This window comes from Rufibacter psychrotolerans (assembly GCF_016924645.1).
GTDB lineage: Bacteria > Bacteroidota > Bacteroidia > Cytophagales > Hymenobacteraceae > Nibribacter > Nibribacter psychrotolerans.
The window spans coordinates 57,672-173,014 of the sequence record NZ_JAFFJV010000014.1; the positions used below are offsets into that span (position 1 = coordinate 57,672).

Genomic DNA, 115,343 nt, shown 5'->3' on the forward strand with positions numbered 1-115,343 from the left:
GAGTCTACCATTGGTTTCTTCCAGATTGGCGGCGGTATTGCCGGTGACTTCCCCATCTGCGTGGTGCCTATGCTGCACCAGGACCTGCAGCGTACCGGAGTTCCGTTGTGGGGCTACTTCGCGCAGATCTCTGACTCTACCACCAGCTACGGTTCTTACTCTGGCGCGGTGCCTAATGAGAAAATCACCTGGGGCAAACTGGGCATCGACACGCCTAAGTTCGTGATCGAGTCAGACGCTACCATTGTGGCACCACTTATCTTCGCCATTGTCTTAGACAAATAAGCGGATCTTACCTTATCATACAGTAGAAAGCGGGATGTACCATCCCGCTTTTTTTATGCCCTTTCGGCCGTACTTTCCTCCCTCAAAAGGTACTAACCACTTCCCTTTCCCCCTCGCCGCTCGGCCGTTGGCCGCATAAACCTATCTGACATCCAGGGCAGGCAGAATATTATGTAAATAATTTGGTGTTTTCTTATACAATAGCTATATTGATATTCTAATAAGGGTATTTCAATTTTCTTATAATTTTTTCCAACCACTTCGCCTCCAAGTCTCGTAAGTAGCGGAACACCAGTTCATTAAATTAGAGAGATTGAGCCATGAAAAACAACTACCTCTTTTCCAAGTTTGTTATTTTGATGTTGGCGGTGGCATTAAGCGGCTGCCTGGGGTTTGGGCACCGAAAGTTTGGATCTGACTATAGTTATTCGGGGGCTTTCCACAAGTACAAAACCTTTAATTTCATTACCCACGCCTCTGAGGAAGATAGCCTCACCCTGCGCAACTACGAGGTGCTCAAGAAGTACATCAAAGAACGGCTGGAGATACAGGGATACCAGTTCAGCGACAAGAAGCCCGATCTGCTGGTCAGCTACTACCTCTACTACAATGACCTGAACATGAAGGGCTATGAGCAGGAAGAGTTTGATATCTGGTTGGTCAACAATGAGGAGCCCAACCCAGAGCACGAGGCCTACAAGCCCATTAAGATGTACATGAGCCAGGGCACCCTGCTGGTCACCCTGCTGGACCACAAAAAGCAGAACGCAGTATGGCAAGGCTACACGTCTGGGGTGCTCTCAGACCCCAACACTGAAAACACCGCGTACCTCAACCGGGCCGTAAGGACCATCTTTGACCAGTACCGGGTATTCCGGAAAGGCTACCTGCGCGAGAACGCCTCGGCCAACTAACCTTTCCCACTTCCTTTTTACCAAGCCTTGGCCCGATTCAGGGGTGTTTCCCGCAAAACACCCCCGAATCGGGCCAAGGCTTTTCACTTGCTGGCTGTTTCTTTTGTACCTTGGGAGCCTTATTTCGGGCAGGCACCCCTTGCCCGGCAAACTCTACCCTCAGCCAGATGAAGCAACCTTCTTATCCTTTGGAGCCCACCCAACAAGCGCGTGCGGCGGTACAGCAGGCCATTGACACCTATATACAGACGTTTCTCACCCAACTCCCTTCCCTGCCTGCCTTTGTGGACTCGCCCGCCAAAGGGGCCGGCCTGCTGGAAAGCCCCATCGCGGAGCACCCCATGGCGGTAGATGAGGCTTTGGCCCTGCTCAAACAGGAAGTGGACACCCCAGGTATCAACTCTGCGTCGGGCGGGCACTTGGGCTATATTCCGGGCGGCGGGCTCTACTACTCCGCCCTGGGCGATTACCTGGCGGCGGTGACCAACAAGTACGCGGGCATCTTCTTCTCGGCCCCGGGCGCGGTACGCATGGAGAACCAACTGCTGCGCTGGATGGCTGGTTTAATCGGTTTTCCGGAAAATGCGGCCGGAAACCTGACCTCGGGCGGCAGCATTGCCAGCCTTATTGCCCTGGCCACCGCCCGTGATGCCCAGAAGATTACTTCCCGCCAGATTCCGGATGCCGTGGTCTATACCACCGCCCACGCGCACCACTGCCTGGACAAAGCCCTGCGCATAGCCGGCCTGGGCGAATGCCCGGTGCGCCACATCGCCATGGATGCCCAGTACCGCATGCAACCCGAGGCCTTGGACCAGGCCATTCTCCAGGACCAAGCCGCCGGACTGAAGCCCTGGCTGGTCATCGCCTCGGCCGGCACCACCGATGTAGGCGCCGTGGACCCGCTGACCGCCATTGGCCGCGTAGCCCAAACGCACGGGCTGTGGTACCACGTAGACGCAGCCTACGGCGGCTTCTTCGCGCTGGCCCCCTCGGGCAAACCCAAACTACAAGGCATTGAACTCGCCGACTCGGTGGTGATGGACCCGCACAAGGGGCTGTTCATTCCGTATGGCTCCGGGGCGGTGCTGATCAAGGACCGGCAGCAGACCGCTGAGACCCACCACTATCTGGCCAATTACATGCAGGATGCCCTGTCGGCTATTGAGGAGGCCTCGCCCGCGGACCTTTCGCCCGAGCTGAGCAAGCACTTCAGGGGCCTGCGGCTATGGCTGCCGTTGAAACTGCACGGCGTGGCCGCTTTTAGGGAGGCGCTGGAAGAGAAGCTGGAATTGGCGCAGTACGCCTACGGACAGTTGCAGCAGATGCCCGGCTTTGAGGTACCGGTAGCGCCGGCCTTGTCGGTGGTCATCTTCCGCTACGCGCCGGCCTCGGGTGAGATTGACGCGAATGCCTTTAACCAAAGGCTGATCAAGGAGGTGCAGGCCGATGGCCGGGTTTTCCTGTCCTCTACCCTGCTGGACGGGGCGTTCATGCTCCGCATGGCCATCCTGTCGTTCAGGACCCACCGGCCCACCATTGACCTGGCGCTCACCATCCTGCGGCAGAAAGTCACGGAACTGGAAAAGAGCTGGGAAGCCTAGAGCCTGCCTCGGTTAGGAGACCTTCAGGAATTTAGGAGAGTTTGATGGTGCCTTTCCTGGCAACTTCCACCAGCTTGAAGACACCGTCTTTCAGGAATAGGTCTCCGTGCCGGGTCAAGAGCGTGATGTTGTCCAGCTCAATCTGCCAGGAATAGGATTCGCGGTTCAGGTACAGGATGGCCTGTGAGACCAGTTCGGGCGTGGTGTCGCCCAGGGCCAGCGAAAGGTGGGGCACCCAGGTATTGGGGTGGTAGTAGGTCCCAATCTCCTGGCAGATGAGGCTTACCGCCTTGTAGAGCTGGTGGTGGAAGTGGTTCACGGCGGGAGTGCGCAGCACCGGGATGTAGAGCACCGGCTTCTCCCCAGGGAAAATGCCCAGGCCCGTGGTAAAGATCCTGAACCGGCAGCAGATACCCGCCGCGTGGCCCAGCGTTTCCTGCAGGTGCTGCAAACTTCCGTCGTTCACGGTTAGCCAGGTAATGTGCGGGAAGGGGGTCATCTGCACGCCCTTTATCCCAAACTCCTGTTCCAGGCTGTAGATTAGCCCGTTCAATTTGTCAGAATGCTCTGCATCCAGTAGAGAAACTATTGCCACCATAGCGGGTAAGTTGACGCTTTTTGGCCTGTTTTCCAAAATTGGGCCAAAAACGGCACGGCCCCGTTAAAAACGAAGATGTGGTTGGGTGACACGGCCGAGGCCGGGGGCAACCATAGGTGCCCTTTGTCTGATTAGGCGCTAAGTTGCTTTTGGCCTCTTTCGCCGGAACCCTGGCAAAAACGCTGCCTCTCAGGTTTCTTTAGAATTGCGTACCTTTGCGGTTTGAGAAGAAGCAACCATGATCTCCATAAATAACCTCAACTTCCACTTCGGGAGCCGCACCCTGTACGAAGACGCCAACCTGCACATCAAGCCCAAGGACAAGATTGGGTTGGTGGGGCTCAACGGCACGGGCAAATCTACCCTGCTGCGCCTGCTGGTGGGCGAGTACAAGCCAGACGCGGGCAGCATCCAGATGAGCCGCGAAACCACGCTGGGCTTCCTCAACCAGGACTTGCTGTCATACGACACCCACGAGAGCATCCTGAAAGTGGCCATGCAGGCGTTTGAAGAGGCCATTCAGCTGCAGCACAAGATTGACCAGGTGCTGCACCAAATGGAAACCGATTACCAGGACGAGCACATTGACCAGCTGGCCCGGCTGCAGGAGCAGTTTGAGGCCCTGGACGGGTATAACATCCAGGTGAAGGCCGAGGAAATCCTGGAGGGGCTTGGTTTTACCACCGAGGAGTTGCAGCAGCCCCTGCGCACCTTCTCGGGGGGCTGGCGCATGCGCGTGATGCTGGCCAAGATCCTGTTGCAGAAGCCTTCGCTCCTGCTCCTGGATGAGCCTACCAACCACCTGGACTTACCTTCCATTAAATGGCTGGAGCAGTACCTGAGTGCCTATGAAGGGGCCATCGTGATTGTCTCCCACGACCGCGAGTTCCTGGACAAAACCACCAACACCACCGTGGAAGTATCGGGCGCTAAGCTGAACGTGTACGCCGGCAACTACAGCTTCTACCTGGAGGAAAAAGAACTGCGCAACGAGATTCAGAAAGGGGCCTACGAGAACCAGCAGCAGCAGATCAAGCAGGCCGAGCAGTTTATTGCCCGTTTCAAGGCCAAGGCCACCAAAGCCAAGCAGGCCCAGAGCCGCATGAAAATGCTGGAGAAAATGGACCGCATTGAAGACGTGGCCGCCGATGCGCCCGTGGTCAACTTCAAGTTCCAGTTCACGGTGCAGCCGGGCCGCCATATCCTGCGCCTGGAGAACATGAGCAAAAGCTACGGCGAGAAACTCATCTTCAGAAACACCCACGTGAACATTGAGCGCGGCGACAAGATCGCCCTCATTGGGGCCAACGGCAAGGGTAAATCTACGCTCATGCGCATCATCGCCGGGGATGAGTCCATCCAGGGCAACCGCCAGTTGGGCCACAACGTGATCATGGCCTTCTACGCGCAGCACCAGTTGGAGAGCCTCAACGTAGAGAACGAGATCCTGCAGGAGATGGTGCAGGCGGGCAGCAAGCGCACCGAGATGGAGTTGCGCGGCGTGCTGGGCTCGTTCCTGTTCACCGGCGACACGGTGTTCAAGAAAATCAAAGTGCTCTCCGGGGGCGAGAAAAGCCGCGTGGCCCTGGCCAAGACCCTGATCTCAGAGGCCAACTTCCTGCTGCTGGATGAGCCCACCAACCACCTGGACATGCAATCTGTGAACATCCTCATCCAGGCCCTGCAGCAGTTTGAGGGAACCTTCGTGGTCATCTCCCACGACCGCTACTTTGTGGAGAGCGTGGCCAACAAGATCTGGTACATTGAAAACCACGAGCTCAAGGAATACCCCGGCACCTACCACGAGTACGAGTACTGGATGGAACAGCGCGAAAAAGACGCCAAGCGGAACCCCGTGGCGGCGGTTACCCCGGCCAAGGCGCAGCCCAAACCCAAGCCTACCGCCAACCAGCAGCAGGAACTGGAGCAGGAACTGAAACGCGCCAACCAGAAACTGAAGCAGGTAGAAGGCCTGGTAAACGAGCTGGAAAGCAAGCTGAAGAGCTGCGAGAACAAACTGGCCCTGCCCGCTACCTACGCCGACCCCGGCGCCCTGGAAGAGGCTACCCAGCAGTTCAACAAGATCAAAGCCCAGCTGGACAAAGAGCAAGCCGCCTGGGAACAGCTCATGGAACAGGTAGACGAACTGGAAAACCAGTTGAAATAGCGTACCCAGAAACCTCACAGGTCTTAAAGGCTTGTGAGGTTTTGCGTTTGGGGGCTGTTTTTCGTAAATGGAGCCCTAAACGCAAAAATCAGGCGCAAGCATCGGCTTGTTACCTCGCCCACCGGTCTTTCCAACTGCGGGCCGGTACAAGCAGCAACTTGCCTCACTTACAAGAGAACCTACACCTTATTTGACCTACATGACACAAAAGATAAACTGGAGAAAAGCCCTGCTGGGCGTGGCCCTGGCCGCTGCCACCCTTACCGGCTGCGTTCCCGTGGAGGGTACCGGCGCTGGCGCGGGGGCAACGGGTTCGGGCGTTTCCTTGCGGTACGAAGACGCGGTGTACACCGCAGACGTGCGCTCGGTGCAGCTCTACACCCGCAACTTAAACGTGGCCGATGTCTTGGCGCCGCCCCTGGTGTCCATTGACCAGTCCAGCCCACTCCTCCTGGAGTTCGACCGTATGTCGGCTCCCCGGGCCCGTGCGGTGGTCAAGCTCCACCATTGTGACGTGAACTGGCAGCCCTCGCAGCTGCAGGCCATGCAGTTTGTGCAGGACTACAACGAGTTCTTCATCATGGAAGTGGAGCCCTCGGCGGGGACCAAGGTTCCCTACTGGCACTACCGTTTCCAGCTACCGCGCGTGAAACTCAGCGGAAATTACTTACTGGAAGTGGCCGAGGAAGGCGGTAACCTGTTGCTGAGCCGCCGTTTTGTGGTGTTTGAGGAGCGCGTATCGGTGGGGCTCAGGCCGGTGGCCACCCCCGGCGCCGGCGACCGCTACGTGCGGCAGCAGATAGACTTTAACATCTTCTACCCGCAGTACCCGCTGGTGAACCCGGCCCAGGAGATTAAGGTAGTCATGCGCCAGAACCACCGCTGGGACAACGCCAAGCTGTTTACCCGCCCTACCTTTGTGCAGGAGGCCCAGCGCCGCCTGGAGTACCAACTGTTTGACGTGGAGCAGTCGTTCCTGGGGCTGAATGAGTTCCGGGCCCTGGACACCCGCAGCGAGCGGTTCAGCGGCATTGGCGTGGAGCGCCGCGATGTCACCACCAGCCCTGACCGGGTGTACGCCCTCCCCGGCCGGAGCCGCGCGCAGCAGGCCTACAGCACCCAGCCCGATGCCAACGGAAAGTTCCTCTTCGGGAGCCGCGAGTACGGCAACGCCCCCCTCAACGCCGACTACCAGCAGGTTTTCTTCCAATTGCAGGCTCCGGAGCCGGCGCCTGGCCCGGTCTACGTCTTCGGGGGCTTGTCTGACTGGCAGCTGCAGGAGCCGTTAAAGCTCACCTATGACGCCGACCAGCAACGGTACACCGGCTCGGCCCTGCTCAAGCAAGGCTACTACAATTACTATTTCGCGGTGAAAGGCGCCAACGGCCAAGCCGACGCCCGCTACTTTGAAGGCAGCCACTTCGCCACCGAGAACGTGTACGACGTGCTGGTGTACTACCGCCCCCCCGGCACCCGCGCCGACCTGGTCATCGGGTACTCCACCCTTCAGTTCAATCCGCAGAAATAGAACAGAAAGGCCTCCCTTGCCGCAAGGGAGGCCTTTCTGTTCTAAGGCAATTTTGAGGAAAACAGCCGGAAAATGATTCCACCCCGTAGCGGCGTTACCCTGTAACGCCGTGGTGCTATGGAACAAGACCGCCCCAAGCCCCGCAGACCTTCATAAACCGAGAACCCTCTCTTAAAACAGACTGGTTGTAGACCCGGACATGGGTATCGGCGGAGGACCACGGCGTTACAGGGTAACGCCGCTACGATTTGGGGCCATTCTCAGGAAAACGGGGCCAAAACGTGGTTTACTTCTGGCTTTCAAAATACGCTTTCAGTTTCTCCACCAGCACCTGGTTGATGCGCACGTAAGACTCCTGCGTCCAGCCGGCGATGTGAGGGGTCAGAATCACCCGGGGGTGCTCTTTCAGGTAGGTGAGCCTAGCTTGCTGCTCAGGGGAAAGGGTTTGCAGCTTCTCGTTCTCCAGCACGTCCAGGGCCGCGCCTTTTACCTTACCGGCTTGCATGGCCTCTACCAGGGCGGCATGTTCCAGCACTTCGCCGCGGGCGGTGTTGAGGAGCCAGAGGGGCTGCTGGAAACCCGAGAGCACCTGCCCGTTGATGAAATGGTGGTTCTCTTTGGTGTAGGGAAAATGCAGGCTCAGCACCTGGGCCCGCTCCTGAATCTCGGCCAAAGAGGTCAGGCGCACGTGCGCGTAGGGGTTCTCCACGCTCTTTATATCATAGGCTAGCACCTCACAGTCAAAACCCTGCAGGCGTTTCGCGAAGGCCTTGCCCATGTGCCCGTAGCCAATAAGCCCGATGGTCTTGCCTCCTATTTCCTCGCCCCGGTTTGCCTCGCGCAGCCACTGCCCTTCCCTGATCTGGCGGTCGCCTTGGGTGATTTTGCGGAAAAGGGTTAGCAGCAAGCCCAGGGTATGGTCACCCACGGCATCGCGGTTTCCTTCGGGGGCGTTGAGCAGGGTAATATGGCGGGCTTCCAGTACGCCGTCGTCAATGTTGTCTACGCCGGCACCGGCGCGGGCCACTACTTTCAGGTTGGGGGCGTGTTCCAGCAGTTCGTCGGTAATCCGCATTTTGCTGCGCACCACCAGCATGTGGTAGTCTGGCAGCAAGGCTGGCACTTCTTCTTTCTTAACGTCGGGTACGTAGGTTACCTCCACGCCCAGGGCTTGGAGCCAGGGCAGCAGGCTTTCGTGCATCAGGTCAATGACCAGGCACCGGAAGGGAGAGTCGGGTAAAGGCATATCAGAGTTGTAGTAACAGGTGCGCCACCAGGAAATACACGGCCAGGCCCAGCAGGTCATTGGCGGTGGTGATGAACGGCCCGGCGGCCACGGCGGGGTTTACGCCGTATTTATCTAAAATCATGGGGGTAACGGTGCCCATGAACGAGGCCAGCAGCACCACGCTGAACAGGGCCACCGCCACCACCAGGGAAAGCGTCACTTCCACCCCGAACAGCACATTGAACCCCATCACCAACCCAGACATCACCAGGCCATTGATCACCGCCACCAGCAGCACCTTTACAATGCGGGAAGTGAAATTATCAAACAGCACGGTTTTGTTGGCCAGGGTCTGGATGATGATGGACGAGGATTGGATGCCCACGTTTCCGCCGGTGGCGGTAATGAGCGGGGTGAACATGGCCAGGGCCGGAATCACGGAAATATCGCCCTCAAACAGGCCAATGAAGCGGGCACCCAGCAGACCGCCCACCATGCCCACCATGAGCCAGGGCAGCCGCGCGCGCGAAAGCCTGATCACGCTGTCGTCTTCCTCAATGCTCTCGGTGATACCGGTCATCAGCTGGCGGCTCAACTCGGCCTGCTCCTGAATCACGTCCAGCACGTCGTCAATGGTGATGCGGCCCAGCAAACGGCCCTGAATGTTGACCACCGGAATGGCCTCCAGGTCATATTTCTGCATGACCGCGGCCACTTCTTTATCTTCTTTGAACGACTCAATGGAAATCACGTCGGGGTCGTATACCTTAGAGATGGGCGTGTCGTCACCGCACAGGATGAGCGTTTTCATGCTCAGGCGGCCTACCAGTTTGTCGCGGTCATCTACCACGTAAATGGCGTAGACTTTCTCCACGGCCTCGGCCTGCCGCCTGATCTCGTCAATGCACTGCCCCACCCGCCAGTTGATGTTTACCTTGATGAGCTCCTTGGCCATGAGCCCGCCGGCGCAGTCCTCGTCATAGTGCAAGAGGTCGGTGATGTAGGCCACGTGCTCGCGGTCCTCCAGCTGGGCAATGATCTCCTCCTTGCGCTGCACCGTCTGTTCATTGAGCACGTCCACGGCGTCATCAGAGTCCATCTCGGCAATGTAGCGGGCAATCTCCTCCACGGTGAAGTTCTTGAGGAAATTGGTGCGCACATCGGTGTCCAGGTCGCTCAGGATCTCGGCGCCCACGGTGGTGGGCAAGATGTCCATCACGTACTTGCTCTGCTCGGTGTTGAGCTCGTAGAGCACCGTGGTGATGTCCACGGCGTACATTTCCTCCATGTTGGAGAGAATGAACGCCGCGTCGCGCCGCTCTATGGCGTCTTCTATCTGGTCAATGAACTCACGGGTGATCTCAGATTGCATGCTGCTGAATCAGAAGGGTCAGGTTGATAAAATCTTCTACGGAGAGCTGCTCGGCCCGTTTGTCAAAAACCGGCTGCTGCGTAACCTCGGGCGGAAGGTTGAACGGCTTGAGGCAGTTACGCAGGGTTTTGCGGCGGGTGCCGAAACTGGTTTTCACTACGCGGAAAAACAGCTTCTCATCGCAGGGTAGCTGGGCCACCTCGTTGCGGGTTAACCGTACTACCGCGCTCTTCACCTTGGGCGGCGGATTAAACACATGCTCATGCACGGTGAACAGGTATTCAATAGTATAAAAGGCCTGTAGCAGCACGCTCATGATGCCGTAGGTCTTGGACCCGTGCGGCGCGGCAATGCGCTCGGCCACTTCCTTCTGGATCATGCCCACGCTTTCGGGCACCTGGTCGCGGTGCTCCAGGATCTTGAAGAAGATCTGGCTGGAGATGTTGTAAGGGAAATTGCCAATGATGGAGAACGGCCCTTTGAACAGCGTTTTCAGGTCGGTTTTCAGGAAATCGGCGAAAAGCACGCGGCCCTCCAGCTGCGGGAAATGCTCGTTGAGCCAGGCAATGGACTCCCGGTCAATGTCCACAATGGTGGTCCTGTATTCGGGGTGATTTACCAGAAACTGCGTTAAAACGCCCATGCCGGGGCCCACTTCCAGCACCTCCTGCACGCCGTTGGGCAGGCGCAGGGCCTCTACAATCTTCTGGGCGATGTTGAGGTCGGTGAGGAAGTGCTGACCTAGGTGTTTCTTGGGCTGGACGGGCTTCACTGGTTTTCGGTTTCCGTTTGTTAAGGCTATATTGCAGCTCAAAGATACACATCTTATGCGCACAGAACTGACCTACGCCGCAACATTACCGGCAAATACCAGCACCGCCGTGCTGGTGCCGGGCCGCGACCAACTTCCCGTGGAGCTTTTCTCCCAAGATGAACTAGACTACATCAACCGCCAGCTGGAGCTGAAAAGTAACCTGGTGGCCCTCAATAAACTCACCCACCAGCTGTACCTGGTACTTACCGAGCCTAAGAAAACCCAGACGCAAACCCACGAGGCCCTGCGCAAGGCCGGCCACACCCTGCACCATCGCCTGCTCGCCGACAAGGTAGAGCACGTGGTGCTGCTAGACGGCGCCGACAGCGAAGCCGCCCTGTACGTGGCAGAGGGACTGGTGCTCAGTAACTACTCGTTCCAGCGGTACAAAACCGAGAAAGCCACACCGCCCTGCCTGCAGACCGTGACCATCACGGGCGTGGGCGTGTCCCAGACCCAGGTGCTGGAACTCTCTCACCTGCTGGACGCTGTGTACCAGACCCGTGACCTGATCAACACGCCGCCCAACATGCAGACGGCCACCCTCCTAAGTGAGCAGATCCGCCAGATGGTGGAAGCGGCCGGGGTGCAGGTAGAGGTGCTGGACCAGGTGCAGATCCAAAGCCTGAAAATGGGCGGTCTGCTCAGCGTGAACCAGGCGTCTGATGAGTCGGCTACCTTTAGCATATTGGAGTGGAAGCCCGCCAACGCGGCCAACACCCAACCGGTGGTGCTGGTAGGCAAGGGCGTGGTGTATGACACCGGCGGCCTGAGCCTGAAGCCTACCCCCAACTCCATGGACTACATGAAGTCAGACATGTCTGGGGCCGCAGCCGTGGCCGGCACCCTGTACGCCCTGGCCAAAAACAACGCCCCGCTGCACGTCATCGGCCTGATTCCGGCCACCGATAACCTGATCAGCGGCAAGGGCTTTGCCCCCGGCGACGTGATCACCATGCACAGCGGCCACACCGTGGAAGTCTTGAACACCGATGCCGAAGGCCGCCTCATCCTGGCCGATGCCCTGCACTTTGCCAAACGCTACAACCCCGCCCTGGTGATTGACATTGCCACCCTTACCGGGGCCGCCGCCAGGGCCATTGGCCGCGAAGGCATTGTGATGATGGGCACCGCTGATGACCTGGTGAAAACCGACCTGAAACTGGCCGGCGAAGTGGCGCACGAGCGTTTGGTGGAGTTCCCGCTCTGGGAAGAGTACCAGGAGCACCTGAAATCAGACATCGCGGACCTGAAGAACATTGGCGGGGCCGAGGCCGGCGCCATCTCGGCGGGCAAGTTCCTGGAGTTCTTCACCAACTACCCCTGGATTCACCTGGACATCGCCGGCACGGCCTACCTCCTGAGCCCAGACTCGTACCGCGGCAAGCACGCCACCGGCAGCAGCGTACGCCTGCTGTACCATTTCCTTTCGTCACTAGCCACCGCCTAACCAATAAATGGAGCAAAGAACCAAGCCCCGCATCGGGATTACCATAGGAGACATCAGCGGCATTGGGCCCGAGGTAATCTTAAAAACCTTCCTGGATAACCGCGTGCTGCACTACTGTACCCCGGTGGTGTACGGCTCAGCCGCGGCAATCAACAAATACCGTAAGCTGCTGAACCTGGAAGGGTTCAACTTCCACAGCATCACCGCCTTTGACCAGCTGCACCCCAAAAAGGTGAACGTGCTCACCTGCGTGCCCGAAGACGTGGAGTTTACCCCGGGTGTTCCTACCCCGGCTACCGGGGCCCTGGCCCGGGCGGCCTTGCTGCAGGCGGCGCAGGACCTGAAGGACGGCCACATCCAGGCGGTGGTCACCGCTCCCATTGACAAAGACAACACCCAGGGCGAGGGCTTCCAGTTTCCGGGCCATACCGAGTTTTTCACCACGCATTTCAACGCCCCGGAAAGCCTCATGTTCCTGGTGTCGGAGGGTCTGCGGGTAGCCACCGTCACCGGGCACCTGCCCCTGAAAGAGGTGGCCGGCACGCTGACTCCGGAACTGCTCATCCGGAAACTTACCATCCTGGACAGTTCCCTGCGCCGGGACTTCGGCATCCAGAAACCCAAGATTGCGGTACTGGGCCTGAACCCGCACGCCGGCGAGAACGGCCTCTTGGGCACTGAGGAAACCGAGATGGTGGTGCCCGTGATTGAACAGCTCCGGAACAAGGGCAACCTGGTGTTTGGCCCCTTCCCCGCCGATGGCTTTTTTGGCACCCGCAGCTATAAGAAGTTTGACGCCACCCTGGCCCTGTACCATGACCAGGGCCTGATCCCGTTTAAAACGCTCGCGTTTGAGACCGGCGTCAACTTTACGGCGGGCCTGCCCGTTGTGCGCACCTCCCCCGACCACGGCACCGCCTATGACATTGCCGGCCAGAACAAAGCCGATGAGACCTCGTTCAGGGAAGCCCTGTTCACGGCCATTGACATTCTGCGGGCCCGGGCCGGAGCGTGATGCCGGTCCCTAGCCTTGGAGCCGTTTTGGGGCTGTTTCAGCAAAAGAAAGCCCAAAACGGCTCTTTTTTGTGCCATGGAGCCACTTCTCAGGCGTTGAAAAACTAACTAAAGGCCTAAAGGTTGCGGGTAACGGGTAGCCGTGAAAAGTTTGTCCAGTTTCAGCCGTCCCGCCGCTGCCAACGTATCTCCTTGGTAATGAACTAGTCCTGCCAGGCGGCTGTTTCCCCCAAGGAAAGTTTATCACCCTTATTGTTTAACCCCAGCAAAAAAGGCAATTGTATTTTATTATTAAGATATTCTTGCTAATTTTGCGACTTGCAAAAAAAGAGGCAAAGTGAAGGAGATTAAAAAATACGATATCAACCTCGTGAAGCTTGGCAACAAACGCCATGACTACGAGTTTGAATTGGACGACCGCTTCTTTGAGTTGTTCAGCCAGCAGTTGATTCATGGCGGCCATCTCAAGGCAGAGGTGGTGCTGCACAAATCGGAGCTTCTTTTGCAGTTTGACTTCCACATCAGCGGTACCGTTCGCCTGACCTGCGACCGTAGCCTGGAGGAATTTGAGTATCCGCTGGAAGTTGACCAAACGCTGCACGTGCGCTTCGGCCCGGAAGACCTGGAGCTGGATGAGAACGTGCTGCAGATTGTACCAGAGACGCAGTATATCAACATTGCACAGCACCTGTATGACTACATTGGGCTGGCGGTGCCCATGAAGAAGCTGCACCCCCGGTTTGTAGCGGAAGACCAGGAACGGGAAGATGATCCGGAGGCCGAAGGCCTGCTGATCTACTCCACCGGCCCTGCCGAAAATGATGAGGACGACGATAGCGACGATGACAACGACAACCCGGTTGACCCGCGTTTCGCCGCCCTTAAAAAGTTAAAATAAGTTTCTAAACCAATTTTGTAATAATTACCCGAGATGGCACATCCAAAGCGAAAAATCTCCAAAACCAGAAGAGATAAGAGAAGAACGCACGACAAATTGACGCCCAAAGCGATTTCAATCTGCCCTAACACCGGTGAAGTACACCAGTACCACAGAAGCTACGTGGTAGACGGTGACCTGTACTACAAAGGCAAAGTGGCCATCAAAAATTATACCTCTGTTGCGTAATAAAGCTTGCCTTGTCAGGCTTTATTTTAGTTACTTGTAGGATAATTTACGAAATACGCTTTACATGAAAATAGCTCTGGATGCAATGGGTGGCGACTTCGCCCCCGACGCAGTTGTAGAAGGCGCACTTTTGGCGGCTGAGAAGATGACGGATGAAGTAGAGATTTTCCTGATCGGAGATGAAGACACCATCCATTCCCTCCTGCAAAAGCACGGCTACACCGGTTCCAGAGTAAAGGTTGTTCACGCATCCCAGGTGATTGGGATGGGTGAACACCCTACCAAAGCCCTCACCCAGAAACCTGACTCCAGCATTGCCGTGGGCTACGGCATGCTTGCCTCCAAAAAGGTAGACGCCTTCTGCAGCGCCGGCAACACCGGGGCCATGCTGGTGGGCGCGGTGTTCAGCGTGAAACAGGTAGAGGGCATTCTGCGTCCGGCCCTGGCCAGCTTTATTCCTAAGCTTTCTGGGGGGCACGGCGTTCTTCTGGACGTGGGCGCCATTGCCGACTGCAAGCCAGAAATCCTGGAGCAGTTTGGCGAGATTGGCTCTATCTGCGCCGAGAACATCCTGGACATCAAGAAACCCCGGGTAGGCCTTATGAACCTGGGCGAAGAGGAAGGCAAAGGCACCATGGTGACCCAGCCGGCCCACAAGCTGCTCAAAGAGAACAAATCCATCCACTTTATCGGGAACATTGAAGGGCGCGACTTGTTCAACGACAAGGCCGATGTCATTGTGTGTGACGGGTTCACCGGTAACGTCATCCTAAAGCTGGCGGAGTCTATCTATGACATCCTCCGGGAGAAAAACATCACCGACCCATTCTTTGACCGCTTCAACTATGAGGCGGTAGGCGGAAGCCCCGTACTGGGGGTAAATGGGAATGCGGTCATCGGTCACGGGGTCTCCAACCCCACCGCTATCTGCAATATGTTGCACCTGGCCCACAAAATGGCAGAAACGCACATTGCCGACAAACTCAAAAAATACTTCAGCGCCTGATAGCGCGCGCCTTCACCAGACAACCCTTCAGACAATATGAGTAAAATTACCGCCGCGATCACCGGTGTGAGCGGATATGCCCCAGAGTATGTGTTGACCAACCAAGAGTTGGAGACCATGGTAGAAACCAACGACGAGTGGATTGTTAGCCGCACGGGCATCAAAGAAAGACGCATCCTGAAGGGCGAAGACCAGGGCACCTCCGCCATCGCCATCCCCGCGGTGCTGGACCTGCTCCAAAAAACCAACACCCAACCAGAGGAAGTTGACCTGCTCATCTGCGCCACCACTACCCCAGACATGGTGTTCCCGGCCACGGCCAACATCATCTGCGCCGAGGTAGGCGCCGTGAACGCGTTTGGCTATGACCTGCAGGCGGCCTGCTCCGGTTTCCTGTTTGCGCTGGCTACCGGAGCCCAGTTCATTGAAACCGGCAAATACAAAAAAGTAATTGTGGTAGGCGCCGACAAGATGTCGGCCATTGTAGACTACACAGACCGCGCCACCTGCATTATCTTCGGAGACGGCGGCGGCGCCGTGATGCTGGAACCGAACACCGAAGGCCTTGGCATCCAGGACAGCATCCTGAAGTCTGACGGTTCCGGGGTGCAGTTCCTGCACATGAAAGCCGGCGGTAGCCGTAGACCGGCCACTGCTGAGACTGTGGCCCGCCGAGAGCACTACGCCTTCCAGGAAGGGCAGCAGGTCTTTAAATTCGCGGTGAAAGGCATGGCCGATGTGTCTGCCGAGGTAATGGAGAAAAACAACCTCACCGCCGATGACATTGCCTGGCTGGTTCCGCACCAAGCCAACAAGCGCATCATTGACGCCACGGCCAACCGCATGGGCGTGGGCCCCGAGAAGGTGATGCTCAACATCCAGAAATACGGCAACACCACCAGCGGCACCATTCCGCTGTGCCTGTGGGAGTACGAGCCTCAACTCAAAAAAGGCGATAACCTCATTCTGGCCGCGTTTGGCGGTGGTTTTACCTGGGGCGCCATCTACCTGAAGTGGGCGTATGACCCCAAATAACCGGGCTCGTTTTTAAGGTACTTTTCTAAAATAGATCAAAAAATTCGGCTATCTTTGGCCGAATTTTTTTATTTCCGAACGGGTGTAATCCCGTTCGTGAGCACTAAACGAACCACCTATTATTCAACATACCTATGGCAACCACCGCTGATTTCCGCAACGGGCTTTGCATTGAATTTAACGGCGACTTATGGATCATCACTGAGTTTCAGCACGTGAAACCAGGCAAAGGTCCAGCCTTCGTACGCACCAAACTGAAAAACATCAAGACTGGTAAAGTGGTAGACAACACCTTCACCGCCGGCGTGAAAGTGACCACTGCCCGCGTGGAGCAGCGCCCGCATCAGTTTATCTACAAAGATGATTACGGCTACAACTTCATGGACCTGAGCACGTTTGAGCAGGTGACCCTGGAGGAGAAGATGGTGCCCTTCGCTGACCTCATGAAAGAAGGCCAGGAAGTAACCATCTTGTTCCACGCCGAGACTGAAACGCCGCTTACCGCCGAGCTTCCTACGTATGTAGAGCTCACCGTTACGTATACAGAGCCAGGCATTAAGGGAGACACCGCCACCAACGCCTCTAAACCCGCCATTGTAGAAACCGGCGCCACCATCTCGGTGCCCCTTTTCATTGGCCAGGACGAAAAAATTAAGGTAGACACGCGTACCTATACCTACGCCGAACGAGTAAAATAGAACTATGAAAGCAAAGGAAATCCAAGAACTGATTGATTTCATCGCGAAATCAGGCCTGAATAAAGTTGACATTGAGACCGAGGAGTTCAAGATCTCAGTGGAGCGCGAGGCAAGCCAGAAAGTGAAGTTTGTGTCAGGCGCTGCCCCAGCGGCCGCCCCTGCCCCAGCTCCGCAAGCGGCTGCTCCGGCCCCGCTGCCAGCCGCCCCGGCTACCCCGGCCACTCCTGCTCAACCAGCCGCCGAGGACACCAGCCGTTACGTAACCATCAAGGCCCCCATGATCGGGACGCTGTACCGCTCGGCCAACCCAGAGTCGCCGGCGTTTGTGAACGTAGGTGACGAGGTAAAAAAAGGCCAGGTGATCTGCATCATTGAGGCCATGAAACTCTTCAATGAGATTGAGTCTGAGGTATCGGGCCGCATTGTGAAGGTATTGGTAGAAAATGCCTCCCCGGTGGAGTATGACCAACCCCTGTTCTTGGTAGATCCTAGTTAATGTGCTAATTCTTTAATGTGCTGATGTGCTAATTCTTGGTTTGGCGGGGAACTTAAGTAAGTAACTTCTACTTCCCTCCTGCCATTGATTGGTTCATCAGCACATTATTTTTGTGAATCATTAGCACATCAGCACATTTACACATTAGCACATTAACCAATGTTCAAAAAAATACTAATTGCCAACCGTGGCGAGATTGCGCTAAGGATAATCCGGACGTGTAAGGAAATGGGCATTAAGACGGTAGCAGTGTATTCTACCGCCGACAAGGAAAGTCTGCACGTGCGCTTCGCAGATGAGGCGGTGTGTATTGGTCCCGCTCCAAGCGCCCAGTCTTACCTGAACATCCCTAACCTGATTGCCGCCGCGGAAATAACCAACGCCGATGCCATTCACCCGGGCTACGGCTTCCTTTCTGAAAATGCCGAATTTTCCAGAATCTGTGCCGAAAACGGTATCAAGTTCATTGGGGCTACCCCAGAGATGATCAACTCCATGGGCGATAAGTCGTCGGCCAAGGATACCATGAAAAAAGCGGGCGTGCCAACTATTCCTGGTTCTGACGGTCTGTTGACTTCTGCCGAGCAAGGCAAGAAACTGGCGGCTAAGATCAAATATCCGGTAATCATCAAAGCCACGGCCGGTGGTGGTGGACGCGGGATGCGGATCATCAAATCTGCCGAGGAGTTTGACAAAGCCTGGAACGATGCCCGCCAGGAAGCCAAAGCCGCTTTCGGGAACGACGGCATGTACCTGGAGAAGTTCGTGGAAGAGCCTCGCCACATTGAGATTCAGATTGTGGGCGACCAGTACGGAAAAGTATGTCACCTTTCTGAGCGCGACTGCTCTATCCAGCGCCGTCACCAGAAACTGATTGAGGAAACGCCGTCGCCGTTCATTGACCAAGACCTGCGCGAGCGCATGGGCCAGGCAGCTATTGCCGGTGCCGCCGCTATCAATTACGAGGGCGTGGGGACCATTGAGTTCCTGGTAGACAAGCACAAAGAGTTCTACTTCATGGAGATGAACACCCGTATTCAGGTGGAGCACCCCATCACCGAGGAAGTAGTGAACTATGACCTGATCAAAGAGCAGATCAAAGTAGCGGCTGGCGTTCCAATTTCCGGTAAAAACTACTACCCGCAGATGCACGCCATTGAGTGCCGTATCAACGCGGAGGATCCTAAGGCCGGTTTCCGTCCGAGCCCAGGCAAAATCAACGTGCTTCACATCCCGGGCGGCCACGGAGTACGGGTAGACACGCACGTGTATGCGGGTTACACCATCCCGGCCAACTATGACTCCATGATCGCGAAGCTGATTGTGAGCGCCCAAACCCGCGAGGAAGCCATCGTGAAAATGAAACGTGCTTTGAGCGAGTTCGTGATTGAAGGCGTGAAAACCACCATTCCGTTCCACCTGGCCATGATGGACGATGAAGGTTTCAAATCAGGAAACTTCACCACCAGCTACCTGGACAGCTACGACTTCACGCAAGTTTAAACTTGCACCAAATACTACAGAAAAAGCAGCCTTAAAGGCTGCTTTTTTCATTTTACTGATAGGGGTAAAACCCGCTTCCGCTGTTTACATGATACCCTACATGAATTAACTGTTTACATGAAAACCTTTTGCTTCTGGCTTTCTCTTGCCTTTGTAGTTCTTGCTGCTCCTGGTTGCACCTCCATTCTGTATTTAGACCGGGAACAGCCCGCTGTAGTACAACTGCCGGATTCAACACTATCCCTGCTGCTGGTGCAGCGCTACGATGCTTCTTTGCTTCCTTACAAAAAAGACCGCAAAATTGAGGTGTACCGAGATGGGGCAAGACAAGCCCTGGACGCAGTTCAGCATGAACTTTCACTAGACTCGGGTTTCCAGGTGGTGTTAGCCGATAGCAGCCTTTTCCTAAAGAAATCAACCGAGGAGCGTTTGCTCAATCAACAGAAAGTTCAGCAACTCTGCCGTGAATACAACACCTCCCTCCTGCTGGTGCTGGATACCCTGGATGCCTATATGGAGCAGACTACGGTCACGCGGGATAAAGATGAAAAAGGGAATGTCTCTAAAACTGCCGAGTATTCTTTGGTAGTAACTGCTAAATGGAAATTGTTCAATCAGGAAGGAAAGTTACTGGATGAAGCATTTCTGACCCAGAGTGAACCTTATAGCAGCCGGGCAGTGATCAGCGGACTTTTTGCTTTAGGTCCGGCCATGGCCAACGCCGGGGAAGCGGTTAACCGGAATGCCGCGAGCTTGGGAAGGCAATATGCCCAACGGTTCTACCCTACCAAACTCACCATCGCTAAGGAATATTACCACCAGAAAGAACTGGCGCAGGCCGCCGAAATGATCAGGCTGTCTGAGTGGGAAAAGGCCTCGGAACTGCTGGTGCCCCTTGCTTCAGGAAAGGCATCGGCTGTTACAGGTAAAGCCGCTTATAATCTGGCCGTCATCAATGAAATCCAGGGCAACCTGCCGGAAGCCAAACGGTGGGCAGACGTTGCCCGGAAAGCGGGGTTGAAAAGAGCCCGTTACCTCTTATCTGATCTCAATATGCAGCGATAAAACAAAACTCCAGTTTTAAGCCTGATTCAGAGAAAACAGGCTTAAAACGGGAGTTAAAATTTCAAAGCAACCAATCTTACTTAGCCACCGCTTCTTTGGCCACTAGTTCATCCAGTTCATTGAACCATTCCTCGCCGTATTTTCGGATTAAAGGCTCCCGCAGGAACTTGTACACCGGCACACCCAACTCTTGCCCGAAGGAACAGGCTGGGTTACAGATTTCCCAACGGTCGTAGTTCAGGGCTTCAAATCCATCGTACTTGGTGATCCGGATGGGGTACAGATGACAGGAAATGGGTTTTTTCCAAGAGATCTTTCCGTCCAGGTACGCTTGTTCAATGGCGCACTTGAGCGCGAGGTTGTCGTCATAGATGGCGTAGGCGCACTCGCGGTTCCCGATGGTGGGGGTACTGTAGTCGCCTTCAAAGTCTTCCACAAACAGCCCCTGCTCGGCCACGGCTTTGATGCCTTCCTGTGACATATAGGGTTTTACGTGTTCGTAGGCCTCGGCTAAGACAGGCAGTTCGTCTTTCTCCAAAGGAGCACCCAAGTCACCCTCTACGCAGCAGGCGCCTTTGCACTTCTCCAGGTTACAGACAAAGAACTTGTCCTTGAGATCGTCAGACAGAACGGTATTTTGTAATACAATCATGAGCTATTTCTTACAGCAGAAAGACAAAAGTACCGCTATTTAAGTTCGGCCGCAAAGGGTTGGCACTGGCCGCTAAAAAACAAAAGCAGCCGTTTTGGGGCTGCTTTCTCCAAACAAGGTTGAAAACGGTTAGTCTTCCATGACCCAGGCGAGGGCATCTGCTTCGTTATCAAAGAAGTGGGTGTCAAACTTGATCAGGCCGCTGCCTTTGAGGAACATGTTTTCCACGGCCATTTTGTTGAAGATATCGGTGGCTACCAGTACGGCCATCTTCTTGAGGTCGCTTTCCTGGGAAAACCGGGGAGCCCACTCTTTGGCGGTCCATTCCTGATCAGCGGGCCGAATGGCGCGGGCATTGGTGTTATCGCCAATCCAGCGGGTGACGGTACGCTCTTTGGCTAGCTGCAGGTAAAGCCCCAGAATCTCGCGGTACTCCTGCGTGCCCGCAAAGCCCAGCCACTTGGTTCTTACCAGTTGCAGGTCTTCTTCATAGGAGATGGTAATAATGTCGCTTTTATAATAAATCATTGCTGTTGCTGTCTGGACTGTATTTCTGCGCCTGGGCTCCGGTTTTTTTGGCGGTAAGTTTTGTCTGGCTTACGCCCCTGGAGTTAGAGTGTGTCTGGCACTCCCCACCAGGCAATTGTTCACTTTGAGCGCTTGGGCAAGGTATGTTTTACCAATATCGGGCCAAATTGTTTAAAAATAGGCTAATTTCAAAGCAGAACGGTTCTGGCCCCTGCCATTGGGGCTCTTTTCTGGGTTGTCCTGGCCTTGTCTTAGGATAATTTCAAGCATGCGGCGGCCCCTCTCTGCCGCCCAACCGGCGAAAGGCTGGGCAATGGCAGGTACGGGCCGGTTTTGCTGGAACTGCAGAAAATAAAAACATATAAATAATTAAATTATAATAAATTGGAGAGTTTTTAAAACTTTCCTGCTTAAGCCCGTACTTCAATGCTTCAGAAACCGGACGTCAAACTCCTCCTGCTGACTGCCACCCTCGTCCTGACGGGGAGCAAAACGTTCTCCCAAGCCATCGCCCCCCAGAACGCCCCCCATCAACAGCCCTCCACCCCTTACCCCGTTAGCCTGTACCAGCAGGCTACCCAACCGGAAGCCCACCTGTTCAATGGCCCCGAGTACGTTGATTACCGGAGGCTCTACCGCGAGGGGCACCAGTTTTTCCTCCAGGACCAGAAGGCCACCGGGGCCGTGCACTATGACGGCGACTGGTACCAGGAAGTACCGCTGCTGTATGACGTGGTCACCGATGAGGTGGTGCTGGTGAAGAACGGGGTTCTGCTGCAGAAACTGGTGAGCGAGAAACTGACCGCCTTTCTGCTGCAGGGGCACCACTTTGTGCGCCATGTGGCCCCGGACACTGCGGCGGCGGCCACGCTGCCCACCGGCTTCTATGACCTGCTGCACGACGGGCCCACCCAACTGCTGGTAAAGCGCAAAAAACTGAAGGAACACGTGGTGGAAGACAACCGCGAAGTGGAAAAGTATAAACCCGACGATAAGTTCTACATCCAGAAAGACAACCGTTACCACCAGGTGAAAACCGGCAAATCGGTGTACCGGGTGTTCCAGGACAAGAAGAAAGAACTCAAAAAGCACGCGCGCTCCCAGAAATTGAAGTTCAGGAGACAGCGTGAGCAAGCCATTCTGGCCCTGGTGATCCACTACAACTCCCTGAACCCGTAACCTGCCCTCTCTTTTGCCCTTTCCCAATTTTCTGTCACGTTCATGATGCCCCAACTTTACCGTATTACTATCTTATTTGCCTTCTTGCTGCTGGCCGGCCTTGCCCCGGCCCGGGCCCAGACGGCAGAGGCGCCGCCGCTCTCGCTCACCCTGCAGAACGCTTCATTCCAGGAGTTTGTGCGGCAGGTGGAAGCCAACTCCCGGTACCGCTTTTACTATGACCCGGCCTGGGTAGACAGCCTGCAGGTAACCCTGCAGGTGGCGCAACAGCCCCTGGCCCCCATTCTGGAGCAGGTTTTTGCCGGAACCACCCTTAAGTTCGCCATCACGCCGCAGGGCTTTGTGCTCATCACGCAAGGCAAGGATTTTATGGCCCACCTGCCCGCCGGTTTCCTCCGCCGCGAGGCGCCGGCCGCTCAGCCCAGTACGCCCGCTGGCCGGAGCGCAGCCTCCCAGCCTTACCTGGCCGGCGACCAGGACCGAAAGAAAAACACCTCTGAGGCCAAGTTGTACGTTATTGGGGTAAAACGCGAAAATGCCACCGGAAACGCGAACCTGGCCGGCCACCTGCGCGATGCCAAGTCCGGGGAGCCTATCATCGGGGCCTCGGTGTACATCCAGTCGCCGTTGGTGGCCACCACCTCAGACCAGTACGGCTACTTTTCCCTCACCCTGCCCGTGGGCCAGCACGAACTCCTGATCAGGGGTATTGGCATCAAGAACTCTAAGCGCCGCATTGCCCTGTACTCAGACGGAAAGCTGGACATTGAGATTGAGGAAGATGTACGGTCGCTGAAGGAAGTTTTGGTGGAGGCCGAGAAAGACCGCAACGTGGCCGGCATGCAGATGGGCATGGAGCGCCTGGACATCAGGGCCATTAAACAGGTGCCCACCGCCTTTGGTGAAACCGACATTCTGCGGGTGGTGCTCACCCTGCCGGGGGTAAAGTCGGTGGGCGAAGGCAGCACCGGCATGAACGTGCGCGGCGGCTCCACCGACCAGAACCTGATCCTCTTCAACGATGCCACCGTGTACAACCCTTCGCACCTGTTCGGCTTTTTCTCGGCGTTTAACCCAGACATCGTGAAAACCGTGGAGCTGCACAAGAGCAACATCCCGGCCCGGTACGGCGGACGCCTTTCCTCGGTGCTGGAGGTGGTTACCCGCGACGGCAACAAGAAAAAGTTTTCCGGCTCGGGCGGTCTTGGGCTCCTCACCAGCCGCCTAACCCTGGAAGGCCCCATCACCAAGGACAAGACCTCGTTCCTGGTGGCCGGCCGCAGCACCTATTCTGACTGGCTCCTGAAAAAACTGCCCCAGGAGAGCTTCAGCAAGAGCTCGGCGTCTTTCTATGACGTGAACGCCCAGATCAACCACGAGTTTGACGACAAGAACACGCTGTACGTGTCGGGGTACCTGAGCAAAGACAAATTCAGGCTGGCCAGCGATACCCTCTATAACTTCACCAACCAGAACGCCAGCGTGAAGTGGAAGCACATCTTCCACAACAAACTCTACAGCGTGCTTACGGGTGCCTACAGCCACTACAGTTACGGCGTAAATTCTGAAAACAACCCCGTAAACGCCTCTAACCTTACCTTTGGCATTAACCAGGCCAACCTGCAGGCAGACTTCAACTACTTCCTCAATCCCAAGCACACCCTGGACTTCGGGGCCAGTTCTATCCTGTACAACGTGAAGCCGGGGAGCCTGAAGCCGGTCGGGTCTGAGTCGCTCATCATGCCAGACGTGCTGCAGCGCGAACGGGCGCTGGAAAGCGCCCTGTACGTCTCTGACCAGATTGACCTCTCACCCCGGTTCTCGGTGTACCTGGGCCTCAGGTATTCCATGTTCAACGCCCTTGGGCCAAGGAACGTGTTTGCCTACGCACCGGGCGTACCCAAGACCGAGGGCACCATGCTGGACACGCTGTCGTACGGCTCGGGCAAAGCCTTTGCCACCTACCACGGGCCCGAGTACCGGGTGTCTGCCCGCTTCGGCCTCACCGACAACTCCTCGGTGAAGATGAGCTTCAACCGCATGCGCCAGTATATTCATATGCTCTCCAACACGGCCACCATGTCGCCCACCGACACCTGGAAGCTGAGCGACGCCAACGTACGCCCACAGGTGGGCGACCAGATTGCCCTGGGCTATTACCGCAACTTCAGGTCTAACACCATTGAGCTGTCGGTGGAGGGCTATTACAAGAAGATGAAGGATTTCCTGGATTACCGCAACGGGGCCACCCTCCTGCTCAACCACCACATTGAGACCGATGTGGCCAACGCCGAGGGCAAGGCCTACGGCGTGGAGGTGATGCTGAAGAAACTCACCGGCAAGCTCAACGGCTGGGTGAGCTACACCTACTCCCGTACGCTGGTGCGCCTCAACAACCCGCAGGTGTCTGAGGTGATCAACCAGGGCAAGTGGTACCCCAGCAATTTTGACAAGCCGCATGATGTGACCCTCATCAGCAACTACCGGTTCAGCCAACGGTTCAGCACGTCGCTGAACTTCACGTACAGCACCGGCCGGCCCATTACCCTGCCCATTGCCAAATACCAGGACGGCAACGCCCAGCGCATCTTCTACTCAGACCGCAACCAGCACCGCGTGCCCGACTATTACCGCGTGGACTTCGCCATGAACATTGAGGGCAACCACAAGATCAAGAAGCTGGCCCACAGTTCCTGGACCCTGGCCGTGTACAACCTCACCGGCCGCAAGAACCCTTACTCGGTGTACTTCCGGTCAGACAACGGCAAAATCAAGGGCTACCAGCTTTCTATCTTCGGGCGGCCTATTCCTACCATCACCTATAATTTCAGATTTTAATGCGTTTTTTAAAAAACAGCCTCAAAACCCTCTTTTACGTTCTGGCGCTAGGCCTGCTTGGCGCCTGTGAGGAACCCTATACCCCCGAGGTGCTGGACCAGGAAAACAGCTTTCTGGTGGTAAGCGGCTACATCAATTCCAACGGCCCCACCACCATTACCCTGTCGCGCACCCAAAGCCTGTCAGAAGAGGGCGGCCCCGTCTACGAGGGAAACGCCACCGTGACGGTGGAGGAAGAAAACGGCCCCAGTTTCTCTCTGCGGGAAACCAGCCTGGGCCGGTACACCATTGCTTCCTTGCCCATCAACCCGGCCAAACGGTACCGGCTCAGCATCCGCACCGCGGGCAAAAACTACCTATCTGAGTACGTGGAGGTAAAACAGACCCCGGCCATTGACCAGGTAGGCTGGGACGTGAAGAACGATGGCATACAGATCACCGTCTCCAGCCATGACGCCCAGAACGACACCCGCTACTACCGCTGGGAGTACGACGAGACCTGGGAGTACAACTCTTTCTATTACTCTGAGTTTGAGTGGATCAACAACCGGGTTATTCCCCGGCCGCAGGAACGGAACATCTTCTTCTGCTGGCGCACGGTTGTCTCGGCCAACATTAACCTGGCCAACACCGTGCGGTTGAGCCAGGACGTGGTGAGCAAGCATCCCCTGCTCAACATTCCGGCCTCATCGGTGAAGCTCCAGCGGAGGTACAGCATCCTGGTGCGGCAGTACGCGCAAACCCGCGAGTCTTACCAATACTGGGAAGCCCTCAGGAAGAACACCGAGAACATTGGTACCCTGTTTGATCCGCTGCCAACCCAGCTTACGGGCAACATCCGCTGCCTCACCGCTCCGCAGGAGCCGGTCATCGGGTTTGTTTCGGTTACCTCTGTGGAGCAGAAGCGGCTGTTTGTAGACCGCACCGAGCTGCCCAAGGACTGGCAACCTTACCGCCTGCAGGGCTGCGAGCTGGACTCCTTGCTGCTGCGCGATGAGCGCGGCATTAACCAGGTGGAACAGGGCTTTTCCTCGGGCCTGATTCCGGTGACCACCCTGGATGAGAACGGCTCAGTCATTGGGTATTTGGGAACCTCTCCCGCCTGCGGCGATTGCCGCACGCAGGGCGGCACCACCACCAAGCCTGATTTTTGGCAATAATTCCGGAAACAGCATGAAAACAGACAGAGAAATGGGCAGCACCTCCGGGAAGCGCCCGGAAGATCATACCTCACCATTCCACTTGAAAAACCGCATTAGGGGCGTAAGGTCCGTATTTGGCTTGCTGCTCCTGGGCTTGTCCTTCGGCAGCGCCTCGGGGCAAATCCGGTCCTTGAACAACCTGCAAGCAGCCCTGCAGGCCCACCAGGAAAAAAACGTGCAGGAAAAGCTCTTCCTGCACCTGGACCGGCCCGCCTACGCCTGCGGCGAAACCATGTGGTTCAAGGTCTACAACGTAGACGGCACGCGGCACCAGCCCCTGCGCATGAGCAAGGTGGCGTACGTAGAGGTGCTGGACGCCGCCAACAAATCCGTGCTGCAAGGCAAGATTGCCCTCCAAGAAGGCAGCGGCAACGGCTCCTTTGTTCTGCCGGCCACGCTCCCCTCGGGCAATTACCGGGTAAGGGCGTACACCAACTGGATGAAGAACTTCGGGCCAGAGTTTTACTTTGGGCAACCTGTGACCATTATCAATACCTTCCAGCCGCTGACCCTCAAGGCCCAGAAGGACACTGCGGCCTACGCCATCCGTTTTTTTCCTGAGGGTGGCCAATTGGTAAACGGCCTGCCTGCCAAGGTGGCGTTCAAGGCCACGAACAGCTTCACGGGAAAAGGGGCTTTCTGCCAGGGGCAGGTACTGGACCAGGCCGGTAACGTGGTGGCTAGTTTTGAACCCGCTACCCTAGGCATGGGCCACTTCCGGTTCACCCCTACCAGCGCGGGCGCCTACACCGCTGTGGTGCAGTTTGCCGGCGGCCAGGAGGTACGACAGAAGTTACCCGCTGTGCAGGAGCAAGGCTACACCTTGGGGCTGGAGGAAAACAGCGCCCAGCAGGTACTCTTCACGGCGGCGGCTAGCTACCAGCAGGCAGAGCCGCTGTACTTGCTGGGCCATACGCGCCAGCAGGTAGTGGTGGCGGCAACCGCCACCCTGGTCAACGGCAAGGCGCAGTTCCTGGTGGCCAAAGACTCTCTGCCGGCGGGCATCACGCACTTTACCCTGTTCAACAGCCAGCAGCAACCGGTGGCCGAGCGCCTGTTCTTCACCCGCCCTACCCAGCTGCTGCAGATAGAGGCCACGCTGGGGCAGACCCAGATAGGCCCCCGGGAGAAAGTTACCCTTGACCTGCTCACCAGCCTGCTGCCCGGCCAGCCGTCCGCGGCCAACCTGTCGGTAGCTGTTTTCCGGCAAGACAGCCTGCAGGCGGCAGCCCCCGCAGACATTACGGCATACCTGTACCTCACCTCAGACCTGAAAGGAACGGTGGAAGCCCCGGCCTCTTACTTCAAGGAGACTTCCCCGCAGGCCAATGAGGCCCTGGACCACCTCATGCTCACGCACGGCTGGAGCCGCTTCACCTGGGACCAGGTGCTCCGGCCCCAGCCAGCATCCCCCCGGTTCCTGCCGGAGGTGCAAGGCCACCTGATCCGGGGAAAGGTTACGCACCTGGCCACCGGCGCGCCCGCCAAGGGCATCCGGACGTATCTGGCGGCGCCGGGCAAAAACGTGCGGTTTTACACCAGCACCAGCTCAGACAGCGGCACCGTTCTGTTTGACGCCAAGGATTTCTTCGGCCCCAAAGAAGTGGTGGTTCAGTCCAATTTCCTGCAAGACAGCACCTACCATTTCCAGTTAGACGATCCTTTCTCGGAGCGGCACACCTCTGCCCGTCTGCCCCTGTTTACGTTGAGCGAGCAACAGGAAGGTGCCCTCTACTGGCGGCACCTGGATGCCCAGGCCCAGAACATCTACTTTGAGAAGCACCTGAACCGGTTCAGGGCCCCGGGGCATGACAGCCTGCCCTTCTACGGCAAACCCAACCAGCGCTACTTCCTGGACCAATACACGCGCTTTAAGGTCATGGAAGAGGTGCTGCGGGAGTACGTGCCGGGCGTGATCGTACGCAAGCGCCGCGGGAATTTCCACTTCATGGTTCCGGACGAACAGCGCCGGCAGATTTTTGGGACCGACCCGCTGGTGTTGCTGGACGGCGTACCGGTGTTTGACCTGAACAAGATCATGGCCTTTGACCCCTTAAAAATTCAGCGGTTAGATGTACTGACCAGCCGCTATTACAACGGGTCGCTGGTGTCTGACGGGGTGGTGAGCTACACCACCTACAAAGGCGACCTGGCCGGTTTTCCGCTGGACGCCCGCGCCCTGCTGCAGGAGTACGAAGGCCTGCAGCAGCAACGCGAGTTTTATGCCCCCACCTATAACACCCAGGAGCAGAAACTGAGCCGCCTGCCCGACTGGCGGAACCTGCTTTACTGGTCGCCTGACCTGAAAACCGGGGCGCAGGGCAAAGCGCAAACCCACTTCTACACCTCTGACCAGCCCGGCACCTACGTAGTGGTGGTGCAGGGGCTCACCTCCGGAGGCCTGCCGGGCAGCAAGGTTATCTCGTTTACCGTGAAGAACCCGCTGTAGCCGCGTTAGTCCCGCCCCGGCGGGCAAATTGTTGAAATCCCCTGCTCAGGAAGCAATTTTCTGGGCAGGGGATTTTTTCAGCTCTTACTTTCCCAGGCTCGCCTTTCTCAAGGCAGCCAGTCGCTGCCCTGTTCCCGCCTGATCGGCAGGAAGGCTAACAACAGGGCAAAGCGCTCCTATGCAGAGGGAGGGCAAATCTGCTACGGGAAATGCGACATTATTCCGTAATTTTGTGTTCTTCCTCTAGAAAGAATATTTGTGAGCATGGATTACCTGAAACTCCTGAATGAGTCACAGCGAGCCGCTGTTTTAAATACCGAAGGACCTTGTATGATCATCGCCGGGGCGGGCTCCGGCAAAACCCGGGTGCTTACCTACCGCATCGCGCATTTGCTGGAGAAAGGCGTGGACCCGTTCAACATCCTGGCGCTTACCTTTACCAACAAGGCCGCCAAGGAGATGCGCGCCCGTATTGAGAAAGTGGTGGGCCCCGAGGCCAAGAACCTCTGGATGGGCACCTTCCACTCTATCTTTTCCCGTATTCTGCGCGCCGAGGCCCAGAAGATTGGGTACCCCAGCCACTTCACCATCTACGACTCCGATGACTCCAAGACCCTGATCCGGAACATCGTGAAGGAGATGAACCTGGACGACAAGCTCTACAAACCCAACATGGTGCTGGGCCGGATCTCGGCGGCCAAAAACAAACTGATCTCGGTAGCCCAATACCTCCGCGACCCTGCCATCCAGGCCGATGACGAGGCGGCCCTGCGCCCGAAAATAGGCCAGATTTACAAAACCTACGCTGAACGGTGCTTCCGGGCCGGAGCCATGGACTTTGACGACCTGTTGTTCAACACCAACGTGCTCTTCCGCGACCACGTGGATGTGCTGAACAAATACCAGAACATCTTCAAGTACTCCATGGTAGACGAGTACCAAGATACCAACTACTCCCAGTACCTCATTACCCGCAAGCTGTCGGCCAAAGACCGCAACATCTGCGTGGTGGGCGATGATGCCCAGAGTATCTACGCCTTCCGGGGGGCTGATATCAGCAACATCCTCAATTTTGAGAAAGATTACCCTGAGTTGGAGGTTTTCAAGCTGGAGCAAAACTACCGCTCTACCCAGCACATTGTAAAGGCGGCCAACTCGGTGATCAAGAACAACAAGGCGCAGCTGCGCAAGAGCGTGTTTTCTGAGAACGAGGAAGGTCAGCTCATTGACGTGATCAAAGCCAGCTCAGACAACGAGGAAGGAAAATTGGTGGCGCACGCCATTTTTGAGGAGAAGATGAACCAGCACCTCTCCTACGAGGACTTCGCCATTCTGTATAGAACCAACGCCCAGTCTAGGGCCATGGAAGAGGCCCTGCGCAAAATGAACATCAAGTACCGCATTGTAGGCGGTCTGTCGTTCTATCAAAGAAAAGAAATCAAAGACTTGATCTCCTACCTGCGTCTGGCCATCAACCATAATGATGAGCAGGCCCTGCGCCGGGTGATCAACTACCCTAAGCGCGGCATTGGCGATACCACCGTGGAGAAACTTATTGTGACCGCCAACGAGACCAACCACAGCATCTGGGAAGTAGTGAGCCACGCCAACCAGCTGGTGGGTGGCCGAGCCGGCGTGGCCATCCAGGATTTCGCGACCAAGATCAAGAGTTTTGCTATCATGGCCGAGCAGAAAGACGCCTTTGACGCCGCCACCTACATTGCCAAACACTCTGGTCTGGTAGATGATCTGTACGCCGATAAATCGGTGGAAGGCTTGGCCCGCTACGAGAACATCCAGGAATTGCTGAACGCCATTAAGGAGTTTGTGGACGATCCTGAGCGCGAAGACAAATCCCTGGCGAACTTCCTGCAGGACATTGCCCTGCTCACCGATGCCGACACCAAGAAAGAAGACGAAGGCGAGTACGTGACCATGATGACCATCCACTCAGCCAAAGGTCTGGAGTTCCGCAACGTGTTCATCGTGGGTATGGAAGAGAACCTGTTCCCGAGCCAGATGATGCTGCAAAGCCGGGCCGATCTGGAAGAGGAGCGCCGTTTGTTCTACGTGGCCATCACCCGCGCCGAGAAGAAATTGACCCTCTCCTACGCTACCAGCCGTTACCAGTGGGGGAACCTGCGGGCCGCCGAGAAAAGCCGGTTCATTGACGAGATTGACCCAGCGTTCCTCAACTTCAAGTTTGGCGAGGAGCGCGGTCCGTTTGAGAAAGTGCTGCAACGGAAAACCCCGGCGGCGCAGTTGATTACTCCCGCCAAAAAACCAGTTGCCGCCGCAGCCTACACCCCACCCGCTGACTTCACCCCCAGCGATACCTCTAACCTGCAGGCCGGTATGCGCGTAGAGCACCCTAAATTCGGGTTCGGGACCGTTACTAAGATGGATACCCAAGGAAACTCCACCAAAGCCATCATTGAGTTTGAAAGCGTGGGTGAGAAAACCCTGCTCCTGAGTTTCGCCAAGCTGCGCATACATGCGTAAAGCGTAGCACGTAGCAGGTATCACGTAGCAAGACCTCTTTTAGTAGACATAGCCACGCAAGATCCTTTTCCCTTTTAGGCCTGATTTTCTAAAAATAGGCCTAAAAGGGAGGTTCTTTTATCGTGATACTTGGTACTAGATACGTGATACGAACAAAAAATTCCTAATTTTGACCTTGCAACATACCCTATCACATGGTAGCCAGTTCCACTTTTAAACAAGAGCTTTTGCTGCGGGAGTACGGCCGCAATGTCCAGAACATTGTTCAGTACATCCTGACGGTGGAAGACCGAGCCAAACGTACCCAACTGGCTCAACTGCTCGTGAACCTGATGGGTCGTCTGAACCCCAACGTGAAAGACATCCAGGATGCCCAACAAACCCTTTGGAATCACCTGTACGTGATGTCTGACGGACAACTGGACGTGGATGCGCCGTTTGCGCTCAGCGCCATGGAATATCTCAATGATAAACCGCAGCGGGTAGACTATCCTACGCAGAACCCTAAATACAAGCATTACGGCACCAACCTGGAGCGCCTCATTGACAAAGCCAAGCAGGTCACAGATCCGCAGGAGCGCGAGGCCGCCATCATTTCCATCGGGAAACTGATGAAGGTGTTGTACCGCACCTATAACAAAGACAGCGTGTCTGACGAGGTGATCCTGGAGAACCTGCGCGAACTGTCTCGCGGTGAGTTGGACCTGAACCCTGCCCTGCTGGAAAAAGGCAATCTGTTTGAAAGCAATGTCAAGGCGCCGCAAGGCCCGGGTAACAACTTCCAGAACAACAACCAGAAGTACAAAAACAACCAGAACAAGAATCAGAACCAGAACCGAGGTAAGAATAAATAAGAACGCATGGCTTCTTTTGAAGTAATAGGCGGCCGGCCTTTACACGGCGAGATTATCCCGCAAGGGGCTAAAAATGAGGCACTGCAGATCCTTTGCGCCGTACTCATGACCGCTGAGCCGGTTGTCATCTCCAATATTCCCAATATCAGAGATGTAAACAAGTTGATTGAATTGCTGCGCGATATGGGTGTGCAGGTGGAGCAAACCGCTCCTGACACCTACGTGTTCAAAGCCGAGGACATCAACCTGGATTACCTGACTACTCCAAAATTCATTGAGCAGGCCCGCGCCATCAGAGGTTCTGTGATGATTCTGGGCCCAATGCTGGCCCGTTTTGGCGTGGCCAAACTGCCGAAACCCGGAGGAGACAAAATCGGCCGTCGTCGCCTGGATACGCACTTCGTGGGCTTTGAGAAGCTGGGCGCCAAGTTCACCTATGACTCCAACGACAGCTTCTACCACCTGGAAGGCAAAAACCTGAAAGGCACGTACATGCTGCTGGATGAGGCTTCCGTGACCGGAACCGCCAACATTGTGATGGCTGCCGTACTGGCCGAGGGAATCACCACCATCTACAACGCCGCCTGTGAGCCGTACCTGCAGCAGCTTTGCAAGATGCTGAACCGCATGGGCGCCAAGATCAGCGGCATCGGGTCTAACCTGCTCATTATTGAGGGGGTGGAGAAACTGGGTGGCACGGAGCACCGCATGTTGCCAGACATGATTGAGATTGGCTCTTTCATTGGTTTGGCGGGCATGACCGGCTCTGAGATCACCATCAAAGACGCGCAGATCCGGGAGTTGGGCTTGATCCCAGACACGTTCCGCCGTTTGGGTATCCAGATGGAGTTCCGCGGCGATGATATTTTCATCCCGGCGCAGGACCACTACGAGATTGACACCTACATTGACGGTAGCATCCTGACCGTGTCTGACCATACCTGGCCGGGCTTCACTCCAGATTTGCTGAGCATTGCGCTGGTAGTAGCCACGCAGGCCAAAGGAACCGTGCTCATTCACCAGAAGATGTTTGAGAGCCGCCTGTTTTTCGTGGACAAACTGATTGACATGGGCGCGCAGATCATCCTCTGCGATCCGCACCGTGCCACCGTGATCGGGCAGAACAAGCAGGTGCCGTTGCGTGGTATCTCCATGACCTCGCCGGATATCAGAGCGGGTGTGGCTTTACTCATTGCCGCCCTTTCCGCCGAAGGACGCAGTGTCATCCACAACATTGAGCAGATCGACCGTGGGTACCAGAACATTGATGGCCGTCTGAACGCCTTGGGCGCGCAGATCACCCGTCTGTAAGGACCCGACTTTCATACCTAAAAAACAGAAAGGGAGCCAATATCTGGTTCCCTTTCTGTTTTTTAGGTGCTATTTGTCGCATTTCTTTCGGTGCTCTGATTTTAGCCTATTTTCCAGAGAAATGCCTAAAAATGAAAAGTTTACGGCGCTTGTGATTCTACCTGAAGTAGTCCAACAAACGGGCCTGAAACGGCTTTCCAGCAACTTTTATTGTGCTCCGTTTTTGGGTTACCTTTTTGATGGTGAGCGGATTAAGAAGAAAAATCCAGCCTATGAAAACCATCTTCCGGCACTCCTTTCCCCTGCTGTTCGGGGCCTCTCTCCTGTTCTTTTCCGGCTGCCAAGGCCAGCAGGAAATGTCAGTCAATGAAGCAGCCGCTTCTGTAGATTCTGCTGAGACCAACGTTGCCAAAGAGCAAAAAGCAGAGGGCAAACCCACCCACGTCATCCGGCAGGCGGAGGTCAAATTTAAGGTTGAAAACCTGACAGCCAGCACCCAACGGGTAGAAACGCTGGTGGAACACTCGGGAGCCACTTTGGCCAATTCAAACCAGCACCAGACCGACGATACCAGAACCGCTGATTTCGTGATCAGGGTACAGCCTGAGAAATTCCTGCCTTTGCTGCAGCAAATCCAGAAAGAAAGTATGCAGCTTGACGTGCGCACCATCACCACCGATGATGTGTCTATGGAATTCGTGGACCTGGAGGCCCGCAAGAAAGCCAAACTGGCGGTGGAGCAACGGTTTATGGGTTTGCTGAAGGAGGCCAAAACCATCCAGCAAATTCTGGAGGTGGAAAACCAACTAAGAACCATCAGGGAGGAAATTGAAAGCGCGGAGGCGCGGCTTACCTACCTGCAGAACCAAACTGCCCTCAGCACCATCCGGTTGTCTATGTACCAGGTGGTACCGGTCACTGTACCAGAAGAGCCAGGTTTCTTTACCAGAGTCCTGGAGGCGGTAAGTACCGGCTGGGAGTTGTTGCTTTCGCTCCTGATCGGGTGTTTTTACTTGTGGCCGCTGTGGCTGGTGGGTGCCGGTATTTTAATTTATCTGCGCAAACGGAGCCTGGCTTAACCTTTCGGGGCAAATTTTCAGAAAAGGGCACCAACACATACGGTTTTGGTGCCCTTGCTTTTTCCGGTAATTAAACTCAGAGATCATGCAACCAACGCGGCCTCAAAGGGGTCATAAACCTATACACCCAATAGTTTTATCACCTCAAATTTCGCCACCCCGCCATGAAAATAGCATTTCTGAAATCGACGTTTCTGAGCATTGCCGGTTCCCTGCTGGTACTCACGGCTGCCTGTCAGCAGGATGATCCGGCCCCCGAAGCCAACCTGCCCAACCTCAGGCCCCTGACACCGCAGGAAGTAAAAACCGTGTCGGGCACAAACGAGTTTGCATTCCGGTCTTTTGCTCAGATCAGCAACCTGGAGGGAAACAAGAACGTGTTCATCTCGCCGCTGAGCTTGAGCATGGCCCTTACCATGACCTACAACGGAGCAGCCAACGGCACCAAAGACGCTATGAAACAAACGCTGGGCTTTGGTGATGCGTCTGACGAAGAGATAAATCAATCATTCAAAAGCCTGGCTGAATTGCTGGTGGGCATTGACAAAACCGTGCAGTTTACCTCGGCTAATTCACTGTGGCTGAACAAAGACTTTCAAGTACTGGCCCCATTTGTGAGTACCAACCAGAACTACTTTCAGGCCACCGTGAAGGAGCTGGATTTTTCGTCTTCCGGGGCCAAGGAGGAAATTAACAATTGGGTGAATGAGAAAACCAAGGGCAAGATCAAAACCATTGTGGACCAGGTGCGGCCCGACCATCTGATGTTCCTGATCAACGCCATCTACTTCAAAGGCACCTGGACCTACCAATTTGATAAGAACCTGACCCAGCCCCGGCCCTTTAGGTTAGAAGACGGCAGCACGGTATCGCACCCCTTTATGAACCTGAAGAAAGGCCGTTACCTCACCTACCGTGATGCCACCAAACAGGTCATTGACCTGCCTTACGGCAACAAGCAGTACAGCATGACGCTGGTTGTGCCGGGCCAGAACCGCACCGTGCAGAATATTTTGCCGGAATTGTCGGTGAACAACCTGAACAAGTGGCTGTCTGAAGCCGATTCATCGACGCTGGAACTGTACATGCCCAAATTCAAGCTGGAGTTGAAGTACTCTGAGAACCTGAAAACCGCCCTGAAAAACCTGGGCATGGGCGTGGCCTTCACTGACCAGGCCGATTTCAGCCGTATGATTCCTGGCGGTGGATTGAGTATTTCAGAGGTAAACCATAAAACCTTTGTAGAGGTGAACGAAGAAGGCACCGAAGCCGCCGCGGCTACCTCGGTGGGCATTGTGGTCACGTCTCTTCCGCCCTCTATAACCGTGGATAAACCCTTTGTTTTCCTGATCAGGGAGAAATCAACCAACGCCATCCTGTTCATCGGCAAACTGATGCGGCCGGAGTAACTCAAACCAACCTTCAACCAACCGGAAACAGAAAACCCGTTTTAGGGCCATTTACTCAAAATTGGCTCTAAAACGGGTATATTTTTTGGAACACCTATCAGGAAATCCGGCACTCACTCACTCACTCACTCACTCACTCACTCACTTTTCGGCTGCCCCGATACAGTTCGTATTTGAACAGGCGGCACTCAATTGGGCCGTTGTAGAGCGGGATACGGCGCGAAGGTTTCAGGCCGATGTGCTTGGCGGCTTCCAGGTTGCCGGTAAAGATGCAGGCATCCCAGTCCTGGAAATTGGCTTTGAGCGTATCTCCGATGGTTTTGTAGAGGCCGTTGATCTCGCGCTCATCCCCGATACGCTCTCCGTAGGGAGGGTTCATGATCAGCAAACCTTTGTCGGTGGGTTTCACGGCGTCTTTGAAATCAAGTTCTTTCACGCGCACAAACTCATCCAGCTCGGCGTACTCCAGGTTCTGGAAGGTGGCTTCCACAAAGTCGGGGTCAATGTCTGAGCCGAAGATCTCCACTTCGTTATCCAGGTCTTCTTTGGCCACGGTATCCTGATACACGCGCCGGTACAGGGCGGCATCATAGTCGGGCCAGCGCATGAAACCGTAATCTTTGCGGTACACGCCCGGGGCTATGTTGTGGGCCAGCATGGCGGCCTCGGTGAGGAACGTGCCGGAGCCGCACATGGGGTCATACAGCGGGGTTTTCTTGTCCCAACCGCTCAGGAGCAGAATGCCGGCGGCCAAAACCTCGTTCAGCGGGGCCACGTTGGTCTGCTGCCGGTAGCCACGCCGGTGCAGCGAATCGCCGGAGGAGTCCAGGGCCAGGGTCACGATGTTCTCGTGCATGTGCAGGTTCAGACGGACATCGGGCGTGGTCACGTCAATATTGGGACGCCGGCCGGTCTTCTCCCGGAACTGGTCCACAATGGCGTCTTTGGTCAACTGCGACACGTACAGGGAGTGCTCAAACGTGGACCGGGACACGACCGCGTTGATGGCGAAAGTATCGTTCAGGCTCATGTACAGGTCCCAGTCAATCTCGCGCACTTTCAGATACAGCTCTTTTTCATCGCGGGCTTTGAACTGAGCAAACGGCTTTAGGATACGGATAGCGGTGCGGCAGCAGATGTTGGCCTGGTACAGCAGGTACTGGTTTCCGCTGAAAGTCACGGCCCGCACACCAGGTTTCACGTAAAGCGCCCCTAATTCCCGAAGCTCTTGGGCCAGCACTTCTTCCAACCCCGCCAGGGTGGTTGCAGTCATATTGAAATTGCCGGTTGCTTTGGTTTTGGCCATAGAGGTGGAGCGTTAAATGGGGAGATTCTGTATGGGGCGCAATTTCGCAAAAATGTACCTATAACGGCAGAAATCATTGCCTTGGTTTGCGGTTTTTGTTGTCGGTGGCGGGGCGGCGGGGCCAGAATGCCCCCAACAGGAGCAAAAAGCAGAAATCTTTGGCCCTAATGGTTTGCGGAAAAAAGATATTTCCTAATATTGGTATTCTAGCAAAACCCTACCTTAACAAAAATGTCTAAAGTAATGTCTTCTACCCCCTCCAGTCAGGCCACGCAAGCACCGCCTACCAATTACGCGAAGTCCATGGCCATTATTGGGGCCCTGTTCTTTGTGTTCGGGTTTGTGACCTGGCTCAACTCGGTCCTCATCCCCTACCTGAAAATCGCCTGTGAGCTCAACAACTTTGAGTCTTACCTGGTGGCCTTCGCGTTCTACATCGCCTACCTGGTCATGGGCATGCCCGCCGGCTGGCTCCTGAAGAAAACGGGGTACAAGAAAGGCATGTCGGCGGGCTTGTTGATCATCGCCGTGGGCGCCCTGCTGTTTATCCCGGCGGCCATGTCGCGTACGTACGCGCTGTTTCTGCTGGGCTTGTTTGTGCAGGGAACCGGCTTAACGGTGCTGCAGGCCGCGGTGAACCCGTACGTGTCCATCATTGGGCCGGCCGAGAGTGCCGCCAAGCGCATCAGCATCATGGGAATCTGCAACAAGATCGCCGGTTCGGCGGCTCCTTTTATTCTGGGGAGCATCCTGTTGGCCGGGGCCGATGACCTGGTGACCAGCCTGGAAACCATGGATGCCGCCCAGAAAGCCCAGGGCCTGGATGCCCTTGCCGCCCGCGTGATCACACCTTACCTGATCATCATGGGAGCGCTCATTCTGCTGGCCATCTTTACCTATTTCTCGGGCCTGCCCGAAGTGGACACCGACCAGGAAGACGAAACCGTGGCGGCCGCCAACACCGGCAAAACCAGCGTGTTCCAGTTTCCGCACCTGGTCATTGGCGTGATTAGCTTGTTCCTGTACGTGGGCGTGGAAGTGATGGCCGGCGATACGGTAATCAGCTATGCTTCCAGCCAGGGCATTCCGCTGGATGAGGCCACGCGCTTCACCACCTTCACCCTGTGGGCCATGATTGCCGGTTACGTGATCGGGATCATTGCCATTCCCAAGTATCTGAGCCAGCAGAAAGCCCTGCAGATCTGCGCCGTTTTAGGGGTGATTTTCACCTTATCGGCCATTTTCACCGATGGCTACGTGTCGGTGCTGAGCATCTCTTTGCTGGGTCTGGCCAACTCGCTTATGTGGCCCGCCATTTTCCCGCTGGCCATCGCGGATCTGGGTCGGTTCACCAAAATGGGTTCCTCGCTGCTCATCATGGGCATTGCCGGCGGGGCCCTGCTGCCGCTCCTCTACGGTTACCTGGCCGACGTGATGAACCCGCAGCAAGCCTACTGGATGATGGTGCCTTGCTACCTGTTCATCCTGTATTTCGCGGCGGTGGGCTATAGAATCAGAACCAGATAGTTTACCCCTTTCAGAGCTGTTTTCCTGAAAACGGCCCCTAAACAGAAAAGCCACCCCATAACGGGTGGCTTTTTCTATTGCTTACTATTTCAAAAACAATCTACGACAGAATGAAATAAACTTTTCGATACTTACTATTAAGTATTGAAAAGTTTATTTCAGAAAATTAAATTTATTCAACCACTCTTCTAATTCAGAACTTAAATATCTTTTTTATTATAAACTAAATAATTAAATAAAAACATGGAAACTAAAAACCAACCCCAAAGCTCTATTAAAAAGAAATGGCATCAAAGTTTATGGATAAAAATAACAACATTCACAGGAGGAGTGATTCTAATTGCTCAACTTACAGACGGCTTAATAATTATAAAAGGGGTTTTGCCAGACTTCAAAAAAGAAATAGAAATCGTAGACCCCCATATAACTTATTTATCTAAAATTATTGATTCAGATAGAACAAAAGTAATAGAAGCTGACGAAAATATTATTTTTGATAAGAGTAATGAATCCTTTTTACATCCAAATCTTGTTGATTATTACATAGATTTAAACAAAGAAATTTTTAATTTCATATACACAAATACACAAAGAAACAAGAGTAGCATAACTTATTTGATAGCACCAGCCGGCTCAGGTAAAAGCTTCCTCATGAATCGTTTTGATGCTAATCATTATAAAGTTACAATGCTTGATTTAGCAAGAATAGTAGATAGAAGTAACTTAAATCCAATATTTTTCACTTTGGAACCAGATTTAACTACTTCAAACAGTGACAACAAATATACTTTCAACGAAATGCCTAACCTTAAACCTGAAGTTGCACATGATTTTGATTTTAGTAAGCTTTTAAGTTTTGCTAATTACAACATTAACAACACCGATAGCAGACCACAACTAATACTGATTGATGGTTTAGATGAGGTACATCCTAATCTTTCCAAAAGGGTTCTTGAAATAACTCACACTTACATAAACAATAGTTCTTTACCTCTACAGGCTATAATTGCAGGAAGACCTGAAGGTTTTAGACCTTTTTTGACCAGCCGATTTAGAAGTACAACACCAAAATATATAACACGCACCCACATTTTACAAACACCTATTTTAAAAACTAAAGGAGACTTAAGAATAGCTATAAAAAATTACAACGACTATACAGAGGGAGAGAAAATTGATGAATTATCAACCTTAGAAAACATAATTAACACATTAGAAGATGATCCTTTATTTCCTTATTACAGTGGAAATCTAAGTATTCTTACATTCATCATCCAAGAATGCTCTAAGAATAAGTATTCAATTAATGATTTACACAAAAGAATACTTTCTAACATTCTTGCAAGAAATAACAAGAAAATGGGTAGACCAAACTATGATGATGAAATCTACTATAACCTAATAAAAGCTTCCATAATAAAATACAAGAACAAGGTTGATTCAATAGGATATTTTGAAGTAAGCCCCAACGATGAAGTAACTGTAGTTCAAAATTTAACCTCTGGACCTAGAAGATTTACAGTAAAAGTCACTTCATTATTAAATAGAAGCGGAATAATTTTTTTAAATCCAATTAGTTTAGAATCTACTAAATATAAATTTGAGCCATATTGGATTATAAATCAATTTGATTAATTTCGTTTTATATAATAGTAATTTCCTACTCATTAAATTTAAGATAAAAATAGAATTTATTACAATATTATTCAGTTTTCTTATTTTTGCCCTAAATCCACATATTGTTCATGAGAATTATAAGAGGCGCCTCGCTGCAGCCTTACAATACCTTCGGCATTGACGCGAAAGCCACCCTGCTGGCCGAGTTCACCTCGGTGGAAGAGCTGCGCGCGTTGCTCCAGAACCCCGAGGTGCAAGCCTTGCCTTTGCTGATTCTGGGAGGTGGTAGCAACGTTTTGCTCACGCAGGATGTACAGGCCGCCGTGCTCTTGAACCGCATCAAAGGCATCACCCAGACGGAAGATGCCGATGGGAAACATGTTCTGGTGACTTCGGGCAGTGGTGAGACGTGGCATGAATTAGTGTTGTACACCCTGGAGCATGATCTGGGCGGCATTGAAAACCTTTCCCTTATTCCGGGCACGGTGGGTGCGGCTCCTTTGCAGAACATTGGGGCGTACGGCGTGGAGTTGAAAGACACGTTCCACTCCCTGGAAGCGCTGGAGATTGCCACTGGCGAGCTGGTCAACTTCAACCGGGAACAGTGCGGCTTTGGTTACCGCGAGAGCATTTTCAAACGCGAAGCCAAAGGCAAATACATTGTGACCTCCGTGACGTTGCGGCTCACCAAAGAACACACGTTCAACACTTCCTACGGCGCCATCCAGGACACCCTGGCCCAGCAGCAGGTAAAGGAATTGAGCCTGAAGGCCATCAGCGAGGCGGTGTGCCACATCCGGAGAAGCAAACTCCCCGATCCGGCCAAGATTGGCAACGCCGGTTCCTTTTTCAAGAACCCTGAGATTCCACTGGCCCTGTTTGAGATTTTGAAAGCACAGTATCCCGGCATTCCTGGTTATCCGGTGAGCCCCGAAACCGTCAAGGTTCCGGCGGGTTGGCTCATTGAGCAGTGCGGCTGGAAAGGAAAGGTGCTGGGCAAACACGGTGTGCACAAAGACCAGGCGCTGGTGCTGGTGAACTACGGCGGTGCCACCGGAAACGAGGTGAAGGCACTGGCCTACGAGATCATCCAATCGGTGGAAGAGAAATTTGGGATTAGGCTCACGCCCGAGGTAAACATCATCTAAGCCTCCCGCGCCATGACTTCTGCTGAGTCTGTCTCTCTGCTCTCTGAGGGCAACCCTAGAGGCAAAGGCCACACACCAAATAGAGGAATTGGTGCACCAGCACATGGCCAAAGGCGGCAAAGCCATCAACGCCCGCGGCAGGATGTTACTCAAGCAGCTCAGGAAATAAAGAAGGCTGGCGTAAATGCCAGCCTCTTTCGTTTTTGGTCCGTTTTCTGGAAAAAAGGCCAAAAGCCACTTCTCCTATCCTGCCGCTACTGCTTTACGAAATTCTTGGTAAGGTGCAAGCTTTCGTTCTGCAGCACCAGGGTGTAATTTCCGGCTGGGAGTTGGGGTAAATCCACCACCTGCTTTCCCGAGGCCGCGAACTCCACTTGTCGCTCATGCACCGTCACGCCCAAGCTGTTCACCAGTTTCAGCACATAGTTTCTTCCCTTCATTTCAGGGGAAACTTCCAGGGTGAGCGACTCTGAAGCAGGATTTGGATAAGCCCGTACCTTCAGATGCATGTCCAGCTCTTCAGCAGAGGCAGAAAGGGTGTTCTCGTATTTTACCAGGAACGCATCGGTGTTCTGGCCCTGGGCAGCTCTGGTTACGGGCATCATGCCAGCCGAATTGAAGTTCAGCGTTCCCCCGAAGGCACCCGCCAGGTAAACCTTTTGACCAATATCGGTCAGGAGGGCCATCCCTACCTGATCCTGCGCGTTCCCGATAGATCTGGCCCAGGTAAAACCACCGTACCCTAACCCGTACTTGAGCAGCAACAGGTCTCTTTGCCCGGCATTGTCTTTGATCACCGGGTAGGGTGTATGCGCAGGCTGGCCATTGTGAGAGGCGTACAGGTTGACATCGGTTTGGGCATCAAAATAGCCGGTGGCATACAGCCCTGAATAGTCCACCGCCAGATCGGTCAGGTAGTCTTTCCCGGCCCCGCCTACGCCATGCAGCCAACTTGTTTTGCCGGTGTTATAGTCAAACTTAGCCATAAACGCATCATTTTCGCCTTTGCAGCCCAGTTCCCAAATCCCGTTCTGGGTGGACGGGAATTGAATACCGAACTCCGAGGCAGTACTGGTAGAAAACCAGCCTGCCATGTAAATGCCGGTGTTGTCCAGGGCCAGGGCGTTCACCCAGGAAAAGGAGAAAGTACCCCGGGTTTGCTCCAGCCAGTCCAGTTCGCCGGTCCCCGGATGGTAGCGCGCCCAAAAGATGTTTCGGCTGCCGCCCTGGCTGGAAATCACCTCGGGTTTGGTGCCGTTCAGGTTAAAATCCGCTTCTCCGGAGAAAACCCCACCCACAAATAACCCCTCGTCATTAGCGGCAATGGCACTGATGGCCTCGCCGTTCACCCCTCCTACCCCGCGCCACCAGGCGGTGGAACCGTCCTGCCCGTTCAGCTTCATCAGGAAGCCATCAGAGCTGCCTGTACTGCTTTTGATCAACGCCGTGCCGCCGTGGTTAAAGTCCAGTTCGCCCAGGAAAGCGCCGGATACAAACAGCTCCCCGTGCGACGTAGCCAACCTTACATGGTACACCCCATTACTGGCCAGGTCTCCCAAAATTGGTTTTGCCCATTGCAGATCGGCGGTTTCTAACGCGTACTTCGCAACAAACCCATTGGGAGAGTAGCCTGTCTGTCCGTTCACATCAGGCCCGATCAAGACCGCCGGGGTACCACCCGGATTGAAGTTCAGCTCTCCGCGGAACAAACCGGAAACATAGATGGCCGTGGCATCCACTACCAGGTCCAGGTCTTCTGCCAGACCCGTTCCGGTAATGGTCTTTACCCATTCCAGGCTCCCGTTAGAAGTGTACTTGGCGATAAAGGCACTCTGGGCACCGGTGCTTTGGAGGGTGGTGGTTCCCAGCTGCGCGCTCCCCTGGAAAGTACCCGCCATGTACACGTTCCCATCAGGATCTTTGGCCAGTGCCGAAGCGGCGCTGTGGAGAGGAGTAGCGTTGGAAGCTCCGTTCACTGTTTGCATCCAGAGCACATGCGCGGAGACCTGCGAGAAAGCCTCCTGGGGCAGCAGGTAAAACAAGCAGATCAGGAACAGAGCGTAAACAGGTGTCTTCATACGATAGAATCTTTGATTTAAGTTAGTCTATAAATTCAAAGATTCCTATATAAGCAAAAAGGTTGCATGTCAATGACATACAACCTTTCAGGTAGAGGCATTTTATATATCTGAAGCCTTGCCATTTCGCGGTTTTCGCCGTTGTTGGTGTTATCACCAACAACTTCTTATCAGCCCAGTTTAAGGGAAATTCTTAGAATTGAGCCTGGAAAGGATTGTTGGTGACAACACCAACAATGGCACAAAAGGCATACAACCTTTCAGGAAGAGGTATTTTCTTTATTTGAGGTTACTTCAGCACTCGCCGTTGTTGGTGTTATCACCAACAACTTCTAATCATCTCAGTTTAAGGGGAATTTTGAGAAATGAGCCTGGAAAGGATTGTTGGTGATAACACCAACAATGGCACAGAACGCTAACAACGGCACAGATGGCATAGATTGCTAGGATTATGCCCATTTCATGGCTACATCTGAAAACCAGAAAGGGAGCCCAGCTTGTGCTGACTCCCTTTCTGGTTCTTATCATTTCAGGCCTATTATCTTGAAAAGTGGCCCAAAACGTACTTTATTTCAGTACAATGATGGTTACGCCATCGCCGCCTCGCTCTACGTGTTCATCGCTCACGCTGGCTACTTCGCGCAAGGTACGCACGTAGTCCCGGATGATCTGCTTCAGGATACCATTCCCGCGACCGTGGATGATTTTCACCTCCGGAATGCCTAGCATGATGGCATCGTCCATGAAGTTCATCACGGTGGTGAGCGCTTCTTCGGCGTACTTCCCGCGCACGTCCAGGGTGTGCTGGAAGTCGGCCATGCGTTGGGTCACGTCCAAGCCTCTGGAAGGAGCCGTGGCAGTAGCCAGTTCTTTCTCCTTCTTGGCTTTCTCGCGCACCACGTTGGGGTCAGGGCGTTCCAGTTTCTCCAGCTTCACAATGGTCTTCAAGCCCCCGAAACTCACCTCCGCGGTTTTGCCTTTGATGGCCAGCAGTTCACCCACTGAGTCTTGCCCGATCAAAGCCACGCGCTCACCCGGTTGCAAAGGTCCGGTTGGTACCGAGCCGTTGCGGCGCACCACTGGTTTTGGTTCCGGTGTGATTTTCTCCTTGAAGGCATCCAGCTGCTGCCGGGCCGCTTTGGTTTGTTCCTTTTCGGCCTGGCTGCGTCTGATCTGCTCAATGGTTTGCTCAATCTGTTGGTTCGCGTCTTTCAGGAGCAACTTGGCCTGACCTTTGGCCGTCCGGATGATATCCTGCTTGGTTTCCTCCAGATGGTCTTTCAGGGCCGTATACTCTTCCACCGCTTTCTGCAGTTTGCGCTCATGCTTGGCCACTGCCGCATTCTTCTTCTCGAAATCGGTTTTCTCCTGCTCCAGTTGCTCCAGCAGCTTGTCGTAACGGATCTTCTCCTTCCCTACCAGCGTACCGGCCTTCTCAATGATATTCTTCGGCAACCCGATTTTACGGGCGATCTCTAGCGCGAAGGAAGAACCCGGCTTACCAATCTCCAACTGATACAGCGGCTGCAACTCAGCGGGGTTGTAGCGCATGGCACCGTTCACAATGCCTGGCGTACGCTCCGCGAAGTTCTTCAGGTTGGTGTAGTGGGTGGTGATCACCCCAAACACCTTCTGCTGGTGCAGTTGGCTCAACACAGATTCAGCGATGGCTCCGCCCAGCACCGGCTCGGTACCGGTACCAAACTCGTCAATGAGCACCAGCGACTTCTTATCCGCGAACAGCACAAACTGCTTCATGTTCTGCAGGTGGGAGCTGTAGGTACTCAGGTCGTTCTCAATGGACTGCTCATCGCCCATGTCCAGGAAAATATCCCCGAACAAACCAGCCTCAGAACCTTCGTCCACGGGAATCAAAAGACCGCACTGCAGCATGTACTGCAACAGACCCGCCGTTTTCATGGCCACGGATTTACCCCCGGCGTTCGGTCCCGAGATCAACAGAATGCGTTGCTCCTGGTCCAGATCCAGCGAAAGCGGAACGGCTTTTTTGCCCTGTGCCTGCAACGTCAGGTGCAGGATGGGGTGACGGGCGTTCTTCCACTTCATGACCGGACGCTTGTGCAGTTCCGGCATAATCGCGCCAATCTTGTTCGCCACCACGGCTTTGGCCCGGATGAAGTCCAGCAAAGACAGGAACTGGTACGCTTTGCGCAAGGCCGGTAAATGGTGCCGCACCTGGTTCGTAACCGCTGTCAACAAGCGGATGAGTTCGCGGTGATAGGCGTTCTCCAGGTCTTTGATGTCGTTGTTCAGCTCAAAGACGTTTTCCGGCTCCAAGTACACGGTTTGCCCCGTGGCCGATTCGTCATGGATCAGACCTTTGATGCGGCGCTTGTACTCGGCAATCACCGGAATCACCAGACGTCCGCCCCGGATGGTAGGCTCGGCATCAGACGGCGTCCAGCCTTCATTTTTAGCGTGGCGCATGATGCTGCTGATCTGCTTCCGAAGCTGGGTTTGCTGCCCAATCAGGTCACGCTTGATGCGCTGCAGCTCTGGCGAGGCATCGTCTTTCACGTTGCCGCTGTCGTCCACCAGTTTCTCCAGGGCAGTCACCAGTTGGCGGTCCACGGTTACATCCTGGGTCAGGGCTTTCAGGGCCAGGTATTGGTCCTCATCGGCCTCCACAAAGAAGCCTAGCGCCTGCCGTATAGCCCGTAAGGACATTTTTATCTCGTACACGCCCCGCACCTCCAGGAAGGCACCTTCCAGAGCGGCGCGGTTCAGGTGCTCGGTTACGTCAAAGTAGTACTGCGATGGGAAGTCTTCGCCGGCGCGCAGGATGTTGGCAAACTCATGCGTTTGCTGCAACAGCCGCTGCACCAGGTCAAAGCGGTCCAGGAACGACACGCGCTCCACGAACTTCCGCCCCAGGGGACTTAAACAGGCTTCGGCCAGCATTTCTCTGATCTGGCTGAACCCGATTTTCTGCTCAAAATTTGATGGGTATATCAAGTCTTTGTTTTTTCTAGTTTTATTTTCTGTTTCTACCCCGATTCTGCAAAAGTAGCTTAAATACGGGATTGGTCAGGATTATAGAACATCACGTAGCGAATCTATGTTCCTTTTGTATTCAAGATTTATCTTAGGTGCCAGTAGTTAACATACTATTCAAGATATAGACCTAAAGACTTTACTGATGTTCCGTAGTTATAGGGCTTGTTGGTGAGAACACCAACAAGGGCGAGAAGGGCGAGAAGGACGAGAGGAATATTCAAGTTTTAGCATCTGGCTCTTTGATGCAATTGGTTTGTTTTTGAGAACTCCAATGAGGCCGAAAAGTGTAAGACATTCTACTAGTTAGATTCTTGGCATCGCAAAGTCTACAGGGATTGTTGGTGAAAACACCTTCCTCTACTCTGTCATCCTGAAAGGATCTTGTGAGCGAACGGTAGTAGCGTTTCTCTTGTGCTTTTCTAGTTCGCCCACAAGATCTTTCCAAGATGACAAAAGGGAGGTAAAGATGATAAGGAGGTAAAGACAATAATTAGATGAGTAGAAGCCCTAGCTGATTATGGCCAGTGTTTATATTAGTTTATAAGTTCAAACCAACTTCACTCAGAACTTCTCCTCTATACCTAACCCGAACAGCGCATAGTCATACTTCACCGGATCTGCCGGATCAAACTGCTTCAGGTTCTGGGTCAGTTCTTCGGCCATGGCCCAATCTGACTGCGCTCGTTCAATGAGGCCTAGTTTGCGGGCCACCCGTTGCACGTGCACATCACAGGGGCAAACCAAATCGGCGGGTGACATGCGGTTCCAGATCCCGAAATCTACGCCCTGCTCGTCTTTCCTCACCATCCAGCGCAGATACATGTTGATCCGTTTACAGGCCGATTTTTTGGCCGGCGTGGAAATGTGCTTGCGGGTGCGGTGCGGGGCCTCCGGTAAGGAAAAGACTAGGTTATAGAAAAAGGACAGCCGTGACTTCTGCTCTGATAAAGGAGCGGCCGGGTAGCCCAGAAATGCTTCTTCCAGGCTCTGGTGCTGCTCGTAGAACCACCTGAAGAAATGCACCAGATAAAGCAGATCAGTATCATTGAAGGTGCGGTGCTTGAACCCGAGAAGCTGTTTCAGGTCCCCGTCCTGGTGCTGGGTAATGAACTGGAACGGGGCATTGTCCATGCGCTGCATCAGCTCCTTACACTTGTTGATGATGGTTTTGCGTTGGCCCCAGGCTAGAATAGCCGCAAAGAACCCCGAGAGCTCAATGTCCTGTTTCAGCTGGAACAGGTGCGGAATGGATACCGGATCATGCGGGATAAAGTCTGGCGTGTTGTAGCGGCGGTAGCGGTCTTCCAGCAGAGCTTCCAGTTGGGCGGTGGTGTAGGACATCAGTTCAAGTTGGAATAAGGAAACGTGAAGTAGGTATTAGGAAAAAGCTATCAAGGTTAAATCCGCTCTTCCCTGGCATAGGTAGTCTTAAGCTATACGGTACCTCGGCTCTGTTTTCGGGCTACTTACGGGAAAAACGCAAAGAAACGAAAGGAGGCAAAAAACGGCACCAGGCTGGTTTCCGTTTTTTGCCTCCTTTCGGGAAAATAGCTTGAAAACGCTTAAGGCATGTACGACACTTCTACCCTAAACCGCTTGTCCACGGCGCCAATCTGCTGGCAGGCTTTCTTGGAGAGTTTTACCACCAGTTTGTCGTTGTCGCCGGTGGAGGGCAGTTTACCGATCACGCGCACGTACACGGTCTGGTCGTTCATGGGGTTTTTCACGGCCATGATGGTGCCCACCGGGGCGGTCTTATGCAAGGCCAGGAATTTATTGGCATCGGTGCGGGTGTCAATCTGCTCGGCCATGCCGCTCTCGTTCACCCTTGACACGTACTCGGTGGTTTTAGAGGAAGTTTTCTCATCGTCGGCATCTCCCTTGGCAGCGGCCGGTGAGGTGGTTTTGGCGGTAGAAGCAGCCGGTGTTGCTGGGGTGGCGGGCTGCTTGGGGGCAGTAACCACATCGTCCGACTCGGGCACGTACACCTTGGCGTCAGCGGTGGCCTGCGAAGGCGTGGCCCCTACTCCCACAATGAGGTTCTGGCCCACCACCACTTTAGAGGCGGTAAGTTTGTTCCACTTCATGAGGTCGTCTACCGTTACGCCGTGCTGGTTGGCAATGGCGAACAAGGTCTGGCGGGGTTGCACCTTATGGATTTTGTTGCCTTTGGCGTCTACCACGTAGGTGCGGTTGGCCGCCGGGCTGGTGGTAGCCCCGGCTGGTTCAGTGGGCGTGGCTTTGGTCGCGGCGGAGTTGCTGGCTTCGGCTTTGAGGGGAATCAGCACGGTCTGCCCCACAATCAGGGACTTGTCAACGCCTTTATTGGCCTCCACAATCTTGGCTACGGCTACCCCGTACTTGCGGGACAGGGCATAAAGGGTTTCGCCGGGGGTTACTTTGTGGGTAATGTAGGTTCTTCCGTTCTGGACTTTCACGCCGGTGGAATCACGGGCAAACAAGGTTTCGGCCGAGGCGGCCCCGTACGATACCAGGAGGCAACCCAGAACAAATGCAAACTTCTTAAACATGGACTCTACTTCGTTTTTCTAATACACTAACAGGGACAACTTCCCACGCCGGAACAATGCACGCTTTCTCGGAAAAGAGAAAATTGGTGATCCTTTCCGGAGGGCTACCCTGGAGCACCAGCCGGGCCTTAGAGGGCAAAAACGGCTTCTCTAGGGGCTGGTGAGGGTGTAAGTTACCAAAAAAATCATAAACCAACGTTGTTTCCCCTTAAAGGGTTACACATTAGCGGTATGGCGCCGGCCCCAGAAAAATCTTTCTGCCGGGTAGCACGCCTGTACCCCACCTGCAACAGAACGCTTCGGGGAGGGCTTTTCTTTTACCCTTGCCGGCTGAATTTCCCGCCTGCTCGTGCCGGTGCGCTGGTCCTGCCTTGGTACTTAGTGAAACAGGTAGACCACTTTGTAGTCCTCGTTCAGCTTGAGGGCTGCCTCAAACTTATTGCCGGTCTTGGGTGAGGTAAAGCCTTTGATCTTGCCGGTCTTGCCTTTGAGCACCAGCGCCTTGATGTGGCTCTCCGACAGGGTTTTGCCGTGCAGTTCAAACGGCACCATAAACTGGCAGCCTTCCCGGAAGCGGCTGCAGCCGTAGGCGGTCTTGCCTTTCAGCATCTGGCCCTGGCTGCACTTGGGGCAGATCATGACCACGGGTTTCTGTTCCTTGGCCTCGGCTCTTTCCAGCTGCAGTTCATGGGTGGGCGTCAAGGCAAAACTGGCATCAAACTTCTCGCCGGAGCCTTCCTCCACAAAGCCTTTCACCACGGCGCTTTTCCCTTTCTTCAGCAGGGTCTGCACGTGCTTTTCTGTGAGCGGTTTGCCATGGAACGTCATAGGCAGCCGGAACTGGCACCCTTCCCTGAAACGGGCGCACCCGTAGGCCGAGCTTCCTTTCAGGATGTGCCCGGTGCCGCAGGCGGGGCAGGCGCCCAATCCAGCTGCTGGAGCAGAGGCGTTTTTGGGCTCTTTTTTGGCTTTCTCCCCTTTTTTGGCGGGCTCTTTCTCTTTGGCGGGCGCAGTGGCGGCTTCGGTAGGCTGCAGGGTAACCATGTTCGTGTCCTGCTTCACCTCCTGCACCATTTCCCACACCAAACCCTTGAGCTCCTGCAGGAAATTTTCGGCCTCAAATTCGCCGCCCTCAATCTGCCTGAGTTTCTTCTCCCACTGCCCCGTCATCTCCGCCGATTTGAGCGTGGGGTTTCTGATGACCTGAATCAGATCGATGCCCGTTTGGGTGGGCAGGATTTTCTTTTTCTCCTTCCGGATGTAGTTGCGCTTGAACAAGGTCTCAATGATGGCCGCCCGGGTAGAAGGCCTTCCGATGCCGTTTTCCTTCAGCGCCTCTTTCAGTTCCTCGTCCTCCACCTGTTTTCCGGCCGTTTCCATGGAACGGAGCAACGTGGCCTCGGTAAAGTCCTTGGGCGGACTGGTGGATTTGCGTTCCAGCAGCGGCTCATGCGGGCCGCGCTCGCCGGCGGCAAAGTGCGGCAACACCGCTAAATCCTCTTCCTTCTCCTCGCCTTCGGCGGAGGGTTTGGCAGCGGGCTTGGGCGTGTTCTGAGGTTCCTCGGGGCCGTAGACCACGCGCCAACCGGGCTCCAGAATCTGCTTGCCTCTGGCCCGGAACGCGTGCTGCGCCGCCTCGCCGTTCACCACCGTGTTGCTCACAATACAGTCTGGGTAAAACGCGGCAATGAAGCGCTTGGCCACCAGGTCAAACACCTTGGCCTCGGTGCCGTACAGTCCGCGGGCATCAGCCCCGGTGGGGATGATGGCGTGGTGATCGGTGACTTTGTTGTTGTTGAAGACCTTGGCTGATTTCCTGATCTTCTTGCCCAACAGCTCCTGCGTGAGGTGCTGGTAATCGTGCAGACCGCCCAGGATGCCGGGGATCTTGGGATAGATATCATCGGGCAAGAAGGTGGTGTCTACGCGCGGGTAGCTGACCACCTTTTTCTCATAGAGGCTCTGCACCGTTTTCAGGGTCTCATCGGCGGACATCCCAAATTTGTTGTTGCACTCCACCTGCAGCGAGGTGAGGTCAAACAGGCGCGGGGCGCTCTCGGTGCCGCGCTTGGTTTCCACGTCCTTGATCTCGAACTCGGCGGGTTTGATCTGCTCCAGAATGGCCAGGGCTTTGGCCTCGTCTTTGAACCGGCCCGAGGTGCTGCTGAATGTCACCTCGCGGTACACGGTTTTCAGCTCCCAGAACGGCTCGGGCTTGAAGTTCTGGATCTCCAGGTGACGGTGCACAATCATGGCCAGGGTGGGCGTCTGCACGCGACCCAAGGAAAGCAGTTGCCGCCCTTGCGCGTATTTCAACGTAAACAGACGCGTGGCATTGATGCCCAGGAGCCAGTCACCAATGGCGCGACTCTTGCCGGCTTGGTACAGCTGGTCAAACTCTTTGCCGTCGCGCAGTTGCGCAAAACCCTGCCGGATGGCTTCCTCGGTAAGAGAAGAAATCCAGAGGCGTTTGAACGGTTTGCGGTATTTGGCCTGGTGCAGGACCCAGCGTTGAATCACCTCTCCCTCCTGCCCGGCATCGCCGCAGTTGATCACTTCCTCGGCAGATTCCAGCAGCTTTTGAATGACTTTGAACTGCTGCTCTACCCCTTTGTTGCTGATGAGCTTGATGTCGAAACGGTCCGGCACCAGGGGCAGATCGGGCAGGTACCAGCGCTTCCAGTGGGGGTTGTAATCGTCTGGCTCGCAGAGCTGGCAGAAGTGCCCGAAGGTCCAGGTGACCTGGTAGCCGTTGCCTTCAAAGTAGCCGTCGCGCTTGGTTTTGGCACCAATCACGTGGGCAATCTCACGGGCTACACTGGGTTTTTCGGCGATGCAGAGTTTCAAGGCAGTATTGGGGAAAACAGGTCTAAAACGGACCCCAAAGGTACGCAAAATCCGGCTTTTTAGCTAGCAGAGAGCCATTTACCGCATATATCACTTTTTAGATATTACGCCATTTTCGCAATGGTTAATCGATTTCGCTTATCAATTACGAATCAACTGATTAGCCTCACTGATGGTCTTCGCAAGGCCATCGGCTTTGTACTGATTTATGGATTTTATACTTAACAAAGCCCCAACCGCCTCGTATAAAATAATCCGGTGCCACGGGTGGCATTGGGTAATCCATCATTCACCTTTAACATAAACTAACTATGAAAAATCGTGAGCATACAGGGTACGATGCCTTTAACACGTACCGTTCAGGAAACGAAAACACCAATCGTAGTGAATGGGGCAGCATGGGCAATCGGACCACCGGGTATGGCAATAAGGACTACAAATCTTTTGGCGGAAGTCATAACGCTGGCAACACCGGCGACCGCGGCGAGAGCAATTTCAGTAGCCGCGGATCTGTGTTCAGCGGCAACAACGATGACCGCTCTGAAAGCCACTACAGCAGCCAGGGTTCTAACTACGGCGGCAACCAATACCGTTCTGGAAACCAAAGCGGCTACCAGGACCAAAACCGCAGCAACCAAGGCGGCCAGTACGGCAATTCCAGCGGCTGGAGCGGACACTCCATGCAGGGCAACTCCATGCAGAGCGGCTCCATGCAAAACCGGGGCGGTTCTGGCCAGGGCATGAGCGGTGGCTCTAACTATGGTTCTTCCAGAGGCAGTGGCTCTTCCATGAGCGGCGGCTCCTCAATGGGCGGGTCTAACTACGGTTCGTCCAATTACGGACAAAGCGGCTCCTCCATGGGCGGCTCCCGCCACGACAGCATGAACCAGGGCGGCTATGGCTCCTATGGCTCCGGCAGCAGCAACCGCGGCGGCTCTTCTATGGGCGGGTCTAACTATGGCTCCTCTAACTTCGGCCAAAGCGGCTCTTCCAATACCGGTGGCGGCTCTTCGCATGACATTGGCACCTACGGCGGCGCTCGTTCAGGCTACGCCGGGTCTTCTTCCGGCCACATGTCGGGCGGTGCCATGGACCGGGGCAATGCCTACAGCAACTACGGCGGCTCTAACGACTACCGGGGCCACAACTCGGGCTACGGCTCTGGCTCCAGTTCAGACTACGGGAGCTCCCGCGGCGGCCAGTCTTCCGGATCAAGCAACTACGGCGGGTCTTATGGCCATAGCGGGTCTTCGTATGGGAACAATTCAGAGTCTTCTTACGGGCAGTCTTCCAGAGGCGGTTCTGGATACGGCATGAGCGGCAGCTCCGGCATGGGCGGAGGCTATGGCATGAGCGGTAGCTCCGGTATGGGAAGTGGCTATGGCATGAGCGGTAGTTCAGGCATGGGCTCTGGCTCCAGTGACCACAACCGGAACTCTGGCGGCAACACCAACATGTACGGCACCAATAACCAGAGCGGCAACCGCAGCGGCAACAGCAGCTGGATGAACGACGATGATAACGACCACGCCCGCTACAGCCACGGCAATGCCATGGAAAACCGGTATTCAGATGATTACAACCACCCAAGAAATGACAATTGGGGCAGTAATAACTACGATGAAGACCGGTACCGCAGAAACCGTAGCAACGACAATGACGACGACAACCGCGACGGCGAAGGCTTCTTTGAAAGAATAGGCCACGGCATCAGGGACGCCTGGAACAGCATAGCCGGCGATGATGACAACGACTATGACAACAGAAGCCGCAGAAACTCTTCTGCCGGCGGCCCTCCATACAACTACGGGTCAGGCTCTAACAATGCCGGCTGGTAGTTTGCCTTAAGCCAGATGGCTAAAAACAGAAAGCCCCACCTTGCGGTGGGGCTTTCTGCATTAACAACTAAACCATTTACTCTAATCTAATGAACTAAAACTAAGGGACTGCTTATTGCATGCCGTAAATATGCTCAAAGCGCTTGAGCATGTGCTCTTTCACGTTGAGGTTGTGCAGGATGCCTTCCCGGATGTCATATACCAGGCCGTGCAGCTGCGGTGGATCTTCGTCCTTCAGGGCGTTCTGGATGATGGAGGTCTTAGAAAGGTTGATCACTTGCTCAATCACGTTCAGCTCCACCAGCCTGCGGAAGCGCTGCTCCTCATCTGTGATAAAGTTGAACTCATTCTCGTGCAGCCTGATCACGTCTTTGATGTTGGTGAGCCAGTTGTCAATGAGGCCAAACTGCTTGTCGCTCATGGCGGCGGCAACCCCGCCGCAGCCATAGTGGCCCACAACCATGATGTGTTTCACCTTCAGCACTTCCACGGCGTACTGCAGCACAGAAAGCAGGTTCATGTCTGTGTGCACTACCATGTTGGCGATGTTGCGGTGCACAAACATCTCGCCCGGGGCGGTCCCGGAAATCTGGCTGGCTGGCACGCGGCTGTCTGAGCAGCCTATGAACAGGTATTTAGGAGTCTGGCCTTTGGCAGAGCGCTCAAAGAATTCTGGGTCATCTTCGCGCTTCTTCTCTACCCACTCAAGGTTTCCTTTAAAAATGCGCTCCATGTCTGGGTGCATTGGCGTTCTATTTATTGCTTCCATAGTTCTTATATAAAAATTAATGTGCGTCAATAGTGGCAACGGTTGGGATATCTTTCAGGGTTAGCCGGATATCTTTCTCATGGGCCACGGTCCTGAAATTCTGGATGGCCTCCAGCACGTCATAGTCAATGTAGGTAGACTGGGAGCCATCAATGATTACTTCGCTGCGCTCCGGCAGGTGCTCCAGGGTAAGGGCCACGCTGGCTTTGTTCAGGAAAGAAACGTTCTCGCTCAGCTTGATGTGGATCTTCTCCTGCCCTTCATGGTTCTCGCGGCGGAAAAAGTACGGCGACTTGTAGTTGGCTTTAAGAATGTAGAAGACGCCTACCACCAGACCAATGGAGATACCTTTCAGCAGGTCGGTGAACAAGATGGCCAGAATGGTGATGATGAACGGCAGGAACTGGTCCAGGCCCAATTTCCACTGCGTTTTGTACAGGGCCGGTTTGGTCAATTTGAAACCAACCACCAGGAGTACCGCCGCCAGGGCTGCCAACGGAACCAGGCGCAGCGCATCGGTCAGGAACAGGATACTCATCAGGAGGAAGATACCGTGGAAGAAGCTGGACATCTTAGACTGTGCCCCCGCGTTCAGGTTGGCAGAGCTTCTCACAATTACCGCCGTGATAGGAATACCGCCAATCAGACCACTCACCATGTTACCCACGCCCTGGGCCTTCAGTTCACGGTTGTTGGGGGTACGGCGCTTGTGCGGGTCCAGCTTGTCAATGGCTTCCACGCTCAGCAAGCTTTCAAGGCTGGCTACAATGGCCAGGGTTGCGCCCACCACGTACACCTGCGGGTTGGTAAAGGCGCTCCAGTCTGGGAAGCGCAGCTCGCTCAGCAAAGAGGCGGCCCCAGAGATATCAGGTAATTGCACCAGGTGCGTATCGGCAATGGCAAGGGCTGGGAAAGAGTTTTGGAACAGGAGGTTCAGGCCAATGGACACCAGCACGGCAATAAGGGCGCCCGGCACCAGCTTGAAGAACGAAATTCGCTGCAAAAAAGGACGGTCCCACAGCACCAGAATGGCCAGGGAAACCAGACCCACAATAAGGGACCCTACCTGCAGGCGGTTGCTGATGGCGTACCCAATCTCAGAGAAGGTATTGCGGCCATCTGGCTGCCAGAAGTTCAGGTCGCCCAGGAAGTCCTCGTCGGCGCCCAAAAAGTGCGGAATCTGCTTTAAAATAAGGATAAGCCCGATGGCGGCCAGCATGCCCTTGATCACCGAGGAAGGGAAATACAACCCAATAATCCCGGCTTTCAGGTATCCCAGCACAACCTGTAAAACCCCGCAGAGCACCACCGCCAGAAGGAAGACTTCATAGCTGCCCAGGGTCTGGATGCCGTTGATCACAATCACGGTCAAACCCGCGGCCGGACCACTCACGCTCAGGTGCGAGCCACTTAGCCACGACACCACCAACCCCCCCGTTACCCCGGCAATAAGCCCGGCAAACAGGGGTGCCCCAGAGGCCAGCGAAATGCCAAGGCACAAAGGCAGGGCCACCAAAAACACGACCAAGCCCGATGACAAATCTTTGCCAACAGAGTCAAACAATCCTCTTTCTTTCATACCGTACAATCTTTTGCGCTACATTGCCAAACTGGCAACATTTCTTATGCTTTTTGATTTTTCTTCTGCAAAACTCAGAAAAGGGTATTAAGATTGAATTAAAACCAAATTAAAATTTGATTAAAATAAACGTTACTCCTTTAAGCCTTTACAGGTATTATAAAGCCAACGGGGCAATAGAAAGAGGAGAAAAAGCGGCAAAAAACCCGTTTCAGCGCTGTTTTCTTAAAAACAGCGCTGAAACGGGTAAACATTAAAGTAGGCTAAGTGACGGCTTAATTTTAAATACGGATGACCCCATACAGCTTGGGCAGGGTGATGGACACCTCGGTGCCCTCGTTCAGCTGAGAGCGCACCGCAATGGTGCCCCGGTGCAGCTGAATGATTTTCTCGGCGAGCGGCAACCCAATGCCGTGGCCCGAGATTTCCCGCACATTCTCGGCCCGGAAGAACGGCACGAAGACCTTGCGCACGTCCTCGGGGGCCATGCCAATGCCGCGGTCCTGTATCCGCAGCACCAGCGTGCGGGCCTGCACCTCAATGGACACCGTGATGATTACCTCGCCCCGGGAGAACTTGGCGGCGTTTTCCAGCACGTTCACGGTGGCAATGAGCAGCAGCGCCTCGTTGCCCCTGATCATGAGTTCATTGTCGTCCTCGGGCAGGTTCACAAAGTCCACTTCCACCTTCATGTGCGGCTGGCGCTTGCGGCCCTCGGCGCAGGCTTGCCAGACCAACTCATCCACGCGCAGATCGGTCATGGGAATCTTGGAGGAGTCGGTGCTGGCCTGTACCATCTGCAACAGGCCGTTGGAGAGCTGCGCCAGCAGTTGGGCATCTTCCAGAATGGATTGCAGCACGCGTTCATACTCCTCGGGCTGGCGCCGGTTCATCAGGGCTACCTGCAGCTCGCCAATCATGGCCGTAAGGGGGGTGCGCAGCTCGTGCGAGGCACTGGACACAAACGTTTTCTGTGACTCAAAGGCGGTCTCCAGCCGGTCCAGCAGGTTGTTGAAAGTCTGGGCCAGGTGGGCCACTTCGTCTTCGCCATCGGCTTGGGAGAGGCGCTGCCGCAGGTCTGAGGCGTTGATGGTTTCCACCTCAGACACCACCTTGAGGAAAGGCTTGAGGGCCGCCCGGGAGAAGGCCATGCCCGCAATGATCACCGTGAGCAGCGAGATCACAAAGCCCGTGATCAGGAGCGTGCGCAGGTGCTGTAGTTTGTTGAGGTTGTAGAGGTCAATGGATGAGGCCAGCACAAAGTAGACCTTGTTGGTGTGCCAGTACCGGATGCCGACTAATTGGCGGTCGCCCTGCTCCAGGCGCACCTCGCCGTCCTGCTTCAGCTTTTCCAAAAGCCTGGGGGGCACCACCAGTTGGTCGGCCCCGTCGGTGAAAAGCAGCCGGTGGTTTTCGTCATAGACCTTCACCACCTCGCGGGGCAGCATCTGGAAGTAAAGGCGCTGGTCAAGGGCGTGCTGCTGCTGGCTCACGGTATCGGCGTCCAGCACGTAGTGCGCCGTGGCGAAGGCCCGGTTGAGGATGCGGCCGTAGAAATCGTTCTTGCGGTACAGCGAGCTGAAGTAGTAGACCGAGATGGAGAAGAAAAGCAGGATGCCCGTGAAGATGCCGGCAAACTGCAGCGTGAGTCTGGTCTTGATTTTCATTTTTCCTCCATTTCCTTGAGTACATAGCCCATGCCTACCAGGGTATGGATCAATTTGGGGGAGAAGTCTTTGTCTATCTTTTTGCGCAGGAAGTTGATGTACACGTCTATCACGTTGCTGCCGGTGTCAAAGGAAGTCTCCCAGACCTGCTCAATAATGTCTACCCTGGAGACCACCCGCTCTTTGTTGCGCAGCAGGTACTGCAGCAGGGCAAACTCACGGGCCGTGAGGGAAATGGGCACGCCCTTGCGGTGCACGGTCTTTTTCTGCACGTCCAGCTCCAGGTCGGCAATCTTGAGGACCTCGGTGCCCACGCTTTCCTGCGACCGCCGCGTGAGGGCCCTGATGCGGGCCAGCAGCTCCTGAAACTCAAACGGCTTGACCAGGTAATCATCGGCCCCGGAGTCCAGGCCCAGGATCTTGTCATCGGTGCTGCCCAGGGCGGTGAGCATGAGGATGGGAACGGTCACGCTCTGCTGCCGGATGAGCTTGCAGACCTCCACTCCGTTCATGCGCGGCAGAATCACATCCAAGATCACCAGGTCATACTCGTTCTCCATGGCCAGCTTGGCGCCGTAAAAGCCGTCGTACGCCTGCTCCACCTCATACATCTGCTCCTCCAGGCCTTTCTTGATGAAAGCGCTCACTTTGGGTTCGTCTTCAATGAGGAGAATCTTCATGGTTCAAAGGTACAGGTTGGCAAGGCACAAACATAGGGAGTTTTTGCCCTCAATGGTGAAGGCTTCCGCGAAACTTCCCCAGCAAGGTCCCTTGTAAAGGGGTCCCCCCTCCTAGCAGCAGTTTCCGGCCCCTTTTCAGAAAAGTAGCCCCTAAACGCTAAGCGCCAGTTTTTCCTTCAGCCATGGGGTTGGGTTGGCGCTTACGTGAGGCTTTCCAGATAAAGCCATCCAGCAGGTAGTGCGTGATCTGCGGCAGCGCCAGCAAAGGCACCAGCACCGCAAGCACCACCCCGTCTTCCACCTGCGGCAGCACCTGGAAAGTAGAAAACACCTCCGGGTGCTCCCGCCACACCAGCGCATCCCAGAGCCCTTCCTCCAGGTAGGCCAGCACCACCACCAAGCCAATAAAGAAGCCTCCGCCCACCAGGCCCACGGTAAGCCGCTCCCGCCAGGTCCGCCGCACCGGCTGCACTAATCGGTTTTGGGGCCGTTTTCTGGAAATCCAGACCAAAGCCAGGTACGGGATGCCGTGGGAGACCACGTTGAACGTGGTAAAGATAAGATCGCCGTTGTAGTGCACTATGCCAATGTACCAGGCCAGAAAGGTACCGGTCATGACCAGAAAGCGGGGCAGGTTCACCCGCCGGTGCCGCCAGAATACCCACGCCTCCTTGCCCAGGTACACCAGGAACAAGGCAACATTCAGATAGGCCACCCAGGGCGCCGCCGCCGGAAAGGAGAGCCGGAGAAAGTCATCGGCTATAAACCAGTTGAAGTGGCGGCCGCCCTCCAAGTGCCAGTACAGCAGGGGCAAAAGCGTGGCGGCGTAAACGCAGAGGGTATCAAACCGGTGCTCGGCTCTGAGCCGGGGCTCTTTACGGGAGTACAGGCGCATAAACCCGTACTGCTGGCGCACAAAGTGGTACACCGCCAGGTAGGCCAGCACGCGCCAAAACACCCCCTCGCCCAGGGAGTACAGCAGCATGCCGCCCGCCCAGGCCCCCAGGGGCACCCACAGCAGGAGCCGCCTCCGGGTCAGGCGCGTTTCTTCCTCCAGATACGTCCTAAAAAGCGTGCTGTACACATGACCCACGTCTATGAGGAGCACCAGCAAGACCCACGCGGGCACCGGAAGGCTCTTCACGTGCTGCTGAAAGAACCCGGGGAACAGCACAATGGCCAGCAGGCAGAGAAACGGCGGCGACAGGATAAAGGCCCCATCTACCCAGGCTGAGTGCAGCCACGGCTGTTTTGGTCTCTCCATGGCTATACGGGTAAGAGTTGTTGCGCCGCCTTGATGCCCTGGTAAAAGGCTTCCTCAAAGATGGAGATGCCGCTCAGGTCTGAGTGGGCAAACACAATCTTCCCGTCCAGCGGCGCAGCGGCTTTTTGCCGCTCCTGGCCCCAGATAAAGCCCGGCGTGGGCCTGATCATGCCGTGCCCCCACACCCACAGGTCGGCCTGCTCCACTTCCCTGCGAATGCCCGGATGGGCTTTCTCCAGTTCCTGCAGCACTAGTTCGGTCCATTCTTCCCGCTTTCGGGTGAAAACGGCTTGCCGGGCTGCCGGCGTGGTATCTGGCAAAGGATAGTAGAACGTGATGACCTGCTTCTCTGGGAAGGCCTGCACGCTTTGCTGCTGGGCGTACACGTAGCCCAGGGAACGGCTGCCGTAAATGACGTTGTCCCAGCTCAGGGGCGTTCCTTTTCCGTTGGGTACTTTCTTGAGGGTAAGATTGGCCACCAGCCAGGGCGCGTACGAAAACCCCTGGGCAGCGGGTTTTGGGGCCGTTTTACTGATTTTGGCCACTAACCGCTCCCGCACGAACTGCGGGGTGGCCAGTATGCATTTGTTGGCCACCAGCCGGGTGGCTTGGTTAGTAGCCAGGTTCAGGTAATCAATCAGTACCTTGCCTTCTTTCAGCTCCAGGTTGTACACCAAGGCACCGGTCCTGATCTCTGCGCCCGTTTGCTCCCGCAGCCGTTCGGCCAGCCAGTGGTTGCCCTGGGGCCAGGTAAGCACGCGGTGCGGGTCTGAGTTGGCCGCCTGGGCTTTGCGGCCGGCAAAGTAATGGATACCGGCCCAGGCCGAGGTCTGCTCCAGCGTAGCCCCGAAATCATCCAGGCAGCAATACTCCACGTACCAGCGCAGGTACTCAGAAGTAAGGTTCTGTTGGTGCAGCCACTCCTGCATGGTGAGGGTATCCAGTTGCCGGAACTGTGCATCAGCAGAGGAGCTGTCCAGCGGAATGTCAAAGGCAAACCGGCCGTCTGCCCCTTTGGCCTGTTTCATTTCTTCCATGAGGGCCAGGAAGCGGTCTATCTGTTCCAGATCAGGTTGGGGCACGCTCCAGTGGGGTACCAGGCCCTCCTGCCAGTAGCCGTTGATGAAAAGCCGGTCCTCGGGGTCAAAGCAGAGGTGGTATTCGTTGTAGAGGGGCAGCCCGGCCGCATCATACCCGGTGATCACCCGGGCTTCCTCCAGAAACTGCAGCAGCTCCCGGTTGGCCAGGTTGGGCAACGGCAGGTAATGCGCCCCCCAGGGGTACGCCGACACCGCATTCTGCCCCGACTGGCTGTTGCCGCCGGTCTGGTCTTCCAGCTCCAGCAGGCACACCCGCGCCCTGGAATGTTTGCTCAGCCAACGCGCCGCCGACAACCCCGACACACCCCCGCCAATCACCGCCACGTCTATCTCTTCCGTTTGGGTGGGCACCACCGTAAGGCCGGTTCTGAGCAAGTGCCCCGCCTTGAACGAAGGCCCCAGCAAGCTGCCGGGAATGGGCTGGTTGGTTGCTGGGGTGCAGCTCACCAGGTAGCCGCCGCCGCCCAGCGCCAGGCCGCCCAGGGCCACCGCGCTTTGTTTCAAAAACCTTCTTCTCTCCTCCTGCTGGGCCATCTAGTTCAGGTACTTGGCCCATTCGTCTTCAAAGTATCTGACCAGGGCCTGGTTGTTCAATTTGTTGATCTCTGTTTCGCGGGCGGGCATGTCTTTGGGGAAGGTGCGCATCTGCTCAAACGTGGCCCCGTCCAGAAACCGGAGCTGGGCCATGAACTGCCCGTTCACCTGCAGTTCCTTCTGCGGCGAGGCCAGCACAAACCCCCAATCGCCGAAGGAGGGCACGTGGGCGTGGTACGGCATGGTCACAAACCCGCAGCTGGTGAGCGTGTTCACCACGCACCAATAGGAATTGGGCGCCACAAACGGCGAGGTAGCCTGAATCACCGCCGCCCCGCCCGGCGCGATGGCCTGGTGCAGTACTTTATAGAAGGTATTGGAATACAGCTTGCCGATGGCGTAGTTGGCCGGGTCCGGGAAATCAATCACCACAAAGTCAAACTGCTCCCGGTTGTTCTTGAGCCATTGGAACGCATCGGTGTTGATAATCTGCACCTTCGCGGACTCCAAGGCCCGTTGGTTCAGGTCAAGCAGGACTTCATGGCTCTTGAAAAGCTCGGTCACGGCCTGGTCCAGGTCTACCAGCACCACTTTTTCCACCGAGGGGTAGCGCAGCACCTCGCGCACCGCCAATCCATCGCCGCCGCCCAAAACGAGCACCTTTTTAGGGTTTGGCACCGAATTCAGGCCGGGATGCACCAGGGCCTCATGGTAACGGTATTCGTCGGCGCTGGAGAACTGCAGGTTGCCGTTCAGGAAAAGGCGGAACTCGCGGTCGTTTTTGGTGAGCACAATCTTCTGGTAAGGCGACTGTACTGAGTAGATGATCTTGTCTGCATAGGAAAGGCTCTCGGTGAACGCCAGGATACGGTCGCTCAGCACAAACCCGGTCACCAGCGCGCCAATGGCCACCACGCAGGCCGTGCGCAGGAAGAACATCCACCGCACCTCTTTGCTGAAATAGAAGCACAGCCACAGGGCCACGCCCGCGTTCAGCAAGCCGAAGAAGTAAGACGTGCGCAGGAGCCCCAGGTGGGGCACCAGCAAGAGCGGGAAAATCACCGAGGCCAGCAGCGCCCCAATGTAGTCAAAAGTAAAGATCTTGGAGACCAGCTCCTTGAACTCAAACCGGTCTTCCAGGATGCGCATGATCAAGGGAATCTCCAGCCCCACCAAGGTTCCGGTGAGGGACACCAGCAGGTACAGCACGATCTGGAAAGAGGCCACCCGGTCAAACAGCAGAAACAACAGGGTGGAACTGAAGCCGCCCACCAGCGCCACCAGCACCTCTATCTGGATGAACCAGCCAATGAGGTTACGGTTGAAGAACCGCGACAGGTAGCTCCCAATGCCCATGGAAAAAAGGTACACCCCAATAATGGTGGAAAACTGGGTCACGGAATCACCCAGGAGATAACTGGCCAGCGTACCCGCCACCAACTCATACACCAATCCGCAGGTTGCCACCACAAACACTGAGAACAGCAGCAACGCCTGTACGCTTATACGCATGAAAAACCTCTTTTACCCGTGTACAGACGCCCCAATGATGATGGCGATGGCAATGATGAATGCGGCAAAGATGACGGCCAAGGCCATGTTCTGCTTCTCCAGGATCTCTTTCCAGAGGTTTTCAGGCGTGATCTTCTCCAGCAGCCAGAACGTGAAGAACAGGATGGCAATGCCAATGAACGAGTACAACAAAGAGGCCGTGACCAATTTGTAATTGATGAGTGATTCCATGGTTCTTATTTGTGGTAAAAGGTGTGTCTTCTGTAGCCGCCGGAGGATCTGCTGCCCCCGTTTTCTGTTTCTTCCTTGTCATCGCCCAGGAAACGGGTGCCGGTAAGCCCGGCGTAGGTAAAATACCCCAGCACCAGCACCAGGTAGCCCACGAAGAAATGCTTGATGTATTTGCTCATGTGCGTGTGTTATTGAGTGTAAGGGGAGTAATCGCTGTTCATCCAGCGGTCCTTTTCAAAGGAGTAATGCCGGATGCCCTGCACCACAGGCACTGCCGCAATGAGCAGCAGGGCGATCCAGAAGTTAGACCAGATGGCAACGTCCTGCACCAGTTTAAGGTGGAAAGACTCGGGCAGGCTGGTGCCCAGGGCCAGGACCTCGCGGGAAGGCTGCAGGTACACCCGGTACGTTCCGGACGGAATGGAGGAAAGAATCTGGTCAGTGTCGGTGCTGCCCTCTTTCCAGTGCTCCCCGCCTTCGTAGCCGTGGTAGTACTCCACGCCCAGCTCCACAAAGTACTCGCGGCCGGTGTTTACGTTCAGGAGCGAAAGACCGGTAGCAAACCAGGTATTGGTCACCGGTGCCCTGAGGTACACCTGCACGTTGGAGGAGCCCAAGGCCGAACCTATCTCTACGGTAGGTCCGGGCACGGGCAACAGAGTGCCTTTGCCCCCATCCTCCGTCACGGTAAAGGTTTGGTCCATCAGCACCTTCCCTTGCTGAAAGCTCACCAGCAGCACCTGAATCAGGAGCAGCAGGGCGGCCGCCCCGCCAGCCATCTTGGAAACGAAGGAAAGCGAAAAGTTCTGGGAGAACGGCTCCACGGCCCCTACGTCTATTTTGTAGGGCATTGGGGCGGCAATGGAAAACGTCTCCTGCACCATTTCGGGCTCTATGTGCTCGCCCAGCAGCCAGGTTTGCTCTACTTTGTTCACGCTCAGGGTGAGCATGTAAGGAGGCGCCACATACTCCAAGTACTCACTGTTATCCTCCGTGATCTCCCAGAAGAACTCGCCCTGGGCATACAGCACCTGCGAGCGGTACTTGTTGTACAGCTTGTATTCTGAGCCGCGGTAATACAGTGAGGAAGTGGTACGCTTGGCCCCGTTGGAGATATCACTGATGAACTGGAAGAACGTCCAGTGCCCGTCGTATTCAGACAGGAACGCATACCCGTGCACCGGGTTGAACAGCACGTACTCCCGCCACCGGTACTTTAAACTTTGCTCTTTGTGGACCAGAAACCCCACTACTTTGTACAAGATACCTTTGATCCGGCCCTCGGTCCCGATAGGAATCAGAGGTTCCTGCTTCTCCTTGTCCACCGCCCTGATCTGCACCAATCCCCTTTCCTGCACCTCTGAGAGCCGCGAGCAAACACCGCAGACCACGGTTCTGGCCTGGGCATAGGTATACAGCTGAAGGGGTTTCCTGCAGTTGGGGCACAGCACTTCCAGCGGCAGCGCAGGCAGCTTGCCTTTCTCTTTCACATCAAAGCCATTCATGGTGCACGCGGGTATTTTGAAGTGTCAGGTCCTGTAATGCCACGTACTGGCCCAGGTAGGTATGGGGCGTTCCGCTGCCGGAGGTATGCAGGAGGCCCATTTGGCCATTGGTGCTGAATAACTCAATAGCTGTAAAGTTTTTCTCCAGCAGGCCTTGCTCCGGCACCTCTCCTTCCCAGTAAATTACGTTCACTTTATCAATGACTTCTATCTCAAGCGATATTTTAGAAATGCTGAGGGTCTCCCCTGCCGCACGACCGGTAAGCGGCATCAGACTTGTGTAGGTGGCCTCCTGAAACAGGCTGTAATTACCGGCCCAGTCGCCCAGCCAGCCGGTTTTGCCGCTTTTGTATAAGATGAACCAGTGGTTGCGGTAGCCTTCGGTGAAGAAGTACTGGATGCGTCCAATCACCTCAAAGGCTTGGTTTGAATAGGTACCCGTTGTTCCAACCTGTAAAATGGTTAGCTCCTCTCTCACCGGTTCCGCTTTCTGGATTTGCGCCCCTTCCACGCTTATTCTCCGGGCAATGGAAAGACAGGTGGGGCACACCTGCGCCAGGGTGCTATCAGTTTTGAAGACCAAAGGGGCACTACAGGAAGGGCAAGGAAACGGGGTGCCCACGGGTATCATCATACACTGGAAGAATCAGGAGCAATCGTAGTTGCGCTCTGGTCTGTTTTGGGGTTATTTCCCTAAAAATAAGATTAAAATACCAAAATCCGAAAGCGGAGGCGTTCACTCCCAATCCCCCTTAGGAACAGCAGGCTACTCTTTCTTTCCCCATTTCGCCGGCAGCAGTTGCGGCACCCAACGGTAAGTTTCTGTAAATAAGTCAATTTAACTTCAAGGATGCACCTAACGTGTAGCCAGTTTCTCTTCCGGAAAATGGTAACCTACCATCCAAAAAATTAACTGGTGAGAAACGCCTCACCTACTTCCTTCAGGAGTTCTGCTAAACAAAAAAGCCGCTGATTCGGGGCCGTTTTCACCAAAACAGCCCCGAATCAGCGGCTCTTAATCCACGCGGTACGTGCTACAGCTCCGGCACGGCGCCGGCCAGTTCGGCCTGCCGGTAGTTATGGGCGCTGCGCTGGCCCAAGAAGTAGATCAGGATGCCCAGCACGGTGCAGGAGGTCATCACGCCCACCATGGGCAGGGCGGTGCCGTTGTGCAGCAGGCTCACCGCGCCGGAGACTACCGCCCCGATGCCCATCCGGAAGCTCCCGCCTAAGGCGGCGGCACTGCCCGCCAGCTTGGAGAACGGACCCAGCGAGAGCGCCGAGGCATTAGGCGCCGTGAGGCCCTGGCCCAGCAGGAACAGGAACAGGACCACAATCAGGCCCATCTTGCCGTACCAGCCGGCGTACACTCCCACCACCATCAGGGCTCCCACCAGGGTTTGGTACACCAGGCCCATCTTAATAATTTGCTCGCTTCTGAGTTTGCGCAGCAGCAGGTGGTTGAACTGCGGCGAGCCGATCATGGCCACCGACAGGGCCGCGAAGATCCAGCCGTACTCCTGCTCGCTCACTTTGTAAATGTTCATGAACACATCCGGGGAGCCCGAAATGTACCCGAACGGGGCCGCCGAGGCGATGCCGCCCACCAGCGTGTACACCAGGAACTGCGGATTGCGCAGCACCGCGCCAAAGTTGCCCAACACGGCCTTGGGCCGCAGCGACATGGTAGGGTCAGCCTGTTTTCCCTCGGGCAGGGCGAAGAAAATGCCCACCAGAATCAGGAAGGTGATGGCCGCCAGCACCAGGAACACCGCGTGCCAGCCAAAGGCCGCCGTCACGTAGCCGCCCACGGTGGGGGCAATCATGGGCGACACGGCAATGACCAGAATCAGCCAGGAGAACACCTTGGCCGTTTCTGAGGTGGGAAACAAGTCACGCACCAGGGCCTGCCCCGCCACCATGCCCGCGCAGCCGCCAATGGCCTGCAGAAAGCGCATGGCAATGAGGGTGTCGGCGGAGTTGGCAAAGGCGCAGCCAATAGAGGCGGCAATGTACACGCCCAGCCCGGCGTAGAGTGGGTACTTGCGCCCGAAGCGGTCCAGGAGCGGGCCGTACAGCAACTGCCCCGCCGAGATCCCGATCAGGTAAGCCGTGAGCGAGAGCTGCACCTGGGAGATGGTGGTGCCCAGGTCCTGGGCAATGGCCGGGAACCCCGGCAAATACATGTCTATGGAAAATGGGCTGATGGTGGAGAGGGAGCCCAAGATCAGGATAATGATGAAATATTGTTTACGCGTCATGTTAAATAGAAAAGAGGGCAAAGGTACGGCTCTCTTGGGCAAACGCATGAAAAAATTGCCTTTCGGCCGGTCGCCTCCATGAAACCAGCTCTTTCTTACGGACCCAACCCACACATGATCAGGTGTTTTTGGCCCGATTTCCGGAAATCTGCCCCTAAACGGGAAACCTCTCCCTGGTCACCCGCAAAACCAGCCTGCTGGTCTCGGCAAAGCCGATGGCCGGTAGCCCCACTTTTCAGCCGCGTACTTCGGGAACCGCCTTCTCCTCCCACAAAAAAAAGCCGGCCCCAACCTTTGCTTAGGTTGGGGCCGGCTTTCTGCCGTGTAACTTAGCGGTAGGGCTATCTGCCGTCCTGGTACATGAGGTGGTAGTACTCATCGGCCATGCGCTCAGACCCGAAGTACGCCACCACTTCCCGCATGCTCTGCTTCATGATGCTCACCCACTTCTTGCGGTCCAGGTAATAAGCCGGGATAATCTCGCTCTCCAGCAGGTGCATCATGTTGTTGTAGTCAATCTGGTCCTGCTCAAAGTCGGGGAGCGAGGTGTCCACAATGGGCAGCAGGAAGCTGTTTTCGCCGTGTTTCCCGAACTCGGGCAGCCAACCGTCCTGCACCGAGAAGTTGATGGCCCCGTTCATGGCGGCGGTCATGCCGCTGGTGCCCGATGCCTCGCGGGGGCGGCGGGGCGTGTTGAGCCAGACATCGGCCCCCTGCTTCAGCTTGGCGGAAAGGTCCAGCTCGTAGCCGGTGAGCACCGCCACGTTCTTCTTCTGGTGCGACACTTCAATGAGCTTGTTAAACGTGTTAATGGCCCCAAAGTCAAACGGATAGGGCTTGCCGGCCCAGATCACCTGCACGGGCTGCCCCTCCTGGTTGATCAGCTCAAAGAAGCGGTGCAGGTCAAACAACAGCAGGTCGGGGCGCTTGTAGGCCGCAAACCGGCGGGCCCAGACAATGGTGAGCACCTCGGGGCTGAACAGCTTGCCCGTCTGGTCGGCCACAATATCAAACAGCGGCTTTTTCATCTCGGCCTTGAGGCGCACCAGCTGCTCGTCGTCGTTGTGGTCCAGGGCTTGCCGTAGGGCGGTGTTCTGCCAGTACGTAATGTTCTGGGCATTGGTGATGGACCTGATCTCGCAGACGCCCTCATTGCCGTACCACATCTCGCGCGATACCTCGCCGTGCAGCTTTGAAACGCCGTTGGCAATTTTGGAGAGCCGAAGCGCCACCAGGGTGTAGTTGAGCGAAGGCCCGTACGTGCCCGAGATATGCCGCGCCTCGTCTACGGACAAAGCCCCGAAGAACGACATCTTGGCCAGCAGTTCCACGTCATGCTCCTCGTTGCCGGCTTTCTCGGGGGTGTGGGTGGTAAACACCATGCGCTTCTTTACCTCGTGCACGTCGCGGTACTTGTCAAAGAGGTGAAACACCAGCGGCAGGGCGTGGGCCTCGTTCATGTGGTAAATGGCCGAACCGCCCAGGGTCTCCACCACCTTGGCCCCGCCAATGCCCAGCACAATGCTCTGCGCAATGCGGGTGGGCAGCTCGGGGTCATACAGGCGGTGCGTGATGGTGCGGCTGAGGTAATCGTTCTCGGGGATGTCGGTGGTGAGGAAGTACATGGGCACCGTGCCGAAGGTCTCTGCCGGCAGCACCAGCGCCTTTACCCACACCGGATTGTTGTGGATGTTCACCTGCACCATAATGCCGGTGTCTTCCAGAAAGGTGTAGTACTTTTTCTGGAACTGCGCCTCCATGAATTGGTCGGCCTGCCGCACCTGGTCGTAATAGCCGTACCGCCACAGAATGCCTATGCCCACCATGTTCTGCCGCAGTTCATAGGCGCTGCGCATGTGCGACCCGGCCAAGAAGCCCAACCCGCCGGAATAAATCTTCAGGGCCTGGTGAATGCCAAACTCCATGCTGAAGTAAGCTACCCGCTCACTGTATTTCTCATTAATGGCATACGGATGATACCATTTGCTGTAGTTCCCCATAAAATCTTGAAGCTGCCTAATTAAAACTAAACCTGTTTTGCCGACTTAAACAAGCGCGCACCTGGGCAAACCACCGGCAAACCCATGGGCACGCAATGCAAAGCGTATTAATACTAGTGATAAAATTCATCCCAAACAAGTACAATACTGCTTTTACTTTGTAATTAAACAAGCTTAAGCTTAATTCTTTGCTGCTAAGATTAGATTATTCTGGGAGGCCTGGTCCCTTTCTGAGAAATGTGAAAGAAGAATTAAAGCTGTTGATTTAAAGCGTGTAGGCACGCTGAGGGGGAGTATTCTATTGGACACGCCAAGGTGAAACTCGCTCCAATTCCGCACCAGATTTTCAGTTCTGACTCCAGCCAGAACTCAGGTAAAGGAACTGCCAGAGACAAAATGGTACACGCCCTATACGCTTAGCAGAACAGATCCTCCCCCTGGAGGGGAAATTAAGAGAGGTGTTCATCCAGGGGAGCAAGCGTGGCTGGGCTTTGCAATGAAGACTGGTAAGCTGTTGTGCATGAAAAGCATGATCAGCGGTGCGTGGACTGGCAGGTGTAAACACCCCTCTGCGCTCCCCTCAAGGGGAGAGTCTCTGCTATGGGAACCTCCTATTAAAGGATTACGCCATTCAGGATTTGCCCCCACTAACTGTTTGGCCCCGGCAAGTGGTAGAATGCAAAATGCCAACGGGTTGTTTCGGGGCAGATTTCCTAGAATCTGCCCCGAAACAACCCGTTGGGTAAGTCCTAAAAGGACTTACCGGATGCTTCTTTCCATAGCATCAGTGTTACTCCAGGATGGGCTGTTCCGGTAAGGTCAGGCCTAGCGGCCGAAATCGTCCTGCACGCGCACAATGTCTTCTTCGTTGGAGGGATTGGCGGCATCGGTATGCTGCCAGATCTCGGCAAGTACGCCCCACTCCTGCAGGCCTACCAGGCGGTGCCGCTCCGACTGCTTTAACGTAATGAGGGCACCGGGCTCCAGTTGCTGGAGTTCGCCTTCCTCATCGGTGCCACTGGTCACTACGCCCACCTTTCCTTTCACCACTTTCCAGATTTCGGCGCGGCGGTGGTGGTACTGCCAGGAAAGCCTTTTCTCAGGGGCCACTACCAGTATTTTGGGGCTAAGTTTCCCCGAGATCCGCAGGTCATCTACTGAGATGCCGTCAAAATACGTATCGGCGAACTGCTGGGCCTGGGCCTCGTCTATCACAAAGAAACCACCCCAGGGACGGGTCTGGTCCTGGCTGGCGATGGTAAACCCTCTGGCCGTGAGTTCCTGCTCTATTTCCTGAAAAAGCGCTTGTTTCTGACTGTCTGTTGACATAGTAGTTCCGTTGGGGTATTGATTCGGGGCCCTAAGTTAGGGGAGTCTGGCAAATTACCTACATCCGCCGCTTTTCGCCGGCCAAAGGGAGTGCTGGTCAAAGGAGCAATTTTCTTCTAATTTTCCAATTACCCGTCTCTTGCCCAAACGTTGAAATGATAGAGTTTACACACCGCCAATTGCAGGATGCAGTACAAGCGCGCGGGGCTAACCATCCGCTAACTCTTTAGGGCAAAATAATACCTATCCTATCCTAAAAACAGGCGCCTACCCCCACTGATTCCCCTTTATCAACTGAGTTCCTCTTTCCACCGCTCAGTGCCACCCTGCAGGTTTAAAGGATAAAACAACCCGGCATTTTCCTATGCGGCCCAGAGATTGCGTACAGAGTTCAATCATGTTGTTTGAATAATGAAACTCACCGCAAGTCAGGATAAATTATATTTGCATTGTTAAAAACAGCAAACAGAAACCATACGCTTATGGCAAACTATTACACGGCAGAATCAGGGGCGGGCGCTACGTTGGAAGGCACAACCCTGAAAACCAAAATAACGGTGCTGCTTCAATCTGAGGCCTATGAACGGGGAGAAGCAATCGCCGAGGTTCTTAAAACCTCAAAGGCGTACAAGGAGCGCTTGGTTACGCAGCTGGGCCAGGATGAGAAAGCGGACTGCAAGTGCCTGCTCTGGAACCTGGACAACCTCATCCATGAGGCTACCAACATGCTGCAGAACCCCACCAATGATCTGTTTCTTTACCTGAAAGCATTTCACGGGTTCAAATCCTATGTGGCGAGCGCCTGCCCTGCTTTCTTTAACCTCCTGGATGGTTAAACAGGGCAAGTGCCTCCTCACCCTTTTACCTCTTCTTTTTTGGCGGATTTTTTCTAAAACAGGCCCAAAACCGCCATTCCCCTACTTACCGGGCCAGTACTATCTGACTACCAGGACTTAGCCTTCCCGCTCCTTCTCTCCCTGTTCTACCCCAACCACAAACGGTTCTTAAACAATAGGCTGTTGACCAATGGTATTTCCTTGAAGATCAACGAAGAACACCTACAAAATAGGACCAATTTTTTTTTAAATTTAACATAATTAATATTATATTAGATTTACCAAGGCACCATTAACCGCTGTGAGCAAATGGCAAAGAGGCTACTACCCGTACTGTGTCTTCTGTTTGCCCTCTCACACGCGAACGGGCAGGACACCATTACCCGTACCGACGGGACCACGCTCAAAGCCACCGTGGTGGAGGTCACGCCCGCGTTTATCAAGTTCCGCCTATTCCAGCAACTGGACACCCTGCTGTACCAGATCAGCACCCTGGATGTGCAAACGCTGGTGCTGGCAGACGGCACCACCAGGAGTTTCGCAGCGGCGCCGGCCAGCAAGGAGGCCCCCGCCAAGTCGCAGCAGCAGGCGGCGTTCAACTATGAGACGCAGTACGGCCGGCACCTCTTTTGGGTGAGCCCCCTTGACCTGGTGTACTCCAACCTCACCATTGCGTACGAATACATCCTGGCCAAGGGGAAAATGGGCCTTAAAATTCCGTTCAACTTCAGCGTTACGCCCCCTTCGCGGGTTCAGAGCCTGGACAGCTTTCGGGAGAACAACCGCTATGGGCTGGGGCTGGAGCTGAACTACTACCCGCACGGACAGGGCCGGTACCGGTTCTTTATGGGTCCGGCCCTGCAGTACAGGGTCTTTCGCAGCTATTACTATGAATTTCCGGGGGGCACCTATGAGCAAAAGGCCGCAGATGCCACCATGCTCCTGGTGGCCGCCAAAATTGGTTTGTACTATCAGCCCACCCGGCGCCAGCTGGTGGCGGCAGATGCCGGCGTTGGCTACCGCTACTTCAGGTTGCCGGAGCAGATGCAACGCAACGGCTTTGAGATTTCCAACCGGGTTTACCTTCCCTTGAACCTTCACGTGGGATTCCGTTTTTAGCTCCTTTTGCCATGAACAGCGCAAAAACACCTTACATCAATGCCTTTCTTCCTGGGTTTCGGCGGGGTCCGGTGCAAGTCATTTTGGCCTGGCTGCTGCTGCTTTCCTTTGGCATGGGGGCGGTAGGCTGCAAGTACTACCGGCTAAGGGAAGACAAAACCCCCGATGCCCAGAAGGTGGCCGGCCTGCCTAACTACAAGCGCTTTATCCTGCACCAGGGGACCAGCCAGTGGGAGCTTGTCCAGGTGGCTGTGAAGGACGAGGCGGTAATAGGCAAGTTGCAACCCCTGCCCACCACGCTCCTCCCCTACGTGGAAGACCACCCGGGCGTCTCCAAGCGGTACCGGGAAGCCGAAAAGGGAACGGCCCTGCACGTGGTGCACCTGTACGTGTATGAATTTGCCCGGGGAGAAAACGACCAGGTCACTATTCCCATGTCTGCCATCAAGCGCATGGACATCGCCGATAAGGACACCGGCGCCACCATCGCCTCGCACGTTCTGGTGGGGATTGCCGCCGCAGCCGCCACCATGGCCCTCACTGCCGTGATTGTGGCCCTCCTGAAGTCTTCCTGCCCCTTTATCTACCTCCAGGACGGGGAGCAGTACCGGTTTGTGGGCGAGGCCTACGGAGGGGCCATCTTTTCTCCCCTGGAGCGCGATGACTTTATGCCCCTGCCGCAGGTACTTGCCCCCCAGTGCCAGGTGCACCTGAAGATCACGAACGAACTAAAGGAACGGCAGTTCACCAACCTGGCGCAGCTGGAGGTGGTGGACCACCCGCCCCACGTACGGGTCCTGCTGGACCAAACCGGCCAGCCGCACTCGCTGGAGAATCCCCAAGCGCCCCTAACCGCCCTAGCCCACCAGGGACAGGACCTTACCCCCGTGCTGGCCGCCAGAGACAGTGCCGTCTGGTCGTTCAACCAGCCGGACAATACCCTGAACTACCTGCAGCTTGGCTTCAAGAAACCCCAAGACGCCCAGTGGGGTAAACTGGTGCTCCACGTGCAGAACACCCTGTGGCTGGACTACCTGTACGGCGAGTTTACCCGGCAATTTGGGGGCCTTTACAACAGCTGGGCCCAAAAACAGAAAGACGAGCCCGCCGCAAAGCTGCTCCAGTGGCAACGGGAACAAGGCATTCCGCTGCTAGTGGAGGTACAGACCCCGGCTGGGTGGCAGGTGGTGGAGCGCATTCCGCCAGTGGGCCCTCTGGCCAGCCGTGATCTGGTTATCCCTATCCCTCTGGCCCACCACCAGGAAGACACCGTGCAGGTGCGCCTGTCCTGCGGGTTTATGTTCTGGGAGATAGACCAGGCGGGCATGGATTTCAGCCCCAACCTGCCCCTGCGGGTCAAAAAAGCCCCCTTAACCAGCGCCTATGCCGCCAACGGGCAGCAGGTAAAGCAGCTGCTGACCGCTTCTGATGCCCAATACCTGCAGCAGGCCAACGTGGGAAACGCCGTGGAGCTCACGTTTGCGGTACCCCGGCAAAAAGCCGGGCAGCGGCAGGCATGGTTCCTGCACACCCGCGGGTACTATGAGCACATCAGGGCGTATGAGGGCATCCCCAACCTGATATCCCTGCGCGAGTTCGCCAAGCCGGGCCGCTTTATGCAGTTCTCCCGCGAACGCTACTTGCAGCTCATGAAAGATAATAACCTCACCCACCTGGTACACGCCCATGCCCCCACTCGCTAAAGAAAGCACCAAAGTGTTGCCCGTTCAGGAGTCGTTCCACCCCACGCGGGAGCAGGTCGTTGTTCCCACTTCGGGTGCCGAGGCCCGACCCGTAACCCTGAACCGGTGGCAGAGTTTCTGGGCCATGCGCCGGATCAGGTTCAGTTTGTTCGTTCTTTTGCTGAAACAGGTCAAAAACCCCTTCAAGACTATCTGGGCCCTCCGGCAGCTCATCAAGACCAGACGGAAGTACCTGGGCGATGCGCCGTTCAGGAAAGTGGCCCAGGTAGACGGTCGCTATTACTATGAGTACAACACTCCCGGCTGGCCCTCGCAGGCCTTCAACCAGTACCACCTCTCTGAGCTGAACCGCCTGATTCCGTTCCAGGACAAGCCGTTCTACTTCAAAAACGTGGTGGTAGCCATTACCAAAAAGTGCGCCCTGCGGTGCGAGCATTGCTTTGAGTGGGAGGCGATCAACGGGGCCGAAAAGCTCACGGAAAAGGACCTGGTGCAGTTGGTACGGCAGTTCCAGGAATTGGGGGTGGGCCAGCTCCAGTTCTCGGGCGGGGAGCCCATGCTCCGGGTTCCGGCCCTGCAAACCATCCTGGCGTCTGCCCTTCCCGGCACCGATTTCTGGGTTATTACTTCGGGACACCTGTTTACACTGGAGAAGGCGCTTGCCTTAAAACAGGCCGGACTTACTGGGGTGACCATCAGCCTGGACCATATAATTCCGGAGCGGCACAACCAGTTCAGGGGATTCGGGCAGGCTTACCAGTGGGTGGAAGAAGCGGCCCTGAACGCCCGGCAGGCCAGGTTGGTGGTGGCCCTCTCGTTATGCGCCACCAAAGCATTTGTGACGCGGGAAAATCTGATGCACTACGCCCGGCTGGCCAAACGCCTGGGCGCTGCCTTTATCCAGGTGCTGGAGCCTAAGAAGGTGGGGCGGTACGCGGGAGAACAGGTGGGGCTCCCCGTGGCCCAGCAACAGCTGCTGGAGGAGTTCTACACCAACCTGAATTACCGGGCGGCTTACCAGGATTTGCCCATGGTGGTGTACTATGACCTGCAGCGGCGGCGGGCAGGATGCGCCGCCTCGGCCGACCGCCACGTGTACGTAGATACCGACGGCCAAGTGCACGCCTGCCCTTTTTGCCAGAAGCCGGTGGGCAGTGCTCTGGCCCCCAACCTGCAGGAGCAATTAGACTTGCTCCGGCGAACCGGTTGCCCGGCAGGACTACTGTAAACGGCGGGTCGGCTCCCGGAGGAAGGCCGGGTTTCCGGAATGCGGCGGCAAGTGAAGCTACTCCGCTACCAGTTGCCCCTGTTTCTCCAGGTTAAACAGGCTGCTTAACCCTTCCAGCAGGGCCTCCGACTCGCCGCGCTGGCACGCGGCTTTCAGTTCCAGCACCGGCAGTTTCACAATCTTGTTCAGGATGTTTTTGGTCACCGTCTCCAGCAGTTCCTGTTCCTGGGGGTTCAGTTTTTTGATAGCCCGGGCCACCTCCTGCTGCCTGATCTTCTCCAGCTGGTTTTTGAATTGCTGAATGGTGGCCGTGAACCCCATTTCCTGGGTCCAGGCGCTAAATTCTTCTAGGGCTTCGGTGATGAGGCCTTCCACCGCCGGCACAGAGGCCAGGCGTTTATCCAGGGCTTCGGTGGCGCGGTTCTTAATGGTATCTACGTTGTAGACCTGCATCCCGGGCAGGGTAGCCACGTCATCGGCCACGCTGCGGGGCATGGAAAGATCCAGGAAACTCTTGGTTTGGCCGTTGCCCAGGGCAGGCAGATTTTCCTTTGTGATCTGGAAACAGTCGCCGGGCACGGAGGAGATCACCACGTCGGCCAGGGCTATTTCTGCTTGTACGGCTTCCCAGTAAACGGCCTGGGCCCCGGCCCGCCCTGCCAGGTCCACGGCCTTGTGGTGGGTACGGTTCGCCACCACTACGTTCCTGAGTCTGGTTTTCTGGAAGTTGAGGCACACGTTGGTTCCCATCTCCCCTACGCCCAGCATGAGTACCCGCGGGTTCTCAACTCCCTGGGTCAGCTCTTCCACCAGCTCCACCGTGGCGTAGGCCACCGAGGCGGCCCCGTCTCTGAAGGCGGTTTCATTGGCCACGCGCTTGTTGGTGAAGAAAATGGTGTGCAGCAGGCGGTGCAGAAACGGACCCACGGTACCGGCCTGGTTGGCCCACTGGTAGGCGTTTTTCACCTGGTTCAGGATCTGGAAATCGCCCACCACCTGCGACTCCAGCCCGATGGCCACGTTGAACAGGTGGCGCACCGCTTCCTCATGGCGCGGCAGGTTCACAAAATACGGGGCAATGGTTTTGGTGGCCAGAAAGCCTTTCTCCAGGGCAATCAGTTTGATGATCTCGCGGGAGAGGTCCTGTTCGGCGCTGTAGTACACCTCGGTGCGGTTGCAGGTAGAGAGCACCAGTGCCTCCTGGGCGGGCGTAAACTCTTTGATCTTATCCAACAGGTTTTTACAGCCTATCTCGTTGAGAGACACCATCTCGCGGATGGCAATGGGGGCGTTTTTGTAAGATAAAGACAGGGCTTTGAACTGGAGCTGCATGGGTCAATTGTTTACCCTGCAAAGTTCGGGCACGGGCGCGCGCAAAAACATGACCTGGGTCATCTCCGGGGAAAATCCTTGTCAGGTTCCGGGCTATTTTTGTTTTGGAGCCGTTTTCCAGGAATGAGCTCCAAAACGGAACGGCGCTAATTCCGCATGCGGGCCAGTTTCTCCAGGTTGAGGATGGTGATTTTGCCCCCGTTGATGCTGATCAGTTTCTCGTCCTTGAAGTCGGACAGCGTCCGGATCACGGTTTCCTTGGAGGCGCCCACAATGTTGGCCAGGTCCTCGCGCGAGATGGGCACTTTGGAAGCCTGCCCCTGGTTCTGCTGGTACTGTTTCTCCACCAGCAACAGCGCCTCGGCCACCCGTTTGCGCACCGAGTTGTAGGCCAGTTTCAGGAGGCGCTCTTCCCGGTCGGCCAGGTTGCCCGAGAGGATCTTGATGAATTTGTTGGCCACATCGCGGTTCTGGTACAGGAGCGAATGGAACTCCTCTTTGTTGATGATGCACACCTCCGAGTCTTCCAGCGCCTCCGCAGACTCGCGGTACGCCTGGTCTTCCAGCAGATCAAGGTAGCCAATGAACTCGCCCTCTTTGTAGAGGTTGGTGATGTACTCGCGGCCTTCCTCGTTGGTTTTGAAGGTTTTCACCTTGCCTTTGCTCAGAAAAAACAGCGCGTGCGGGTACTGCCCCTCGGCGAAAAGCGGCTGTTTTTTCTTAAACACCGAGATTTTACGCTCGTTGGAAATCAGGTTATTGAGGTCTTCCAAACCGCGGGCTTCCTGCATAAAGTCGTTCAGGCCCTGGGCGCTTTTCTGGAAATCGGCGCGCAGAATCTCGTTTTTCTTCAGGCGCATCTCCACCGCATCTAGCAGTTCCAGGTCATCGAAGGGTTTGGTGAGGTAATCATCGGCGCCCAGGTTCATGCCTTTCCTGAAATCGTCCTTCTCAGATTTGGCGGTAAGAAAAATGAACGGAATGCCCGAGGTTGCCGGGTTCTTGCTGAGCATGTGCAGCACCCCGTAGCCGTCTAGTTGCGGCATCATGATGTCACAGATAATGAGGTCGGGCTTCTGGGCTTTCGCCAGCTCCACGCCGGCTTTTCCGTGCTCGGCCTCCAGCACGTCATAGTTGGCCAAAGCCAGAATCTCGGCTATGTTCTCACGTATCTCGTGGTTGTCTTCTATGAGCAGGATCTTTTTCATAGGCTGGGGTTTTTAAGGAATTGTACCGTAAAGGTGGTGCCTTCGTTCTGGCGGCTGGTGTAGGTGAGCGTGCCGTCCATAATGTCTACGTAGCGCTTCACAATGTTAAGGCCCAGACCGGTGCCCTCGTAGTTTGCGGCGTTCTGGGCCCGGAAGAACGGGGTAAACAAATGGGTTTGGTCGGCCTCGGGAATCCCTATGCCCTGGTCCTGCACCTGCAGCAGCACCTGCCGGGCATCTACCAGGGTGGTCAGGTGGATTTCCTTGCCCTCGGCGGAATACTTACTGGCGTTGGAGAGCAGGTTAAGGGCGATGTTCTTGAGCAACTGCTTGTCCAGGGTGACGGTAGCCGGTTGGCCCTGGTGGTGGTAATGGATCTGCTGCCCTACTTTGATGTAGCCCTGCATTTCCTCCACAATTTCTTCCATGAACGCCTGCAGGTCAAAATCGGTGGGCACGTTGTAAATCTTGCCTTCCTCAATGCGGCTCAGCGACAGGAAATCATTCAGGATGCCCGTGAGGTTCTGCACCGCCGATTTGATGCGGTTCACGTGCTTCTGGCGTTTGTCGTCTTCCTCGGTGAGTTTGTACTTGCCAATGAGGGAAGCCGAGGACAGCACCGTGCTCAGCGGCGTGCGGAACTCATGCGAGGCGATGGTCACGAACCGGGACTTGAGCTCATTGAGGTCTTTCTCCTTCTGCAGGGCTTTCTTGATTTCCTGCTGGGCCTCAAACAGGCTGCGGTTGGTTTCCTCCAGTTGGGTGATGGCCTGCGCCAGTTCCTGCGTGCGGGCGGCCACGCGCTGCTCCAGCCCGGCGTTCAGTTGCTGGATTTCCAGCAGGTTCCTGGCGTGCTCCATGCTGTACCGGATGGAGCGCTCCAGGTCAAAGGGCGTGAGGCGACCCTTGATGAGAAAGTCCGAGGCGCCCAGCCGCATGGCCCGTTCATCGGTCTCGCGGTCGCTTTGGCCGGTGAGCAGAATGAACGGCGCTACCGAGCCGTTGGCCAGCGCCCGCGTGATCAGCTCCAGCCCGTCATGGGCGCCCAGGCGGTAATCTATGAGGTAGACGTCATGCTGTTTCCGGGCTATTTTTTCCAAAGCAGCCTCAAACGAGGAGGTCCACTCCAGCAGATAGGTACGGGCCGGAATATCAGCAATAATGTCGCGGGTGATGATGAAATCGTCCTCGTCGTCATCTACCAGCAGCACCCGTATGGTCTCAGGAATGGGCTCAGTCATAGGTCAGGCAACAAGTTATTTAGGGCTATTGGGCAGTTGCACCAGGTCAAACCAGTAGTCGGTGAGGGTTTTGGTCATCTCCACCAGAGAGGCAAAGGTGACCGGCTTGGTGATGAACGAGCTCACGCCCAGGTCATAGGTCTTGAGAATGTCTTCCTCGGCCTTAGACGTGGTGAGCACCACCACCGGCAAGTGCTTCAGGTCAGCGTCCTGCTTGATCTCCTTAAGGGCTTCGCGGCCGTCTTTCTTGGGCATGTTGAGGTCCAGCAGGATAAGGCCGGGCAGCGGATATTTCCGTTTGTCGGTGTACTTGCCCCGGTTGTGCAGAAAATCCATGAGCTCTTCGCCGTTCTCCACAAAGTGCACTTCGTTTTTGAGGTGGTTTTCCTCCAGGGCCTCCTTCAGGAGCATCCGGTCTTCTGCATCGTCGTCGGCAATGAGAATGGCTATGCTGTGGGTTTGGGTCATGGTTACTGTTCTTGAGGTTGTTTCAACGCCAGGGTCACAATGAAGGTGGTGCCCATGCCGGGCTGGCTTCGGGCGGTAATGTCACCGCCGTGGCGGATGGCGATCTTGCGGCAAATGGCCAAGCCAATGCCCGAGCCTTCGTACTTCTGCCCTTCCAGGCGCTGAAAGATATTGAAAATCCGGTCCAGGTACTTTTCCTCAAACCCGATGCCGTTGTCGGCCACGTAGATTTCCACCACCTGGTCGCCGGGGGTGGCGGTTAAGTGGGCCTTGCGTTGCACCATCTGGGCGGTAATGGAAATCACCGGTTTCTCGCCTTCTTTCCGGAACTTGATGGCGTTGCTGATCAGGTTCTGGAACAGTTGGCGCATCTGGGTGGGTTCGGCCTCAATGGTGGGCAGCGGCGCCCGGTTAATGAGGGTACCGGTCTGCTCAATGGTAATCTCCAGGTCAGACAGCACGCCAGTCAGTACGGCATCCAGGTCTACTTTCACAAAGGGCGTGGCCTTGCTGGTCACCCGCGAGAACGCCAGCAGGTCATTGATGAGGTTCTGCATGCGGGAGGCCGCGTTGAGCATGCGCTCCAGGTAATCCTTACCCTGGTCACTGAGGTTGGCGTGTTCCTTGGTGAGGAGCCGGTCCCCGAAGGCCTGGATCTTGCGCAGCGGTTCCTGCAGGTCATGCGACGAAACGTAGGCAAAGTCCTGCAGTTCCAGGTTGCTGCGCATGAGTTCGGCGGCGTAGCGGCGCAGGCGTTCCTCATTGAGCTTCTGCTGAGTAATGTCATGGATAAAGCCGGTGTACACCTTGCGGTCGGCCAGAACTACCTCACTGATGCTCAGGTAGAACGGGAACGTGGTGCCGTCTTTGCGCAGCCCGGTCACTTCGCGGCCAATGCCAATGATTTTGCGTTTGCCGGTGGTCTCATAGTTGTGCATGTAGGTATCATGCTGGCTGTGGTCGGGCTCGGGCATGAGCATGTTAATGCTTTTGCCCAGCAGTTCCTCGGCCTCGTAGCCAAACAACCGGGCCGCCGAGGGGTTCACCATTTCCATGAGGCCCCGGGTGTCAATGGTGATGATGCCGTCTACCGCCGCCTGAATGATGGAGTTGATTTTGTTCTCGCTTTCGCGCAGGGCGGCCTCGGCTTTTTTGAGGTTGCTGATGTCATGGACAATGCCCGTAAAGATCTGCTTGTCTCGCAGGTTGACCTCACTGATGCTGAGCAGAAACGGAAACACCGAGCCGTCTTTTCTTCGGCCCAGCACCTCGCGGCCCTTGCCGATAATCTGGCCTACCCCGGTACGGTGGTAGTTTTCTATGTACTGGTCGTGCAGGCTGCGGTCTGGCTCGGGCATCAGGATGCTGATGTTGTGCCCGATGATCTCCTCGGGCAGGTAGCCAAAGATGCGGGCCGCCGCCGGGTTCACCGTTTCAATGATGCCCCGCGCGTCAATGGTGATGATGCCGTCAATGGCTGTTTCAATAATGGCTTGTAACCGGGTTTTATCATCAATGCTTTGTTGCCGGGCCGCGGCAAATTCATTCTGCTCTTCAATCATGCGTTCGTGGTTTCTCCGCCAGGTCAAAGGTAACGTTTCCTTAAAGATACCAGAATGACCAATATCATGTTTCTGGCTGCCCCAAGTCATTTTACCCCCGGCCGTATGTGCGTAATCTTGTCCTGGTCTTAATGTTTACCGCAAAACCAGAAGGAGTCTTATGAAAACCATCTTAGTCCCCACCGATTTTTCCAGCATTGCCACCAATGCCTTAGCGTACGCCGTTGCCCTGGCCTCCGTTACCCGGGCCAAAATCCTGCTGGTGCACGTGGTAGACCTGCCGGCCATTGCCACGGCCTATGAAGTGAGCCTGCCCGCCATTAGCCTGCAAGTGCTGGCCGACGCAGAAAAGGAACTGGAAACCCTGGCGGCGACAGTACGAACCAACGCTACCCTGGAGGTGGAAGGCATCTGCACTACCGGCAAACTGGTGGCGCAAGTGAACCATCTGGTGCAAGTGCACGGGGTTGATTTTGTGGTGATGGGCTCCCATGGGCAAAGCGGTTTGCTGGACCGAATCTTCGGGACCAACGCGCTGGCGTACATGAACCACGCGCACTGCCCGGTGTTGCTGGTACCGCCTACCGCCACCTTCAAGGGCATCAACCACATTGCCTTTGCCTATGACCTGGACAGCGAGAGCACCTTTGTGTTGGAGCGTTTGTTCCAGTGGGCGGCCCCGTTCCAGGCACAGGTGGCCATCTTCAACTGCCTCTCAGAGCACCAGCTGAACCTTGTGCCAGACCAGCCTTTGCTCCAGTACATCACTCAGCATTTTGCCCAGGAAAACTTCTGCCTGGTGCAGCGCAAGGAAGACCATGTGGTGCAAGGCATTCTGGACTTCGCCCAGGAAAACCAGATGGACGTGGTAGCCATCTCCACCCACGAACGCATCTTCCTGGAGCAGCTGCTGCACACCAGCGTCACCAAAGAACTGCTGTTCAAAACCAACCTGCCCCTGCTGGCCATTCAGGAAAAGCCTTATTCAGAAACTCTAAAGCAGAGAAGCGCTGCGCTCCTGCTGGAAGTGGTGTAAGCTTTGCGTTACCAGGTTGAACTCCGTTTAGGGGCCGTTTTCCGGAAAACGGCCCCTAAACGGAGTTTTTTTATGGGAGTATTTCCCATTCTGGAGGCTGTTCAACACAGAATGCTGGGCAGTTTTAGGGCTGGTTTCAGGAAAAGAGCCCCAAAATGATTGCGCGGCCACAAACCAGAGAACTGGGCTTGAACCGTTATTTTTTATCACGAAGCGGTTAAGTGGTACTCAAAACTGGCGCAACCATCCGCTTGTGCCTTGATTCGGATTCTCTCCCGGTTTTTAGCCTGTTTCCATAAGAATAGCTCCAAAACGGAGGCATAGGCGGCTACTTTCAACAATTATTCAGTTGCTTGTGCTTCCTTTCTGAACCCGTTCTGACCATTCCCTTATTTCCACTAATATTTCCACTAACAAAAAAGGGAGACTGCAACCGCAATCTCCCTTTTACTTATTTCCAGTCCACTATTAAGCGTGGTAAAAAGTCTAAAATCTATAGGCAAGCCTAAATCGCCTTGCTGAACGTGGTGCTGAACTCCTGCTTGGTTTGCCTCACTTTCTGGTCAAACAGCATGCAAATGTTCCGGATGAACGGTTGTCCCTGCGGGGTAACCACCAGCCTTCTTTCCTGGAAAGTCACCAGGCCCTCTTCTTCCATTTCCAGCAGGGCGGCGCGGGTCTGGTCATCCAGCAGGAATGCCACTTTTTTGGTGAGGGCCAGCTCCCCGGTGCAGGCCAGCGACAGAATGGCCTCTTTTCTGATCAGGTCCTCCGGGGTGAGCAGGTGCCCTTTCAGGATGGCCAGGCTCTGCGTGGCGATGCCCGCTTTGTATTCTTCCACTTTCTTCAGGTTCTGGAGGTAACCGTACTTGGCATCGCTGATGGAGGAAGCCCCCAGGCCAATCAACAGATCGGTGTGGCAGGTGGTGTAGCCCATGAAGTTGCGGTGCAAGGTGCCGTTTTGCTGGGCCTGGAACAGGGCATCATGGGGCAGGGCGAAATGGTCCATCCCGATGTCGTGGTAGCCCAGGGCGGTCAGCTTCTGGAGGCCCAATTCGTACAAAGCCCGTTTGGCGGGGCCGCTGGGCAGGTCTTTCTCTGAGTAGCCGCGCTGGCTGGGTTTTACCCACGGCACGTGGGCGTACGAGTAAAAGGCAATGCGGTCTGGCCTCAGCTGCGCCACCTGGTCAATGGTGTGGGCTACGCTGGCCAGGGTTTGGTGCGGCAGTCCGTAAATCAGGTCAAAATTCACCGACTCATACCCAATGCGGCGGGCGTCTTGGGTGGCGCGCAGCACGTTCTCATAGGGCTGGATGCGGTTGATGGTGAGCTGCACCAGCGGATCAAAATCCTGTATCCCGAAACTCACGCGCCGAAAGCCCAGGTCATACAGCGTCTGCAGGTGCTCCGCGGTAGTGTTGTTGGGGTGGCCTTCAAAACTGAATTCCCGCTCCGGGTGAATAATTGCCGTGGCGTGAATGCCTTCCAGCAGCTTTCTAAGATTCTGGGGGCTGAAGAACGTGGGCGTACCGCCGCCCAGATGCAGTTCCCGCAAGATAGGCTTCTGGGGGAAATGGCTCAGGTATTGGCCCCACTCGGCCAGCAGGGTCTCAATATAGCCCTGCTCCACCCCGTGGTTTTTGGTGATGCGGGTGTTGCAGCCACAGTACGTACACAGCGACTCACAAAACGGCAGGTGCAGGTACAGGCTGATTCCTTTGGTGGCGTTCGACTCCGCAAACGTCCGTTCCACCACCCGGAACCACTGCTCGGCCGTTGGGGCTTCGGTGTCCCAGAACGGCACCGTAGGATAACTGGTGTACCGCGGCGCCGATACGTTGTATTTCTGAATCAACTCTTCTGCGGTAATCCCTGAGATTGTTTGACTGGTCGCGTTCATCTTGGCGTCTCTTTTCATTTGACAGTACAAAGGTAGAGCAGCCCACCGTCGGCAGAAATGACAATAGAACCCCTGAAAGATGATTGAAATCACCTTTCAGGGGTTCCTCGTAAAATGCCGCTTGGTTCACCTCTTCCCTCGCTCGCCCCCTCTCACACCCTCGCTCGCCTCCGGCGAGTGTGAGCTATCGGGCGGCCTCTGGCCGCGTTGCGGGAATATTGTACAATGCACCTGGCGGCGAGACGCCGCGTAATAACTCACACTCGCCGGAGGCGAGCGAGGGTGGAAGCTTTGAGTAGTTCTGTTTAGAGGCGCTTTTCTTGAAAACAGCCTCTAAACAAGATTTGCGGTGAGCGATAGAGTAGCGAGCCAAGGACCAGTTCTGGAGCAATTTCCTAACAATAGCCCAAAAACAGAAAGCCTCAAAACAGAAAGCCCCTAAACTGAAGATGCACCCCTATCCTGCCACCGCCTCGGCACCTACCTGCTCATGTTGCTGGCAGTGGGTGCAGTTGCCGGCGCAGCGCTTCTTTTTGGCCTGGTACAGGTTCAGTAACGGGATGCTGGTGTGGCAGGCGTCGGTTTTCCGGTAGGTCTGGTTTAGGTACTGGTGGGTGAGGTGCGTGTCCCGGGTGGCGATCAGGAAAAGGTCTACGGGGTACTGCTCGGCGTACTCCTGCAGGCCTTCCATCATGTCCTCCTCTTCCAGCATGTGGCAGTTGCCGTTGCTGCCCAGCACCCAGTTCAGTTCCGCGCCCTGCTTTTTGATCTCTGCCAGGGGCGAGTGGTCGGCGGCGGGGTAGAAATGCACCGGCGACACCTCGGCCTCAACAGCCTGGGCAAAGTCTTTTACCAATTCAATGGCCTGGGGGTCCTGATCGGTGAAATCGGTGACAAACACCAGGTGCTTGAGGGGCTGGTACTGGGCCTTGTCCGGAATCCAGAGGATGGGGCTGCCCGCCAGTTCCGGCAAGGGCAACCGTTGGTTTTCTGCCTCAATGGTTTTCAGCAGCGCTGAGCCGGCAATGATCACATCTGGGTTGTGCACGGCGGCCATGGTGGGCAACAGGGAAGCCCAGGCATCACCGCTGATGAGGCACTCGGTATGGTGCGGGTTTAGTTGGCGGCGGGTATCGCAGGCGTACCGTTTGGCAAAGCTGTGCAGTTGCTGCGAGTACTGCAACTGGTTGGTCAACGACAAAGGCGCGCCGTTGGTGCTGAACAGCAGCAGGATTTCGGCTTTAAGCTGGCAGGCCATCTTCACGGCATACCCGTACGCGTTGATGCTGTTCTGGGAAAAATCGGTGAGGACGAGTATCTTTTTCATATCAGTAAAGGAGATCAGAAATTAGCGGTTTGTGGTAGTTGGGTGGCAGCCAGACATAGCGGAACTGGCCATGTTTGCAGGATCGGTGGCGGGACTCACGTAGGGAATTCCCAGGTTCAGGCCGCGGAGGATGAACAGAATGGCCAGACAGGTAGCCGCGTACGGAATCGCTTTTGTGAAGAACCGGCGCAGCCCCATCTGTATGTATTTGCCCGAGAGGGACAGCAGGAACATCAGCGGGAAGGTGCCCGCCCCAAACAAGAGCATGTACAGCATGGAATCAGGCACCGTAGGCATGCTCACGGCACCCGCCAAAGCGAAGTACACAAAGCCGCAGGGCAGCAATCCGTTCAGTAAACCTACGCCCCCCAAGGCCCAGATGCCCTTCTTCTGGAAGAACCAGCCCATGGTCTTTTTCACGTTGGTGAGCAGCGTTTCCAAACCTGTGGCTTGCCTGAATCTAGCCGAAGCCGTGGCCGGTACCACCACCAGCAGCAAAATCAGCACGCCAGACACAATGGACAGCGTTTGCTGCAGCCCGGCCAGTTGCAGGCTTTTTCCCAGCACCCCCGCGCCTGCGCCCAACAAGCTGTAGGTCACCAAGCGGCCCAGATTGTAGAGGAACCTGCCGGCCACAAAAGACCAGCCGCTGCCCTTGCCCACGGGCAACGACAGGGCAATGGCCCCGCACATGCCCACGCAATGGAAACTGCCCAGAATACCCAGGATGAAACCCGTCCAGATCATGTTATTGAAGGGTAATGTCTTTCTGCAGATAGTAGTCTTTGCCGGCCTGTTTCCAGTTCAGCTGCACGCGCCACAGCCCTTTGGCCAGGGCAGCGGTTCTGATGTGCTGCTGCCCGTCTTCGTTCAGGGCCAGGTCCAGGGTGAAATCCTGCTTGGCGTCTGAGGGGCGGAAGAAATTCACCTGGCCTTTTACCTCGGCGGCTTTCACTCCTGCCGGAAACACGATGCTGAACTGCTCGGCGGCCTGAGCGTGCGTCAGCAGCACCTGTGCCTCCAGGGCCTGCGTGGCTTTCACCTGGTTCATGTGTTGCTGGTAGGCCAGCTCCTGTTGGTAGTAGTCTTTGCTCACCAGGTTCACATCAGAGTTCATGGCCTGGCGCACCATGTTGCCAATGAACAAGGCAAAAAAGACGAAGGCGGCGATGATCAACCGGGGCCACCAGGCGGTTTTGGAGGAAATTGCTTTCGCGGACATAATTGGGAGTTCTGAGTTCTGAGTCTTGAGTCTTGAGTCCTGAGTCTTGTGTCTTGTGTCTTGTGTCTTGCGTCCTGAGGTATAAAACGTGAGAGGCTGTTAGTGGCCGGGGCCCAGGAATTTGGTTTTCTCGGTGGTCACCAGTTTGTCGCCTACGTACACTCCTACTTCAATTTCGGTGGAAACGCCGTTCAGGTCTTTTTGCGGAATTTCGGCGAAGAAAACGCCTTCGGCCAGGCCTTGTTCGGGCAGCACCAGCCCGCTGCGTACCAACCGGATGGTCCCCTGCGGATGAATCAGTTTCAGGGTAATAGGCAGGCGCTCGGTGGTTTTGTTGATGACCGAAATGTTGTAGAGGTTACTTACCTGGCCGTCTTTGCCGGTTTGGAAGAGCATGCCGGGGGTGCGCAGGATGGTGGCGTCTATGTTTTCGCGGGTGACCAGCAGCGTCACAAAACCGGCCAGCAAGAGCACCAACACGGCGGTGTAGCTTTTCATGCGGCCCGTGAACCGCCAGGGCTTGCCCTCGGCGATGCTTTCTTCTGAGGCGTACTTGATCAAGTCCTGCGGTTTGCCAATCATGTCCATGATGCTGTTGCAGGCATCAATGCAGGCGGTGCAGTTGATACACTCCATCTGCTGGGCACCGTTCCTGATGTCTATCCCCGTAGGGCACACCTGCACGCACTGGCGGCAATCAATACAGTCGCCGGCGGTACGTACCTGGTTTTTGCGCAGCTTCTCGCGGGGCTCGCCGCGTACGTAGTCATAGGCAATAACCGTGGTTTTCTTGTCCATCATCACGCCCTGCAATCTTCCGTACGGACACACAATGGTACACACCTGCTCCCTGAACCGCGCGAACACGCCGTAGAAAACACCCGTGAAAAGGAGCATGGAGATAAACCCGCCCAGGTGCCGGGCCGGAGAATCAGTCACAATGGCTTTGAGGGCGTCTACCCCAATGATGTAGGCCAGAAACGTGTTAGCGATCAGAAACGAGAGGAGCAGGAACAGGCTGTGCTTGGCGGTTTTCTTCCAGATCTTCTCGGGGGTCCAATCGGCTTTGTCCAGGGCTTTCTGCTTGGTGAAGTCGCCCTCAATCCAGTACTCAATGCGGCGAAACACCATCTCCAGAAAGATGGTCTGCGGACACACCCACCCGCAGAAAACGCGGCCGTACACAATGGTGAACAGGATAATGAACACCATAAAGGCCAGAAAACCCAGCAACAGGATAAAGAAGTCCTGCGGCCAGAAAATCATCCCGAAGATGATGAACTTACGCTCCACCAGGTTGAGCATGAGCACCGGCAACCCGTTGATCTTGAGGAACGGACCGGTAAACAGCAAGGCCAGAAAGCCGTAACTCACCAGCTTGCGGTACTGGTACAGCTTTCCATTAGGCTTTTTAGGGTAAAGCCACACCCGTTTCCCTTCTTTATCTACGGTGGCGATGGAGTCTCTGAACGACTCTTTGTCCACTACTGCCTGGGCCATGATACTTTGTCTCTTAGGTTTACAATCACCGACTGCGGGCAGCTCGGCGGGAGGCGTCAACCTTCTCTACAAAATTCAGCATTCAGGCGCGGTAGAAACATGACGCCCGTCATCTGGGCCGGTGATTGTTGTTAGAGCCACTAAGAGGGTAGCGTAATGATGATGATGTTGAGCCAAGGCATGCTTTGTCTTCAACTTTGGATAGGCATTCTTCGGTGAAGAATCCTTCTGGTAGTATGGACATTTCACGGCCCTCTTCAAAAGGGAACATTCCTCAAAATGGATGACGCAGGAAGGAAGGTAGATGAAGTGCGTTTAGCGCCTGTTTTTAGGAAAACTGGGCTAAAATGAAGAAGGAGGAAAATGCAGCACGAAGGGCTTTCGCAGGTGCGCTAATCTTCAGCCTTGATGTTCTGCAATCTTCCCTCGCTCGCCTCTCGGACGCGTGTGAGCTATTGCGCGGCGTCTCGCCGCTGGGCACGGTACAATCAAAATCTCCGCAATGCGGCAATGTCCCGCACTGCGGCCAGAGGCCGCCCAATTTCTCACACTCGCCGGAGGCGAGCGAGGGAGTACTTATATTAAACGCTTTGATCTTCGTCTCAATACTAGATATCCTGCCAGGGCTCTTTTAAACCTGGTTTCCTGAAAAGTGCCTGAAAACAGAAAAACTGCCCGAAAACAGAAGCGGCCCTTTACTGTGGTAAAGAGCCGCGCTGGCACTCACTTGTAACGCACTTCCCTATTTCACTTTCTCGCCTTGCGGGGCTTTGGCGTTAGGCGGGTTGCTACCCTTCAGGCTCAGGATGTAGCTGGACACTTCCAGGATCTGGTCGTTGGAGAGTTTTCCCTGCCAGGCCACCATGCCTTTGCTGGTCACGCCGTATTTCACCACTTTGTAGATGGCATTCACGTCACCACCGTGGAGCCAGAATTCATCGGTGAGGTTGGGGCCTACCACGCCCTGGCCTTGCTGGCCGTGACAGGCGGCACAGTTCTGGATGAAGGCGGCTTTGCCGGCCTCCAGTTTGGCGGCCTCGGTGAGCGGCTTGAAGTTGGTGACTTCGTTCACGTTGCCATCGTTGCCCCCAGTTGGGTTCAGGAGAGCCGCCTGCTGTACCTCAGCCTGGTATTCGGCAATCTGGAGGTTACCGCTCTGGAACACGTGGTAGTGCAGCAGGTAGGCCACGCCAAAGACCACGGTGGCATAGAACATGTACTTCCACCAGGGCGGCAGGTCGTTGTCAAACTCAAAGATGCCGTCATAGGTGTGATCTTCCATGAGGATGTCTTTGTGTTGACCGGTGATGGTGGTGGTATCACCGCGCAGCAGGGCGATGAAGCGGGCCATGGCGGTATTCCGCAGGGTGGGCTTGTCGTACAGGTGGCCCAGCAAGGGCAAGGCCTGGATAAACGTCACCACCAAGCCGCCCAGCACCAGCACCAGCAGAAACCCGACCAGCACCACCAGCACCTGCGTGGTGGGCGGCAGGGATTTCCAGCTGAAACTAGCTTCGGCCGGGGTGGCCCCCTCTCCTTGGTTCGCGTCAGTGGGGGCCGTTTCCTCAGGTTTGGCCTCGGCGGGTTTGTCGCTTTCTTCTTTGACGTAGGCAATCACGTCTTTGATGTCGGCGTCTGAGAGCGTGCCTTCAAAGCTGGTCATCTGCACCTTCCCGAACTTCTCAAACACTTCCACGGCCTGTTTGTCGCCGGAGTTGATGAGCTTGGTGGAGTTCTTCACGAAGCTGGTGATCCATTTCTCGTCGCGGCGTTGGTGCACGTCTTTGAGGGCGGGGCCCACTACTTGTTCCTGCACGGCGTGGCAGGCGGCGCAGTTGGCGTCAAAAACGGCCTTGCCTTTCACGGCATCCTGCGCAGAGGCAGGACTAGCGGCAACTCCGGCCATCAACAGCGCGGAGGCCAAATAGGGTATTACTCGTTTCATGACCGTGGGTCTAGTGGGTGGGCTAATCCGTTCTCGTTCTGCAGCGGCATTTCTTTCATGCTCTGGATGTATTCTTTCTTCACCACCACCACGTAGGCCAGCAAGCCCAGGAAAAAGGCGAAGAAGATGACGAAGGAGATGATGGGATAAATCTCAATGCCGTCTATGGATTGTAATACACTTTTGTACATGACTCTATTTTTTGGTTGTTAGTGATTAGTTGTCAGTTATCAGATTCTAGGTTGTGAAAAAGCTTCTGTTTTCATGGCTAGCGTCAAGAGCCAGCGTCTAAACTATTGTCTAACAACTAATCACTAACAACTGACAACTACTTTTCTTCTTTCACTTTAATGTCGGTGCCCAGGCGTTGCAGGTAGGCAATGAGGGCCACAATCTCTTTCTCTGGCTTCACCTCAATGTTCTCTTTCCGGAGCTCGGCGGTGATTTCGCGGGCCTGGCGCAGGAGGTCTTCGTTGGCTCTTTCGGCGTAGCCGGGGGCATACGGAGTTCCTAAATCAGTCAGGACTTTGATCTTCGCCTGGGTGTCACTCATGTCTATGTCTTTCTCCAGCAACCAGGGGTAAGCGGGCATGATAGAACCCGGTGACATAGAGGTGGGGTCCAGCATGTGGTGGTAGTGCCAGCTGTGCGGGTACTTCCCTCCCACCCGGTGCAAGTCTGGACCGGTACGTTTAGAGCCCCACAGGAACGGACGGTCGTACACAAACTCGCCGGCTTTGGAGTACTCGCCGTAGCGCTCGGTCTCTGAGCGGAACGGACGCACCATCTGGGAGTGGCAGTTCACGCAACCTTCTTTGATGTAGACATCGCGGCCCTGCAACTCAAGGGAGGTGTAGGGTTTCACGCTCTCAATGGTAGGCACGTTGGATTCTACCAGGAACGTGGGGATCATCTCCACCAGCCCCCCAATCAGGATGGCGACGGTAGCCCACACGGCCATTTGTACCGGACGGCGCTCAATCATGCGGTGCCAGTGGCCTCCGGCGTGCTCGCCCGCGTTGATTTTGGCAGCGGGCATTAAAGGAGCGGCCTGGGCTTCTTCGTTGGCTAAGAGCGTACCGGCCTTCACGGTTTTAATGACGTTGTAGATCATCAGGAACACGCCGCTCAGGTAGAGCACCCCGCCAATGCCGCGCAGGTAGTACATGGGCACAATCTGCAGCACGGTCTCCAGGAAGTTAGAGTACTGGAGCATGCCTTCGTTGTTGAACTGTTTCCACATGAGGCCCTGGGTGAACCCGGCCCAGTACATGGGAATGGCGTAGAACAGGATGCCCAGCGTGCCTAACCAGAAGTGCCAGTTGGCCAGTTTGGTAGAGTAGAGTTTGGTCTTGAAGATGCGCGGCAACAGCCAGTACAGGATACCGAAGGTGAGGAAGCCGTTCCAGCCCAGGGCGCCTACGTGTACGTGGGCCACGATCCAGTCGGTGTAGTGGGCAATGGCGTTCACGTTTTTGAGCGACATGAGCGGGCCTTCAAAGGTGGCCATACCGTACGCGGTGATGGCGACTACCATGAATTTGAGTACCGGCTCCTCGCGCACTTTGTCCCAGGCACCGCGCAGGGTTAACAGACCGTTGATCATTCCGCCCCAGCTGGGCGCCAGCAGCATCACAGAGAATACTACGCCCAAGGACTGCGCCCAGTCTGGCAAGGCGGTGTACAGCAAGTGGTGCGGACCGGCCCAGATGTAGATGAAGATCAGAGACCAGAAGTGGATGATAGACAAACGGTACGAGTACACCGGACGGTTCGCGGCCTTGGGCAGGAAGTAGTACATCATGCCCAGGTACGGCGTGGTTAAGAAGAACGCGACCGCGTTGTGGCCATACCACCACTGCACCAGCGCATCCTGCACCCCGGCATAACCAGAGTAGCTTTTGAAGAACGTGACCGGAATCTCATAGGAGTTCACAATGTGCAGCACGGCTACGGTCAAAAACGTGGCGATGTAGAACCAGATGCCCACGTACATGTGGCGCTCACGGCGGTTAAGGATGGTCCCGAACATGTTCCAGCCGAACACCACCCACACCAGCGTAATGGCAAGGTCAATGGGCCACTCCAGCTCAGCGTACTCTTTGGACGTAGTGTACCCCAGCGGAAGCGTGATCACGGCCGAAACAATAATCAGCTGCCAGGCCCAGAAATGGATCTTACTGAGTTTGTCTGAGAACATGCGGGTTTTGCACAATCGCTGCAGCGAGTAGTACACGCCCATGAAAATACCGTTGCCCACAAAGGCGAAGATCACGGCGTTGGTGTGCAGGGGCCGTACCCGCCCGAAGGTGGTGTACTCAGTGCCCATGTTGAGCTCGGGGCGCGCCAGCTGAAACGCGATGATCACCCCGATGAGCATGCCGGCTACGCCCCAGAACAGGGTGGCATAGGCGAAATCGCGGACAATCTTGTTGTCATAGTAGAATGTGTCAACGGTCCGGACGCTGGATTTGATCGCCTCGCCCGGCGCTTTTAGAACCTCAGCTAACATGTGCGGTGTCCTCCATGGGTTTAGTAGAAATTGTGGTAATGGGCTGTTTTTGAGTTGATTCGTGGTCAAAGAGAATGCGCACGGAGGGCGTGTAGTCGTCCTCGTACTGGCCGGACCGCACCGCCCACAGGAACGCCCCCAGGAACAGGAGGGCCACCAGAAGACTGATGCAGATTAAAAGAAAGATGATGTTCATGGCGGAGCCGGTTTTCTCTCCTGAAACAGGCGGCAGCGGTAGAGTAGTAGAGTTGGCTCCCTCAGCGCTTACCTGGCCCTTTCAGTTGTTACAAAGGTCAGGAGTTGGCCGAGGGAAAAAGATGACGGGCGTCAGTTTAGGGGGTGATTGATGTCAGAGAGGGGTTTGGGATGTGTGTAAGGCACGGATTAAATCCGCACCATTGATGAATTAATCAGTTATTTACCTACCAAGTTTATCCGAAAGAAACCGCTTATAATGTCCTTTCAATTCATTTCTGAAATGTTCCCAATTTATTCCTTCATTCATATTGAAAAGAATCTCGTCAAAAATTTCATCATTCTTTCGAAATTGGATAAGAAGCACATTATTAATTATTTCTGGAATGACCACAATATTAACACTCATTTTGTGGTCAACATTGTTTTGCAACCAGTATCGAACTGTATGAGCTTTGTCTAATTTATGTGGAATTATGATCATGGATCTTCCAAGTTGCCAGTCCCTACCTAAAGCAGAACATATAGAATTTATTACATCAATGGTTTGGCTTCGCACCATTACCATGATTCCTTTTATCATTTTTTCTGCTTGGTATTCTATTCTTTGATTAAGCTCTTTACCAATTCTTTTTAAATCCTCATCCTCAGAATCCATTATATCAGTCTTTAATACGAACTCTTGCAGTTCTCGTAAGTTAACTAAGTTAATATCAATTGCAGCTTGGATCTTGGCCATTAACTCAGCTTTCTGAGGTTCGCGGTTTAATTTAAACTCGATTCTTTGCTCAAGTTCCTTATTACTAGCACAGCTGTCCAATATGGTTTTTATCAAGGGTAAACCCTCATAATCAGAATCGCTTTTACGTTGATTGCAATATGGATGAGCAGGTATCCAGTTTTCATAGTCGTTTATGTTAAAATTCTCAGGTAGGCCATAACTGATCAAAACAGATCTCAATCTATCAGATGAGTTAAGAAGCTCTTCTGGAAGCACATGATCTACATGGAAATTTTGAAAATTTACGGGTTCCCTACACCACTGACAACGACCATCGAAAGCTCTGTATACAGCATACCTTTGGTTCGGTTTGAATGAGTATTTCGACATATGATGAATTTACGATTTCTTACTTAACAAATATCTTCTCTCTATGGCTTGAATGTAAATTTCGTGCCATGGGTATACACAGCTGGAAAGTAAATCAGTAGAAATGAGTTTATTCTTACTTATTTCAATGTAGCTTCAAAACTGAAACAAGCTGTTGGCTTGACAAACCTTCATTTGTCGTGATTTTTCGTACATTGTGTAATCGGAAAATATGAACAATTGGCGCACTTAAAGAAGATCTGCACAAATTAATTGAGACTACGGAAGACAAAGCACTTCTGCAAAACATCTTTATGATTCTTTTCAGCCGGCAACAGCAGCCAGGGCAAATCTGGAGCAGCCTTTCCGAGGAACAGATAGAACAAGTGCTGGATAGCGAGGTGGAAATCTCCAAACCATCGGCTTGGGTGTCGCATGAAGAGATGGTCAAAGCCAATCAGCAATGGCTCAAATAATCTGGAACATACGCGCCACGCAGCAATTCCAACAGCTTCAGCAGTATGCCTTGTGTTTCTAGCCTGTTTTCCGGTAATTGAGCCTAAAACACCAAAGCCCATGTGGACCTGCCCCACCTGTACCCAATCGTTCTTGCGCGGCAAATTTGTTGTGACCGCCCCTCAACAGAAATTGGATTTTTTCGCCGGCGGCCTTACCTTTGCCCAAAATCCAAAACAGATGACGCTTCACCAGCTCACCTTTTACAAGTACTCCGCTTATTCTACCTATTGCAAAATAGCCGTAGCCTGGGAGTACTATGCTTGATTTGGAATAACAACCCCTTTTCATACAGAAGCCCAGGTTCCAGGACCTGGTTTTTTTTGTTGGTACCCGTCTGGTCCTGTGCTTCCCCCATTTCCACCATTAACCGTTAAGCACATGCACGCAGCAGACCAAGTACACCTGTTAAAAGAAAACGTAGAAATTTTCCTGCCCCACCAGGCGCTGGAAGAGAAACTGGCCCTGGCCAGACAAGAGCACCGACCGCTCCGGATCAAACTGGGCTTTGACCCCACGGCTCCGGACCTGCACCTGGGCCACGCCGTGGTCCTGAAGAAACTGAGGCAGTTTCAGGAGTTGGGGCATACCATTGTCATCATCATCGGGGATTTTACGGCCCGTATTGGCGACCCCACCGGCAAGAACAAATCGCGCCCGCCCCTGAGCGTCCAGCAAGTTCTGGAAAATGCGCAGACCTACGTGAACCAGCTCTCTAAAATCCTGAACGTGGATAAATGCCAGATCAGGTACAATTCTGAATGGCTGGAGGCCATGGACATGACCGAAACCATCCGGTTACTGTCTCAGGTCACCCTGGCCCAGATCATGCAGCGCACCGATTTCAACAACCGCTTCCAAAGCAACCTGCCCATTTCCCTGCACGAGCTGGTATACCCGCTGCTGCAGGGCTTTGACTCCCTCCAGATTCAGGCCGATCTTGAGATGGGCGGCACCGATCAGCTGTTCAATTGCTCCATGGGGCGGCAGTTGCAGGAAGGCCAGGGCGCGCCGGGGCAGGCGGTGCTGTGCATGCCCCTGCTCAAAGGCATTGACGGGTCGGCGAAAATGAGCAAATCAGAGCACAACACCATCGGCCTCACCGAGGCCCCGCAGGAGATGTTCGGGAAAATCATGTCCATCCCAGATGCGCTCCTGCCCGAGTACCTGCACCTGGTCACCGATTTCACGCCGGCGGAAAAGCAAGCCTTATTGACCCGACTGGAGCAGGGCGAAAACCCGATGGCCGTTAAGAAACTCATTGGCAGCAACGTGGTGCAGCAGTACCATTCGGCGGAAGCCGCAGCCCAGGCGCTGGCGTTCTTCCAGAAACAGGTTCAAAGCAAAGGTTTTACAGAGAAGGAGTTCACTGCCGTGAGCTGGTCGTCCCTGGCGTTAGATCCTGCCCAGCCGCTCCGGCTGCTGGACCTTTGCAAAGCCCTCAAACCCCACGAAAGCAATTCTACCCTGAAACGACTAATGGAGGCCGGCAGCGTATGGGTGAACGGTACCAAAGTGCGCGACGCCCACAGCTTGCTGGACATGGAGAGCGATGCCCTTAGAATCAAGATTGGCAAGCGGGGCTTCTTTGAAGTAACACCAGATTGATGCTCACTTCAGCCGTGCGTTTAGGGACCGTTTTCCCAAAAACAGCCCCTAAACGCACGGCTGTTGCTTATTGCAGCGTTTCGCGCACGCGGGCCAGTTCCTGCTCGTTCTCTACCATGACCATGAGCTTGTCATCGGGTTGCAGCACCGTGGAGCCGTTGGGCGTCACAAAGGAGCCGCCCCGGTCAATAAGCACAATGAGGGCGGTCTTGGGCAGCCCCAGTTCTACAATGGGTTTGCCAATGGCCCGCCAGTTCTGGCCCATCTCCAGCTCCACCAGAGAGTTTTTAGAAGCATAGCCCCTCTCGGCCCCCAGGGCCAGCATTCTGAGTGATGTATCTTCTTCGCTCAGGTGGAGCCAATCGGCGACTACTTTGAGGGTGGTGCCTTGCAGCATCACAGAGGTGAGCACAATGAAGAACACCATGTTAAAGATCATGCCGGCTTTGTCTACCCCGGCCAGCAGCGGGTACATGGCAAACACAATGGGCACCGCCCCGCGCAACCCTACCCAGGACACGTACAACTTGTCGCGCACCGAGGTCTTGAAGAACGACATGCCCAGAAACACGCTGATGGGCCGCGCCACGAAGATGAGGAACAGCGAAATGAGGAGCCCCGCCCCCAGCACCGGCACAATGTGCGACGGAAACACCAGCAGCCCCAGCGTGAGGAACATCACAATCTGCATGAGCCAGGCCAGGCCGTCGTAGAACCGCGTAAGGCTGCCTTTGTGCAGGAAATTACTGTTGCCCAGCAGCACCGCCGAGATATACACCGCCAGAAAGCCGTTGCCGTTGATGAGGTTGGTAAACGAGAACGTGAACAGCAGCATGGCCAGCGTTAACGCAGGATACAGGCCCTCCTGCTGCAACTTTATCCGGTTAATGACCCAGCCCATGCTGCGGCCCATGGCAAAACCCGCCGCCGCGCCAATGCTCATTTGCAGAAAGAACATGGGCACCAGTTGCCAGATGCTGGCCCCCTGGTTGGTGAGCAGAAACGTGAAACTGACCGTCAGGAAGTAGGCCATGGGGTCGTTACTGCCCGATTCCAGTTCCAGCGTGGGCCCCAGGTTGTTTTTGAGCCCGATCTTACTGGACCGAAGGATGGAGAACACCGCCGCGGCATCGGTGGAAGACACAATGGCCCCCAGCAGCAGCCCCTCCAGCAGCGTAAAGTCCATGACGTACGTGGCGAAGAGCCCCACCAGCATGGCCGTGATGAAGACGCCTAAGGTAGACAGCGCAATGCCGCGCCACAGAATGGGTTTGGTGGTTTCCCAGCGCGTGTCCAGACCGCCGGAGAAAAGGATGATAGTAAGGGCAATGGTGCCCAGCGACTGCGCCGCGCGGAAGTCATCAAAGTAAATGCCGCCAATGCCCTCAGAGCCCGCCAGCATGCCCACGCCCAGAAACAGGGCCAGGGCCGGTATCCCGAAACGCCCCAGGTTTTTGCTGATCAGGATGCTCAGGAAGAGCAGCAGGGAGGCTCCCAGCAGTAATTCTTCAATGGTAAAGGTCATAAGCGGCGGAGTGCGTGTGCTTGTCTTTACGGCTCATTCGGTTGGCCGTTTGTCTCAGGCACCCAGGGTTGCGCAGAAAGATTCTCCCCCCTGCACCACGCTTCTCTCCTCAGGGAAATCCCTCTGAGTCATCGTCAAAGGTTCTTCATGAAAACGCCGCTTTCGGCTGTGTTCGTACGCCTTCCCCGTTGGGCAGATACACCAATGCTTAAAGCAATTTGCGTTTAGGGCTGTTTTTGGGAAAGCAGCCCCTAAACGCCATTACCGCTTCTCTCTATCGGGCGCGGAGGGAGTTTCCTCGTCAAACAAGATGCGCACCGAAGGGGTGTAGTCATCTTCATACTGGCCAGAGCGCACAGCCCACACAAAAGAACTCAGGAACAGCGCCGCTACGGTTAAACTGATGCCTATTAACAGGTAGATGATGGTCATGATGGGGTTATTTTTTAGGTTGCAACAGCCCCATGCGCAGGGCCACGTACCGCACGCCCAGCACAGAGCAGAGAATCACACTCAGCGAACTGATGGGCATGAGAATGGCCGAGACCACGGGCGTGAACAAACCGGTCACCGCCATGGAAAGCCCGATGATGTTGTACACGAAAGATACCATGAATGAGCCCAGGATCACGTGGAGCGCCCGGCGGGAGAACCGCAGGAAATGCGCCAGCTGCGTGAAAGATCCGGCATCCAAGATGGCATCACAGCCCGGCGAGAAACCGTTCACCGAGTTGGTCACCGAGATGCCCGCATCGCTCATTTGCAGGGCTCCCGCGTCATTTAAGCCATCGCCTACCATGATCACTTTGTGGCCCTCGGTTTTCAGTTGCTCAATATAGGCCAGCTTATCGCCCGGCGACTGGTGGAACCGCAGCGTAGCCTCCGGCCCGAAAATGCGTTGCAGGTTTTCGCGTTCCGCGTCATTGTCGCCGGAGAGTACAGCCAGTTTCTTGCCCTGGTTGTGCAGTTCCTGCACCAGTTGCGGCAAGCCCTCGCGGTAATGGTTGGAGAACGTGAACACGCCTCCCCGGTCTTCGCCCAGCTGTACGTACACCCGCGTAGCCAGCCCGGTAGCCAGTTTTGCCTGTTGTCCGCCCCCGGCGTACGACCGTGATCCTACTTTCACCAGCACGCCGTCTACCAGCCCCTGCACGCCCTCGCCGGAAATCTCCTGGTACTGGCTTACCGCTTTGACCGGAGCTTTCAGGAACTGGTACAATCCCTGGCTCAGGGGGTGGGTGGAGTGCTGCAACACGGCGCGTAAACGGCTTTCGTCCTCTGTACTGAGCGCATCTCCCTGGTAGGTGATGTCGGTTTGGGTGCTCTCGGTGAGGGTGCCGGTTTTATCGAAGACAATGGTATCTGCTTTGGCCAGGGTCTCGGCCACGTCGCCGTTCTTGAGGTAGAATTTCTGTCCGCCAAAAATGCGCAGCGCGTTGGAGAGCGTGAACGGCGCACTCAAAGACAAGGCACACGGGCAGGCAATCACCAGCACCGAAGTAAAGGCTTTGATGGCCATGTCCAGATCACGGGGCACCCAGTACACCAGCGCGCCTGCGGCGATGAGCAAGGTCACGGTAATGAAGTACCCACCTACTTTGTCGGCGTAGGTGCCTACCCCAAAATAGCTTTTCTCTTTCCGGAACACATCATTGTTCCAGAGCTGCGTGAGGTAACTCTGCGATACGTCTTTGATCACCTCCAGCTCAATGCTCTCGCCCACCTGGCGGCCACCGGCGTAGATGATCTCGCCCGCCACCTTTAGCACCGGCGCCGATTCACCGGACACGAAGCTGTAGTCAATGAACGCCGAGCCGCGGAGCAAGATGGCATCGGCGGGCACCAGTTCCTGGTTCCGGATGCGGATGCGCTTGCCCGGCGCAAGTTCTTTCACGGCGATGACGTTTTCGGCCCCTTTTTCCAGAACCGTCACCGAAATAGGAAAGTACGCTTTGTAGTCACGGTCGAAGGCCAGGGCGTCATAGGTGGTTTTCTGCACGTATTTGCCAATGAGCATGAAAAACACCAGTCCGGTGAAGGAGTCCAGGTAGCCGGGGCCAGTCTCCATGAAAATATCGTACAAGCTCACGCAGAACAAGGAGGCCAAGCCTAAGCTGATGGGCGTGTCCAGGTTGATGTGCCGCTGCTTCAACGACTGCCACGCCGATTCAAAGAACCCGCGGGCACTGTACAGCAACACCGGCAGGGCCAGCACAATGCTCACCCAGCCAAAGAAAGACCCAAACTGCTGTTTCACCTCCTCGCCAAACGCGAAGTACTCCGGAAAACTCAGCAACATGGTATTCCCGAAGCAGAAACCCGCCAGACCCAGTTTGAGGTTAATCCCGAAGTCTCTTTTCTGTTTCTTGCCAGACAAGGTGGAGAGGTTAAGCGTGGGGCCGTACCCAATCTTGTGCAGCAGCGTGACAATATGGCTCAGCTTGGTCTTCTTCGGATGGTAGGAAACAGACACCTCCTTGCGCGGAAAGTTCACCCGCGACTCTACCACGCCCTGGTCCAGCTTGAACAGGTTTTCCAGGAGCCAGATACAGGAGCTGCAGTGCATGTTGGGAATCTGGAACAGCACCTTGTGCAGGGTGTCGCTCTGGAACGTGAGCAGTTGGTTCAGCGTGGCGGCTTCATCCAGGTACACAAACTGGTTGGCCTGCACGTCCCCGGCCGCCACGGTGACGCCCGGTTTCTCACCGGCCTCCAGGTTATAATAGGTACAGAGGTTATTGGCGTACAGCAGCTCATACACGGCCTGGCAGCCCGTGCAGCAGAACGCTTTCTCCTGGGTATAAACAGGGACACTTTGGCACTCGTCACCGCAGTGGTAGCAGTGTTCTTTTTCTTCAACAAGGGTAGTGGCAGATCTGCGCATGGCCTTACTATCTGATTCAACCACAAAGGTAAACGCCCCGCCCCTGCCGAAGGATGATGGTGGTCACCCTGGCAGATGACGTATCTCATTGGGGTACCGCCCCGCCTTGCTGACATTTGTACCAGCGCTGCTCCACAAGGACCGGTGCTTTTCACTTTAGTTGCTCAGGCTATGCGATCCAACTTTTTAACCCAGGTCACCCTTTTCGCGCTGCTCTTGTGGGCAGGCATGGTGGTGGGCATTTCGTTTCTGGAAGCCCCGGTAAAATTCACGGCCCCGCAGGTCACCCTGGCCATTGGGCTGGGCATTGGCCGGCTGGTCTTCGGTTTTCTGAACAAGTTTGAACTGTTCTTCTGCAGCGTGGTGCTCGTGGGGCTGTTCTACAACCGGGCTCCCTTTAAAATCCTGTTCCCGGCCCTGCTGCTGGCGCTGGTGATGGCGCTGCAGACCTTCTGGCTCTTGCCCGCCCTGGACGTACGGGCCCTGCAGATCATTGCCGGGCAGGTGCCCACCCCGTCTAACCTGCACCATGTTTATGTGGGCATGGAAGTCTTCAAATTAGGGATGCTGCTGGGCACGGCCTCGGCGGTGTACCGGCAACACGTTCATCTTGTTACCCCAGAAACTTCTCCCCTTCACCCTTAACCTCCGTTTTCAATGGCTTTTCCAGAAAATACCCCCAAAACAGCTCCGCTCCAGAACCTGGCGGCCCAACTAAAGTACCAGGACTCCAAGTTTGCGCACACCGTTCTGCTGGAGCAGGAGCACCAGAAGACGCACTTGTTCGCCTTCGCCCAGGGTCAGGGCCTGCGCACCCACACCACCCCTACCCCTGCCCTGCTCATTATGCTGGAGGGCACCTGCACCTTCCACATACCCGACGGTGCCCAACTCCTTACGGCGGGCGAAATCATTGCCATACCGGCCCACGTCCCGCACTCGCTCACCGCCGAAACCGATTTCAAGATGGTTTTGGTGAAATAGTACCTTTCTACCTGCTGCAAGTAGGTATTCCATCTTTTCCCAAGACACTTATAGCCACTTACAAGGGGTATCCCCGTAAGTGGCTTTTTTTCTTGGGCCCTACTCTGACCAAAGCACTTGCAGGTCCTGAGAGCCAAGGCGGATGCCGCTAACTGGTGATTTCCGGGCGCTCCTTCTTAAATCTTTCCTTTCCCTTTCCCACCCATGGCTCCTTCCCTTCCAGGTTTTCCGGGTGGCTGCATGCGTTTACCCCCGGGGTGGTGTGCTGCCTTTTGGAGGTAATTTTCTCAAAAAAAAACGTAGTTCTTGTGGGCAGGGTATGAGATTATTTAGATAGCACATCATTAAATTGCCAACCTTACCTTTGCAAGCAGGTTGGGTCCCCACCTTACCCATACATCTCAGGCTCAACCCCATCTTCAAGGCTACACCAAACATCTTGCACATACCCCTGATTGTCTCTGTACAATGAGCAAACAAATTCTTATTCTGCCCTCCATTGCAGAACTTTACAAAGAACTAGGCATTTCTGTACCCCTCACAGATTATTTTGATGGCAAACTGCTGGAGGAGGAAACCGGCACCTTAAAACCAGAAGTCCCCACTTACCGAAACAACTTTTACCAGATTGTCCTGCTCACCAGCGGAGCCGCTGAGGTACGGGTGAATGACACCACCCACCAACTCAGGCAAAACTCCTTTTTTCTCACGGGTCCCGGCGATGCCCTTTCTTGCCGCCTGCAGGAGCAACCCAAGGGCTTTCTGCTGGTCTTCAACGAGGGGTTTATGTCCCTTAACGTGCAGCGGCAGGAAGGATATGATGCCATGGCTTTGTTTGAAACCAATTGTGGCTTTCATCTATCCCTGGAGCCATCTAAATCCTCGTTCTTTGCCTTTCTGGGCTCCCAGATTATGGAAGAACAAAAGTTTCTCCACCTCCGCAGCTTTGACCTGATCAGGTCTTACATTACCATATTGTTGATCAATGCGCGCCGCCTTGCCGAGCAGGAGGGCATTCCCCTCTATGTGCAGGAGGGCGGGGCTAGCCTGGTCTGGAAATTCAAGCGCGCTATTTCTGAGCATCTGATTGCGTTGGCCGAAGGCAGGTCGCAGCGGTTAAAACTGGTGGGGGAGTTTGCCGAGGAGTTGCATGTGCATGCCAACTACCTGAATGCGTTGGTAAAAAGGCATACGGGCACTACGGCAAGCAATCTGGTGCGGCAACGGGTGGCGCAGGAAGCCTTAACCCTACTAAGGCAATCTGAACTTACGGTGCAGGAGGTAGCCACCCGGCTAGGTTTTGATACCCTGGCGCACTTCAGCAGCTTCTTCAAGAAAATGACCCAACTCTCCCCCTCAGATTATAGAAAACTCCTAAAACGTTGATATTTATAATTTGTTCTTTGGTATATATAAATGCTTTTTAAGTGTTTTCCGCATTTTTGCATTGTTCTGATACTTTCAGCTTCATGGATGTTAATTCATGATTAATTAATCCTATATAAAAGACCAATAATCACCATATAACTCTGTTTATAACACAACAATTGCAAAATTAAACGAAACCAAGCTATATAACTTATTCAAACCCCTCTTCTTACCCTGCTACAATAAAAGTGCAATACATCAGGCATGGTTTTGCTATGCCTCTGGTTTTCAATACCCTTATAATCTATCATCTAAACGTATTTCCCTATTTCTCTTTTACCCATGAAACATGTCTACCCCTATCCCTCAGCAAGGTTTAGGAGCGGAAAGTACCTCCTCTTACTCCTCCTGCTTGTACTGCTGCACCAGGCGGCACCCGGCTTAGGCAATGCAACCACCAGAAGCAAACCGGTCACCCGCAACCCTGAAGCATCCGCCAACAAACCCCTTACCAGGTCCTTCCGTTACCTGCCGCCGGTTGACAGTGAGCCTTTCGCCAACAATGTCTACGCCAATACCATTACCCAAACCGTAAGGCAGCCCATCAATCCCTTGAGTGCTTATGACATAAACGGGCAAATCACCAGCTATACCCTCACCAGTGTTCCCCAAGCGGGCACCCTTCACATCGGTACTGATGGACCAACTCTAACGAAAGGAAGCATCTTAACTCCCGCCCAAGCCTCTCAGCTCTATTATACTCCGCCTACTTACTGGTACTGTGTTGCTCTGGTCTTTTGCGGATATAGAGTAACAGAAGGCAGCTACTCCTTCACCTACACCGCCACAGATAACAACGGAAATAACACCAACCCGGCCACTTATACCATACCCGTGGGGACCAGCAACACACCCACCTCGCCGGTAGCTGCTTCCATTGCTACGGCGCCACTACCCAATTCCTCAGCCGCCACTCCAGTACTGAGACTGAGTGCTACGGGAGGTGACATTAATGGATACCGGATAAAAGCCAGCAGCTTGCCTTCTCCTCAGCAGGGGCTTTTATACACAGGTACCACACTGGTCTCAAGCCTTAGCCAAACAGATGGCAACTATACGTTGAGCACAACCCAAGCCAATGATTTGCGGTTTGATCCAGCCCCCACCTTTGCCGGATTGGTCACTTTTCAATATGCAGCCCGTAACGCAGGCAGTTCCACTTACTCAGATCCTGCCACTTACACCATTCCGGTGTACGGCGTACCAAACCTGGCGAGCATCACCCTTGCCCCCAGAGCCAACACCAGCGGCCTCGCTGCCATCACCCCTTTGTCGGCCACAGACGCGGATGGCACCGTCACTTCCTTCACCCTCCTGAGCCTTCCTACCTCCGGCACCTTGTACGTGAACGGCACAGCGGTTACCGCTACAACGTACCCGGCTCTCAACGGGCAATTGACCGGGCTCAGCTTCCTGCCAGCACCAGGCTCCAGCGGCAACGTTACGTTCACCTACACTGCCACCGACAATGAGGGAAACCGGAACAGCAACGGCGCCACCTATACCATACCGGTAACGTTAGATAACAGCGCCGTTTACCCTTCCGGCAATATCTTCTCTGTCCATGCTTTGACAACAGGATTTACCCTGGTGCAGCCCGTAGACAATGACGGGGTAATTGCCAACGCAACAAGGACCGGCGCTGCCCTGCCCGACTTTCTGACCCTGCAAAACAACGGAAGCATTGTAGTGAACGGCAACCCGGCTAGGGTAGGCACCTATGCCACCACCATAACCCTAACAGATGCTTTAGGCGGTATTTCTTCCAACGTACCGGTCAGCATAGAGATCAACGCAGACCTGTACCAAGCCAACAATGACGCGGTTAAAACCGGCGACAACTGCTACGAACTAACCCCTAACCAGCTCTCCAAACGAGGAGAGGTCTGGAAAACCGCTCCCATTGATCTTTCAAAGTCGTTCGAAATTTCGTTCAGCGCTTTCCTGGGCGCCAATGACGCAGGGGCAGACGGGATCGCCTTTGCCCTGCAGCGGCAGTCCGTTAATCCTTTGTTTGCCGCAGGGCAGACCGGCGAAGGCTTAGGGGTGGGCCACGGCCCGGGAACGGGAACGGACCGAACCGGCGGGGTAACCCCCTCGGTAGTGGTAGAATTTGACACGTACCAGAACGTTGGCGAAGGACTAACGCTGGGCAATGAGCCTGAGGCCGACCACATTGCCATCTTCCTGAACGGCGAGGAGCGCACCCCTGTCGCCACGCCGGTAACAATGAGCAGTCCCGCTACGAACACGGAAGACGGTAAACCACACGCCGTGCGGATTGTCTGGGACAAAGACCTGAAAATCCTCTCCGTCTTTTTTGACGGAGTAATACGCACCACGCACACAGCAGACCTGCAGAAAGACGTCTTCGGCGGCGACCCCATGGTGTACTTCGGCTTTACGGCGAGTACCGGAGGAATGTCTAACCAGCAGAGTGTCTGCGAGATCCGGTACACCCTGATGGACCATGACGGCGACGGCATGGCTGATGCCCTGGACCTGGACAGCGACAACGACGGGATCTCTAACCTGGCCGAATCTGGCAATGTAGATCCATTTGCCGACCACGATGCTGACAGTACCCCTAACTACCGCGACGCTGATTTCTGCTCCCTGAACAGCAAAGGCGTTTGCGAAAACCTTGACCAGGACGGCGACGGCTACATCAATGCCCTGGACCTGGATGCTGACAACGACGGTATCCCAGACGCGGTGGAAGCCAATGGAGGCATCCTGCCGGCCAACATGCAGGCCATAGGCCAATACTCCCTGACGTACCTGCACACCAACGACACAAACAGGAACGGCATGGCTGATCTTTGGGAAAGCGCTCCGCTCCGGAATGAAAGCAAAGACAAGGACGGCATCCCCAATGCGCTGGACCTGGATTCGGACGCCGATGGCATTCTGGATGCCCTGGAGGCAAACGGCGGCAAATTCCCCGCTGGCCTTGCCCCAGAGGGCAGGTTTGCGGCAGATTATGTAGCCATGCACGATGCAGATCAGAACGGGATAGTAGACGCCTTGGCTTCTGCCCCACTTCCAAACGGCGACGTTGACCTGGACGGAATACCCAACTTTTTGGATGCAGACAGCGATAATGACGGCATCATTGACTGGCTGGAGGCGCAACCAGAGGGGGCCATGGTGGCTTCTAGCGGTAGAGACGCCAACGGAGACGGCCTGGATGATGCCTTCCAGTGGCCCACCGGAAGCCAGGGCCTCTCCCCCATTGACACCGACCAGGATAGCTCCCCCGACTTTTTGGACCTGGACAGTGATGGCGACCTGGTCTTTGACTACATAGAAGCCTTTGACACCAACAAAGACGGTAAATCTGCCGATGACATTATCCTGCTGGGTGCCGCGTTCACCCAAAAGGCTACCACTACGCCAGCGGCCTCCTACTACCCTGCGCCCGGCAACCTACACGTGAACCCAGACTGGATGGGTTACGCCCCTGATGGTCGCATGAACTTTCTCAGCCCCTCCAGCAGCGCCTTTTACAAAGATTCAGACCAGGATGGGCTGGTAGACCTGGTGGATGAGGACAGTTTCGGTAACGAGCCGACTCCTGCAGAAGTGAACTACTCGTTCCGGTCTGCCTCGGTGGTAACGCCGCTCCCGGTGCAGATGGTGAATTTCTCCGGTAAATCAGGTCCGGAAGGAGTCAAGATAAGCTGGCAGACCGCCTCAGAGCAGGACAATGCCTACTTCCTGGTGGAGCGTAGCACAGATGGCAAGACGTTCGGGCCGGTGGGCCAGGTGCAGGGAGCCGGCCACAGCAATGTTCTCCTCCACTACTCGTTCCTGGATAAACAGGCTGGGGGGAATGCCACGGTGTACTACCGCCTGAAACAGGTAGACCTGGACGGTACGTTTGAGTACAGCAAAGTGATAGCGGTGCAACTAAGCAGAACGGGAACCAGCGCCAGAACCATTAAATTGAAAGCGTACCCCAACCCCACCGCCACCTTCCTGCACCTTGATCTGAGCCCTTTAGCCACCCAGACCGTAAGGGCAACAATCATGAGCATAGACGGCCGAGGCATAAAGCACTATGCATTGGCTGGAGGCGCCGTGCACGCGCTGGATGTAAGCACCCTCCCCTCCGGTATTTACCTGTTGCACGTTCAGGGGGAAGCCGTTAGTCAGACCCTACGGTTCATGAAGGAATAGAAAGGCAGCCTCTTCCATAAAAAAAGGCCCCTCTACAACAGAGGGGCCTTTTTTTATGGAAGCAAGTGTAGGGTAGCTGGTAAGGGCATAGGCTTGCCAGAAACCAGAATGCCGCGAGGGAAAAATTAGCCCTACTTACAACCATTTTTAAATATAAGTGTTATTTTAACGTTTATATTTCAAAACTTGTATTGCCTGGCACTTAACTCAGGTTTCATCGGCTTACACCAAATAGATCTCATGAAGTTCTCCACCTTATTTCTTGCCGTGACGCTAACGGTCAGCGGATTGGCGGGTACCGCGCAATCGTTAAAGAAAAACCAGTTCAACAATCCGTTGGCGTTGCAAAGGGCAGATCCGCACGTCTGGAAAACCCCGGATGGCACCTACTATTTTGTGGCTACTGTACCAGAATATGACCGTATTGAGGTGCGCCGCGCAAAAACCATCAACGGCATTAAGGAGGCCCAACCAGTGGTCGTCTGGCGCAAGCACGACAAAGGGCCCATGGGCAATCACATCTGGGCCCCAGAAATCCATAGGATAGACGGAAAATGGTACATCTATTTTGCCGCAGGGTCAACGGAGGATAAGTGGGCCATCCGCAAATACGCGTTGTCCAATCCGGCGGAAGACCCCACCACGGGCGAATGGAAAGAGGAAGGCCAGATTGTGAGCCAACGGAACGAGTTCACCCTGGACGAAACCACCTTTGAACACCAGGGCCAGCGTTACATGATCTGGGTTGACAGAGCCTCTGACAAGGTAGTGAACACGGGCCTGTACATCGCTAAAATGACCAGCCCCACCACCCTAGCTGAAAAGCAGGTCGTCATCTCGCAGCCTGAACATGCCTGGGAAATTAAAGGCCACCGGGTGAACGAGGCCCCCGCCGTGCTTATTCGCAACGGGAAGGTGTTCGTGACCTTCTCGGCCAGCGCCACGGACGCCAACTACTGCCTGGGCCTGCTCTGGGCCGACGAGAATGCCGACTTGCTGGCCCCTGCCTCCTGGCACAAACTACCGGAACCGGTGTTTTACACCAATGAAGCCCTGAAGCGGTTCGGACCCGGACACAACAGCTTTACCGTAGCCGAAGACGGCAAAACCGATGTCATGCTTTACCACGCCCGCGACTACAAGGAGATCAACGGTGAACCCTTGTACGACCCCAACCGCCACACCCGCGCCAGAGTTTTAAGATGGACCAAAGAGGGAATGCCTGATTTCGGGCAAGAACTGGATGATAACGAAATGGCCTTAAAAAAGGGAAAACGGGCAAAAAAGGCTAAGAAGCGGTAGCTAGAAGTATTATTTCTTTTACGCTAACTCGCTCTGAAAGCTTTGGGGAAGACTTTTCCCAAGCATCTTGCGCTTTACTTCAGAGATCCTGCAGAGTTATTAGAGGAAATTGCAACTTGAAAACCAACTTTACAATGGCCTAAAATCTGGGGAAGCTTACATTATGAGTTTATTGAGGAATCCGTTATAGTGTTTGTTTTTATAGGGGAATCAAAAAGGTCAAGTATGCTTTGTAGACTTAAGCAAGCTATTATTTATATGGGAGTTAAAGCTTATTGGGATTGCTTTGCCAGTATAGGTTTTTATTGTTCCAAGTTTTTAACCACAGTCATTATGAGGAAGACTTCAATCCATTCCAAACTATTCAGATAACATCTATCTGATAGAACTTGTAAGGAGGAGATTTTTAATATCAAAGCAAATACTTTAAGCAAGATAACTTATGTTTTGTTTCTACCTGATCACGTAAGAAAATAGGCTCAAGTACTTGAACAGTGTCTCCAAAAGATAAAAGCATCCTTTCAAGCTCATAGTTTGGAACAACCTTAATAGAAACTTCCAATCCATTTTCATCTTCTTTCAATTGCCTTTGTGATGAATGGAGAGGCTTAGTTTTTATATAAGGAGCTTGATCTGGAGTATATAAAAGCCTTACTTCAACAAGCTCAGCATCCTGTTTTCTGGTTACCCCTATAATATCATCAAAGTATTCCTCCCAATTTATCTCAGTGAAGTGGTAAGATTCCTGTGTTTCAACTATTGAAAGTATCCGGTCTAATGCCAAATTCCAGTAAGGGTTCTTATTCTCCCCATTTAACCCAAAAGCAAACCACCGGCTATTGTATTGTTTAAGATAGTATGGGTGAAAAGTCAATACATAGGGCTCGTCTGCTTTAAAATCTTTATAGGTAATCTTTAACACACGCTGGTTTACAATGGCGTTGAAAATAGGTGTAATATTGGGCAGTCCTTCATAGTCCCAATTCGCTTCAAAAGAAATCACTTCCCTATTTTGGCCAATGAAACCCAACCTGTCCTGAATAGCTGGAACAATTTCATTCACCCACTCAAACTGAGGCATACCCTTAAAACGAGACAGCACCAGTAAAGCCTCTTTTATTGTGTTTGTTTCAGCCTCACTGATTGGCTGTTTGTTAATTGAGAAGCCAGGATCCTCATATCTATAGAGCTTGATCCGTTTATCCAATGGATCTTTTTCCTCCAATATAGGTGCTTGCCATATTTCTCTCATATGCTGCAAGTCTGCATGGAGCTGGCTCTTTACAATACCTTTTTCATAGCCTTCTAATTCCAGTACTCTTGCCACTTCCTTTAAAAGGTCTTTGGCAGAGTACCTCCTTGTCGGATTACTTAGGCACCTATCTAATGCTCTATACCTCAAAAGGGCTTTTTTATTTACTGGCATAAAATCAAAAGGAGAACATGGGTTTACAAGAGCAATTTAAAAAAATAAAGTTTGTTCAGAAACACTGAACAAACCCTCCGTAATCTTGCAATGTAATCGGGACACAAAACAGTTTTTAACCTTAACCCCTATCGCTTATGACCACATTCGCTACACAACTAGGTTTCCAGCCAACTCAGGAGCAAATAACTGCTCTAAACAAAATCAGCAAATTTGTTGATGGTAATTCTACAGATGACTTCTTTGTTTTAAGAGGTTCCGCGGGTACAGGTAAAACCTCAATTGTGAAAGCGATAACAGAGCAGCTACGTTCTAATGGCAAAACAGTTAAAATTGGCGCACCTACTGCCAGAGCGGCTAAGATCATTGGTGCAAAGACTGGCCAACAGTCTAAAACCATGCATAGCCAGATCTACACCCCTGAGACTGTACAAAACGGCGGCGGCGTGCGCCTCATTCGTAAGCAGAATACTAACCCAGAAGAAACCATCTATATAGTAGATGAGGCTTCGATGATCTCAGATACCCTTACAAAGAATGAAAACTTCTTTGTAAAGAAGCCGCTTTTAACTGATTACCTGGATTATGTGAAACAAGGTAACAGCAGAAACAAGGTCCTGCTGATTGGTGACATTTATCAGTTACCTCCGGTTACACCAGGTTCAGACATTGCTTTTTCACCTGCCCTTCACCCAGATTACTTAAGTGGCAAGTTAGGTTTAACAGGCGATATGTTTGCACTGACTCAGGTCATGCGTCAGACCCAAGGTTCTAAAGTCTTAGAGCTTGCCACAGCTATTAGAGATACCATGACTAAAGGAGGAAGTACTGTCAGTAAAACGTTGCCAATGGTTGCAAATGCAACACAGGCTATACATCTTTACCTGAGCCTATATGAGGAAGGGGTTCTTGATAAGACTACAATTATTTGCTGGACTAACAAAGATGTAAATTGGTGGAACAACACCTTAAGACAGCGACTGGGCTATACAGGTAGTATTTCTGCGGGAGACATAGTTACCACACAAGCTAATTGGTTTAGCACTTCTGAGTGGATTTTCAAAGGCGATACTGGTGTCATCAAATTGCTAGACAGCAAAATAGAGACCTATGCGGACCTCCATTTTGTAGACGCAGAGATTGAATTCGGTGGAGAAGCGGGTGGTAAAATGACAATCAAGACAAAGGTTTTGGTTGAATGTCTATCCAGTGAGACAGGCGAATTGTCACTTGACCAGCATAACAAACTCTACCACTATGTGATGAGGGACAACGAACCTTTTAGAAAATCTCAAAAGCCAAGTGATGATCCATATATTGGGGCAATGCGCTTGAAGCATGGTTACGCCACTACCTGTCATAAAGCACAAGGTGGAGAATGGGATAATGTTATTCTGCATCCATACCAGCCCAAAGATCTACGTTGGCTGTATACTGCAGTTACTAGAGCTCGGAATGAGGCTTACTCTTGGGCAGCTTAAATGTTTCAAAGCAAGAGCATGTATGATTAGATGTGTGCTCTTGCTTAAGAATGGTTAATACAATAATTAAACTATATTTGTAAATAAGGCACCTGCGGTAATAGACTTAATTTGCATTGTGGAACGCAATGTGCTCACCAATGTTTCAACATGGTTGTTCATTATTTAGATGTGAGTTGTTTTTTTACTTTTTCTTTTTTTAGATTTTTTTAATCTAATATAAGAGTTGAAAGTCTCCGCAGGTTGCCTTACCTTATTATGGAATTATCTCATAAGCAAACTGAATATATAAAATATTTTGTATCCAATGGAGAGACACTAGAAGACCTTAAGTCTCTTATTAACTATATTATTAAACTACAAAATGATACTTTAGGCACTACTTATAAACCTGTAAGCATAAAGCAATTAACCTTTTATTTTGCTAACCGGGACAAGCAGTATTTCAATTTTGAGATTCCTAAAAAAACAGGTGGCGTTAGAAAAATCACCGCTCCAGATCTGTTCCTAAAGAAGATTCAGCGCCGCATTAATTTTGCTTTGGATCTGCTGTTCAAACCCAAAGCTGCTGCTCACGGGTTTGTAACAGGAAGAAGCATAGTATCAAATGCCAAGGTACACGTAGGCAAAAAGTATGTCTATAATGTAGATCTGAAAGACTTCTTTCCAACTATTCATTTTGGGAGAATAAAAGCGGTGTTGCAACTTCATCCATTTAAGATGAAGCCTAAATTCGCTCAGCTTATTGCTCATATATGCTGCTTTGAAGGAATATTGCCACAGGGAGCACCTACATCTCCTATTATAACAAATATCATTTGTCAGCAATTAGATAAGAACTTAGTTAGCTTTGCTAAGTTCTATAAGTGCTATTATACTCGTTATGCCGATGACCTAACGTTCTCCTCTGATAAGAATTCGTTCAAAGAGAAGTTCTATGAAGATTTAGTATTACATTTAACCAATGCTGGGTTTGCATTAAATGAGAAGAAGACAAGAAAGCAGACAAGAACTCAGCGGCAGGAAGTGACTGGCATAATTGTAAATGAAAAACTAAACCTTCAGCGCAGTTATATTAAGAAGATCCGAGCAATGCTTTATAATTGGGAGAAGGATGGCCTACATGCTTGCCAGAAAAACTTCAATCAATACTATCCTCTTGAAAAAGGATTCTTTAAAAATAAATCTGTACCTCCATTCGAGAATGTAGTAATGGGTAAAATTCTTTTTCTTGGCATGGTTAGAGGGAAGGATGATAAATACTTCTTGGAGTTCTTTTCGAAATATCAAAACTTATCAAAATAGAAAAAATGGAAATCAATTCTTTAGTCAAGTTCTATGAGGATAATTTAGAGAACCTACAGCTTTTAAGGTGTATTAGAAAAAAAGCTGAAGACTTTTACAAAGAGCTAGTCACTCCTAAAATAAAGGAGGACCTGGTTCTGTGCTTTTTTGAAATGGAAAAAGCTGCAGCTCTTAATAATCTTGATAGATTCTTCTTTAATCTCCAAAAACAAATAGAAATATTAATTGATTATGCGATAAAAAACCTCATCACATTAGAAAGAATAAAAATTGATTCAAAAACTAAGAAGATCTTAGACATAGATGGTAATGAAACTTTACTTGCGGATGAGTTCTTTTCAATAAAGTACAAAGTAGAAAGCCATGATGAATCTAAAAAGTTTATAAAAAGTTCAACTGGTGACAACATACTATTTACTTCAATCGAGGCAAGTAAAGAGCTTCCTGAAGGGGCAGTAGAAATTACTTACAGTGAATGGGTGAAAGAAAATAAACTAAACCAATTAACAAAGTATATAGATGAGTTACAATTTCAATCTTTGTCGATTAGCAATAAACTAAATATATTTTTTATTTACTTAATATCAAACGACCCCAACAAGAAAGAATATAACGGTAAATTTGACACTACAATAAGACAGCAAAAACTGTCTTACAAAAGCACTAATTCAATAAATGCTTTCAGGATCCGATATTCACATGGAAACGCTGAGTTAACTGAAAAGCAATTAGAATACATAAAGGAAGTGGAAGAAAACAACAAAAGGAACCTTTATTTTTTCTATATAAATTATTACAAGGTTTTAAATACAATATATACTTCATTCAATAAAAACATGAAAAGCTCGACCCTTTTGATGTAGAAATTAGTTCCAACATTATGAAAAAAGGCAGAGCTCTCACTCTGCCTTTTTTCATATCCTCAAATAAGTAATCTCACAATCCTTACACTTCCTTTTCTCCTGGTACAGATCAGCTGCATTATACTTCCCTTCATACCTGTCGAAAATATCCAGCCCGCGCCCAAGGTTAATCTTCCAGCCATTGTCGGCCATCACACTGCGGTCATGAACATTTCTGAACTCATAGGTTAAATGAATGCCTATGTCTGTCATGTTCTCTTTAAGATCCTCCAGATTGGCAATAGAACTTGCCGTGTTCTCTTCTGTATTCCAGGTAACAACGTGTAGGTCTATTTCTTCATCTGGTTCTTTAATTTGTTCCAGCATGATACAGAACTCTAATAAGTTCTTGAACTGGTAATGATACCTGATATATGGGTCTTGTAGGGTTATTTTAGTAGCCCCTTTCAGGTAGTTACCAAAAAGCTTCTTGTAAGAGACACCCATTTGATTATCTTTAATCAGCACCTGGTGCGGAGATAGCTTTTCTTCAGACTCCTTGATAACAAAACCTTCTGCGCCCTCTTCCTCCTCTTCTTCAGCTTCCTTCTTTTTATTATGGAGCGCTGCATGATAGTTTTGCATTTCAAGCGTTTCTACAGAAACTTCTTTGCCCGTGGCTCTCACCCGGTAGGTAAAATCAACAGGCTCGTTGCGGAACGTTTCGTCTATAATGTATAGCTGATCCTTTACCCGCTTACGGCCTTCAATAGCAAAATCAAGTAGCTCAAGTGCTTCTTCCTGGGTCAACTCTTTGTGCGGGTACAAGAGCTTCACTAAACCAGAGAATGACTTTCTTATAGCCGTTTTATCACGGGTAGATAAAGAACCATGAAGCTCTACATACTGGTCAATAAAGCTGCTGTAATCAGCTTTACGAAGTTCTTTAAGCACCTCAGCTATATAGTCTACAATAAAGCCGTAGCCGATAGAAAAGACTGAGTTCTTGAGTATGCGTACTTCCCAGCCCGGTATGTACATGTGCATCCTGTCCAGGAAGGCACCTTTGATGTAACCTTCAGGTATTGACTCAAATAAGTGGGAGTTTTTCAGCATGTAGGGCACCGTGTGCTTAGTATTCCCTACAAATGCCAAAGAAGCAGTGGCTTGATACGTTTCTTTCCCTCGGTTGAAAGATTGGTTCGCCATGTAGTTCTGCATGATCTTAACTAAGTCACCGTCTACCCTTCTGCTGCCCTGCTCCTGCTCAAATTCATCCAGCGCCACCACATCCCAGTAACCAACAAGGCCTATTTTGTTGCCATTGTTGTTCACAAACAATCTTGCCTTTGACACATCTCCCCCAGATACCAGCACACCATGCGGTGAAAGTTCAGAGAAAATGTGGGATTTACCAGTACCCTTCGGCCCAAGCTCTATAAAATTGTAGTTGTTCTCTACGTGGGTAATTAGGCGGGAAATCTGGATCATTTTACCCCGCTTGTTGAAGAACTCAGGGTTCAGACCAATGCTGTGCATCAATAGGTCCAGCCACTCTTCGGCAGTAAATTCTTTCCTGGCATCTACGTAATCATCAAGCCGCACATTAGATACCTGAATTGGCTTGATGTCTTCAATTACCCAGCGTACCTGTGCATCAGCAGCATGGTTATAACCCATGGTTAAAATACACCATACTCCGCCTCCACTGAGCAGCTTTTGATGCTCTAACACCATTTTATCAGCAATAGGTACGTGGTTTATCCCTAGGTTAGCAAAATCGGCTTCATAAATGTTGGCTCTGTCATTTAGCTGCACATTTACCTTATCAATGATCTTGTAACTGCCTTGCTGACGGATGGTAGACTTTACAATTTCTGACTCACTGCGGTGAACATAATTGTTCTTGATTACCGTCTTTACCTTTTCAATACCCGACTGAATAATCTCTTCATCATTAATAGCACAGTATTGCCCTAGCAGGTACTCCAATACATACGTAGGTACTACGGCATTGCCTTTTACTCGAGCCGTAAGATCTTTACGAACTACCTTGCCTTCAAAATGCTTAAGTATCTTCTCTTGTAGGTCCATTAGAAATCTTGTGCAATTAAGGTGTTGTTGTCTACTGACTCCTCAATAATAGGATTTAAGCGATCTCCTTTATCAAAGACTTTCAACTTCAGGTA

The 115,343-nt window shown here is 54.1% G+C and carries 90 protein-coding genes (2 of these 90 cut by a window edge); 42 read left to right on the forward strand and 48 right to left on the reverse strand.

The window, feature by feature from the left end:
- The 3 genes from JT718_RS13865 to JT718_RS13875 all read left to right on the forward strand — a co-directional run.
- A protein-coding gene (locus tag JT718_RS13865) for a deoxyhypusine synthase family protein (protein ID WP_205503308.1) crosses the window boundary here: on the forward strand, nucleotides 1–285 show its end. Its footprint begins 687 nt before the window's first position; only the last 285 of its 972 coding nucleotides appear in the window; its start codon lies beyond the left edge, outside the window; the stop codon is at nucleotides 283–285.
- Nucleotides 286–605: 320 nt separating this feature from the next.
- Complete coding sequence (locus JT718_RS13870; RefSeq protein WP_205503309.1) at nucleotides 606–1,199, forward strand: DUF4136 domain-containing protein; 594 nt, start codon at nucleotides 606–608, stop codon at nucleotides 1,197–1,199.
- A gap of 167 nt (nucleotides 1,200–1,366) precedes the next feature.
- Complete coding sequence (locus tag JT718_RS13875; RefSeq protein ID WP_205503310.1) at nucleotides 1,367–2,803, forward strand: pyridoxal phosphate-dependent decarboxylase family protein; 1,437 nt, start codon at nucleotides 1,367–1,369, stop codon at nucleotides 2,801–2,803.
- Nucleotides 2,804–2,834: 31 nt separating this feature from the next.
- On the opposite strand, the gene JT718_RS13880 is transcribed toward JT718_RS13875, so the two are convergent.
- Complete coding sequence (locus JT718_RS13880) at nucleotides 2,835–3,401, reverse strand: 2'-5' RNA ligase family protein (RefSeq protein WP_205503311.1); 567 nt, start codon at nucleotides 3,399–3,401, stop codon at nucleotides 2,835–2,837.
- Nucleotides 3,402–3,639: 238 nt separating this feature from the next.
- On the opposite strand from JT718_RS13880, the gene abc-f reads away from it, so the two are divergent.
- Both abc-f and JT718_RS13890 read left to right on the forward strand, forming a co-directional pair.
- Complete coding sequence (abc-f, locus tag JT718_RS13885) at nucleotides 3,640–5,568, forward strand: ribosomal protection-like ABC-F family protein (RefSeq protein WP_205503312.1); 1,929 nt, start codon at nucleotides 3,640–3,642, stop codon at nucleotides 5,566–5,568.
- Between the two features lie 199 nt (nucleotides 5,569–5,767).
- Nucleotides 5,768–7,096 carry a type IX secretion system plug protein gene (locus JT718_RS13890; protein WP_205503313.1) on the forward strand — a complete coding sequence of 443 codons (1,329 nt, stop codon included), beginning with the start codon at nucleotides 5,768–5,770 and terminating at the stop codon, nucleotides 7,094–7,096.
- Nucleotides 7,097–7,382: 286 nt separating this feature from the next.
- On the opposite strand, the gene JT718_RS13895 is transcribed toward JT718_RS13890, so the two are convergent.
- The 3 genes from JT718_RS13895 to rsmA are packed head-to-tail and all read right to left on the reverse strand — an operon-like array spanning nucleotide 7,383 to nucleotide 10,468.
- Nucleotides 7,383–8,342 (reverse strand): NAD(P)-dependent oxidoreductase, encoded by a 960-nt coding sequence (locus tag JT718_RS13895; RefSeq protein WP_205503314.1) that lies wholly within the window; start codon nucleotides 8,340–8,342, stop codon nucleotides 7,383–7,385.
- A 1-nt stretch (nucleotide 8,343) separates the two neighbouring features.
- Complete coding sequence (gene mgtE, locus JT718_RS13900) at nucleotides 8,344–9,696, reverse strand: magnesium transporter (RefSeq protein ID WP_205503315.1); 1,353 nt, start codon at nucleotides 9,694–9,696, stop codon at nucleotides 8,344–8,346.
- On the reverse strand, nucleotides 9,686–10,468 hold the full coding sequence (rsmA, locus tag JT718_RS13905; protein ID WP_205503316.1) for a 16S rRNA (adenine(1518)-N(6)/adenine(1519)-N(6))-dimethyltransferase RsmA: 783 nt from the start codon (nucleotides 10,466–10,468) through the stop codon (nucleotides 9,686–9,688). The genes mgtE and rsmA overlap by 11 nt, the downstream gene beginning before the upstream one ends.
- A 55-nt stretch (nucleotides 10,469–10,523) precedes the next feature.
- On the opposite strand from rsmA, the gene JT718_RS13910 reads away from it, so the two are divergent.
- The 10 genes from JT718_RS13910 to JT718_RS13955 all read left to right on the forward strand — a co-directional run bounded on the left by JT718_RS13910 (nucleotide 10,524) and on the right by JT718_RS13955 (nucleotide 19,903).
- Nucleotides 10,524–11,960, forward strand: a complete 1,437-nt coding sequence (locus tag JT718_RS13910) for a leucyl aminopeptidase family protein (protein ID WP_205503317.1) — start codon at nucleotides 10,524–10,526, stop codon at nucleotides 11,958–11,960.
- A 7-nt stretch (nucleotides 11,961–11,967) separates the two neighbouring features.
- Entirely contained in the window at nucleotides 11,968–12,975 is a 1,008-nt protein-coding gene (gene pdxA, locus JT718_RS13915) for a 4-hydroxythreonine-4-phosphate dehydrogenase PdxA (protein WP_205503318.1), read from the forward strand.
- Between the two features lie 336 nt (nucleotides 12,976–13,311).
- On the forward strand, nucleotides 13,312–13,872 hold the full coding sequence (locus JT718_RS13920) for a YceD family protein (RefSeq protein WP_205503319.1): 561 nt from the start codon (nucleotides 13,312–13,314) through the stop codon (nucleotides 13,870–13,872).
- 33 nt (nucleotides 13,873–13,905) lie between these two features.
- Nucleotides 13,906–14,100, forward strand: a complete 195-nt coding sequence (gene rpmF, locus JT718_RS13925) for a 50S ribosomal protein L32 (protein WP_066831452.1) — start codon at nucleotides 13,906–13,908, stop codon at nucleotides 14,098–14,100.
- Nucleotides 14,101–14,164: 64 nt separating this feature from the next.
- Nucleotides 14,165–15,106, forward strand: a complete 942-nt coding sequence (gene plsX / locus JT718_RS13930; protein ID WP_205503320.1) for a phosphate acyltransferase PlsX — start codon at nucleotides 14,165–14,167, stop codon at nucleotides 15,104–15,106.
- A gap of 36 nt (nucleotides 15,107–15,142) precedes the next feature.
- Entirely contained in the window at nucleotides 15,143–16,141 is a 999-nt protein-coding gene (locus JT718_RS13935) for a beta-ketoacyl-ACP synthase III (protein WP_205503321.1), read from the forward strand.
- Nucleotides 16,142–16,275: 134 nt separating this feature from the next.
- Complete coding sequence (gene efp, locus JT718_RS13940) at nucleotides 16,276–16,839, forward strand: elongation factor P (RefSeq protein WP_205503322.1); 564 nt, start codon at nucleotides 16,276–16,278, stop codon at nucleotides 16,837–16,839.
- A gap of 4 nt (nucleotides 16,840–16,843) precedes the next feature.
- The gene (accB, locus tag JT718_RS13945; RefSeq protein WP_205503323.1) at nucleotides 16,844–17,335 is read left to right on the forward strand and encodes an acetyl-CoA carboxylase biotin carboxyl carrier protein; all 492 of its coding nucleotides are present in this window, start codon (nucleotides 16,844–16,846) and stop codon (nucleotides 17,333–17,335) included.
- A 159-nt stretch (nucleotides 17,336–17,494) separates the two neighbouring features.
- Complete coding sequence (gene accC, locus JT718_RS13950; RefSeq protein WP_205503324.1) at nucleotides 17,495–18,838, forward strand: acetyl-CoA carboxylase biotin carboxylase subunit; 1,344 nt, start codon at nucleotides 17,495–17,497, stop codon at nucleotides 18,836–18,838.
- A 117-nt stretch (nucleotides 18,839–18,955) separates the two neighbouring features.
- Nucleotides 18,956–19,903, forward strand: a complete 948-nt coding sequence (locus tag JT718_RS13955; protein ID WP_205503325.1) for a DUF6340 family protein — start codon at nucleotides 18,956–18,958, stop codon at nucleotides 19,901–19,903.
- Between the two features lie 76 nt (nucleotides 19,904–19,979).
- Here the strand turns inward: JT718_RS13955 and JT718_RS13960 are convergent, their stop codons facing one another.
- Nucleotides 19,980–20,555, reverse strand: a complete 576-nt coding sequence (locus tag JT718_RS13960) for a DUF3109 family protein (RefSeq protein ID WP_205503326.1) — start codon at nucleotides 20,553–20,555, stop codon at nucleotides 19,980–19,982.
- A 129-nt stretch (nucleotides 20,556–20,684) separates the two neighbouring features.
- Complete coding sequence (locus tag JT718_RS13965; protein ID WP_205503327.1) at nucleotides 20,685–21,083, reverse strand: hypothetical protein; 399 nt, start codon at nucleotides 21,081–21,083, stop codon at nucleotides 20,685–20,687.
- 426 nt (nucleotides 21,084–21,509) lie between these two features.
- On the opposite strand from JT718_RS13965, the gene JT718_RS13970 reads away from it, so the two are divergent.
- The 9 genes from JT718_RS13970 (at nucleotide 21,510) to JT718_RS14010 (ending at nucleotide 35,906) form a co-directional block, all read left to right on the forward strand.
- The gene (locus JT718_RS13970) at nucleotides 21,510–22,262 is read left to right on the forward strand and encodes a hypothetical protein (RefSeq protein WP_205503328.1); all 753 of its coding nucleotides are present in this window, start codon (nucleotides 21,510–21,512) and stop codon (nucleotides 22,260–22,262) included.
- Nucleotides 22,263–22,307: 45 nt separating this feature from the next.
- Nucleotides 22,308–25,100, forward strand: coding sequence for a TonB-dependent receptor (locus JT718_RS13975; protein ID WP_205503416.1), 2,793 nt, complete (start codon nucleotides 22,308–22,310; stop codon nucleotides 25,098–25,100).
- Nucleotides 25,100–26,260 (forward strand): DUF4249 domain-containing protein, encoded by a 1,161-nt coding sequence (locus JT718_RS13980; RefSeq protein WP_205503329.1) that lies wholly within the window; start codon nucleotides 25,100–25,102, stop codon nucleotides 26,258–26,260. The genes JT718_RS13975 and JT718_RS13980 overlap by 1 nt, the downstream gene beginning before the upstream one ends.
- Nucleotides 26,261–26,273: 13 nt before the next feature.
- Complete coding sequence (locus tag JT718_RS13985) at nucleotides 26,274–28,751, forward strand: hypothetical protein (RefSeq protein ID WP_205503330.1); 2,478 nt, start codon at nucleotides 26,274–26,276, stop codon at nucleotides 28,749–28,751.
- Nucleotides 28,752–29,015: 264 nt separating this feature from the next.
- Complete coding sequence (locus tag JT718_RS13990) at nucleotides 29,016–31,253, forward strand: ATP-dependent helicase (RefSeq protein ID WP_205503331.1); 2,238 nt, start codon at nucleotides 29,016–29,018, stop codon at nucleotides 31,251–31,253.
- A 194-nt stretch (nucleotides 31,254–31,447) separates the two neighbouring features.
- Nucleotides 31,448–32,107, forward strand: a complete 660-nt coding sequence (locus JT718_RS13995) for a DUF4290 domain-containing protein (RefSeq protein ID WP_205503332.1) — start codon at nucleotides 31,448–31,450, stop codon at nucleotides 32,105–32,107.
- 6 nt (nucleotides 32,108–32,113) lie between these two features.
- The gene (murA, locus tag JT718_RS14000; RefSeq protein ID WP_205503333.1) at nucleotides 32,114–33,418 is read left to right on the forward strand and encodes a UDP-N-acetylglucosamine 1-carboxyvinyltransferase; all 1,305 of its coding nucleotides are present in this window, start codon (nucleotides 32,114–32,116) and stop codon (nucleotides 33,416–33,418) included.
- Nucleotides 33,419–33,690: 272 nt separating this feature from the next.
- Complete coding sequence (locus JT718_RS14005; protein WP_205503334.1) at nucleotides 33,691–34,497, forward strand: DUF4349 domain-containing protein; 807 nt, start codon at nucleotides 33,691–33,693, stop codon at nucleotides 34,495–34,497.
- Between the two features lie 164 nt (nucleotides 34,498–34,661).
- Nucleotides 34,662–35,906: a serpin family protein gene (locus JT718_RS14010; RefSeq protein WP_205503335.1), complete on the forward strand. Its 1,245-nt coding sequence runs from the start codon at nucleotides 34,662–34,664 to the stop codon at nucleotides 35,904–35,906.
- Between the two features lie 133 nt (nucleotides 35,907–36,039).
- On the opposite strand, the gene JT718_RS14015 is transcribed toward JT718_RS14010, so the two are convergent.
- Nucleotides 36,040–37,179: a THUMP domain-containing class I SAM-dependent RNA methyltransferase gene (locus JT718_RS14015; RefSeq protein WP_240337095.1), complete on the reverse strand. Its 1,140-nt coding sequence runs from the start codon at nucleotides 37,177–37,179 to the stop codon at nucleotides 36,040–36,042.
- 264 nt (nucleotides 37,180–37,443) lie between these two features.
- Between JT718_RS14015 and JT718_RS14020 the strand changes: the two genes are divergently transcribed.
- From JT718_RS14020 to murB, 3 genes are all read left to right on the forward strand, one after another.
- A complete protein-coding gene (locus JT718_RS14020) occupies nucleotides 37,444–38,739 on the forward strand; it encodes a sugar MFS transporter (RefSeq protein ID WP_317195514.1) in 1,296 nt (431 codons plus the stop codon).
- A gap of 243 nt (nucleotides 38,740–38,982) precedes the next feature.
- A complete protein-coding gene (locus tag JT718_RS14025) occupies nucleotides 38,983–40,374 on the forward strand; it encodes an NACHT domain-containing protein (protein ID WP_205503337.1) in 1,392 nt (463 codons plus the stop codon).
- Between the two features lie 110 nt (nucleotides 40,375–40,484).
- A complete protein-coding gene (murB, locus tag JT718_RS14030) occupies nucleotides 40,485–41,504 on the forward strand; it encodes a UDP-N-acetylmuramate dehydrogenase (protein ID WP_205503338.1) in 1,020 nt (339 codons plus the stop codon).
- A 254-nt stretch (nucleotides 41,505–41,758) separates the two neighbouring features.
- Here murB and JT718_RS14035 read toward each other — a convergent pair whose 3' ends face one another.
- The 5 genes from JT718_RS14035 to JT718_RS14055 form a co-directional block, all read right to left on the reverse strand.
- Nucleotides 41,759–43,582, reverse strand: a complete 1,824-nt coding sequence (locus JT718_RS14035; RefSeq protein ID WP_205503339.1) for a T9SS type A sorting domain-containing protein — start codon at nucleotides 43,580–43,582, stop codon at nucleotides 41,759–41,761.
- Between the two features lie 567 nt (nucleotides 43,583–44,149).
- The gene (locus tag JT718_RS14040) at nucleotides 44,150–46,558 is read right to left on the reverse strand and encodes an endonuclease MutS2 (protein ID WP_205503340.1); all 2,409 of its coding nucleotides are present in this window, start codon (nucleotides 46,556–46,558) and stop codon (nucleotides 44,150–44,152) included.
- Between the two features lie 603 nt (nucleotides 46,559–47,161).
- Nucleotides 47,162–47,941 (reverse strand): TIGR02757 family protein, encoded by a 780-nt coding sequence (locus tag JT718_RS14045; RefSeq protein ID WP_205503341.1) that lies wholly within the window; start codon nucleotides 47,939–47,941, stop codon nucleotides 47,162–47,164.
- Between the two features lie 221 nt (nucleotides 47,942–48,162).
- Nucleotides 48,163–49,131 (reverse strand): LysM peptidoglycan-binding domain-containing protein, encoded by a 969-nt coding sequence (locus JT718_RS14050; RefSeq protein WP_205503342.1) that lies wholly within the window; start codon nucleotides 49,129–49,131, stop codon nucleotides 48,163–48,165.
- A gap of 378 nt (nucleotides 49,132–49,509) precedes the next feature.
- Nucleotides 49,510–51,978: a type IA DNA topoisomerase gene (locus tag JT718_RS14055; protein WP_205503343.1), complete on the reverse strand. Its 2,469-nt coding sequence runs from the start codon at nucleotides 51,976–51,978 to the stop codon at nucleotides 49,510–49,512.
- A 311-nt stretch (nucleotides 51,979–52,289) separates the two neighbouring features.
- Between JT718_RS14055 and JT718_RS14060 the strand changes: the two genes are divergently transcribed.
- Nucleotides 52,290–53,816: a hypothetical protein gene (locus JT718_RS14060; RefSeq protein ID WP_205503344.1), complete on the forward strand. Its 1,527-nt coding sequence runs from the start codon at nucleotides 52,290–52,292 to the stop codon at nucleotides 53,814–53,816.
- 112 nt (nucleotides 53,817–53,928) lie between these two features.
- On the opposite strand, the gene JT718_RS14065 is transcribed toward JT718_RS14060, so the two are convergent.
- From JT718_RS14065 to JT718_RS14130, 14 genes are all read right to left on the reverse strand, one after another.
- On the reverse strand, nucleotides 53,929–54,585 hold the full coding sequence (locus tag JT718_RS14065) for a carbonic anhydrase (RefSeq protein WP_240337096.1): 657 nt from the start codon (nucleotides 54,583–54,585) through the stop codon (nucleotides 53,929–53,931).
- Between the two features lie 16 nt (nucleotides 54,586–54,601).
- Entirely contained in the window at nucleotides 54,602–56,164 is a 1,563-nt protein-coding gene (locus JT718_RS14070) for a SulP family inorganic anion transporter (RefSeq protein ID WP_205503345.1), read from the reverse strand.
- A 281-nt stretch (nucleotides 56,165–56,445) separates the two neighbouring features.
- Complete coding sequence (locus JT718_RS14075; protein ID WP_205503346.1) at nucleotides 56,446–57,831, reverse strand: sensor histidine kinase; 1,386 nt, start codon at nucleotides 57,829–57,831, stop codon at nucleotides 56,446–56,448.
- Complete coding sequence (locus tag JT718_RS14080) at nucleotides 57,828–58,511, reverse strand: response regulator (protein ID WP_205503347.1); 684 nt, start codon at nucleotides 58,509–58,511, stop codon at nucleotides 57,828–57,830. The genes JT718_RS14075 and JT718_RS14080 overlap by 4 nt, the downstream gene beginning before the upstream one ends.
- A 157-nt stretch (nucleotides 58,512–58,668) precedes the next feature.
- Complete coding sequence (locus JT718_RS14085; RefSeq protein WP_205503348.1) at nucleotides 58,669–59,775, reverse strand: hypothetical protein; 1,107 nt, start codon at nucleotides 59,773–59,775, stop codon at nucleotides 58,669–58,671.
- A gap of 2 nt (nucleotides 59,776–59,777) precedes the next feature.
- Nucleotides 59,778–61,379: an FAD-dependent oxidoreductase gene (locus JT718_RS14090; protein WP_240337097.1), complete on the reverse strand. Its 1,602-nt coding sequence runs from the start codon at nucleotides 61,377–61,379 to the stop codon at nucleotides 59,778–59,780.
- Nucleotides 61,380–61,409: 30 nt separating this feature from the next.
- The gene (locus JT718_RS14095) at nucleotides 61,410–62,921 is read right to left on the reverse strand and encodes a polyamine aminopropyltransferase (RefSeq protein WP_205503350.1); all 1,512 of its coding nucleotides are present in this window, start codon (nucleotides 62,919–62,921) and stop codon (nucleotides 61,410–61,412) included.
- Nucleotides 62,922–62,933: 12 nt separating this feature from the next.
- Nucleotides 62,934–63,152 carry a DUF350 domain-containing protein gene (locus JT718_RS14100; protein WP_240337098.1) on the reverse strand — a complete coding sequence of 73 codons (219 nt, stop codon included), beginning with the start codon at nucleotides 63,150–63,152 and terminating at the stop codon, nucleotides 62,934–62,936.
- Between the two features lie 5 nt (nucleotides 63,153–63,157).
- Entirely contained in the window at nucleotides 63,158–63,331 is a 174-nt protein-coding gene (locus JT718_RS14105) for a hypothetical protein (protein WP_205503351.1), read from the reverse strand.
- A gap of 9 nt (nucleotides 63,332–63,340) precedes the next feature.
- Nucleotides 63,341–64,657, reverse strand: coding sequence for a DUF4178 domain-containing protein (locus JT718_RS14110; protein ID WP_205503352.1), 1,317 nt, complete (start codon nucleotides 64,655–64,657; stop codon nucleotides 63,341–63,343).
- Nucleotides 64,644–65,240, reverse strand: a complete 597-nt coding sequence (locus JT718_RS14115; RefSeq protein ID WP_205503353.1) for a DUF4178 domain-containing protein — start codon at nucleotides 65,238–65,240, stop codon at nucleotides 64,644–64,646. Before JT718_RS14115 ends, JT718_RS14110 begins: the two co-directional genes overlap by 14 nt.
- 451 nt (nucleotides 65,241–65,691) lie before the next feature.
- Complete coding sequence (locus tag JT718_RS14120; RefSeq protein WP_205503354.1) at nucleotides 65,692–66,918, reverse strand: Bcr/CflA family multidrug efflux MFS transporter; 1,227 nt, start codon at nucleotides 66,916–66,918, stop codon at nucleotides 65,692–65,694.
- Between the two features lie 341 nt (nucleotides 66,919–67,259).
- Nucleotides 67,260–68,918 carry an alpha-glucan family phosphorylase gene (glgP, locus tag JT718_RS14125; RefSeq protein ID WP_205503355.1) on the reverse strand — a complete coding sequence of 553 codons (1,659 nt, stop codon included), beginning with the start codon at nucleotides 68,916–68,918 and terminating at the stop codon, nucleotides 67,260–67,262.
- Between the two features lie 825 nt (nucleotides 68,919–69,743).
- Nucleotides 69,744–70,247 carry a cupin domain-containing protein gene (locus JT718_RS14130; RefSeq protein ID WP_205503356.1) on the reverse strand — a complete coding sequence of 168 codons (504 nt, stop codon included), beginning with the start codon at nucleotides 70,245–70,247 and terminating at the stop codon, nucleotides 69,744–69,746.
- A gap of 482 nt (nucleotides 70,248–70,729) precedes the next feature.
- On the opposite strand from JT718_RS14130, the gene JT718_RS14135 reads away from it, so the two are divergent.
- The 4 genes from JT718_RS14135 (at nucleotide 70,730) to JT718_RS14150 (ending at nucleotide 75,133) form a co-directional block, all read left to right on the forward strand.
- Nucleotides 70,730–71,083, forward strand: coding sequence for a hypothetical protein (locus tag JT718_RS14135; protein ID WP_205503357.1), 354 nt, complete (start codon nucleotides 70,730–70,732; stop codon nucleotides 71,081–71,083).
- 309 nt (nucleotides 71,084–71,392) lie between these two features.
- Nucleotides 71,393–72,202: a hypothetical protein gene (locus JT718_RS14140; RefSeq protein WP_205503358.1), complete on the forward strand. Its 810-nt coding sequence runs from the start codon at nucleotides 71,393–71,395 to the stop codon at nucleotides 72,200–72,202.
- A gap of 11 nt (nucleotides 72,203–72,213) precedes the next feature.
- On the forward strand, nucleotides 72,214–73,905 hold the full coding sequence (locus tag JT718_RS14145; RefSeq protein ID WP_205503359.1) for a hypothetical protein: 1,692 nt from the start codon (nucleotides 72,214–72,216) through the stop codon (nucleotides 73,903–73,905).
- Nucleotides 73,889–75,133, forward strand: coding sequence for a radical SAM protein (locus JT718_RS14150; RefSeq protein WP_205503360.1), 1,245 nt, complete (start codon nucleotides 73,889–73,891; stop codon nucleotides 75,131–75,133). Before JT718_RS14145 ends, JT718_RS14150 begins: the two co-directional genes overlap by 17 nt.
- Nucleotides 75,134–75,190: 57 nt before the next feature.
- Here JT718_RS14150 and hemA read toward each other — a convergent pair whose 3' ends face one another.
- From hemA to JT718_RS14175, 5 genes are all read right to left on the reverse strand, one after another.
- Nucleotides 75,191–76,465 carry a glutamyl-tRNA reductase gene (gene hemA, locus JT718_RS14155; RefSeq protein ID WP_205503361.1) on the reverse strand — a complete coding sequence of 425 codons (1,275 nt, stop codon included), beginning with the start codon at nucleotides 76,463–76,465 and terminating at the stop codon, nucleotides 75,191–75,193.
- 146 nt (nucleotides 76,466–76,611) lie between these two features.
- A complete protein-coding gene (locus tag JT718_RS14160; RefSeq protein ID WP_205503362.1) occupies nucleotides 76,612–77,673 on the reverse strand; it encodes a response regulator in 1,062 nt (353 codons plus the stop codon).
- Nucleotides 77,670–78,914, reverse strand: a complete 1,245-nt coding sequence (locus JT718_RS14165) for a hybrid sensor histidine kinase/response regulator (RefSeq protein ID WP_240337099.1) — start codon at nucleotides 78,912–78,914, stop codon at nucleotides 77,670–77,672. Before JT718_RS14165 ends, JT718_RS14160 begins: the two co-directional genes overlap by 4 nt.
- Before the next feature lie 15 nt (nucleotides 78,915–78,929).
- Nucleotides 78,930–79,382 carry a response regulator gene (locus JT718_RS14170; protein ID WP_205503363.1) on the reverse strand — a complete coding sequence of 151 codons (453 nt, stop codon included), beginning with the start codon at nucleotides 79,380–79,382 and terminating at the stop codon, nucleotides 78,930–78,932.
- A 2-nt stretch (nucleotides 79,383–79,384) separates the two neighbouring features.
- Nucleotides 79,385–80,944, reverse strand: a complete 1,560-nt coding sequence (locus JT718_RS14175; RefSeq protein ID WP_205503364.1) for a sensor histidine kinase — start codon at nucleotides 80,942–80,944, stop codon at nucleotides 79,385–79,387.
- 160 nt (nucleotides 80,945–81,104) lie between these two features.
- Between JT718_RS14175 and JT718_RS14180 the strand changes: the two genes are divergently transcribed.
- Nucleotides 81,105–81,980: a universal stress protein gene (locus JT718_RS14180; protein WP_205503365.1), complete on the forward strand. Its 876-nt coding sequence runs from the start codon at nucleotides 81,105–81,107 to the stop codon at nucleotides 81,978–81,980.
- A 505-nt stretch (nucleotides 81,981–82,485) separates the two neighbouring features.
- On the opposite strand, the gene hemN is transcribed toward JT718_RS14180, so the two are convergent.
- The 11 genes from hemN to JT718_RS14235 all read right to left on the reverse strand — a co-directional run bounded on the left by hemN (nucleotide 82,486) and on the right by JT718_RS14235 (nucleotide 94,291).
- A complete protein-coding gene (hemN, locus tag JT718_RS14185; protein ID WP_240337100.1) occupies nucleotides 82,486–83,898 on the reverse strand; it encodes an oxygen-independent coproporphyrinogen III oxidase in 1,413 nt (470 codons plus the stop codon).
- A 439-nt stretch (nucleotides 83,899–84,337) separates the two neighbouring features.
- Nucleotides 84,338–85,207, reverse strand: coding sequence for a universal stress protein (locus tag JT718_RS14190; RefSeq protein WP_205503366.1), 870 nt, complete (start codon nucleotides 85,205–85,207; stop codon nucleotides 84,338–84,340).
- A gap of 21 nt (nucleotides 85,208–85,228) precedes the next feature.
- Nucleotides 85,229–85,954 carry a sulfite exporter TauE/SafE family protein gene (locus JT718_RS14195; RefSeq protein WP_205503367.1) on the reverse strand — a complete coding sequence of 242 codons (726 nt, stop codon included), beginning with the start codon at nucleotides 85,952–85,954 and terminating at the stop codon, nucleotides 85,229–85,231.
- A gap of 1 nt (nucleotide 85,955) precedes the next feature.
- Nucleotides 85,956–86,429 carry a FixH family protein gene (locus JT718_RS14200; RefSeq protein WP_205503368.1) on the reverse strand — a complete coding sequence of 158 codons (474 nt, stop codon included), beginning with the start codon at nucleotides 86,427–86,429 and terminating at the stop codon, nucleotides 85,956–85,958.
- 99 nt (nucleotides 86,430–86,528) lie between these two features.
- Nucleotides 86,529–87,929: a cytochrome c oxidase accessory protein CcoG gene (gene ccoG / locus JT718_RS14205; RefSeq protein WP_205503369.1), complete on the reverse strand. Its 1,401-nt coding sequence runs from the start codon at nucleotides 87,927–87,929 to the stop codon at nucleotides 86,529–86,531.
- Between the two features lie 742 nt (nucleotides 87,930–88,671).
- Nucleotides 88,672–89,874, reverse strand: a complete 1,203-nt coding sequence (locus JT718_RS14210) for a c-type cytochrome (protein ID WP_205503370.1) — start codon at nucleotides 89,872–89,874, stop codon at nucleotides 88,672–88,674.
- Entirely contained in the window at nucleotides 89,871–90,065 is a 195-nt protein-coding gene (locus JT718_RS14215) for a hypothetical protein (RefSeq protein ID WP_205503371.1), read from the reverse strand. Before JT718_RS14215 ends, JT718_RS14210 begins: the two co-directional genes overlap by 4 nt.
- A 137-nt stretch (nucleotides 90,066–90,202) precedes the next feature.
- Nucleotides 90,203–92,386, reverse strand: coding sequence for a cytochrome-c oxidase, cbb3-type subunit I (ccoN, locus tag JT718_RS14220; protein WP_205503372.1), 2,184 nt, complete (start codon nucleotides 92,384–92,386; stop codon nucleotides 90,203–90,205).
- The gene (gene ccoS, locus JT718_RS14225) at nucleotides 92,376–92,582 is read right to left on the reverse strand and encodes a cbb3-type cytochrome oxidase assembly protein CcoS (RefSeq protein WP_205503373.1); all 207 of its coding nucleotides are present in this window, start codon (nucleotides 92,580–92,582) and stop codon (nucleotides 92,376–92,378) included. The genes ccoN and ccoS (JT718_RS14225) overlap by 11 nt, the downstream gene beginning before the upstream one ends.
- A 222-nt stretch (nucleotides 92,583–92,804) precedes the next feature.
- Nucleotides 92,805–93,578 carry a hypothetical protein gene (locus JT718_RS14230; RefSeq protein ID WP_205503374.1) on the reverse strand — a complete coding sequence of 258 codons (774 nt, stop codon included), beginning with the start codon at nucleotides 93,576–93,578 and terminating at the stop codon, nucleotides 92,805–92,807.
- 362 nt (nucleotides 93,579–93,940) lie between these two features.
- Entirely contained in the window at nucleotides 93,941–94,291 is a 351-nt protein-coding gene (locus tag JT718_RS14235) for a hypothetical protein (RefSeq protein WP_205503375.1), read from the reverse strand.
- A gap of 277 nt (nucleotides 94,292–94,568) precedes the next feature.
- Here JT718_RS14235 and tyrS point away from each other — a divergent pair, with 277 nt between their 5' ends.
- The gene (gene tyrS / locus JT718_RS14240) at nucleotides 94,569–95,795 is read left to right on the forward strand and encodes a tyrosine--tRNA ligase (protein ID WP_205503376.1); all 1,227 of its coding nucleotides are present in this window, start codon (nucleotides 94,569–94,571) and stop codon (nucleotides 95,793–95,795) included.
- Between the two features lie 67 nt (nucleotides 95,796–95,862).
- Here the strand turns inward: tyrS and JT718_RS14245 are convergent, their stop codons facing one another.
- From JT718_RS14245 to JT718_RS14255, 3 genes are all read right to left on the reverse strand, one after another.
- Complete coding sequence (locus tag JT718_RS14245; RefSeq protein ID WP_205503377.1) at nucleotides 95,863–97,320, reverse strand: potassium/proton antiporter; 1,458 nt, start codon at nucleotides 97,318–97,320, stop codon at nucleotides 95,863–95,865.
- Nucleotides 97,321–97,581: 261 nt separating this feature from the next.
- A complete protein-coding gene (ccoS, locus tag JT718_RS14250) occupies nucleotides 97,582–97,752 on the reverse strand; it encodes a cbb3-type cytochrome oxidase assembly protein CcoS (protein ID WP_205503378.1) in 171 nt (56 codons plus the stop codon).
- 7 nt (nucleotides 97,753–97,759) lie between these two features.
- A complete protein-coding gene (locus JT718_RS14255; RefSeq protein WP_205503379.1) occupies nucleotides 97,760–100,204 on the reverse strand; it encodes a heavy metal translocating P-type ATPase in 2,445 nt (814 codons plus the stop codon).
- Between the two features lie 171 nt (nucleotides 100,205–100,375).
- Between JT718_RS14255 and JT718_RS14260 the strand changes: the two genes are divergently transcribed.
- From JT718_RS14260 to JT718_RS14280, 5 genes are all read left to right on the forward strand, one after another.
- On the forward strand, nucleotides 100,376–100,849 hold the full coding sequence (locus tag JT718_RS14260; RefSeq protein ID WP_205503380.1) for a hypothetical protein: 474 nt from the start codon (nucleotides 100,376–100,378) through the stop codon (nucleotides 100,847–100,849).
- Nucleotides 100,850–100,861: 12 nt separating this feature from the next.
- A complete protein-coding gene (locus tag JT718_RS14265; protein ID WP_205503381.1) occupies nucleotides 100,862–101,188 on the forward strand; it encodes a cupin domain-containing protein in 327 nt (108 codons plus the stop codon).
- 468 nt (nucleotides 101,189–101,656) lie between these two features.
- Complete coding sequence (locus JT718_RS14270) at nucleotides 101,657–102,574, forward strand: AraC family transcriptional regulator (RefSeq protein WP_205503382.1); 918 nt, start codon at nucleotides 101,657–101,659, stop codon at nucleotides 102,572–102,574.
- Between the two features lie 324 nt (nucleotides 102,575–102,898).
- The gene (locus JT718_RS14275; protein ID WP_205503383.1) at nucleotides 102,899–106,798 is read left to right on the forward strand and encodes a lectin-like domain-containing protein; all 3,900 of its coding nucleotides are present in this window, start codon (nucleotides 102,899–102,901) and stop codon (nucleotides 106,796–106,798) included.
- A 240-nt stretch (nucleotides 106,799–107,038) separates the two neighbouring features.
- Complete coding sequence (locus JT718_RS14280) at nucleotides 107,039–108,100, forward strand: glycoside hydrolase family 43 protein (protein WP_205503384.1); 1,062 nt, start codon at nucleotides 107,039–107,041, stop codon at nucleotides 108,098–108,100.
- A 412-nt stretch (nucleotides 108,101–108,512) separates the two neighbouring features.
- Here JT718_RS14280 and JT718_RS14285 read toward each other — a convergent pair whose 3' ends face one another.
- Nucleotides 108,513–109,526 carry a helix-turn-helix transcriptional regulator gene (locus JT718_RS14285; RefSeq protein ID WP_205503385.1) on the reverse strand — a complete coding sequence of 338 codons (1,014 nt, stop codon included), beginning with the start codon at nucleotides 109,524–109,526 and terminating at the stop codon, nucleotides 108,513–108,515.
- A 137-nt stretch (nucleotides 109,527–109,663) separates the two neighbouring features.
- Between JT718_RS14285 and JT718_RS14290 the strand changes: the two genes are divergently transcribed.
- The 3 genes from JT718_RS14290 to JT718_RS14300 all read left to right on the forward strand — a co-directional run bounded on the left by JT718_RS14290 (nucleotide 109,664) and on the right by JT718_RS14300 (nucleotide 113,175).
- Entirely contained in the window at nucleotides 109,664–111,007 is a 1,344-nt protein-coding gene (locus JT718_RS14290) for an ATP-dependent DNA helicase (protein WP_205503386.1), read from the forward strand.
- A gap of 258 nt (nucleotides 111,008–111,265) precedes the next feature.
- A complete protein-coding gene (locus tag JT718_RS14295) occupies nucleotides 111,266–112,312 on the forward strand; it encodes a reverse transcriptase domain-containing protein (protein ID WP_205503387.1) in 1,047 nt (348 codons plus the stop codon).
- A 5-nt stretch (nucleotides 112,313–112,317) separates the two neighbouring features.
- On the forward strand, nucleotides 112,318–113,175 hold the full coding sequence (locus JT718_RS14300; protein ID WP_205503388.1) for a hypothetical protein: 858 nt from the start codon (nucleotides 112,318–112,320) through the stop codon (nucleotides 113,173–113,175).
- Nucleotides 113,176–113,226: 51 nt separating this feature from the next.
- On the opposite strand, the gene brxL is transcribed toward JT718_RS14300, so the two are convergent.
- Entirely contained in the window at nucleotides 113,227–115,248 is a 2,022-nt protein-coding gene (gene brxL / locus JT718_RS14305; RefSeq protein ID WP_205503389.1) for a BREX system Lon protease-like protein BrxL, read from the reverse strand.
- A protein-coding gene (pglZ, locus tag JT718_RS14310) for a BREX-1 system phosphatase PglZ type A (protein ID WP_205503390.1) crosses the window boundary here: on the reverse strand, nucleotides 115,248–115,343 show its 3' end. It continues 2,445 nt past the right edge of the window; 96 of the gene's 2,541 nt are visible here — the last part of the coding sequence; its start codon lies off the right edge, out of view; it ends in the stop codon at nucleotides 115,248–115,250. The genes brxL and pglZ overlap by 1 nt, the downstream gene beginning before the upstream one ends.

Bases quoted from the DNA above. Each gene is read 5' to 3' on its own strand.
- JT718_RS13870 (WP_205503309.1), top strand. From the start codon at position 606: ATGAAAAACAACTACCTCTTTTCCAAGTTTGTTATTTTGATGTTGGCG.
- JT718_RS13875 (WP_205503310.1), top strand. From the start codon at position 1,367: ATGAAGCAACCTTCTTATCCTTTGGAGCCCACCCAACAAGCGCGTGCG.
- JT718_RS13880 (WP_205503311.1), bottom strand. From the start codon at position 3,401: ATGGTGGCAATAGTTTCTCTACTGGATGCAGAGCATTCTGACAAATTG.
- abc-f (WP_205503312.1), top strand. From the start codon at position 3,640: ATGATCTCCATAAATAACCTCAACTTCCACTTCGGGAGCCGCACCCTG.
- JT718_RS13890 (WP_205503313.1), top strand. From the start codon at position 5,768: ATGACACAAAAGATAAACTGGAGAAAAGCCCTGCTGGGCGTGGCCCTG.
- JT718_RS13895 (WP_205503314.1), bottom strand. From the start codon at position 8,342: ATGCCTTTACCCGACTCTCCCTTCCGGTGCCTGGTCATTGACCTGATG.
- mgtE (WP_205503315.1), bottom strand. From the start codon at position 9,696: ATGCAATCTGAGATCACCCGTGAGTTCATTGACCAGATAGAAGACGCC.
- JT718_RS13910 (WP_205503317.1), top strand. From the start codon at position 10,524: ATGCGCACAGAACTGACCTACGCCGCAACATTACCGGCAAATACCAGC.
- pdxA (WP_205503318.1), top strand. From the start codon at position 11,968: ATGGAGCAAAGAACCAAGCCCCGCATCGGGATTACCATAGGAGACATC.
- rpmF (WP_066831452.1), top strand. From the start codon at position 13,906: ATGGCACATCCAAAGCGAAAAATCTCCAAAACCAGAAGAGATAAGAGA.
- plsX (WP_205503320.1), top strand. From the start codon at position 14,165: ATGAAAATAGCTCTGGATGCAATGGGTGGCGACTTCGCCCCCGACGCA.
- JT718_RS13935 (WP_205503321.1), top strand. From the start codon at position 15,143: ATGAGTAAAATTACCGCCGCGATCACCGGTGTGAGCGGATATGCCCCA.
- efp (WP_205503322.1), top strand. From the start codon at position 16,276: ATGGCAACCACCGCTGATTTCCGCAACGGGCTTTGCATTGAATTTAAC.
- accB (WP_205503323.1), top strand. From the start codon at position 16,844: ATGAAAGCAAAGGAAATCCAAGAACTGATTGATTTCATCGCGAAATCA.
- accC (WP_205503324.1), top strand. From the start codon at position 17,495: ATGTTCAAAAAAATACTAATTGCCAACCGTGGCGAGATTGCGCTAAGG.
- JT718_RS13955 (WP_205503325.1), top strand. From the start codon at position 18,956: ATGAAAACCTTTTGCTTCTGGCTTTCTCTTGCCTTTGTAGTTCTTGCT.
- JT718_RS13960 (WP_205503326.1), bottom strand. From the start codon at position 20,555: ATGATTGTATTACAAAATACCGTTCTGTCTGACGATCTCAAGGACAAG.
- JT718_RS13965 (WP_205503327.1), bottom strand. From the start codon at position 21,083: ATGATTTATTATAAAAGCGACATTATTACCATCTCCTATGAAGAAGAC.
- JT718_RS13970 (WP_205503328.1), top strand. From the start codon at position 21,510: ATGCTTCAGAAACCGGACGTCAAACTCCTCCTGCTGACTGCCACCCTC.
- JT718_RS13975 (WP_205503416.1), top strand. From the start codon at position 22,308: ATGCCCCAACTTTACCGTATTACTATCTTATTTGCCTTCTTGCTGCTG.
- JT718_RS13980 (WP_205503329.1), top strand. From the start codon at position 25,100: ATGCGTTTTTTAAAAAACAGCCTCAAAACCCTCTTTTACGTTCTGGCG.
- JT718_RS13985 (WP_205503330.1), top strand. From the start codon at position 26,274: ATGAAAACAGACAGAGAAATGGGCAGCACCTCCGGGAAGCGCCCGGAA.
- JT718_RS13990 (WP_205503331.1), top strand. From the start codon at position 29,016: ATGGATTACCTGAAACTCCTGAATGAGTCACAGCGAGCCGCTGTTTTA.
- JT718_RS13995 (WP_205503332.1), top strand. From the start codon at position 31,448: ATGGTAGCCAGTTCCACTTTTAAACAAGAGCTTTTGCTGCGGGAGTAC.
- murA (WP_205503333.1), top strand. From the start codon at position 32,114: ATGGCTTCTTTTGAAGTAATAGGCGGCCGGCCTTTACACGGCGAGATT.
- JT718_RS14005 (WP_205503334.1), top strand. From the start codon at position 33,691: ATGAAAACCATCTTCCGGCACTCCTTTCCCCTGCTGTTCGGGGCCTCT.
- JT718_RS14010 (WP_205503335.1), top strand. From the start codon at position 34,662: ATGAAAATAGCATTTCTGAAATCGACGTTTCTGAGCATTGCCGGTTCC.
- JT718_RS14015 (WP_240337095.1), bottom strand. From the start codon at position 37,179: ATGACTGCAACCACCCTGGCGGGGTTGGAAGAAGTGCTGGCCCAAGAG.
- JT718_RS14020 (WP_317195514.1), top strand. From the start codon at position 37,444: ATGTCTAAAGTAATGTCTTCTACCCCCTCCAGTCAGGCCACGCAAGCA.
- JT718_RS14025 (WP_205503337.1), top strand. From the start codon at position 38,983: ATGGAAACTAAAAACCAACCCCAAAGCTCTATTAAAAAGAAATGGCAT.
- murB (WP_205503338.1), top strand. From the start codon at position 40,485: ATGAGAATTATAAGAGGCGCCTCGCTGCAGCCTTACAATACCTTCGGC.
- JT718_RS14035 (WP_205503339.1), bottom strand. From the start codon at position 43,582: ATGAAGACACCTGTTTACGCTCTGTTCCTGATCTGCTTGTTTTACCTG.
- JT718_RS14045 (WP_205503341.1), bottom strand. From the start codon at position 47,941: ATGTCCTACACCACCGCCCAACTGGAAGCTCTGCTGGAAGACCGCTAC.
- JT718_RS14050 (WP_205503342.1), bottom strand. From the start codon at position 49,131: ATGTTTAAGAAGTTTGCATTTGTTCTGGGTTGCCTCCTGGTATCGTAC.
- JT718_RS14060 (WP_205503344.1), top strand. From the start codon at position 52,290: ATGAAAAATCGTGAGCATACAGGGTACGATGCCTTTAACACGTACCGT.
- JT718_RS14065 (WP_240337096.1), bottom strand. From the start codon at position 54,585: ATGGAAGCAATAAATAGAACGCCAATGCACCCAGACATGGAGCGCATT.
- JT718_RS14070 (WP_205503345.1), bottom strand. From the start codon at position 56,164: ATGAAAGAAAGAGGATTGTTTGACTCTGTTGGCAAAGATTTGTCATCG.
- JT718_RS14075 (WP_205503346.1), bottom strand. From the start codon at position 57,831: ATGAAAATCAAGACCAGACTCACGCTGCAGTTTGCCGGCATCTTCACG.
- JT718_RS14080 (WP_205503347.1), bottom strand. From the start codon at position 58,511: ATGAAGATTCTCCTCATTGAAGACGAACCCAAAGTGAGCGCTTTCATC.
- JT718_RS14085 (WP_205503348.1), bottom strand. From the start codon at position 59,775: ATGGAGAGACCAAAACAGCCGTGGCTGCACTCAGCCTGGGTAGATGGG.
- JT718_RS14095 (WP_205503350.1), bottom strand. From the start codon at position 62,921: ATGCGTATAAGCGTACAGGCGTTGCTGCTGTTCTCAGTGTTTGTGGTG.
- JT718_RS14100 (WP_240337098.1), bottom strand. From the start codon at position 63,152: ATGGAATCACTCATCAATTACAAATTGGTCACGGCCTCTTTGTTGTAC.
- JT718_RS14105 (WP_205503351.1), bottom strand. From the start codon at position 63,331: ATGAGCAAATACATCAAGCATTTCTTCGTGGGCTACCTGGTGCTGGTG.
- JT718_RS14110 (WP_205503352.1), bottom strand. From the start codon at position 64,657: ATGAATGGCTTTGATGTGAAAGAGAAAGGCAAGCTGCCTGCGCTGCCG.
- JT718_RS14120 (WP_205503354.1), bottom strand. From the start codon at position 66,918: ATGACGCGTAAACAATATTTCATCATTATCCTGATCTTGGGCTCCCTC.
- glgP (WP_205503355.1), bottom strand. From the start codon at position 68,918: ATGGGGAACTACAGCAAATGGTATCATCCGTATGCCATTAATGAGAAA.
- JT718_RS14130 (WP_205503356.1), bottom strand. From the start codon at position 70,247: ATGTCAACAGACAGTCAGAAACAAGCGCTTTTTCAGGAAATAGAGCAG.
- JT718_RS14135 (WP_205503357.1), top strand. From the start codon at position 70,730: ATGGCAAACTATTACACGGCAGAATCAGGGGCGGGCGCTACGTTGGAA.
- JT718_RS14140 (WP_205503358.1), top strand. From the start codon at position 71,393: ATGGCAAAGAGGCTACTACCCGTACTGTGTCTTCTGTTTGCCCTCTCA.
- JT718_RS14145 (WP_205503359.1), top strand. From the start codon at position 72,214: ATGAACAGCGCAAAAACACCTTACATCAATGCCTTTCTTCCTGGGTTT.
- JT718_RS14150 (WP_205503360.1), top strand. From the start codon at position 73,889: ATGCCCCCACTCGCTAAAGAAAGCACCAAAGTGTTGCCCGTTCAGGAG.
- hemA (WP_205503361.1), bottom strand. From the start codon at position 76,465: ATGCAGCTCCAGTTCAAAGCCCTGTCTTTATCTTACAAAAACGCCCCC.
- JT718_RS14160 (WP_205503362.1), bottom strand. From the start codon at position 77,673: ATGAAAAAGATCCTGCTCATAGAAGACAACCACGAGATACGTGAGAAC.
- JT718_RS14165 (WP_240337099.1), bottom strand. From the start codon at position 78,914: ATGACTGAGCCCATTCCTGAGACCATACGGGTGCTGCTGGTAGATGAC.
- JT718_RS14170 (WP_205503363.1), bottom strand. From the start codon at position 79,382: ATGACCCAAACCCACAGCATAGCCATTCTCATTGCCGACGACGATGCA.
- JT718_RS14175 (WP_205503364.1), bottom strand. From the start codon at position 80,944: ATGATTGAAGAGCAGAATGAATTTGCCGCGGCCCGGCAACAAAGCATT.
- JT718_RS14180 (WP_205503365.1), top strand. From the start codon at position 81,105: ATGAAAACCATCTTAGTCCCCACCGATTTTTCCAGCATTGCCACCAAT.
- hemN (WP_240337100.1), bottom strand. From the start codon at position 83,898: ATGAAAAGAGACGCCAAGATGAACGCGACCAGTCAAACAATCTCAGGG.
- JT718_RS14190 (WP_205503366.1), bottom strand. From the start codon at position 85,207: ATGAAAAAGATACTCGTCCTCACCGATTTTTCCCAGAACAGCATCAAC.
- JT718_RS14195 (WP_205503367.1), bottom strand. From the start codon at position 85,954: ATGATCTGGACGGGTTTCATCCTGGGTATTCTGGGCAGTTTCCATTGC.
- JT718_RS14200 (WP_205503368.1), bottom strand. From the start codon at position 86,429: ATGTCCGCGAAAGCAATTTCCTCCAAAACCGCCTGGTGGCCCCGGTTG.
- ccoG (WP_205503369.1), bottom strand. From the start codon at position 87,929: ATGGCCCAGGCAGTAGTGGACAAAGAGTCGTTCAGAGACTCCATCGCC.
- JT718_RS14210 (WP_205503370.1), bottom strand. From the start codon at position 89,874: ATGAAACGAGTAATACCCTATTTGGCCTCCGCGCTGTTGATGGCCGGA.
- JT718_RS14215 (WP_205503371.1), bottom strand. From the start codon at position 90,065: ATGTACAAAAGTGTATTACAATCCATAGACGGCATTGAGATTTATCCC.
- ccoN (WP_205503372.1), bottom strand. From the start codon at position 92,386: ATGTTAGCTGAGGTTCTAAAAGCGCCGGGCGAGGCGATCAAATCCAGC.
- ccoS (WP_205503373.1), bottom strand. From the start codon at position 92,582: ATGAACATCATCTTTCTTTTAATCTGCATCAGTCTTCTGGTGGCCCTC.
- tyrS (WP_205503376.1), top strand. From the start codon at position 94,569: ATGCACGCAGCAGACCAAGTACACCTGTTAAAAGAAAACGTAGAAATT.
- JT718_RS14245 (WP_205503377.1), bottom strand. From the start codon at position 97,320: ATGACCTTTACCATTGAAGAATTACTGCTGGGAGCCTCCCTGCTGCTC.
- ccoS (WP_205503378.1), bottom strand. From the start codon at position 97,752: ATGACCATCATCTACCTGTTAATAGGCATCAGTTTAACCGTAGCGGCG.
- JT718_RS14255 (WP_205503379.1), bottom strand. From the start codon at position 100,204: ATGCGCAGATCTGCCACTACCCTTGTTGAAGAAAAAGAACACTGCTAC.
- JT718_RS14260 (WP_205503380.1), top strand. From the start codon at position 100,376: ATGCGATCCAACTTTTTAACCCAGGTCACCCTTTTCGCGCTGCTCTTG.
- JT718_RS14265 (WP_205503381.1), top strand. From the start codon at position 100,862: ATGGCTTTTCCAGAAAATACCCCCAAAACAGCTCCGCTCCAGAACCTG.
- JT718_RS14270 (WP_205503382.1), top strand. From the start codon at position 101,657: ATGAGCAAACAAATTCTTATTCTGCCCTCCATTGCAGAACTTTACAAA.
- JT718_RS14275 (WP_205503383.1), top strand. From the start codon at position 102,899: ATGAAACATGTCTACCCCTATCCCTCAGCAAGGTTTAGGAGCGGAAAG.
- JT718_RS14280 (WP_205503384.1), top strand. From the start codon at position 107,039: ATGAAGTTCTCCACCTTATTTCTTGCCGTGACGCTAACGGTCAGCGGA.
- JT718_RS14285 (WP_205503385.1), bottom strand. From the start codon at position 109,526: ATGCCAGTAAATAAAAAAGCCCTTTTGAGGTATAGAGCATTAGATAGG.
- JT718_RS14290 (WP_205503386.1), top strand. From the start codon at position 109,664: ATGACCACATTCGCTACACAACTAGGTTTCCAGCCAACTCAGGAGCAA.
- JT718_RS14295 (WP_205503387.1), top strand. From the start codon at position 111,266: ATGGAATTATCTCATAAGCAAACTGAATATATAAAATATTTTGTATCC.
- JT718_RS14300 (WP_205503388.1), top strand. From the start codon at position 112,318: ATGGAAATCAATTCTTTAGTCAAGTTCTATGAGGATAATTTAGAGAAC.
- brxL (WP_205503389.1), bottom strand. From the start codon at position 115,248: ATGGACCTACAAGAGAAGATACTTAAGCATTTTGAAGGCAAGGTAGTT.